104 protein-coding genes and 1 riboswitch (1 of these 105 running past the window's edge) are annotated in these 114,053 nt (G+C 63.3%); of the genes, 60 read left to right on the top strand and 44 right to left on the bottom strand.

Going from position 1 to position 114,053, the window contains the following annotated elements:
* Positions 1-125 precede the first annotated feature (125 nt).
* The 4 genes from LB559_RS22740 (at position 126) to LB559_RS22755 (ending at position 3,368) form a co-directional block, all read left to right on the top strand.
* Positions 126-1,127 (top strand): Ldh family oxidoreductase, encoded by a 1,002-nt coding sequence (locus LB559_RS22740; RefSeq protein ID WP_224675035.1) that lies wholly within the window; start codon positions 126-128, stop codon positions 1,125-1,127.
* Between the two features lie 239 nt (positions 1,128-1,366).
* Positions 1,367-1,648, top strand: a complete 282-nt coding sequence (locus LB559_RS22745; RefSeq protein WP_224618376.1) for a hypothetical protein — start codon at positions 1,367-1,369, stop codon at positions 1,646-1,648.
* A 196-nt stretch (positions 1,649-1,844) separates the two neighbouring features.
* Positions 1,845-2,297, top strand: a complete 453-nt coding sequence (locus tag LB559_RS22750) for a DoxX family protein (protein ID WP_027164211.1) — start codon at positions 1,845-1,847, stop codon at positions 2,295-2,297.
* 93 nt (positions 2,298-2,390) lie between these two features.
* The gene (locus tag LB559_RS22755; protein WP_024501904.1) at positions 2,391-3,368 is read left to right on the top strand and encodes a complex I NDUFA9 subunit family protein; all 978 of its coding nucleotides are present in this window, start codon (positions 2,391-2,393) and stop codon (positions 3,366-3,368) included.
* Positions 3,369-3,397: 29 nt separating this feature from the next.
* Here LB559_RS22755 and LB559_RS22760 read toward each other — a convergent pair whose 3' ends face one another.
* Positions 3,398-4,765, bottom strand: coding sequence for a cytochrome P450 (locus tag LB559_RS22760; RefSeq protein WP_064992911.1), 1,368 nt, complete (start codon positions 4,763-4,765; stop codon positions 3,398-3,400).
* A 177-nt stretch (positions 4,766-4,942) separates the two neighbouring features.
* On the opposite strand from LB559_RS22760, the gene LB559_RS22765 reads away from it, so the two are divergent.
* The 3 genes from LB559_RS22765 (at position 4,943) to LB559_RS22775 (ending at position 9,584) form a co-directional block, all read left to right on the top strand.
* Positions 4,943-5,512 carry an NADPH-dependent FMN reductase gene (locus tag LB559_RS22765; protein ID WP_024501906.1) on the top strand — a complete coding sequence of 190 codons (570 nt, stop codon included), beginning with the start codon at positions 4,943-4,945 and terminating at the stop codon, positions 5,510-5,512.
* Between the two features lie 451 nt (positions 5,513-5,963).
* On the top strand, positions 5,964-8,435 hold the full coding sequence (gene gyrB, locus LB559_RS22770) for a DNA topoisomerase (ATP-hydrolyzing) subunit B (protein WP_013528198.1): 2,472 nt from the start codon (positions 5,964-5,966) through the stop codon (positions 8,433-8,435).
* Positions 8,436-8,666: 231 nt separating this feature from the next.
* Positions 8,667-9,584, top strand: coding sequence for a hypothetical protein (locus tag LB559_RS22775; protein ID WP_224675036.1), 918 nt, complete (start codon positions 8,667-8,669; stop codon positions 9,582-9,584).
* 98 nt (positions 9,585-9,682) lie between these two features.
* Here LB559_RS22775 and LB559_RS22780 read toward each other — a convergent pair whose 3' ends face one another.
* From LB559_RS22780 to LB559_RS22830, 11 genes are all read right to left on the bottom strand, one after another.
* Complete coding sequence (locus LB559_RS22780) at positions 9,683-11,164, bottom strand: hypothetical protein (protein ID WP_013528200.1); 1,482 nt, start codon at positions 11,162-11,164, stop codon at positions 9,683-9,685.
* 147 nt (positions 11,165-11,311) lie between these two features.
* Positions 11,312-12,709 (bottom strand): NAD(P)(+) transhydrogenase (Re/Si-specific) subunit beta, encoded by a 1,398-nt coding sequence (locus LB559_RS22785; protein WP_013528201.1) that lies wholly within the window; start codon positions 12,707-12,709, stop codon positions 11,312-11,314.
* A gap of 6 nt (positions 12,710-12,715) precedes the next feature.
* Positions 12,716-13,141, bottom strand: a complete 426-nt coding sequence (locus LB559_RS22790) for an NAD(P) transhydrogenase subunit alpha (protein ID WP_032809881.1) — start codon at positions 13,139-13,141, stop codon at positions 12,716-12,718.
* Positions 13,141-14,421, bottom strand: a complete 1,281-nt coding sequence (locus LB559_RS22795; RefSeq protein ID WP_224675037.1) for a Re/Si-specific NAD(P)(+) transhydrogenase subunit alpha — start codon at positions 14,419-14,421, stop codon at positions 13,141-13,143. Before LB559_RS22795 ends, LB559_RS22790 begins: the two co-directional genes overlap by 1 nt.
* 85 nt (positions 14,422-14,506) lie before the next feature.
* The gene (locus LB559_RS22800) at positions 14,507-14,731 is read right to left on the bottom strand and encodes an aa3-type cytochrome c oxidase subunit IV (RefSeq protein WP_013528204.1); all 225 of its coding nucleotides are present in this window, start codon (positions 14,729-14,731) and stop codon (positions 14,507-14,509) included.
* 206 nt (positions 14,732-14,937) lie between these two features.
* Positions 14,938-15,087, bottom strand: coding sequence for a DUF3096 domain-containing protein (locus LB559_RS22805; protein ID WP_013528205.1), 150 nt, complete (start codon positions 15,085-15,087; stop codon positions 14,938-14,940).
* A 119-nt stretch (positions 15,088-15,206) separates the two neighbouring features.
* Positions 15,207-15,986, bottom strand: coding sequence for an N-acyl amino acid synthase FeeM domain-containing protein (locus LB559_RS22810; RefSeq protein WP_013528206.1), 780 nt, complete (start codon positions 15,984-15,986; stop codon positions 15,207-15,209).
* Between the two features lie 335 nt (positions 15,987-16,321).
* A complete protein-coding gene (locus LB559_RS22815; RefSeq protein WP_224675038.1) occupies positions 16,322-18,634 on the bottom strand; it encodes a putative bifunctional diguanylate cyclase/phosphodiesterase in 2,313 nt (770 codons plus the stop codon).
* A 144-nt stretch (positions 18,635-18,778) separates the two neighbouring features.
* Entirely contained in the window at positions 18,779-22,273 is a 3,495-nt protein-coding gene (locus LB559_RS22820) for an indolepyruvate ferredoxin oxidoreductase family protein (protein WP_224675039.1), read from the bottom strand.
* A gap of 219 nt (positions 22,274-22,492) precedes the next feature.
* Entirely contained in the window at positions 22,493-23,029 is a 537-nt protein-coding gene (locus LB559_RS22825) for a hypothetical protein (RefSeq protein ID WP_224675040.1), read from the bottom strand.
* Entirely contained in the window at positions 23,022-23,633 is a 612-nt protein-coding gene (locus LB559_RS22830; protein WP_064992906.1) for a CGNR zinc finger domain-containing protein, read from the bottom strand. The genes LB559_RS22825 and LB559_RS22830 overlap by 8 nt, the downstream gene beginning before the upstream one ends.
* Positions 23,634-23,782: 149 nt before the next feature.
* Between LB559_RS22830 and LB559_RS22835 the strand changes: the two genes are divergently transcribed.
* The 4 genes from LB559_RS22835 to LB559_RS22850 all read left to right on the top strand — a co-directional run bounded on the left by LB559_RS22835 (position 23,783) and on the right by LB559_RS22850 (position 28,289).
* The gene (locus tag LB559_RS22835; protein WP_224675041.1) at positions 23,783-24,688 is read left to right on the top strand and encodes a branched-chain amino acid ABC transporter permease; all 906 of its coding nucleotides are present in this window, start codon (positions 23,783-23,785) and stop codon (positions 24,686-24,688) included.
* A gap of 188 nt (positions 24,689-24,876) precedes the next feature.
* Positions 24,877-25,461, top strand: coding sequence for a TRAP transporter small permease subunit (locus LB559_RS22840; protein ID WP_013528212.1), 585 nt, complete (start codon positions 24,877-24,879; stop codon positions 25,459-25,461).
* Positions 25,458-27,242 (top strand): TRAP transporter large permease subunit, encoded by a 1,785-nt coding sequence (locus tag LB559_RS22845; RefSeq protein ID WP_206523549.1) that lies wholly within the window; start codon positions 25,458-25,460, stop codon positions 27,240-27,242. The genes LB559_RS22840 and LB559_RS22845 overlap by 4 nt, the downstream gene beginning before the upstream one ends.
* An 18-nt stretch (positions 27,243-27,260) precedes the next feature.
* Complete coding sequence (locus LB559_RS22850) at positions 27,261-28,289, top strand: zinc-dependent alcohol dehydrogenase family protein (protein ID WP_224675134.1); 1,029 nt, start codon at positions 27,261-27,263, stop codon at positions 28,287-28,289.
* An 85-nt stretch (positions 28,290-28,374) separates the two neighbouring features.
* Here LB559_RS22850 and LB559_RS22855 read toward each other — a convergent pair whose 3' ends face one another.
* Positions 28,375-29,484 (bottom strand): TRAP transporter substrate-binding protein, encoded by a 1,110-nt coding sequence (locus LB559_RS22855; protein WP_013528215.1) that lies wholly within the window; start codon positions 29,482-29,484, stop codon positions 28,375-28,377.
* A gap of 263 nt (positions 29,485-29,747) precedes the next feature.
* On the opposite strand from LB559_RS22855, the gene LB559_RS22860 reads away from it, so the two are divergent.
* The gene (locus tag LB559_RS22860) at positions 29,748-30,521 is read left to right on the top strand and encodes a gamma-glutamyl-gamma-aminobutyrate hydrolase family protein (protein ID WP_127259555.1); all 774 of its coding nucleotides are present in this window, start codon (positions 29,748-29,750) and stop codon (positions 30,519-30,521) included.
* Here the strand turns inward: LB559_RS22860 and LB559_RS22865 are convergent, their stop codons facing one another.
* From LB559_RS22865 to LB559_RS22885, 5 genes are all read right to left on the bottom strand, one after another.
* A complete protein-coding gene (locus LB559_RS22865; RefSeq protein ID WP_024501916.1) occupies positions 30,522-30,926 on the bottom strand; it encodes a hypothetical protein in 405 nt (134 codons plus the stop codon).
* Positions 30,927-31,008: 82 nt separating this feature from the next.
* On the bottom strand, positions 31,009-31,992 hold the full coding sequence (locus LB559_RS22870; protein WP_224675042.1) for a 2-hydroxyacid dehydrogenase: 984 nt from the start codon (positions 31,990-31,992) through the stop codon (positions 31,009-31,011).
* A complete protein-coding gene (locus tag LB559_RS22875) occupies positions 31,989-33,011 on the bottom strand; it encodes a LacI family DNA-binding transcriptional regulator (RefSeq protein ID WP_224675135.1) in 1,023 nt (340 codons plus the stop codon). Before LB559_RS22875 ends, LB559_RS22870 begins: the two co-directional genes overlap by 4 nt.
* A 77-nt stretch (positions 33,012-33,088) precedes the next feature.
* A complete protein-coding gene (locus tag LB559_RS22880) occupies positions 33,089-33,973 on the bottom strand; it encodes a DMT family transporter (RefSeq protein WP_032809875.1) in 885 nt (294 codons plus the stop codon).
* Positions 33,974-34,171: 198 nt separating this feature from the next.
* Entirely contained in the window at positions 34,172-34,579 is a 408-nt protein-coding gene (locus LB559_RS22885; RefSeq protein ID WP_224675043.1) for a DUF2000 family protein, read from the bottom strand.
* A gap of 49 nt (positions 34,580-34,628) precedes the next feature.
* On the opposite strand from LB559_RS22885, the gene LB559_RS22890 reads away from it, so the two are divergent.
* Positions 34,629-35,498: an AraC family transcriptional regulator gene (locus LB559_RS22890; RefSeq protein ID WP_224675044.1), complete on the top strand. Its 870-nt coding sequence runs from the start codon at positions 34,629-34,631 to the stop codon at positions 35,496-35,498.
* Positions 35,499-35,522: 24 nt separating this feature from the next.
* On the opposite strand, the gene LB559_RS22895 is transcribed toward LB559_RS22890, so the two are convergent.
* Together LB559_RS22895 and LB559_RS22900 are read right to left on the bottom strand one after the other, a co-directional pair.
* On the bottom strand, positions 35,523-35,993 hold the full coding sequence (locus tag LB559_RS22895; protein ID WP_013528223.1) for a MarR family winged helix-turn-helix transcriptional regulator: 471 nt from the start codon (positions 35,991-35,993) through the stop codon (positions 35,523-35,525).
* 221 nt (positions 35,994-36,214) lie between these two features.
* On the bottom strand, positions 36,215-36,961 hold the full coding sequence (locus tag LB559_RS22900; RefSeq protein ID WP_224675045.1) for an intradiol ring-cleavage dioxygenase: 747 nt from the start codon (positions 36,959-36,961) through the stop codon (positions 36,215-36,217).
* Between the two features lie 199 nt (positions 36,962-37,160).
* On the opposite strand from LB559_RS22900, the gene LB559_RS22905 reads away from it, so the two are divergent.
* Positions 37,161-38,207, top strand: a complete 1,047-nt coding sequence (locus LB559_RS22905; RefSeq protein WP_064992900.1) for a CobW family GTP-binding protein — start codon at positions 37,161-37,163, stop codon at positions 38,205-38,207.
* A 253-nt stretch (positions 38,208-38,460) separates the two neighbouring features.
* On the top strand, positions 38,461-39,435 hold the full coding sequence (locus tag LB559_RS22910) for a WD40 repeat domain-containing protein (RefSeq protein WP_027163812.1): 975 nt from the start codon (positions 38,461-38,463) through the stop codon (positions 39,433-39,435).
* 6 nt (positions 39,436-39,441) lie between these two features.
* On the opposite strand, the gene LB559_RS22915 is transcribed toward LB559_RS22910, so the two are convergent.
* The gene (locus LB559_RS22915; protein ID WP_224675046.1) at positions 39,442-39,894 is read right to left on the bottom strand and encodes a hypothetical protein; all 453 of its coding nucleotides are present in this window, start codon (positions 39,892-39,894) and stop codon (positions 39,442-39,444) included.
* Positions 39,895-40,049: 155 nt separating this feature from the next.
* Here LB559_RS22915 and LB559_RS22920 point away from each other — a divergent pair, with 155 nt between their 5' ends.
* The 4 genes from LB559_RS22920 to LB559_RS22935 all read left to right on the top strand — a co-directional run bounded on the left by LB559_RS22920 (position 40,050) and on the right by LB559_RS22935 (position 45,623).
* Positions 40,050-41,429 carry an aspartate aminotransferase family protein gene (locus LB559_RS22920; protein WP_224675047.1) on the top strand — a complete coding sequence of 460 codons (1,380 nt, stop codon included), beginning with the start codon at positions 40,050-40,052 and terminating at the stop codon, positions 41,427-41,429.
* Positions 41,430-41,461: 32 nt separating this feature from the next.
* The gene (locus LB559_RS22925) at positions 41,462-42,847 is read left to right on the top strand and encodes a glutamine synthetase family protein (RefSeq protein WP_411970112.1); all 1,386 of its coding nucleotides are present in this window, start codon (positions 41,462-41,464) and stop codon (positions 42,845-42,847) included.
* 80 nt (positions 42,848-42,927) lie between these two features.
* Positions 42,928-44,163 (top strand): putative DNA modification/repair radical SAM protein, encoded by a 1,236-nt coding sequence (locus LB559_RS22930; protein WP_224675048.1) that lies wholly within the window; start codon positions 42,928-42,930, stop codon positions 44,161-44,163.
* Positions 44,164-44,165: 2 nt separating this feature from the next.
* Positions 44,166-45,623, top strand: a complete 1,458-nt coding sequence (locus LB559_RS22935; protein WP_224675049.1) for a UdgX family uracil-DNA binding protein — start codon at positions 44,166-44,168, stop codon at positions 45,621-45,623.
* Between the two features lie 62 nt (positions 45,624-45,685).
* On the opposite strand, the gene LB559_RS22940 is transcribed toward LB559_RS22935, so the two are convergent.
* The 4 genes from LB559_RS22940 to LB559_RS22955 form a co-directional block, all read right to left on the bottom strand.
* The gene (locus LB559_RS22940) at positions 45,686-46,951 is read right to left on the bottom strand and encodes a glycerate kinase (RefSeq protein ID WP_224675050.1); all 1,266 of its coding nucleotides are present in this window, start codon (positions 46,949-46,951) and stop codon (positions 45,686-45,688) included.
* Positions 46,948-47,451: a heme-degrading domain-containing protein gene (locus tag LB559_RS22945; RefSeq protein ID WP_013528233.1), complete on the bottom strand. Its 504-nt coding sequence runs from the start codon at positions 47,449-47,451 to the stop codon at positions 46,948-46,950. The genes LB559_RS22940 and LB559_RS22945 overlap by 4 nt, the downstream gene beginning before the upstream one ends.
* Positions 47,452-47,644: 193 nt before the next feature.
* Complete coding sequence (guaD, locus tag LB559_RS22950) at positions 47,645-48,961, bottom strand: guanine deaminase (protein ID WP_224675051.1); 1,317 nt, start codon at positions 48,959-48,961, stop codon at positions 47,645-47,647.
* A gap of 1 nt (position 48,962) precedes the next feature.
* Positions 48,963-50,180, bottom strand: a complete 1,218-nt coding sequence (locus LB559_RS22955; protein WP_024501931.1) for a urate hydroxylase PuuD — start codon at positions 50,178-50,180, stop codon at positions 48,963-48,965.
* Positions 50,181-50,311: 131 nt separating this feature from the next.
* On the opposite strand from LB559_RS22955, the gene LB559_RS22960 reads away from it, so the two are divergent.
* The 3 genes from LB559_RS22960 (at position 50,312) to LB559_RS22970 (ending at position 53,611) form a co-directional block, all read left to right on the top strand.
* Positions 50,312-51,232, top strand: a complete 921-nt coding sequence (locus LB559_RS22960; RefSeq protein WP_024501932.1) for a LysR family transcriptional regulator — start codon at positions 50,312-50,314, stop codon at positions 51,230-51,232.
* A gap of 124 nt (positions 51,233-51,356) precedes the next feature.
* Complete coding sequence (locus LB559_RS22965) at positions 51,357-52,364, top strand: LLM class flavin-dependent oxidoreductase (protein ID WP_224675052.1); 1,008 nt, start codon at positions 51,357-51,359, stop codon at positions 52,362-52,364.
* A complete protein-coding gene (locus tag LB559_RS22970; protein WP_224675053.1) occupies positions 52,361-53,611 on the top strand; it encodes an LLM class flavin-dependent oxidoreductase in 1,251 nt (416 codons plus the stop codon). The genes LB559_RS22965 and LB559_RS22970 overlap by 4 nt, the downstream gene beginning before the upstream one ends.
* A 12-nt stretch (positions 53,612-53,623) precedes the next feature.
* On the opposite strand, the gene xdhC is transcribed toward LB559_RS22970, so the two are convergent.
* The 4 genes from xdhC to uraH all read right to left on the bottom strand — a co-directional run bounded on the left by xdhC (position 53,624) and on the right by uraH (position 58,793).
* Entirely contained in the window at positions 53,624-54,505 is an 882-nt protein-coding gene (gene xdhC, locus LB559_RS22975; protein ID WP_224675054.1) for a xanthine dehydrogenase accessory protein XdhC, read from the bottom strand.
* A gap of 74 nt (positions 54,506-54,579) precedes the next feature.
* Positions 54,580-56,934 (bottom strand): xanthine dehydrogenase molybdopterin binding subunit, encoded by a 2,355-nt coding sequence (gene xdhB, locus LB559_RS22980; protein ID WP_224675137.1) that lies wholly within the window; start codon positions 56,932-56,934, stop codon positions 54,580-54,582.
* Positions 56,934-58,415, bottom strand: coding sequence for a xanthine dehydrogenase small subunit (gene xdhA, locus LB559_RS22985; RefSeq protein ID WP_224675055.1), 1,482 nt, complete (start codon positions 58,413-58,415; stop codon positions 56,934-56,936). The genes xdhB and xdhA overlap by 1 nt, the downstream gene beginning before the upstream one ends.
* Before the next feature lie 3 nt (positions 58,416-58,418).
* Positions 58,419-58,793, bottom strand: coding sequence for a hydroxyisourate hydrolase (gene uraH / locus LB559_RS22990; protein ID WP_013528242.1), 375 nt, complete (start codon positions 58,791-58,793; stop codon positions 58,419-58,421).
* 203 nt (positions 58,794-58,996) lie between these two features.
* Here uraH and puuE point away from each other — a divergent pair, with 203 nt between their 5' ends.
* The 14 genes from puuE to LB559_RS23060 all read left to right on the top strand — a co-directional run bounded on the left by puuE (position 58,997) and on the right by LB559_RS23060 (position 75,211).
* Positions 58,997-60,415, top strand: coding sequence for an allantoinase PuuE (gene puuE, locus LB559_RS22995; RefSeq protein ID WP_024501938.1), 1,419 nt, complete (start codon positions 58,997-58,999; stop codon positions 60,413-60,415).
* 10 nt (positions 60,416-60,425) lie between these two features.
* Positions 60,426-61,289, top strand: a complete 864-nt coding sequence (locus LB559_RS23000; protein ID WP_024501939.1) for a bifunctional allantoicase/(S)-ureidoglycine aminohydrolase — start codon at positions 60,426-60,428, stop codon at positions 61,287-61,289.
* A complete protein-coding gene (locus LB559_RS23005; RefSeq protein ID WP_224675056.1) occupies positions 61,286-61,792 on the top strand; it encodes an ureidoglycolate lyase in 507 nt (168 codons plus the stop codon). Before LB559_RS23000 ends, LB559_RS23005 begins: the two co-directional genes overlap by 4 nt.
* On the top strand, positions 61,789-62,382 hold the full coding sequence (locus LB559_RS23010; protein ID WP_224675057.1) for a nucleoside deaminase: 594 nt from the start codon (positions 61,789-61,791) through the stop codon (positions 62,380-62,382). Before LB559_RS23005 ends, LB559_RS23010 begins: the two co-directional genes overlap by 4 nt.
* An 82-nt stretch (positions 62,383-62,464) precedes the next feature.
* On the top strand, positions 62,465-64,450 hold the full coding sequence (locus LB559_RS23015; RefSeq protein WP_064992887.1) for a CocE/NonD family hydrolase: 1,986 nt from the start codon (positions 62,465-62,467) through the stop codon (positions 64,448-64,450).
* Between the two features lie 154 nt (positions 64,451-64,604).
* A complete protein-coding gene (locus LB559_RS23020) occupies positions 64,605-66,191 on the top strand; it encodes an ABC transporter substrate-binding protein (RefSeq protein WP_064992886.1) in 1,587 nt (528 codons plus the stop codon).
* 16 nt (positions 66,192-66,207) lie between these two features.
* Positions 66,208-67,167: an ABC transporter permease gene (locus LB559_RS23025; RefSeq protein WP_013528249.1), complete on the top strand. Its 960-nt coding sequence runs from the start codon at positions 66,208-66,210 to the stop codon at positions 67,165-67,167.
* A gap of 9 nt (positions 67,168-67,176) precedes the next feature.
* Positions 67,177-68,001: an ABC transporter permease gene (locus LB559_RS23030; protein ID WP_013528250.1), complete on the top strand. Its 825-nt coding sequence runs from the start codon at positions 67,177-67,179 to the stop codon at positions 67,999-68,001.
* Positions 68,001-69,671 carry an ABC transporter ATP-binding protein gene (locus LB559_RS23035; protein WP_013528251.1) on the top strand — a complete coding sequence of 557 codons (1,671 nt, stop codon included), beginning with the start codon at positions 68,001-68,003 and terminating at the stop codon, positions 69,669-69,671. Before LB559_RS23030 ends, LB559_RS23035 begins: the two co-directional genes overlap by 1 nt.
* A 185-nt stretch (positions 69,672-69,856) precedes the next feature.
* Positions 69,857-71,446: an ABC transporter substrate-binding protein gene (locus tag LB559_RS23040; RefSeq protein WP_024501943.1), complete on the top strand. Its 1,590-nt coding sequence runs from the start codon at positions 69,857-69,859 to the stop codon at positions 71,444-71,446.
* 97 nt (positions 71,447-71,543) lie between these two features.
* Positions 71,544-72,383, top strand: a complete 840-nt coding sequence (locus tag LB559_RS23045) for an alkaline phosphatase family protein (protein WP_084015589.1) — start codon at positions 71,544-71,546, stop codon at positions 72,381-72,383.
* Positions 72,384-72,553: 170 nt separating this feature from the next.
* On the top strand, positions 72,554-73,120 hold the full coding sequence (locus LB559_RS23050; RefSeq protein WP_224675058.1) for a sigma-70 family RNA polymerase sigma factor: 567 nt from the start codon (positions 72,554-72,556) through the stop codon (positions 73,118-73,120).
* The gene (locus LB559_RS23055) at positions 73,117-73,785 is read left to right on the top strand and encodes an anti-sigma factor (RefSeq protein ID WP_082826721.1); all 669 of its coding nucleotides are present in this window, start codon (positions 73,117-73,119) and stop codon (positions 73,783-73,785) included. Before LB559_RS23050 ends, LB559_RS23055 begins: the two co-directional genes overlap by 4 nt.
* The gene (locus LB559_RS23060) at positions 73,775-75,211 is read left to right on the top strand and encodes a S8 family serine peptidase (protein WP_224675059.1); all 1,437 of its coding nucleotides are present in this window, start codon (positions 73,775-73,777) and stop codon (positions 75,209-75,211) included. The genes LB559_RS23055 and LB559_RS23060 overlap by 11 nt, the downstream gene beginning before the upstream one ends.
* Here the strand turns inward: LB559_RS23060 and LB559_RS23065 are convergent.
* Both LB559_RS23065 and LB559_RS23070 read right to left on the bottom strand, forming a co-directional pair.
* Positions 75,208-75,717, bottom strand: a complete 510-nt coding sequence (locus LB559_RS23065; RefSeq protein ID WP_224675060.1) for a hypothetical protein — start codon at positions 75,715-75,717, stop codon at positions 75,208-75,210. The genes LB559_RS23060 and LB559_RS23065 overlap by 4 nt on opposite strands.
* Before the next feature lie 22 nt (positions 75,718-75,739).
* The gene (locus tag LB559_RS23070) at positions 75,740-76,558 is read right to left on the bottom strand and encodes a class I SAM-dependent methyltransferase (RefSeq protein ID WP_224675061.1); all 819 of its coding nucleotides are present in this window, start codon (positions 76,556-76,558) and stop codon (positions 75,740-75,742) included.
* A gap of 78 nt (positions 76,559-76,636) precedes the next feature.
* Between LB559_RS23070 and LB559_RS23075 the strand changes: the two genes are divergently transcribed.
* Positions 76,637-77,545, top strand: a complete 909-nt coding sequence (locus LB559_RS23075) for a LysR family transcriptional regulator (protein ID WP_013528259.1) — start codon at positions 76,637-76,639, stop codon at positions 77,543-77,545.
* 119 nt (positions 77,546-77,664) lie between these two features.
* Here the strand turns inward: LB559_RS23075 and LB559_RS23080 are convergent, their stop codons facing one another.
* Positions 77,665-78,687 (bottom strand): LacI family DNA-binding transcriptional regulator, encoded by a 1,023-nt coding sequence (locus LB559_RS23080; RefSeq protein ID WP_224675062.1) that lies wholly within the window; start codon positions 78,685-78,687, stop codon positions 77,665-77,667.
* A 361-nt stretch (positions 78,688-79,048) separates the two neighbouring features.
* Between LB559_RS23080 and LB559_RS23085 the strand changes: the two genes are divergently transcribed.
* The 5 genes from LB559_RS23085 (at position 79,049) to LB559_RS23105 (ending at position 85,608) form a co-directional block, all read left to right on the top strand.
* Positions 79,049-80,404 carry an ABC transporter substrate-binding protein gene (locus LB559_RS23085; RefSeq protein ID WP_013528261.1) on the top strand — a complete coding sequence of 452 codons (1,356 nt, stop codon included), beginning with the start codon at positions 79,049-79,051 and terminating at the stop codon, positions 80,402-80,404.
* Positions 80,405-80,632: 228 nt separating this feature from the next.
* Positions 80,633-81,646, top strand: coding sequence for a carbohydrate ABC transporter permease (locus LB559_RS23090; protein WP_224675063.1), 1,014 nt, complete (start codon positions 80,633-80,635; stop codon positions 81,644-81,646).
* A 1-nt stretch (position 81,647) separates the two neighbouring features.
* Positions 81,648-82,802: a carbohydrate ABC transporter permease gene (locus LB559_RS23095; RefSeq protein WP_063171027.1), complete on the top strand. Its 1,155-nt coding sequence runs from the start codon at positions 81,648-81,650 to the stop codon at positions 82,800-82,802.
* A 4-nt stretch (positions 82,803-82,806) separates the two neighbouring features.
* Complete coding sequence (locus LB559_RS23100) at positions 82,807-84,471, top strand: alpha-glucosidase (protein WP_063169812.1); 1,665 nt, start codon at positions 82,807-82,809, stop codon at positions 84,469-84,471.
* A 24-nt stretch (positions 84,472-84,495) separates the two neighbouring features.
* A complete protein-coding gene (locus LB559_RS23105; RefSeq protein WP_013528265.1) occupies positions 84,496-85,608 on the top strand; it encodes an ABC transporter ATP-binding protein in 1,113 nt (370 codons plus the stop codon).
* A gap of 80 nt (positions 85,609-85,688) precedes the next feature.
* Here LB559_RS23105 and LB559_RS23110 read toward each other — a convergent pair whose 3' ends face one another.
* The 3 genes from LB559_RS23110 to LB559_RS23120 form a co-directional block, all read right to left on the bottom strand.
* The gene (locus LB559_RS23110) at positions 85,689-85,934 is read right to left on the bottom strand and encodes a DUF680 domain-containing protein (protein WP_013528266.1); all 246 of its coding nucleotides are present in this window, start codon (positions 85,932-85,934) and stop codon (positions 85,689-85,691) included.
* Positions 85,935-86,003: 69 nt separating this feature from the next.
* Positions 86,004-86,204 (bottom strand): DUF680 domain-containing protein, encoded by a 201-nt coding sequence (locus tag LB559_RS23115; protein ID WP_013528267.1) that lies wholly within the window; start codon positions 86,202-86,204, stop codon positions 86,004-86,006.
* A gap of 79 nt (positions 86,205-86,283) precedes the next feature.
* A complete protein-coding gene (locus LB559_RS23120) occupies positions 86,284-86,481 on the bottom strand; it encodes a DUF680 domain-containing protein (RefSeq protein WP_013528268.1) in 198 nt (65 codons plus the stop codon).
* Positions 86,482-86,992: 511 nt separating this feature from the next.
* Positions 86,993-87,195: riboswitch (cobalamin riboswitch) on the top strand.
* A gap of 115 nt (positions 87,196-87,310) precedes the next feature.
* On the opposite strand from LB559_RS23120, the gene LB559_RS23125 reads away from it, so the two are divergent.
* The 8 genes from LB559_RS23125 to LB559_RS23160 all read left to right on the top strand — a co-directional run bounded on the left by LB559_RS23125 (position 87,311) and on the right by LB559_RS23160 (position 95,089).
* A complete protein-coding gene (locus tag LB559_RS23125; protein ID WP_224675064.1) occupies positions 87,311-88,558 on the top strand; it encodes an aromatic ring-hydroxylating oxygenase subunit alpha in 1,248 nt (415 codons plus the stop codon).
* A gap of 25 nt (positions 88,559-88,583) precedes the next feature.
* Entirely contained in the window at positions 88,584-89,684 is a 1,101-nt protein-coding gene (locus LB559_RS23130; RefSeq protein WP_013528270.1) for a hybrid-cluster NAD(P)-dependent oxidoreductase, read from the top strand.
* 169 nt (positions 89,685-89,853) lie between these two features.
* Positions 89,854-90,285, top strand: a complete 432-nt coding sequence (locus tag LB559_RS23135) for a PqqD family protein (RefSeq protein ID WP_013528271.1) — start codon at positions 89,854-89,856, stop codon at positions 90,283-90,285.
* A gap of 48 nt (positions 90,286-90,333) precedes the next feature.
* A complete protein-coding gene (locus LB559_RS23140) occupies positions 90,334-91,383 on the top strand; it encodes a serine kinase (protein WP_224675065.1) in 1,050 nt (349 codons plus the stop codon).
* Between the two features lie 14 nt (positions 91,384-91,397).
* The gene (locus LB559_RS23145) at positions 91,398-92,132 is read left to right on the top strand and encodes a glycosyltransferase family 2 protein (RefSeq protein ID WP_263499135.1); all 735 of its coding nucleotides are present in this window, start codon (positions 91,398-91,400) and stop codon (positions 92,130-92,132) included.
* A 55-nt stretch (positions 92,133-92,187) separates the two neighbouring features.
* A complete protein-coding gene (locus LB559_RS23150) occupies positions 92,188-92,940 on the top strand; it encodes a glycosyltransferase family 2 protein (protein WP_063169807.1) in 753 nt (250 codons plus the stop codon).
* Positions 92,940-93,617 (top strand): glycosyltransferase family 2 protein, encoded by a 678-nt coding sequence (locus LB559_RS23155; protein WP_013528275.1) that lies wholly within the window; start codon positions 92,940-92,942, stop codon positions 93,615-93,617. Before LB559_RS23150 ends, LB559_RS23155 begins: the two co-directional genes overlap by 1 nt.
* A complete protein-coding gene (locus LB559_RS23160; RefSeq protein ID WP_027160997.1) occupies positions 93,614-95,089 on the top strand; it encodes a nucleotidyltransferase family protein in 1,476 nt (491 codons plus the stop codon). The genes LB559_RS23155 and LB559_RS23160 overlap by 4 nt, the downstream gene beginning before the upstream one ends.
* Positions 95,090-95,129: 40 nt before the next feature.
* Here the strand turns inward: LB559_RS23160 and LB559_RS23165 are convergent, their stop codons facing one another.
* The 6 genes from LB559_RS23165 to LB559_RS23190 all read right to left on the bottom strand — a co-directional run bounded on the left by LB559_RS23165 (position 95,130) and on the right by LB559_RS23190 (position 101,188).
* Positions 95,130-95,876 carry an FAD-binding oxidoreductase gene (locus tag LB559_RS23165; RefSeq protein WP_013528277.1) on the bottom strand — a complete coding sequence of 249 codons (747 nt, stop codon included), beginning with the start codon at positions 95,874-95,876 and terminating at the stop codon, positions 95,130-95,132.
* Entirely contained in the window at positions 95,873-96,484 is a 612-nt protein-coding gene (locus tag LB559_RS23170) for a molybdopterin-dependent oxidoreductase (RefSeq protein WP_027160999.1), read from the bottom strand. Before LB559_RS23170 ends, LB559_RS23165 begins: the two co-directional genes overlap by 4 nt.
* Positions 96,485-96,632: 148 nt before the next feature.
* On the bottom strand, positions 96,633-98,153 hold the full coding sequence (locus LB559_RS23175; protein WP_224675067.1) for a DegQ family serine endoprotease: 1,521 nt from the start codon (positions 98,151-98,153) through the stop codon (positions 96,633-96,635).
* A gap of 245 nt (positions 98,154-98,398) precedes the next feature.
* Positions 98,399-99,118 (bottom strand): MBL fold metallo-hydrolase, encoded by a 720-nt coding sequence (locus tag LB559_RS23180; protein WP_224675138.1) that lies wholly within the window; start codon positions 99,116-99,118, stop codon positions 98,399-98,401.
* A 35-nt stretch (positions 99,119-99,153) separates the two neighbouring features.
* On the bottom strand, positions 99,154-100,320 hold the full coding sequence (locus tag LB559_RS23185; RefSeq protein WP_013528281.1) for a diphosphate--fructose-6-phosphate 1-phosphotransferase: 1,167 nt from the start codon (positions 100,318-100,320) through the stop codon (positions 99,154-99,156).
* 100 nt (positions 100,321-100,420) lie between these two features.
* Entirely contained in the window at positions 100,421-101,188 is a 768-nt protein-coding gene (locus LB559_RS23190; protein WP_127259499.1) for a L,D-transpeptidase, read from the bottom strand.
* Between the two features lie 238 nt (positions 101,189-101,426).
* Here LB559_RS23190 and LB559_RS32915 point away from each other — a divergent pair, with 238 nt between their 5' ends.
* On the top strand, positions 101,427-101,549 hold the full coding sequence (locus LB559_RS32915) for a hypothetical protein (RefSeq protein WP_013528283.1): 123 nt from the start codon (positions 101,427-101,429) through the stop codon (positions 101,547-101,549).
* Between the two features lie 96 nt (positions 101,550-101,645).
* Positions 101,646-102,269, top strand: a complete 624-nt coding sequence (locus tag LB559_RS23195) for a LysE family translocator (RefSeq protein WP_023761181.1) — start codon at positions 101,646-101,648, stop codon at positions 102,267-102,269.
* A 52-nt stretch (positions 102,270-102,321) separates the two neighbouring features.
* Here LB559_RS23195 and LB559_RS23200 read toward each other — a convergent pair whose 3' ends face one another.
* The gene (locus LB559_RS23200) at positions 102,322-105,111 is read right to left on the bottom strand and encodes an autotransporter outer membrane beta-barrel domain-containing protein (protein ID WP_224675068.1); all 2,790 of its coding nucleotides are present in this window, start codon (positions 105,109-105,111) and stop codon (positions 102,322-102,324) included.
* Positions 105,112-105,335: 224 nt separating this feature from the next.
* On the opposite strand from LB559_RS23200, the gene LB559_RS23205 reads away from it, so the two are divergent.
* Complete coding sequence (locus LB559_RS23205; RefSeq protein ID WP_063169803.1) at positions 105,336-106,658, top strand: tetratricopeptide repeat protein; 1,323 nt, start codon at positions 105,336-105,338, stop codon at positions 106,656-106,658.
* An 82-nt stretch (positions 106,659-106,740) separates the two neighbouring features.
* Positions 106,741-108,195, top strand: coding sequence for a xylulokinase (xylB, locus tag LB559_RS23210; protein ID WP_027161005.1), 1,455 nt, complete (start codon positions 106,741-106,743; stop codon positions 108,193-108,195).
* A 32-nt stretch (positions 108,196-108,227) separates the two neighbouring features.
* Here xylB and LB559_RS23215 read toward each other — a convergent pair whose 3' ends face one another.
* Entirely contained in the window at positions 108,228-108,590 is a 363-nt protein-coding gene (locus LB559_RS23215) for a nuclear transport factor 2 family protein (RefSeq protein WP_224675069.1), read from the bottom strand.
* A 112-nt stretch (positions 108,591-108,702) separates the two neighbouring features.
* Between LB559_RS23215 and xylA the strand changes: the two genes are divergently transcribed.
* From xylA to LB559_RS23230, 3 genes are all read left to right on the top strand, one after another.
* Complete coding sequence (xylA, locus tag LB559_RS23220; RefSeq protein WP_027161006.1) at positions 108,703-110,028, top strand: xylose isomerase; 1,326 nt, start codon at positions 108,703-108,705, stop codon at positions 110,026-110,028.
* Positions 110,029-110,263: 235 nt separating this feature from the next.
* Positions 110,264-110,740, top strand: coding sequence for a GNAT family N-acetyltransferase (locus tag LB559_RS23225; protein ID WP_013528290.1), 477 nt, complete (start codon positions 110,264-110,266; stop codon positions 110,738-110,740).
* A 178-nt stretch (positions 110,741-110,918) separates the two neighbouring features.
* Positions 110,919-111,128 carry a hypothetical protein gene (locus LB559_RS23230; RefSeq protein ID WP_013528291.1) on the top strand — a complete coding sequence of 70 codons (210 nt, stop codon included), beginning with the start codon at positions 110,919-110,921 and terminating at the stop codon, positions 111,126-111,128.
* 11 nt (positions 111,129-111,139) lie between these two features.
* Here the strand turns inward: LB559_RS23230 and LB559_RS23235 are convergent, their stop codons facing one another.
* The gene (locus tag LB559_RS23235; protein ID WP_024501969.1) at positions 111,140-112,120 is read right to left on the bottom strand and encodes a GlxA family transcriptional regulator; all 981 of its coding nucleotides are present in this window, start codon (positions 112,118-112,120) and stop codon (positions 111,140-111,142) included.
* 77 nt (positions 112,121-112,197) lie between these two features.
* On the opposite strand from LB559_RS23235, the gene LB559_RS23240 reads away from it, so the two are divergent.
* The 3 genes in view from LB559_RS23240 to LB559_RS23250 are tightly spaced (at most 21 nt apart) and all read left to right on the top strand, a layout consistent with a single transcriptional unit that may run on beyond the window.
* Positions 112,198-113,115 (top strand): 3-keto-5-aminohexanoate cleavage protein, encoded by a 918-nt coding sequence (locus LB559_RS23240; RefSeq protein WP_013528293.1) that lies wholly within the window; start codon positions 112,198-112,200, stop codon positions 113,113-113,115.
* Between the two features lie 21 nt (positions 113,116-113,136).
* The gene (locus LB559_RS23245; RefSeq protein ID WP_013528294.1) at positions 113,137-113,766 is read left to right on the top strand and encodes an HD domain-containing protein; all 630 of its coding nucleotides are present in this window, start codon (positions 113,137-113,139) and stop codon (positions 113,764-113,766) included.
* Positions 113,763-114,053, top strand: partial view of a carnitine 3-dehydrogenase gene (locus tag LB559_RS23250; protein WP_224675070.1) — the 5' end (the start) only. Its footprint extends 813 nt past the window's final position; only the first 291 of its 1,104 coding nucleotides appear in the window; the start codon lies at positions 113,763-113,765; its stop codon lies off the right edge, out of view. The genes LB559_RS23245 and LB559_RS23250 overlap by 4 nt, the downstream gene beginning before the upstream one ends.

A 114,053-nucleotide genomic window follows, 5' to 3' on the forward strand; every position in this document is an offset into this window, starting at 1 on the left:
GAGTAGGGGAGTAGGGGAGTAGGGGAGTATCGGGCCACTATCCACATTCACATTTCCATCCCCATTCGCTATTCACTGCCCACTGTCCCGTACTCCCCTACTCCTACTCCCCTAGGACGGCCATGATGCAACTCAGTCTCGACCAGGCAAAAGGACTGTGCCGGATGGCGGCACTTGGCGCCGGCGCCAATGAGGAAGCGGCGCAATCGCTCACTGCTTCGATCATATCAGCCGAGGCCGAAGGGCTTTCCTCGGTCGGTCTGTCGCATTTCATCGACTATCTCGAGGCGCTGGAAGCCGGACGCATCGACGGCAATGCCGACCCGGTGATCACCCGGCCGGCGCTGGCAGTCTATCTCTCCGATGCACGCGGCGGGCTGGCGCATACCGGCTTCGACCGCACCATCGACGACCTCGCCAAGGCGGCAAAGCTGTTCGGTGTCGCCATCTTCTCGCAGAAGAACGCCTATACATGCGGCGCGCTCGGCTATTTCACCGGAAGGCTGGCAGCACAAGGACTGGTGTCGTTCGCAGCCACCAACGGCCCGGCCGTGCTTGCCGGCTCGGGCTCGGTCAAGCCGGTCTACTGCACCAACCCGATGTCGTTTGCCGCGCCTGCCGCCGACGGGGCGCCGCTGGTCATCGACCAGTCGTCGAGCGCCACCGCTTTCGTCAACATCCGCAAAGCGGCCGAGGACGGCCAGACAATCCCGGAAGGCTGGGCGCTGGACGCCAGCGGCAACCCGACCACCGATCCCGCCGCCGCCATGAAGGGCGCAATGCTCGCCTTCGGCGGTCAGCGCGGCGCCAACATCGCGCTGATGGTCGAGGTGCTGGCGGCGGGCCTGTCGGGCGCCAACTGGTCGCTCGACGCGCCATGGTTCAGCGGCGGGCCGGACAGCCCCGGCACGGGACTGTTCGTGCTTGCTATCGAACCCAAGCTGCTCGATCCAGATTTCGAGCAACGAATGAAGGACCAGCTCGACCGGCTGCGGCGGCGCTTCGGCGTGCATGTGCCCGGTCGTGCCCGCGCAGAGGCCGCCGAGAAGGCGCAAGCGCGCGGCATTACCGCATCGAAGGCCGTGGTGCAGCGCATTTCCGAATTCGCCGCACGCTATTCGTCCTGAATAATTATTAATATCAACTAGTTATCGGAATTCGCCCGCCGCAGGCGCGGCGCGGCGCGATTTTCTTTGCGCGCCGCTGAACCTTTCCGCGCCTTGCTGCGACCCAGCTTTGTCCAGGGCAAGGCGAGCTTGCCCGATCCACACCGAGGGAAGCAGCAAACCGAAATCGAAAGCCTGCATCACGCGAAGGCCGGTCCTTCGCGCCTCGGAAAACTCAACCCAAATCAAAGGAAATTGCCATGACCAACACCAAGATCACCATGCTGACCGCCGTCCTTCTGCTCGGCTCGTTCATGGGCGCCACACAGGCAGCCACCCTGAAGGCCGCACCGGTCAAGCCGTCCAGCCCGGGTGTCATCGCTGCCCCGGGCGGCGGAGCCACCGAAGACCACTACTGCAAGAACGGCCATGCAAAATTCGCCAATTGCAGCGCCGATTTCGTCGCCGCCTGCAAGAAGGTTGGTGGCACCATGTCGGATGTTCAGGGCTGGGGTGGGCGTACTTGCTTCACGCCCTCCTGACACCGTCTCAGGTCAGGCCGCGCCGTCGGCCCCTGGCTTCGCATGGATGTCACCCGGAAAACCCCGCTTCGGCGGGGTTTTCTGCGTTTTGATCGCACGATGGTAAAACATTCTCGTTTTGGTCAACTTTTGTTTATTTGACTTCGAGCAACCTGATCGGCCGTTTGCGCTGATTGAGCAAAACAGAGGAGCTACAATGTCGGCAAGCACGGACAATCCCCGCAACGCCCTTGTCATCCCGGTCCTTGGCAGGTTTTACGCGGCCCTGCACGATGGTGCCGAAACCGTTCTTCGCGTCGTCGCCGGCGGGTTTCTCGCCATCCACGGTTCGCAGAAGATCACCAATCCTTTCGGCGCTGCCGAGATGGTCGAGGGTCTCGGCTTCTATCCGGGCGCGTTGTGGTCGTTGCTTCTGGCCTGCACTGAATTCTTCGGCGGCATCTTCATCGCCATCGGGTTTTTGACGCGGCCGGCCGCCTTTGCCGGCCTGTTCGTGCTGCTGGTCACGGTCTGGTTCCACTGGGTCACCATGGGCCAAGGCTATTCGGGTGCGGAAAAGTCGCTGCTGTGGGCAGCGATCCTGCTCTTCTTCGTCATTCGCGGCGGCAACCGCCATTCGGTCGACGCCCGTATCGGCAAAGCGTTCTGACAGGCTGATAGCGACGACGCGTCGCCCTTTGCCTTTGGCACGAAACGGATTATGAAACGGCTTCAGCCAAGCCTGCGAGCGCCGGAGCCAGCCATGACCGAAATCCTGCAGACCCCAAAGCTCGTCGTCGTCTTTGGCGGGTCAGGCTTTGTCGGCCGCCATGTCGTGCGCGCGTTGGCCAAGCGCGGCTATCGCATCAGGGTCGCCTGCCGGCGGCCCGATCTCGCCGGCCATTTGCAGCCGCTCGGCAATGTCGGCCAGATCCAGCCGGTCCAGGCCAATGTGCGCGTGCGCTGGTCGGTAGACCGCGCCGTGCAAGGCGCCGACCATGTCGTCAATCTGGTCGCCATCCTGCATGAGAGCGGCCGGCAGAAATTCTCCGCCGTGCACGAGTTCGGCGCCCGCGCAGTGGCCGAGGCCGCGCGCTCGGTCGGCGCCGGCCTGACCCACATTTCTGCGCTTGGCGCCGATCTGGACTCCGAATCAGACTACGCGCGCACCAAGGCGCTTGGCGAAAAGGCTGTGCTGGAGACGATCAAGGACGCCGTGATCTTCCGGCCGTCGATCAATTTCGGACCCGAAGACGGCTTCTTCAACCGCTTCGCCAACATGGCGCGCTATTCGCCGGTGCTGCCGCTGATCGGCGGCGGCCAGACCAAGTTTCAGCCGGTCTATGTCGGCGACGTGGCCGAAGCGGTGGCGCGCTCGGTCGACGGCAAGGTGGATGGCGGCCAGATCTATGAACTCGGCGGACCGAAGGTGCTCACCTTCAAGCAGTGTATGGAAGAGCTGCTCGACGTGATCGAGCGCAAGCGGCTGCTGGTGCCGGTTCCGTGGTGGGTGGCCAACATCCAGGCCTCGATCCTCGGTCTCCTGCCCAACCCGCTGCTGACCAAGGACCAGGTGATGCAGCTGCGCGAGCACAACATCGTTTCGGACGCCGCCAACCAGACCAACAGGACGCTTGCGGGGCTAGGCATCCAGCCGCAGTCGATCGCGACGATCCTGCCCAGCTATCTCTGGCGCTACCGCGCCGCCGGCCAGTTCCAGCAACGCAAGCCCGCGGCCTAATCCGGCGCAACTGCCTGAAGGTGTCATACCTAACGCGGCGTGACCTGCATCGGCAGACCGCCTTGCGGCTGCGTGGTCAGTTTCTGTACCGGCCAGGGTTTCGTTTCGGCGGTGGTGTCGAAGCGGAAGCGCGACAGCATGATCGCCAGCGCGATGATCGCCTCCTGCATGGCGAAGCTGGCGCCGATGCAGACGCGTGGGCCGGCGCCAAACGGCAGATACTGGAAGCGGTCGATCTTTTCGCGATTTCCCGGGTGGAAGCGCTCCGGCAGGAAGGCATCCGGCCGGTCCCACAGTTTCCTGTGGCGATGCACGACCCAAGGCATCACCAGCACCGCGGCTTGCTTGGGGATATGAAGATCCTTCCACATTTCCGGTTCGATCGGCTCGCGGTTGATCGACGGCGCTGGCGGATAGAGCCTGAGCGCTTCGTCGAAAGCCGCGCGCGTGAACGGCATGGCATCGAGCCATTTCGTCGGATCGGGCTCGCGCTCCAGCACCTGGTCGATCTCCTGCTCGACCCGGTTGCGCTCCCAAGGTGATTCAGCCAGGCAATAGAGCGTCCAGCCGAGCGCACGCGCCGTCGTCTCATGGCCGGCGCCGATGAAGGTGATGATGTTGTCCTCGACCTCGGCCCGCGTCAGTCCGTCGGGTCCCTCGGCCTTGAGCAGCAGTGTCAGGAAATCCTGCGGCACGGCATCGGGATCGCGCTTGAATTTCGCTTCGCGCATCTTGACCGTGTCGGTGACGATCTTGCGGAAATAGGCCATGGTCTTGCGGCCACGGATGCGGGTCAGCCTCGGCAGCCAGTCGGGCGCGCGCAACAGGTCGAGCGGATCGACGCGACCCATGGTCTCGAACAGGCGGTCGATCTCGTTGGCGAAACTGCCGGGCTCGCCTGATATCTCGCCGGAAAACAGCGTCTCGGCCAGGATGTCATAAGTGAGCAGCGTCATGTCATGGGCGATGTCAGACGTGCCGCCGTCTTCGTAACGGGTGACGAAGTCCTGCGTGCGCCTCAGCATCGGCTGGGCGAAGCCGAAGATGTGGCGCGGCGTGAACACCGGCGCCATCGCCTTGCGCGACCGCTTCCAGACCTCGCCCTCGGCGGTGAGCAGGCCGTCGCGCAGGATCGGCCGCAGTATCTTCTGGCGCACCGTCGCCATCTTGTAGTTCCTGGCGTTGTCGACCAGCACATGCCGGATCAGGGCGGGATCATTGGCGACGATCAGATGTCCGCCAACGCCGTTCGCAGAGATCCACGGCTCGTTGTAGGTATGCTCACCCCACAATTCGAGCGGGTTGCGGTAGACGATGCGGATCATCTCCAACGTCGAGGGCGGCGTCGTGCGCGGCTTCGGCGCCGGGGGAATGAAGGGGGCGGGCTGGATGTCCATGCTGTGCTCCGCTGATGACCCAATGTAGTGGGCCGCAAAGCAGGCGTCCATGTGACCGAACGGCAAGGCCCTACTCTCCGGAATGTGACCGGTTACCGCGAGGTGCCTTCTTGTTGCCCCGAGCGGCATGCCCTAGGTGGCAGTCACCAATGGATACCGCCACCGCAGGAGCCCAGCTTGAAGCACCAGTTGAACATCATCATCGGCAGCACGCGGCCAGGCCGCGCCGGACCGATTTTTGCCGAGTGGCTGGAGAGGTTCGCGCGCGAGCACGGGAAATTCGAGCCTGTACTGACCGACATCGATGCGTTCAAGCTTCCGGTGCTGGACGAACCGCACCATCCAAGGCTTGGCAACTACCAGAACGATCATACCAAAGCCTGGTCCAAGGCGATCGATGCCGCCGATGCCTTCGTCTTCGTGGCGCCGGAATACAATTATTTCGTGGCGCCGGCGATCGTCAACGCGATCGACTATCTCTCGCGCGAATGGAAGTACAAGGCAGCCGCCATTTTCAGCTATGGCGGCGTCTCCGGCGGCCTACGCGCGGCGCAAGCGCTGAAGCCGCTGCTGACCTCGGTAGGTGTCATGCCGATCCCGGAAGGCGTCGCGCTGCCGATGTACCAGAAACTGCTCGACGAAAATGGCGCTTTCAACGCCAGCGAACAGGTGCAGGGCGGAGCCAAAACCATGCTCGACGAGCTGCTGCGCTGGAGCGAGGCTTTGAAGCCGATGCGGGCAGGCTGAAAACGCTGGTCTTCCGCAAGAAACCCCGGTTTGCTGCCATAGAGAGGTGGTCGTGCACAGGAACGAGCTGGGGGGCAGTTCGATTTGCGCTTGCTGTTTGCCTTGCTGCCTATGCTCACCACCGCCACCGCAGTGGTGGCGCTTGGCCCTGGTCATCGCCAACGACGACCACCGCCTGATCCGGCCGCCCGCCCGACATGACGCCGGCGCGCGACCGCAGCAGGCGGCTGGCGCCGAGATACAAGTTCATGATCAAGGTTTCTCAAGGACCCGCTGGCCGAAGTGAAATGGGGGCCGGCGGAGGCCCGCCATTGGCAACCGGCCATTCCCAGTGAAATGCCTGCAAACCTTGGAAAAACCGCCTTTTGCGCCTATATCTAGTCGATATCAGAGGCGCGATTCGGCGCGGATTTTTCGCGCTGTGCAGGCGGCATCCAGACAACAGGTTTTCATGAGCGATCAGATCGACAACAACAACGGCGCTGAAGCCGAATACGGCGCCGATTCCATCAAGGTTTTGAAGGGGTTGGACGCTGTCCGCAAACGCCCCGGAATGTATATCGGTGATACAGACGACGGCTCGGGCCTGCATCACATGGTCTATGAAGTGGTCGACAACGCCATCGACGAGGCGCTGGCCGGTCACGCCGACCTCGTCACCGTGACGCTCAACCCCGATGGTTCGGTCACTGTGATCGACAATGGCCGCGGAATTCCGACCGATATCCACACCGGAGAAGGCATTTCGGCGGCCGAAGTGATCATGACGCAGCTGCATGCCGGCGGCAAGTTCGACCAGAATTCCTACAAGGTCTCGGGCGGCCTGCATGGCGTCGGCGTCTCGGTGGTCAACGCGCTGTCGGCGTGGCTAAAGCTGAAGATCCGCCGCAACGGCCAGATCTTCGAGATGAGTTTCACGCATGGCAATGCCGACGCACCTCTGAAGGCGACCGGCACCTATGAGCAGGACAAGCAGCCGGGCACCTATGAGGGCCGCAGCGGCAGCCAGATCACCTTCTTCCCCTCGGCCGAGACCTTCACCATGGTCGAGTTCGACTTCGGCACGCTGGAACACCGGCTGCGCGAGCTTGCCTTCCTCAATTCCGGCGTGCGCATCATTTTGACCGATGCCCGTCACGCCGATGTCGTGCGCCATGAACTGCACTACGATGGAGGCCTCGAAGAATTCGTCAAATATCTCGATCGCGTCAAGAAACCGCTGATCGACAAGCCGATCGCCATCCGGGCGGAGCGCGACGGGATCACCGTCGAAGTGGCGATGTGGTGGAACGACAGCTACCACGAGAACGTGCTGGCCTTCACCAACAACATCCCGCAGCGCGATGGCGGCACGCATCTGGCCGGCTTCCGCGGCGCGCTGACGCGTCAGATCACCGGCTATGGCGAATCCTCTGGGCTGACCAAGAAGGAAAAGGTCTCGCTGATCGGCGACGATTGCCGCGAAGGTCTGACGGCGGTGCTGTCGGTCAAGGTTCCCGACCCGAAATTCTCCTCGCAGACCAAGGACAAGCTGGTCTCGTCGGAAGTCCGTCCTGTCGTCGAAGGCCTGGTCAACGAAGCGCTCGGCACCTGGCTGGAAGAACACCCGAGCGAAGGCAAGGTGGTCGTCGACAAGGTGATCCAGGCGGCGGCGGCGCGCGAAGCGGCGCGCAAGGCGCGCGATATCACCCGCAAGAGTTCGCTCGGCGTCACCTCCCTGCCCGGCAAACTGGCCGACTGCCAGGAACGCGACCCGGCGAAATCCGAAATCTTCATCGTCGAGGGTGATTCCGCCGGCGGCTCCGCCAAGGGTGGGCGTTCGCGCCAGAACCAGGCGATCCTGCCGTTGCGCGGCAAGATCCTCAATGTCGAGCGGGCGCGCTTCGACCGCATGCTCGGCTCCGACATGATCGGCACGTTGATCACGGCGCTCGGCACCTCGATCGGCAAGGACGAGTTCAACGCCGACAAGCTGCGCTACCACAAGATCATCCTGATGACCGACGCCGACGTCGACGGCGCCCATATCAGAACCTTGCTTCTCACCTTCTTCTTCCGGCAGATGCCTGAGCTGATCGAGCGCGGCCATCTCTACATCGCCCAGCCGCCGCTCTATAAGGTGACGCGCGGCAAGAGCTCGCAATACATCAAGGACGAGAGCGCGTTCGAGGAGTTCCTGATCGGCTCGGGACTGGAGGAAGCATCGCTTACGCTCGGCTCGGGCGAGGTTCGCATCGGGCAGGACCTGCGTGGCGCCATCGATGACGCGCTGGCGGTGCGCCAGCTGATCAACGGCCTGCATACGCGCTACAACAGAGGCGTCGTCGAGCAGGCGGCGATCGCCGGTGGGCTCAACCCGGACGTGTTCGCCGATCTCGGCCGCGCCAACGACATGGCGGAGCGGATTGCAAAACGCCTCGACATCATCGCCGAGGACACCGAGCGCGGCTGGACCGGCCGCATGTCGACCTCGAATGAAGGCGTTGGCGGCTATGTGTTCGAGCGCACGGTGCGCAGCGTCAAGGAATACGCGCATCTCGACCTGGCGCTGATCAATTCGGCCGACGCACGCCAGCTCGACCGTTACGCACAGCGCCTCAGCGAGGTCTACGGGTCGCCGCCGGTGCTGCGCCGCAAGGATGTCTCCGAAACCATCTCGGGGCCGCTGGCGATGCTCAATGCGGTCTTTGCGACAGGCCGCAAGGGCCTGACGATGCAGCGCTACAAGGGTCTCGGCGAGATGAACGCCGAACAGCTGTGGGAAACCACGCTCGATCCGAACGTGCGCTCGCTGCTGCAGGTCAAGGTCAATGACGCGACCGATGCGGATTCGCTGTTTTCGCGGCTGATGGGCGACGAGGTCGAGCCCAGGCGCGAGTTCATCCAGGACAACGCGCTGTCGGTCGCCAATCTGGATATCTGATCTGGACGTTAAATCTGAATTGGCGCGCTGCGGCGCGCCAATTGTTCCACCGGCGGCAACAAAATCAATTTGCAACGCGCCGGAACGGAAGTCCCTGCGAGACATTGTGACAATATCGATCACAATTTCTAACAGGAGGCTTCCATGGGACGCGGCATTTTGCTCTGGTTGCTCGGCATACCGATCCCGATCATCATTCTGATCATGCTGTTCGTACGATAGGGGGCACTTATGCAGTCCACCCTATCGGCTGTCGACGTTTCCACTTCAACAGAATCCTCCTCCACCGCCGTCAGTTGGGGACCGATCATCGCCGGCGCCTTCGCGGCCTCGACGCTGACCTTCATCCTCATGCTGCTGGGCTCCGGGCTTGGATTGAGCATGGTGTCGCCCTGGTCGGGATCCGGCGCATCTGTCACCACTTTCGCGGCATCCACCGCCGTCTGGCTGATCATCGTGCAATGGCTGTCCTCGGGTGTCGGCGGCTACCTTGCCGGACGCCTGCGCACCAAATGGGTCGGCATCCACACGGACGAGGTGTATTTCCGTGATACCGCCCATGGCTTTCTTGCCTGGGCGTTGGCCACACTGCTCGTCGTCGGCGTGCTTGGCTCCGCGCTTTCCGCTGCCATAGGCTCGGGCGTGCAGGCGGTGTCCACCATCGCGTCTGGTGCGGCCATGGGCGCATCGGCGGGGGCTTCGGCCAATGCCGGCAGCGCGTCGGCCGACAATGCGACACCCTACCTGGTGGATTCACTGTTCCGTCCGGCCGATCCGGGCAAGCTCGCGGCCGCCAATCCGGACAGCGATGCGGCCGCGGTTGGGCAGGCTTCGCGCATCCTGATCGCCGGCGCCGCGGCAGGCGAGGTTTCCGCAGACGACAAAACCTATCTGTCGCAGCTGGTCGCCGTTCGCACGGGGCTTTCGGAAGCAGATGCCAGGACCCGGGTGGATGCCGTCCTCGCCAAGGCCCAGGACGCCAAGGTCAAGGCGCAGCAGGCCGCCGACACAGCCAGGAAGGCCAGCGCGACGTTTGCCTTGCTTGGTGCGCTCTCGCTGGCGATCGGCGCCTTTATCGCCAGTGCTGCCGCGGCCCTTGGCGGCAGGCAGCGCGACGATGAGGAAGCGGTTTTTATCACCAACCGTTGAACTGCACTTGCAACAAAGCCACTCTGGCCCGCCCGGAGCGGCTTTGCTTTGAAGTTGTCGAGCGGCGCTGCCTTGGCCCCGTTCGCTGAAATCCGTTCTTATTTTCGGGGAGGAATCGCCGGCACTTCGGCTTGGCTCGGCTCCAGTTTGCGACCGAGGTCGACAGCGTCGCGCAGCACGGCGAGATGCGAGCGCGGCTGATCGCCGGCGGCAACCTCGATGCCGGTCGCCGCCAACGACCAGTACAGCGTGTGGGTGAAGACACGGCCGAGGGAACCGCGCAGCTCGACCTGGATGTTTTCTATGCCCGGGCCGAAATTCTCCGCCATCGGCCCGGAGATCGGGTCGCCCGTCAGCCAACCGTTGCCGCGGTCGAAGATATTGGTCCAGCGCGTCGCAGCAAACACCGCGCCATGATGCACCGCCCGCTGCGGCTTGCCGGAAGAACGGTTGCGCCCTTCCTGATAAAGCACGGTGCCACCGGCCGCCGCTCCCTCGGCAATCGGCGGACATGCCGAGAACAGGCGTTCGGCGATGCCGCGCCTGAATTCGGCGAGATTGTGCGTCACCAGAAATTCGCTGTGGGTCAGCGGGCTACCAAGCGTGACGAAATCGCTGATCTTCCAAGGCCGATGGTTGTCGTCCCTGGTGCGCAGTTGGCGATAGAGCTCCCACTGATCGCGCCGGAACCCGGCAAGGTCGTCAAGGCTGCCGGGCCATGCCGAGCCGTCGGCAACAAGCGTCGCCTTGTCGATGGCGTGGATAGCTTTCAGTTTCGCCTTGTCGCGGATGGCCTCCAGTTTTCGGGGCCTGAAATCGGACCACAAGATCTGCAACAGGTCATAGGCGATCATCGAGCCGAGGCTGTGCGAGACCAGCACGATGCGATCGTAGGTATCGTCCATCATCAGACGCTTCAGCAGCTTCAGGCCGCGGTCGCGGATCAGCGCCCGCTTCTCTACCGTGGCCGCTTCAGCGCGCACATAGGCCGCGACATCGCCGAAATAGGGAAGGCCAAAACGGTCCACCGACCAGATGACGAACGAGGCCAGGATGGTGACGAGGACGCCGACGGTCCACGAAATCTGCTGCTGCCAAACCGACGTCGCAAGCGCGAGCGTCGCGACCAGGACGATGATGACGGCAACCAGAGTGACCAGATAGAGCTTTCGGGCGTCCGGCGGTATGTCGGCGGGCTTGCGCCACAGCAGATTTGTCACCCAGGCGGCAAGCCGGCCTCGCGTCGTGCCCTGCGTGATGTCGGCCCAGTAAAGCTCGTAGAAGTCGGTGCGGCGGCCATCGACATCGTAGGGCGTGGTGATGCGGCGAAGTTCGTACGAATTGGTCCGGCTGTCGGGAGTGATCCAGCTCTGGTTGATCTTCGCGCCGGCGGGGTCGGCCGGATCGGCGACATGGGCATAAAACGGCGCGCGGTTGGGGTCATGGCTCCAGACAGCCTGGACAAAGCCTCGCAGCGTATCCATCGGCCGCTGTTCGCCCATGCCATGCACGATCACCACCGCCTGGCCAGGCTTGCGCGGCGCTTTCCCGGCGGGCGGCGATGCGATCGGGTCAGGCACCAACGTCTCCGTCGACGACAATCCCGCCGTCGAGGCGGGAATTCGTCATCGTAGCGCCGAAATCGCCGTCAAGCCAAGAAAGCCTGCCAAGAAAAAGCCCGGCGCGAAGCCGGGCTCTTCTTGGCGTGTCCCGGCGCTTATCCCGGATCAGTGATCCATGGCCTTGACGATCTCTTCGGTCATCTTCTTGGCGTCGCCGAGCAGCATCATGGTGCCGTCCTTGTAGAACAGCGTGTTGTCGATACCGGCATAGCCGGAACCGAGCGAGCGCTTGACGAACAGGCAGGTGCGCGCCTTGTCGACGTCGAGGATCGGCATGCCGTAGATGGGTGAGGACTTGTCGTCGCGCGCGGACGGGTTGGTGACGTCGTTGGCGCCGATGACATAGGCAACGTCGGCTTGCGCGAACTCCGAGTTGATGTCCTCAAGCTCGAACACCTCGTCGTAGGGCACATTGGCTTCGGCGAGCAGCACGTTCATGTGGCCGGGCATGCGGCCGGCGACCGGGTGGATGGCGTACTTCACGTCGACGCCATTGGCCTTGAGCTTGTCGGCCATTTCACGCAGCGCATGCTGCGCCTGGGCGACCGCCATGCCGTAGCCCGGCACGATGATGACTTTCTGGGCGTTCATCATGAGGTAGGCGGCATCGTCGGCAGAACCCTGCTTGACCGTGCGTTCGATGCCGTCATCGGCGGCCGCTGCCGTCTCCCCACCGAAGCCGCCGAGAATGACCGAGATGAAGCTTCGGTTCATGCCCTTGCACATGATGTAGGACAGGATCGCGCCGGATGAGCCGACCAGCGCGCCGGTGATGATCAGCGCCAGATTGCCGAGCGTGAAGCCCAGCGCCGCCGCCGCCCAGCCGGAATAGGAATTCAGCATCGAGACGACGACCGGCATGTCGGCGCCGCCGATCGGGATGATCAGCAGGATACCGAGCACCAGCGAGGCGGCAACGATCAGCCAGAAGACCAGCTTGGACTCGGTGGTGACCAGCAACACGATCAGCACGACGAGCGCGATAGCAAGTGCGGCGTTGATGAAGTGGCGTGCGCCGATCATGATCGGCTTGCCGGACATGCGGCCATCGAGCTTGAGGAAAGCGATGACCGAGCCGGTGAAGGTGATGGCGCCGATGGCGACGCCAAGGCTCATCTCGATCAGGGCCTGGGCATGAATGTCGCCATCCGTGCCGATGCCGAAGCTTTCCGGGGCATAGATCGCGGCAGCCGCCACCATGACGGCGGCGAGGCCGACCAGCGAGTGGAAGGCAGCGACCAGCTGCGGCATCGAGGTCATGGCGATGCGGCGCGCGGTAACGGCGCCGACGCCGCCGCCAATGGCAAGGCCGAGCACGATCAGGCCGAAGCGGCCGGCGGACGGGGTCGCCAGAGCCAGTGTGGTGGCGATGGCAATACCCATGCCGATCATGCCGTAGAGATTGCCCTGCCGGCTGGTGGTCGGATGCGACAGGCCGCGCAGCGCCATGATGAACAGGACACCGGAGACGAGGTAGAGGAAGGACGCGAAGTTGGCGTTCATGGCGCTCTACTTGTCCTTCTTCTTGTACATGGCCAGCATGCGCTGGGTGACGAGGAAGCCGCCGAAGATGTTGACCGAAACCAGCATCAGCGCGACGAAGCCGAAGCCCGCGGCAATGCCGGAGGCGGCGATGCCGACGGCAAGCAGCGCGCCGACGACGATGACCGAGGAGATGGCATTGGTGACGGCCATCAGCGGCGTATGCAGTGCGGGGGTCACCGACCAGACGACGTAGTAGCCGACGAAGATCGCCAGGACGAAGATGGCGAAGCGGAAGACGAAGGGATCGATGGCGCCGCCGGAGAGCGCATGCGCGGCATCACCGGCCGCGTCAGTGCCGCCGGGCGCGGTCGCCAGATTGTGCACCGCCAGCCGGACGGCGGCGGAGGCCTGGTCGAGCTGGTCGAGGGCTTTCTGCAGGGTCTGGTCCATCACGCGATCCCTTTCGGCTTCGACGAGGGCGACTTGGGTGCGGCCGCCTTCTTGGGGCCGGCTTTCTTGGGCGAAGCATCGGCGACCATGGTCTTGGCCGGGATCGCGGCCGGCTCGACATATTGGCCCTTTGCCGGCTGCTGGTCGGCTTTCACGAAAGCCGGATGAACCACCTTGCCGCCATCGGTCAGCATCGTTGCCTTGACCAGATCGTCGTCGCGATTGATGGCAAGCGTCTTGGTCGTCTTGTCGACCAGCGTCTCGAGAAAGGCGAACAGGTTCCTGGCATAAAGCAGCGAGGCCGACGCCGCGATGCGGCCAGGCACATTGAGATGGCCGACAATCTTGACGTTGTTGGCGGTGGTGACCACCTTGCCGGCTTCGGCGCCCTCGACATTGCCGCCGCGCTCGACCGCGAGGTCGACGATCACCGAGCCCGGCTTCATCGAAGCGACCATCGCCGCCGAGACCAGCTTGGGCGCCGGCCGGCCGGGAATGAGCGCCGTGGTGATGACGATATCCTGCTTGGCGATGTGCTCTGATGTGAGTGCCGCCTGCTTGGCCTGATATTCCTTCGACATTTCCTTGGCGTAGCCGCCGGCCGTTTCGGCCGCCTTGAATTCCTCGTCCTCGACCGCGAGGAACTTGGCGCCGAGCGAGGCGACCTGTTCCTTGGCGGCGGGGCGAACGTCGGTGGCGGTGACAACCGCACCAAGCCGGCGCGCGGTGGCGATCGCCTGCAGGCCAGCGACGCCAACGCCCATGATGAAGACCTTCGCCGCCGGCACCGTGCCGGCCGCCGTCATCATCATCGGCAAGGCGCGGTCATATTCCGAAGCCCCGTCGATCACCGCCTGATAGCCGGCCAAATTGGCCTGCGAGGACAAGACGTCCATCGACTGCGCGCGGGTGATCCGGGGCATGAATTCCATCGAGAAAGCGGTGACGCCGGCCTTGGCAAGAGCTGCCACGGCGGCATCGTTGCCGTAGGGGTCCATGATGGCGATCACAGCCGCGCCGGGCTTGTAGCTCTTCAGCTCGGCATCACCAGGCCGGCGCACCTTCAGCACCACATCGGCCTTGGCGACATCGGAAGCCTTGCCGATAGCAGCGCCGGCGCTCGCATAGTCGGCATCGATGATGCGCGATTTCAGACCGGCACCGGCCTCGACGACGACGTCGAAGCCCAACGCCGCCAGCCGTTTCACCGTATCGGGCGAAGCCGCGACGCGCGGCTCGTTGGCATCGAGCTCACGAGGGATGAAAACCGTCTGCCCCACCGCATGATCCTTTCGGCCGGAAGCTATTTCCCGCAAGACGCCGGCCGGCCTCGCGGCGGCGCCGTGGACAAGATGTCGGAAAAATCTATCGGAGGATAAAGGCGCCGACAGCCAGAATCAGCACGAACAGAATGGTCGCCGAGAAGAAGCCGCCCGCGAAGAAGCCGAAGGCCATCGCCAGGAGCAGGGCGCCACAAAACAGCGAGCCGTACTTGGCCAGCGCGAGGAAGCCCGCATAGGTGCGGTCATGCTCGGCATAGTCCATCTTCGCGCCCAGTTCGACAGGACCAGTCGGCGAGTGATCAGCCATAGGAATACCCCTTCGAAGACATCTTTCAGGCACATAGCGAAAAGCCGCGCCGAGAGCAATGGCGCTATTGCCGCACAACAACCGACAACTGCCTCAAAGAAAGATTGAAGCCAGCAGTCGACGCCGCGACGGAGTCCGATCGCTGGATTCTGATGCTTGATGCGGAACTCCGAAGGGCGGACGCTTGCGTGGCCTAAGCCGGCGCCTCAGCCGGCTAGATGCGGAAATAGCCCGAGCAACCCGACGACGATCAGATAGAGCGCGACGATGTAGTTCAACAGCCTTGGCATGACCAGGATCAGCACGCCGGCGATCAGCGAGATGAGCGGGGTTAGCGCAAGTGTGGAAATGGTCATGGCGGGTTCCCTCAAAAACCTCAGATCGACCCGGAGCGCTGCTCGTGGCCTCACCCAGAACGCCGAAGTCGCCAAAAGGCTCCTGTCGGCCCTGCAAAATCGTGTGGATCCCTGCCGTATCAGGCGGCTTCGTGATAGTATTTTGCCGTCGGCAGGATGGTCAGCGGCGCGAGTTCCCCGACATGCGGCGTATCGAACAGCATGCGCTGCTCCATTGGCGTCGAGCGGAAGAACGGGAACCGTGAGAAGGACCGCTCGCGGATTGCGTTGACGTCGGCGCGGTAGAGCACGACCTTGTTGAAAACGCCCGGATAGGCGCGCGACTCGCTGATCTTCTCCGAGTAGTAGATACGCTTGTAGAAGCCGGCGTGATCCTCGCGAATGGTCGACAGGCAGTAGGGCGCGTTGAAATGGAAGCACGCCATGCCGGCCAGCCGCAGCGTCAGGTAGGGAATCTGCGGGTAGACGCGCGACCATTCGGGATCGGACGCAAACCGGCTGGGACAGATGAAGCTCAGCCCGTCACGAAGCATCGGCATGACGATGTCGCCAAAGGCCTTGGTGGAAGGCGACATCGGCGTCGCCAAGGTGACGTGATGGATACGCAGCGTGCTGACGAGTTCCTGGTCGATATAAACCCCGAAGCGGTACACATTCGGTGCCTCGTCGAGCTCATCGTGAATGGTATGGTTTTCGTTGTCGGGCACCATATCGTTCGAGCGATATGACTTGTAGCGCAGGCGGTAGATGTCCTCGAGATCTTCGCCCTTGTCGCAGCGGCGGTACTCTGTCCGCTCAAGCATCGCCGAAACGTTGCGGGCGAAGCTGGACATGGTGTCGGCGGCGTCCTTGCCGTCCTCGCCCGTCACCGGACGAAGCGAACTCAACTGCACAATCATCAACTCAATCCCCGTACATTGCCGCCGCGATCCGACACTACGACAGGGTCTTGGGATGTAAAAGATGAAAACAGGAAGCAGCCCGTTTACCAGTCGTTAAGGTTAACGATTGCTAAAATAAAACTAAAATTGGTGGTTTTCTTCGTTTTCTGCGTCGCGACGGGGAAAGAGCGTGTCTCGAACATGACGGGAAGCGGCTGAAATTCTGGCATGGCCCGCGATGTGCAAAGAAACCTCGAATGCAGTGAATGCCTAAAGCCTGGGCGCCTGTTCAATCCTGATGGAAACAGGGATGGGCTCTCAGCGCCTGGGCACCATGCGCCAGGCGCCGCAAATCAGCGGCGTACCGCCTTTTTGGCGGTCCTGATATCCTTGGCGAAGGGCCATACCGTGTTCGACATCGTCTCGATGCCGGAAGCGCTGAGCGCCGAACCGAACAGGAACCCCTGGACAAGATCAGGCTTGACCTGCAGCGCCAGGATCTTGAGCTGCTCGAAGGTCTCGACCCCTTCGACGGTCACTGAAAGCCCCAGCGGCCGCGACAGGTTGACGATACCCTTGAGCAGCTCGAGCGAACGGGGATTCTGGGTGACGTCCATCAGGAAAGAGCGGTCGATCTTGATCTTGTCGAGCGGCAGCTTGTGCAGGTAGCTCAGGCTCGAATAGCCGGTGCCGAAATCGTCGAGCGCGATGCGCACGCCAAGCTGCTTCAGCTCCTCAATATACTGGCGCGTCAGCGACTTGTCGTCGAGCAGCGCCGTTTCGGTGACCTCGATCTCGAGCCTACTGGCGGCGAGGCCGGAGCCGACCAACGCATCGCGAACCTTCTGGATGACATCGCGGCTGCGGAAATCCTTGGCCGAGAGATTGACCGAGACGCTGGTCTGGTCCGGCCATTTGGCGCATTCGGCGCAGGCTGCCTGCAGCACGAAGGTGCTGATCTCGGAAATGATGCCCATTTCCTCGGCCAGCGGAATGAAGATGCTGGGCGAGATTGGCCCGAGATCTGGATGATCCCACCGGCACAGCGCCTCGCAACTGGCGATACGCATTGTGCTCATCGCCACGATCGGCTGATAGACCACCCGCAGGCTCTTGCCCTCTACCGCGGTGCGCAGATCCGCCTTCATCAGCTGACGGTTGCGGAAGGCGGCATCCATCGAAGCTTCGAACAATCGCCAGCTGTTCTTGCCGAGTTCCTTGGCCTTGTAGAGCGCCAGGTCCGCCTTCACGATCATGGCGTCGACATCGGTATCCTTGACCCGTGACAGCACCGCGCCGCCGCTGGCCTGAATGCGCAGCCCGTGACCGGCGACGTCGACTTCCCCTTGCAGGCCGGCGAAAATCTCGTCGAGTTGGCTGGTCAGATGGCTCTCATCCTCGACGCGGTCGAAGAAGATCATGAACTCGTCGCCACCGAAACGGCTGACCGTGATATCTTGCTTGGCAATGGCGGCAAGCCGCTCGGCAACGGCATAGATCAAGCCGTCGCCGATCGGATGGCCAAGCGTGTCGTTGACGCTCTTGAAATCGTCGAGATCGAGCACCGCAAGGCCGCAGAGACGGTCGCGATCGCCGGACGCCATGGCCTCGCCCACCAATTCATGGAAATAGGCCCGGTTGGGCAGGCCGGTGAGATTGTCGTAGCGTGCCATGAAGCGGATCTTGTCTTCCGCCTCGACACGGGCGGTGACGTCCTCGAAGGTTATGACGCCCAGTTCCTGGCTGCCTTCGCGAGCCGAGAACTCGTAATGCTGGCCGTTGGCGAGGGAAACCAGCACCTTGCGGTCGCGACCCTCACGCAGCGCACGCGTCAGCTGCGCCTCGATGTAGCGGCAATCCTTGGGCGCCAGCATGCCGCCGGCGACACCGCGCATCAACAGACCGTGGATCGACCGTCCGAGCAGCGCGTCGGGCGACTTGAGCGACATCAGATGCGCGGCCTCGGCATTGGCCACCGCGACGCGGCCGTCCGGACCGAGCATGACAAGGCCGTGCGACATGGTGTTGAGCGCCCGGTTGAAGCGCTGGGCAATGCGGTTGGCCTTCTTCTCTTCCGAGACGGCCGCAAAAAGCACATCGCGTACGGTGTTGGCGAATTTCCGGATGGCGAACAGGAACGGCGCCGACAGGAGCCCGAGGAGGACATGGTAGATGTCGCCGCGCAGCAGGAAGCCAAGCGAGATCGGCCAGGTCAAGGCAATGGTCAGGATGGTGACCATGCGCGGCGAGCCGTAGTTGCGGCCGGCGATGGAGGTCGCCGTCGCGAGCGTCAGGCAAACGGAGGCGATTTCGGCGAAACCATCGCGCGCGAAATAGATGCCGAGCAGGCAGAAAGCGCCAAGCGTCAAGCCATGCAGGGAGCCATAGAGAATGTAGTCATTCTCACGCTTGTGCGCCTCTTCCCAGGTCGTCGGCGACGGCATGCTGTTGTATTTTCGAAAGTTTCTCATGCGGAACACACCGACGAGAACCATCGAGATCGCGACCAGCAAGTACCGCGGATCGCCGCTCTTCCACCAGACCAGGCCGATCAGGAAAGTCTGCGCGAGAATGCCGATCGAAAGCGTCAGCCCGTCGCGAAACAGGGTTTCCACGAACGGAATATAGACGTCGACCGGGATCTCGTTCTTTTTTCGCAGATTCAACGCCTGAATCCCAACCCTGGGGAGCCAAGCAGTGCCACATCCGCCTTAAGAAAGATTTAGAGAGACCCTCGCGCTCCTGCCGTCAAGCCGGGTGACGCAGCGGAAAGCAAGGAAACTGTCGTTCAGGTAAACAAGGCGTATCGATCATTCGGCGGCCTGAAGTTCGGGCCGCGCCGGCGTACTCGACAGGCGTTCGAGCAGCCTTTGGCGCTCGCCGGCGGCCCTTTGCGCGCTGGCTTGACGGACGTGGCCATAGCCGCGGATGAGGGCAGGCACCGAGGCCAGCGCAACTGCCGCATCGACCCTGGCTGGGGCCAACGATCCGGCGATGAGCTCCAGATCCGCCTCGTACCGCGCCAGCAGCTGCCGCTCCATGCGCCGTTCGGCGGTGTAGCCGAACAGGTCGAAGGCAGTGCCGCGCAGGCCCTTCATCGCCGCCAGCACGCGAAAACCCTTCATCATCCACGGGCCGAAGCTCGATTTCCGCGGGCTTCCGTCATTGCCGCGACGGCCCATGATCGGCGGAGCGAGGTGGAATTCGAGCCTTTCGTAGCTCTGGAACTGCTTGCCCAGTTCGGCGGCGAAAGAGCCGTCCGTGTAAAGACGCGCCACCTCGTATTCGTCCTTGATCGCCATCAGCTTGAACAGGTTCCTGGCGGCAGCCTGCGACACCGCGGTCGAACCAGGTACGGCCTTCGCTTCGGCGGCGCGCAACGCGGCCAGTTTTCCGGCATAACGCCTGCCATAGGCGGCGTTCTGATAGGCGGTCAGGAAGGCGACGCGGCGGGCAATGATGTCGTCCAGCGTCTCGGCGGTGTCCGTGGCCTGGCCTGCCTTTCCAGCCGCGGTCGGACCCGGATGGGCAACCAGCCCGCGCACGAAATCCGGCTGATGGGCAGCGCGACGGCCCCAGCGGAAGGCGGCGATGTTCATCGCCACGGCTTCGCCATTGAGCTCGATCGCCTTCTCGACCGCCTCGGCCGACAGCGGCAGGCCGCTGTGCTGGAAGGCAAAGCCAAGCATGAACATGTTGGCGCCGAGCGAATTGCCGAAAAGTGCCGTGGCAGTGCGGGTGGCATCGAAGAAATGTGCCTTGTCGTCGCCCGCAGCCGCGCGGATCGCCTTTTTCAGCCGCTCTATCGGCAACGAAAAATCGGCCGAGCGGGCGAATTCGCCGGGCATGATCTCGGCGGTGTTGGCGACGAAGATGGTGTGGCCCTCGCGCACCGCGGTCAGCACCTTCTTGGCGCCCGACACGACGAGATCGCAGCCAAGCACGAGATCGGCCTTCCCCGCCGAAACGCGGATCGCATGGATGTCGTCGGGGGTACGAGCGATGCGGACATGGGTGAACACCGAGCCGCCCTTCTGGGCGAGGCCGGCCATGTCGATCATGCCGCAGCCCTTGTCCTCAAGATGCGCCGCCATGCCTAGCACCGCACCGACGGTGACGACGCCGGTGCCGCCGACACCGTCGATGATCGCCGCCCAGCCCTGCTCGCCAAGCGGGAATTGCGCCGGCACGGGCACGCCTTCCAGCGGATCGGCCTTGCCGGCCAGGCCCTCGGCCTTGCGGATCTTGGCGCCGTGCACGGTGACGAAGGAGGGGCAGAAGCCGTTGACGCAGGAGAAATCCTTGTTGCAGCTCGACTGGTCGATCTTGCGCTTGCGGCCGAATTCGGTCTCGACCGGCTGGATCGAGACGCAGTTCGACTGTACGCCGCAATCGCCGCAGCCTTCGCAGACCAGTTCGTTGATGAAGACGCGCTTGTCGGGATCGGGGAATGTGCCGCGCTTGCGGCGGCGGCGTTTTTCGGCGGCGCAGGTCTGGTCGTAGAGCAAGACCGAAACGCCCTTGACGTCGCGCAGCTCGCGCTGGACGAGATCGAGGTCGTCGCGGTGATGGATAGTGGCGCCGGCCGGGAATTCGGCTTTGCCAGCATATTTGTCCGGCTCATCCGTGACGATGGCAATGCGGTCGACACCCTCGGCCCGCACCTGCCTGGCAATCATATCGACGGTCAGGCCGCCTTCGTGCGGCTGGCCGCCGGTCATGGCGACCGCGTCGTTGTAGAGGATCTTGTAGGTGATGTTGGCATTGCTCGACAGCGCGAAGCGGATCGCCAGCGTACCGGAATGGTTGTAGGTGCCGTCGCCAAGATTCTGGAAGATGTGCTCGCGCTTGGAGAACGGCGCCTGGCCGACCCATTGCGCGCCCTCGCCGCCCATGGCCGTGAAGCCGACTGTGTTGCGGTCCATCCACAGCGCCATGAAGTGGCAGCCGATGCCGGCCGCGGCGATCGAGCCGTCCGGCACCTTGGTGGACGAATTGTGCGGGCAACCGGAACAGAAGAACGGCGTGCGCGAGCCGATGTCGGTGGCCTCGGTGAGCATTGCCTGGAACTGGCGCAGTTTTGCCACCCGCGCCGAAATCTCTTCGGACGGGCCGATGGTCCTGACGATCCTCTCGCCAAGCGCGATGGCGATCTCGTTGGGATCGAGCGCGCCTTTGGCCGGAAACAGCCAGTCGCCGCGCTCGTCCTTCTTGCCGATAATGACCGGTTGGGTGGCAGTGCCATAAAGGCTTTCGCGCAACTGTACCTCGATCAGCGAGCGCTTCTCCTCGACGACGACGACGGTGTCGAGGCCGCGGGCGAAACCGGCGATGTGATGCAGGTCGAGCGGCCAGGGGCAGCCGACCTTGAACAGCCGCACCCCGATGCGGTTGGCGGCCGCTTCGTCGATGCCGATATCCTCCAGCGCCTGGCGAACGTCGAGATAGCTCTTGCCGAGCGTGATGATGCCGATCTTCGGATTGCGGCCGCCCGAATAGACGATGCGGTTCAGCCCATTGGCAAGGATGAAGGCGGAGGCCGCGGCGCGCTTGTGTTCATGCAGCCGCTCTTCCTGGCCGAGCATGTCGATCTCGTGGCGGATGTTGAGACCGCCAGGCGGCATGTCGAACTCCGGCACGACGATGTTCAGCCGCTCGAGCGCGGCATCGACCGAGGCGGTCGATTCGATGTTGTCCTTGACGCATTTGATCGCCGCCCACGTGCCGGCAAAGCGCGACATGGCGAAGCCGTAGAGCCCGTAGTCGATGATCTCCTGGACACCGGCCGGGTTGAGGATCGGCACCATCGTGTCGACGAACAGGAATTCGGTGGCGTGCGCATTGGTCGAGGATTCGGCCATATGGTCGTCGCCCATCAGCGCAAGCACGCCGCCATGCTTCGACGATCCGGCGAGGTTGGCGTGGCGGAACACATCGCCTGAGCGGTCGACGCCCGGTCCCTTGCCGTACCAGACCGAAAAGACGCCGTCATGAGTGCCCTCGCCCAGCAGCTCCGTCTGCTGCGCCCCCCAGCAGGCGGTGGCGGCAAGCTCCTCGTTGAGACCCGGCTGGAAGACGATGTCAGCCTGGGCGAGCTGTTTCTTCGCCTTCCACAGCTGCATGTCGAGGCCGCCGAGCGGCGAACCGCGATAGCCGGAGACGAAGCCGGCCGTGTTCAAGCCGGCGCGACGGTCGCGCTCGCGCTGCATCAAGAGCATGCGAATGACCGCCTGCGCGCCGGACAGGAAGATGCGCTCCTTTGCGAGATCGAACTTGTCGTCGAGCGCGACGTCGTGCAGCGTCATCAGGCATTTCCTCTGCGGAGGCCACGCGGGGCAGGCAGCCAACGTCGGGGTCGGATGACGCATCCTTTCTCCCCTTGCAAGGCAGGTCAAACAAAATCGCAGATGCCAGGCAACGCGCAACGAACAGTCCGCGGCCATCCTGAATCGGGTATGAAACCGATCCGCGGACATTGCCCGGCGCATGAACATTACAGCTGCGGCACGGGCGGCCGCGACGCGTCAGCCGCCTTTCGAGCAATCTGGCTTCGGCTCGCCCGGCAGCTTGCCGTCGGGATGGCCGACGAGATCGGGATTGGCGGTGTAGAGCTGGTCGATGACCAGCGGCCGGTCGGGCAGGATCGACTGGTCTTCCGTCGACATCAGCGTGGTGTCGATCTTCTGCAGGACCGCGCCGTCGGCGCCCTTGATGCTGATGGCAATCGCATAGGGCTTGTTCTTGACGACGCAGGTCAGTGCCGGGCTCTCCAGCGTCACCTTGTCGAGCTTCGGCCAGACCTTCTGCTCGACCACCAGAGGTGCGCCGCTAGCGGGATCCTGGAAGCTGGCGACCGCCACCTGGCCCTCTCCCATTGGCTTCAGCGGCCGCAGGGTCACCACATAAGTCGCCCTGGCGAGGCGGTAGTTGAAAACGAATATCTTGCCGGAAATCTCGAACAGCTTGCCTTCGGCGTCGCCGGTGTCGCGGCAGGCGCCGAGCGCAACGGCCACGATGAGCGCCGCGCCAACAAGGATCGAACGGGAAAGGCCGCTACGCATTCTTGACCTCATTTTCCGCCATGCGACGACGGCGATAGTGACGGCTTGCCTTCTGACGGTTGCCGCACACCGCCATGTCGCACCATAGGCGGCTGGAATTGCGGCTTCTGTCCACGAACAGCCAGGTGCAGTTGGGACAGATCCTGAGCCTTGCGACGGTATCGTCGCGCAGAAGCGATAGCGCCGAAACCGCCAGCGCCGCCTCGAAGGCGATCGGCGTCAGGGGATCACCGAACGGCCTTCCCGGCGCACCGATCTCGGTCCGGCTGCCGGCAAGACCCTCGGCGCAGGCGCTCAGGAATCCGGGCAGATCAGCGGTGGCGACCGCACCCTTCGATACCGCTCCACGAAACAGCCGGTCCGTGGCCTCGCGGATCGACAGCACGACGGGTGCGATCGCCGCCGCTGAGGATACCGCCAGCGGCCTTTCGCCAAGCTCGGCGGCGCGAAAGCGGCTCGCCGCGTCGGCGAAGCGGGCAATCTCGGCCGGATCTTCGAAGCGGTCGAACGTCCGCTCCGGATCGCCGCGCAGCACGACGGTGTTCGCCGTGTCGAGCGCAAGCAGGCCGCCGGTGAAGCGGTGCGGGGTCCATGATACCGTCATGGCGAAAAATCTAACCGATAAATCGTATTTGACAAGTTAGATTCCGCGATGCAACCTCACTCCGGGATGCGGTGGTCTCCGCAGCCTTTTGAGCATGCTGTTGGCCAGGACCGCTTCGCATTTTTGGGCGGCATGCTTCGAGGTTTTGCATGCTCTATTTCTTCCAGCAGGTGCTGAACGGGCTGCATTCGGGCGCGCTGTATGCGTTGCTCGCCTTTGGCTATGTGCTGACCAACGGCATCCTGCACCGCACCAATCTCGCCTATGGCGCGTTGTTCGCCTTTTGCGGCCAGACCATGATCCTGACCGCGGCCTTCGGCTATCAGGTGCTGTGGCTGACGCTGCTGGCGGCGGTGGCGCTCGGCGTCGTCGCTGCGTTCCTCTATGCCGCGCTGATCAGCCACGTGCTGTCGCGCAGTGTCTTCGAACCGTTGGCCGACCGCACGCCCAATGCAATCGTGGTGACGACGCTCGGCATCCTGCTGCTGCTGTCCGAAGCGAGCCGCATCGCCGCCGACACGCATGATCTGTGGCTGCCGCCGATGCTGGCGGAGCCCATCGTTTTCGCGCAGGCCGCGACCTTCAAGGCAACGCTGACGCTCATCCAGCTTATCGACTGCGCCGTGGTGGTGGCGGCAATCGCGCTGGCAAGCTGGGCATTTGCCCGATCGAGCTTCGGACGGCGCTGGCGCGCCGTCTCCGACGACCCCAAGGCTGCCGCGATGTGCGGCGTCGACGTACGCGCGGTGTTCCGGCACGCGGTGCTGTTCGGCGGCTTCTGCGCCGCGCTGGCCGGTGTCATGGCCGGGCTCTATTACGGCAATGTCAGCTTCGGCTCGGGCCTCGTCTACGGACTGAAGATCCTGTTCGTGACGGCGGTCGGCGGCTATCTCTCACCACCGCGCGCGGCGCTCGGCGCGGCCGTCTTCGGCATGGCCGAATCGCTGTGGGCCGGCTATTTCCCGGTCGAGTGGCGCGACGCGTGGATGTACCTGTTCCTGGTCACGACGCTGATCCTGATCGGCGCCGGCCGCGACACCGGCAAAATCGCCTGAAAACGTCAGACTTTGGTTGCATGACGCGAGGGCAGATCGCCGGTATTGGGCACTGTCTGCGATGCGATGATATTCGCTGCCTCTATCCTTGTTGACCCGTCAGTCCACGCGCGGCATACCGTTGGACCACGTGGCGTGACGGACAAAAAGGGGGAAGCCGGCACGCCTCCGGTACAAGGGAGGAATGCATGGCAGGGCTTCTCGCTCTATCCAGGACTATTGATCGCGCCAACGAGTTCATCGGCAAATGGATATCGTGGCTGATCCTGCTGGCGATCCTGGTGAGCGCCGCCAACGCCATTATCCGCAAGGTGTTCGACATATCGTCGAACGCTTGGCTCGAGCTGCAATGGTATCTGTTCGGCGCCGCCTTCATGCTGGCCGCCGCCTATACGCTGAAGCAGAACGAACATATCCGCATCGACGTCGTCTACGGCCTGTTTCCACGCCGCGTGCAGCACTGGATCGACCTTTTCGGGCATGTCTTTTTTCTGATGCCGTTCGTGACGCTGATGGTGATCTATTTCGTTCCTTATGTGTCGCTGTCGTTTCGCAGCGGCGAGATGTCCAACAATTCCGGCGGCCTGATCATCTGGCCCGCCAAGGCCATCCTGCTCGTCGGGTTTTTCCTGCTGGCGCTGCAGGGCATCTCCGAGATCATCAAGAAGATCGCCATCATGCGCGGAGACATGGACGACCCCAATCCCTTCATATCGGTGCATGAGCAGGCCGAACTCGAAGCCAAGGCGCTGGCCGACGAGGTGCGTTCGTGATGGAGTTCATCGCGCAGAACATGGCGCCGATCATGTTCGCTTCGCTGATCATCTTCCTGCTGATCGGCTACCCCGTCGCTTTTTCCTTGGCCGCCAACGGCTTGATGTTCTTCTTCATCGGCGTGCTGCTGTCTCCCTATTCCGGAGGATCGATCAACCTCGCCTGGCCGCTCCTGCACGCATTGCCGGATAATTTCTACGGCAGCCGGGTGATGTCGAACGACACGCTGCTGGCCATCCCGTTCTTCACCTTCATGGGCATCGTGCTCGAGCGGTCGGGCATGGCCGAAGACCTGCTCGACACGATCGGCCAGCTGTTCGGGCCAATCCGCGGCGGCCTCGCCTATGCGGTGATCTTCGTGGGCGCGCTTTTGGCGGCGACCACCGGCGTGGTGGCGGCTTCCGTCATCGCCATGGGCCTGATCTCGCTGCCGATCATGCTGCGCTATGGCTATGACCGCCGGCTCGCATCCGGTGTCATTGCCGCCTCCGGCACGCTTGCCCAGATCATCCCGCCGTCGCTGGTGCTGATCGTGCTTGCCGACCAGCTCGGCCGCTCGGTCGGCGATATGTACGCGGGCGCGTTGATCCCGGGCCTCGTGCTTACCGGCCTCTATATGTCCTATATCCTGATCATGTCGATCATCCGGCCGAACTCGATGCCGGCGCTGCCGCTCGAGGCCCGTACACTTGGCCATGGCGTGATGTCGCTGCTGGTGGCTTTGCTGGTCACATCGGCGGTTTCCTACGCGGCGTATCGTTACCTGGCGCCGGCGCATGGCGACAATGCCGACATTCTTGGCGCGACTGCCGGGGTGCTGTTCATCTACATCGTCGCCATTGCCGACAAGCGCCTGAACTTCAACATGATGTCCAGGCTCGCGCAGCAGGTGATCATCGTGCTGATCCCGCCACTGGCGCTGATCTTCCTGGTGCTGGGCACCATCTTCCTGGGCATCGCCACGCCGACCGAAGGCGGCGCCATGGGCTCGGTCGGCGCCTTGTTCATGGCGGCGGCCAAGGGGCGCTTGTCGCTTGACGTCGTCAAGCAGGCACTGGCCTCGACGACAAGGCTGTCGTCCTTCGTGCTGTTCATCCTGATCGGCGCACGGGTGTTCTCGCTGACCTTCTACGGCGTCAACGGCCACATCTGGGTCGAGCACCTTTTGACGTCGCTGCCGGGCGGCGAGGTCGGCTTCCTGATCGGCGTCAACATGCTCGTCTTCTTCCTCGCCTTCTTCCTCGACTTCTTCGAACTGGCGTTCATCATCGTACCGCTGCTGGCGCCCGCCGCCGACAAGCTCGGCATCGACCTGATCTGGTTCGGCGTGCTCCTGGGCGTCAACATGCAGACCAGCTTCATGCACCCGCCCTTCGGCTTCGCGCTGTTCTACCTGCGTTCGGTGGCCGCGCGCGTGCCCTATCTCGATCGTCTCACCGGCAAACAAATCGCGCCGGTGACCACCGGGCAGATCTATTGGGGCGCGGTGCCCTTTGTCTGCATCCAGGTGATCATGATCGGGCTGACCATCGCCTTCCCGCAAATGGTGATGCACTACAAGGGAACGACCGTCGATCCGGGCACCATCGACTACAAGGTACCGGAGGTGCCCGGCCTGTCGCCGCTGGGCACGCCGCCGGCGGATGGAGCGGCGCCCGCTGGTGGCGGCACGGCGCCGGCCGCTCCTGACCTTTCGCAACCGCCCAGTTTCGGCGATCCGACACCGGCAAAGCCGGCAGTGCCGCAGCCCGACCTGTCGCAACCGCCAAGCTTCAACTGAACCGGCATGGTCAAGACCATGAAAGCGGTGCGGCTGGAAGCAGTGGGCGACATCACGCTGCGCGACGTCGACATGCCTGACATCGGTTCGGATGAGCTACTGGTGCGCATCGAAGCCTGCGGCGTCTGCGGCACGGACCGGCATCTGTTTCACGGTGAATTTCCTTGCACGCCACCGGTGACGCCCGGCCATGAGTTTTCCGGCATCGTCGAGGCGATCGGAAAATCGGTCTCGGGTTTTGCCATCGGCGATCGTGTTACCGGCGACCCCAACATAGCCTGCGGGCGCTGCGCACACTGTCACGCGGGACAAGTCAATCTCTGCAGCAATCTGTGCGCGATCGGCATTCATCGCGACGGCGGCTTTGCCGAATATCTTGCCTTGCCGCAGAAGCAGGCTTTCGTCCTGCCTGTAGGCCTGAACCCCCTGCACGGTGCCTTCTGCGAGCCGCTCGGCTGTTGCCTGCACGGCGTCGACCTTGCCGGTATCAAACCGGGCAGCTCGGTGGTCGTGCTTGGCGGCGGCGTGATCGGCCTGCTTACCGTGCAGCTGGCAAGACTGGCGGGAGCCACGACCATCATCCTGTCGACCAGGCAGGCTTCGCGGCGCGCCCTCGCCGAGGACCTCGGCGCGACAGCGACGATCGATCCGACAGCCACCAATGTCATCGATGCGATCGGCGGACCGGCCGGTCTGGCGCCAGGTGGCGTCGACGTCGTCTTCGAATGCGCCGGCGTGCGAGAGACCCTCGAGCAGTCCATGCGGCTGGCCCGAGCCGGCGGCACGGTCGTCATTGTCGGCGTGACGCCGCAAGGCATGAAAGCGGAATTCGAGCCGTTCGACCTGTTGTTCCGGGAACTGAAGGTGCTCGGTTCCTTCCTCAATCCCTACACCCATCGCCGCGCCGCCGAACTCATCGCTTCCGGTGCGGTCGAGATCGACAGGCTGATCTCCAGGCAGGTGTCGCTTGAAGAAGCGCCAGCGGTGATCGCCAATCCGCCGGCGCCCGGCGAGGTCAAGGTTCTGGTGGTGCCGCGCCGCGGCTGAACCGCCGGCTTCGCCTCCCGGCATATACAGAAAAGCTCCCTGAGCGGGGTCCGCCCAGAGAGCTTTTGAGCAGAAGTCCGGCCGGCTACAGCTTGCCGTTGCGCTGCTGGACCATCATGAAGGTGTCGTAATTGTATTCGGCCACCTGTGCCCAGAGATAATGCTCCTTGCGGAAGCCCTTGATCGATTCCCAGATCTTCTTGAACGGGGCGTTGGAGGCTTCCATTTCGGTATAGACCTCGTTGGCCTTTTCGAAGCAGGCGGCCATGATTTCCTGGCTGAACGGGCGCAGTTTCGCGCCGCCGGCCACCAGCCGCTTCACCGCCGCAGGGTTCAGATAATCGTATTTCTGCAGCATGTTGGCGTCGGCCGCCTGCGCGGCAGTGTGCAGCAGCGACTTGTACGTCGGCGAAAGTTCTTCGTACTTCGCCTTGTTGAACATCAGGTGGACGGTCGGGCCGCCCTCCCACCAGCCGGGATAGTAATAATAGGGCGCCACCTTGTAGAAGCCGAGCTTCTCGTCGTCATAGGGACCGACCCATTCGGCCGCGTCGATGGTGCCTTTTTCCAACGCCGGATAGATGTCGCCGCCGGCGATCTGCTGCGGCACGACGCCGAGTTTCTGCACCACCTTGCCGGCAAAACCGCCGATTCGCATCTTGAGGCCGGAAAGGTCGGCCACCGTGTTGATTTCCTTTCGGAACCAGCCACCCATCTGCACGCCGGTGTTGCCGCCCGGCAGGCCGAAAAGGCCCTGCGTGGCGAGAAACTCGTTGAACAGGTCGATGCCGCCACCATGGTAATGCCAGGCATTCATGCCGCGTGCGTTGAGCGAAAAGGGAACCGCCGCACCGAGCGCCCATGTCGGGTCCTTGCCCCAGTAATAATATGCCACCGTATGGCAGGCCTCGACCGTGCCGGCGGTGGTAGCGTCGGCGGCCTGCAGGCCAGGCACCAGCTCACCGGCAGCAAAAACCTGGATCTGGAAATTGCCGTCGGTGGCTTCCGACAGCATCTTCGAGAACACCTCGGCGCCGCCATAGATGGTGTCGAGCGACTTCGGGAAGGACGACGCCAGCCGCCATGTCACCTTGGGATTGGACTGGGCGATTGCAGGCGCCGCCAGCGTGGCCGCCGCCGCCGCGGCACCGACGCCGGTGACACCGGCCTTGCGAATGAATGAACGACGATCCATGAAGTTCCTCCCTTTTGGATCAACAGGCCGACGTCAGAAAATCCTCGGTTTCCGTGTCGGTTCGTTCGAGACAATACACAGGCAAGAAGTCGAGTCCAGCAGGCCGGCCCGATTTGACGGCGAAGCCCGGCTGCACTGCAACTATAGTCTAACAGGCCGTTTCGTGGCCCATGCGACACGCCGAAACTTGGCATGGAAAAATAACGTGGGATCGCCTATTTTGAAGGCAGGTATCCCTTGCCCCGATGGAACACAGAGCCCAAATGCATCAGCCGCTCGTCGCCATATCGACCGACGTCCGCCAGTTCGACAACTACACCTGGCACGCCGCCCCACAACAATATCTGGAAGCGGCGATCACCGGCGCCGGCGTGTTCCCGGTGCTGGTGCCATCGTTCGGCGACCGGCTCGATTTCGACGAACTCCTGTCGTCGGTCGACGGCGTCATGGTCACCGGCTCGAAATCCAATGTGCATCCCTCGCTCTATGGCGGCGACGCCAGTGAAGCCAATGGCCCCTATGACCCGGCGCGCGACGCCACGACGCTGCCGCTGATCCGCCGGGCGATCGAACGCGGCGTGCCGCTGCTCGCCATCTGCCGCGGCATCCAGGAACTGAACGTGGCGTTGGGCGGCACGCTCGGCACCGAGATCCAGGAGCGCGAGGGCTCGCTCGATCACCGCGCGCCGGTGAGCGACAAGCAGGACGAACGCTTCGCCATCCACCAGACCATTTCGATCAAACCTGACAGTTGCCTGGCCGGTGTGTTCGGTGCCGGCGACATCAAGGTCAATTCGTTGCACCGCCAGGCGATCGACCGGCTCGGTTCGAAGCTGCAGGTCGAGGCCGTCGCCACCGACGGTACGGTCGAGGCGGTTTCGGTGCGGGACGCCCGCGCCTTCGCCGTCGGCGTGCAATGGCACCCGGAATACTGGGTCAAGTCGGACAGCAATTCGGTGAAAATATTCCGTGCCTTCGGCGATGCGGTTCGGCTGCACGCCGCAGCGAAGGCGGGCGCGCGGGCCGCAGCGGAATAATCAGTCGCCGGATTTTTTATCACGGGTGGCCGCCAGCGACAGCAGCGGCAGCGCCGGGGCATAGGATTCGTAGCCGTCGCCATCGGCAGCCGCGAAGGTGACGATTGGATCGGTGCCATTGGCGCTGAAGGCAACGGTGCCATCGTTTTGCTCGCGCCAGAACTTCGCCTGTTCTATGCCCGGCAAGAGCCGACGGCATTTGGGAGCAACGGTGAGCAACGACAAACCGTCCGAAATTTCGGCCCCGCGGCTGACTGCACAGACCGCTTCATCGCCATTGGCGACCAGCCTGTAGCTGTTGGACGGGGCGGCCTCGTTGGCTACGCTTTCCCGGCTGCCGCCATGAAACAGCTGAATGCCACCAAACAGCGCTGCGGCAGCGATCAATGCGGAAAGTGCTTTCATCATTCTTCATCCACGTACACGGACAGGTTGAACAATGATTCCAAAGGGTTAAGCTGACGTTAATAAATGTGGCAGCCACCGATCAGTTTCTAGCCTTCACATGCGCCGTCTCGGGCACCGGCGTCAGCGGCCGGCGCTCGGTGAACCAGGACACCAGATTGTCGACGCACAGATCCGCCATGGCGCGGCGTGTATGGTCCGAGGCCGAGCCGACATGCGGCAGCAGCGAGGCGTTGGGCGCGTCGAGCAGCGCCTTGGGCACGTTCGGTTCGTCGGCAAAGACGTCGAGGCCGGCAGCGGCGATGGTGCCGTTGGCAAGGGCTGCCGCAAGCGCTGCCTCATCGACCGTGCTGCCACGGCCGATGTTGACGAAGACGCCGTTGGCGCCAAGCGCCGACAGTATCTCGGCATTGACCGCCTTCTCCGTCGAGGCGCCGCCCGGCGCGACCGAAATCAACGTATCCACGGCTTCGGCAAGCCCTTTCAGGGTCGCATGATAGTGGTAGGAAAGACCTTCGACACGGCGCCGGTTGTGGTAGGCGACCGGCAAGCCAAAGGCTTCCAGACGCCGGGCAATGGCCTGCCCGATGCGGCCCATGCCGAAAATACCCACACTGCGCCCGCGCAAGGTCAGCCGGCTCAGCGGATAGTTGCCCTTGCGCACCCAGCTGCCGTCGCGCAGCCAGGTCTCGGCGCGCGGCAGGTCGCGGATGGTGTTGATCAACAACCCGATCGTGGTGTCGGCGACCTCCTCGGTCAACACGTCGGGCGTGTTGGTGACCATGATGTTTTTCGCCGCCGCATGACCGACATCGACCGAATCATAGCCGACGCCGAAGGAAGCGATGAGTTCGAGGTTGGGCAATGCATCCATCATCGCCGCGTTGATGCCGGCGAACGAAGCGACGCCGCGCACATCACTGCGCATCTCGTCGGTGACGAGCGCCGGATCGGCGCGTTCAATTCTGACACGCCTGAACGTGCGGTTGATGCGGTCGACCGCGTGGTCGTTGAAATCGCCCGGCACCAGGATGGCGACGGTCTGCAACTGTTCGGCCTTGGTCATGCACGCTCCACCGGCTTGCCGGTCGACTGACGCACATGCAGTTCCGGCTTGATCAATTCCTGCGAGGGTCGCACCGTCTGGCCGTTGAGCTTGTCGAGCAGCGCGCTGGCGGCGCGGCGGCCCACCTCGCGCTGGCCGTTCCAGACTGTGGTCAGCGCCGGCGTCGCGATCGCCGCCTCTTCGAGGTCGTCATAGCCGGTGACCGAGATGTCGATGCCCGGCACCAGGCCGGCGCGGGCAATGCCGTTCATCAGGCCGATGGCGACGAGGTCGTTCCAGCAGCAGGCTGCCGTCGGTCTGTCCTTCAGCGCCAGGAACTGTCCGGCGGCCTCGAAGCCGGCCTGCTTGGTGCGCGGCCCGGCGATGCGCCAGGACGGCCTGACTTCCAGCCCGGCCGCCTCCATCGCGTTGACATAGCCTTGGTAGCGGTCACGGCCGGTCGAGGTCTGGTCGGTGCCGCCGATCATGGCGATGCGCTTGTGGCCGAGCGAGATCAGGTGGTTGGTGGCGAGGCCTGTTCCATAAGAGTCGTCGCCGCGAAAGACCGGCACGTCGGCACCCTCGACGGTGCGCGCGATCAGCACAGCCGGCAGGCCGTTCTCCTCGGCCATCACGATGTCGGAAGCCGGCGTGCCTATCGCCGGCGACATGATGACGCCGTCGGCGCCGAGCTGCAAAAGCGTATCGATGAAAGTGCGCTGCTTTTCGAGCTGATCATAGTGGTTGGACAGGATGAAGGTTTGCCGGCTGCGGTCGAGCTCGCTTTCGATCGAGCGCAGTATCTCGGCGAAGAACGGGTTCATGATGTCGTGCACGACGACGCCGACAATGCCGGAACGCGAGGTGCGCAGGCTGGCGGCGCGTCGGTTGTAGATATAGCCGATGGCGCGGGCATGTTCCTTGATGCGGTCACGGGTGGTCCCGGCAACAAGAGGGCTGTCGCGCAGCGCCAGCGAGACCGTGGCCGTGGACACGCCGAGCGCATCCGCGATCGTCGAAAGCTTGATTTTTTGTGCCAGCGACGTGTGCTCCCCGGACCTGACTTTCCAGACCTAAACTGTTTAAAGGCGGCGTTATGCCACCGATCGGGGGCAAATCAAAGTTTTTTTGCCAACGCCTCGGCCTCGACGTCCGAGGCCGCGCGGCTCCGCAGCCGAAGCCTATGCTCGCGATGGACGATGTAGAGGCCGCTGGCGACGATGATGGCGGCGCCGACCAGCGTCCAGCGGTCGGGAAACTGCTTGAAGACGATCCATCCGGAAATGATCATCCACACCATCTGCGAATAGGGATAGGGCGCCAAAGCCGTGGTCGTCGCCAGCCGGTAGGCTTGGACGAGCAGCCAGTGACCGACGCCGCCGAACACGCCGAGCATCAGCAGCACGAACCAGTGCCAGCCGTCATGCGGCAGGGAAAACGAAAACGGCAGCAGGGGCAACAGCAGCAGCGCCGGCGCCAGCGCCGAAAACAGGATGAGGCTCTCCGATGTCTCGGTCGCCGACATGCGGCGCGTCATGATGACGTAGAAGCAGTTCGACAGCATCGAGCCGAGCGCGAAGAGATGTCCGATGCCGAACACGCCGACGCCCGGTCGGGTGATGATGAGGACGCCGGCAAAGGCCGCCAGGATGGCCAGCCAGCGCCGCCAGCCCGCCCACTCGCCAAGCAGCGGACCGGCCAGCGCCGTGATCACCATCGGCCCAAAGAAATAGATCGAGGTTGTCTCGGCCAGTTGCAGGGATTTGAGCGCCAGGACATTGAATATGGTCGATCCGAACAGGAAAGCCCCGCGCAGGATATGCGCAGGCAGGTTGACCGGGCGAAACCGCATGGGTTGGCGCCAGCCGCGCAACAGGGTGCCGACCAGGATGACATGCACGGCAAAGCGCACCCAGGCAACGACCAGCACGGAAACGCCGGCGAGGACGAGGTATTTGCTTGATGTGTCGAGGAAGGTGAAGCAGACGTAAGTGGAAAGCATGCACAGGATCGCCACCGGGGGCGTCGCGCTTTCTACATGTCTTTGGGGAGCACTCACTTGCAGGCCGGGTGGGAGCTGGGCTGGACCCACCTTTGCGGGAATTGCCGGCTCCCGGCAAGCCAATTGTCGGCTGTCGCCACGCCAAAGCCGGCTGGCACAACAAGTGTCGGCGGCAGGCTTAGTCGATGCCTTTGAAAGCTACGGGTGCATACGGGCGCCCTTGGTGATCTTGTCGACCAGCTTCTTGTCGGCGCGAAGCGCGATCCCGACCACCTTGGCGTCTTCAGGCGCAAATTCGGCGAAGACGGCCCGGTTGGCCGCGTCAAAGCCGGTCGAAAACATCTCCTCGACATAGAGCGAGGTGGTCACGCCGCGCTCCAATGTGCGCCGGTGGATCGTGCCCAGCGTGGCCTGGTCGCCGGACAAAACGATGACCGGCTGGATCGACAGCGGGTTATAGAGATTGCCGGCGCGGTCGCGATAGGGTTCGCCGATGATGTCGCGAAACTGGGCGACAATGCCGCTGGTCAGGAAGGCGGTGACGTTGAGTTTCTGCCAGACCGGCAGATCTTCCCTGAGCACGATTGCAAATTTCGTATCGAACATGAGACATTGGCCATTCGGTTTGTGCCCCAATGCGAGGCTTACGGAGACGATGTCGCACGATCTAGACAGCCAGGCCTTCGAGGGTCTTGGACGTTTGTGCATCGATGCGGCGGAAAACCGTATTATCTCCGGTCCCGATCCCGCAGGCATGGAGCGGATCGAGGCACGCTTCCATGGCAGCGCGTTCGACCTGCATCGCCACGACACCTATGCGATCGGGGTAACGCTGCACGGTGTGCAGACGTTTCGCTATCTTGGTGCTGCGCGTCACAGCCTTCCAGGCCAGATCATCGTGCTACACCCCGACGAACTGCATGACGGCGGCGCCGGCACCGAGGACGGTCTGCGCTACCGAATGCTCTATTTGGAGCCGTCGCTGATGCTCGACTGCCTTGGCGGCGTTTCGCTGCCTTTTGTGAGGGATGGCGTGGTGACGGACGCGGCCTTTTGCGCAACGCTGCTTTCGGCTCTGGGGCCGCTGGAGCAGGAACTCGACGACCTGTTCGTCGACGACTTCCTGGTCCAACTGATGCAAAGCCTGACCCGGCATGGCGGCCAGCCGGCAAAGCCGATGACCCGGACGGCGTGGCGGGCGGCTGCACTGGCGCGCGACTATCTCACGGAAAACCTGACCCGGCCGGTGCGCTCCGGCGAACTGGAAGCGATAACCGGGCTCGACCGCTATGCCTTGTCACGGCATTTCCGCGCGGCGTTTTCGACCAGTCCGCATCGCTTCCTGGTGATGCGCCGGCTTCAGCGTGCGCGGCGGATGATCGCCGCCGGCGAACCGTTGGCGCAGATCGCGGTCGAAGCCGGCTTCAGCGACCAGAGCCATTTCATCAGGCAGTTCAAGAAGGCGTTCGGCATGACACCGGGACGCTGGTCGTCGCTGATCCAGGGCTCTGCCGCGGCGGCTTGATCGCCTGCCGCGACAATCCGCCGGTCAGTCGTCCGACTCGGCGTCGTCGTCGATGAGCACCAATTCCTCGTTCGAGAGGTTGGCCTCGATGCGGGCAAGCAGTTTGAACAGCGACTTCTGGTCCTTCTTGTCGAGGCCCTTCAGCGCCTGCTTTTCGGTCTTCTTCACCGATTTCTCGATGGCGTGGATGATGTCGCGGCCTGTATCGGTGAGGAAGATGTGGGCCTGGCGGGCATCGGCTTCAGAAGCGCGCTTCTCCAGGAAACCCTGGGCCTGCAGCCGGTTGATGGTCTTGGTGATCGTCGGCGGGCGCACGCCGAGACGTCCGGCAAGATTGCCCGGCGTCTGGCCGTCCTCACGGTCGAGCGCCAGCATGATCTGGTCCTGGCCGGCATAGAAGCCGTGCGCCAGAAGCCGGGCAGCCAGCGCCGTCCTTGCCAGCCTTGCCGCGGAATGCAGCCGGCTCATTGTCGCAGTCTTGTCCGCCTTGGCCATGGTCTTCCCTCTTCGGCCGTACCGGTGCGGGCAGCATAGAGGCAGCCGGCCGGTTGGCAATCGACGATCAAAAAGATTCCGGTGCTTCAAACAGCTTTGCCGGCAAGCATTGTGGTGTCCGCCGTGGCTAATGCCAGATGTTTATTTCAGTTAGATGACAAACGAATTCCCAGCCGGAGTTTTCGTCGCGAGCAGGGTGGTGGTGGTGGAGTGACCGCCGCTCAGCCGGACTTCACCGCCACGATCATCAGCGCCTGATAGGCATCCTCCAACTCGCGCAGCGCAGCCTGCGATTGCGATCCGGCCCGCCTGGCGATGCCGTCATCGGCATTTGAAGTGTCGCGCTTGCCGGGCCGGTCATTGTAGGGCGCGACAGAGGTGAAGATCTGCTCGCTGAGGCTGTCGGGGAAAAACAACTGGCCGGTCATCACCGACCTGTCGTCAGGGAAGACCTTGAAATGGATGTGGGTGGTGCGGCCGCGATACCAGCCGGGATAGATCGTGGCGAAGGAGACGATGCCGCTTGCATCGGTTTTCTGCCAACCACGCAGGAAGGTCTGGCCCGACGTGTCGACGTCGCGGCCGTCACCCTGTCCGGGATAGCCGGAATAGGCGCCCTGCGCGTCGCAATGCCAGATATCGACGCGGGCGCCGGCAAGTGGGCGGCAGTCCACGTCGACAACCTGCAGCCGGACGTCAAGGGCAATACCTTTCTTGCCGTCGGTGACATCGGCACGTTCGAGTTTCGGGTCGAAATAGAACGGTCCCTCGGTCACTTCAGGCGTAATGGTGCAGACACCGGCGCCGTTTTCGAACAAGGCCAGTCCGGCATAGGGTGAAGCCTGGGCAGCCGAAGATTGAGCGGCCATTGCCGAGGCCGGCAGGAAGGCACCACCTCCGGCGGTGACCGCGATCAACCCGAGCGCCTGGCGCCGGCTCAATGAGAAGGAGGATGGCTTGCCGGACATATCTTGCCTCTCAAATTGACCTTCCGCATCCCGAGCTAGGCAATCACAGCGGCTTTCGCCAGTCAAAATCCGGTATTGTAGCAAGCCGGTTTGGCCCATCGGTTTGCCCCGTGCAAAAGCCCGGCACACATCCTATATGGAACCGACAATCCCTTTTGAGGGCCGGATCTTTCGCGGCCCAGCACTTTCGAGGCAAGCCATGAGCGACGCACAGACGCAAATCCCCGTAACCGTTCTCACCGGCTATCTCGGCGCCGGCAAGACGACGCTGCTCAACCGCATCCTGTCGGAAAACCACGGCAAGCGCTACGCCGTCATCGTCAACGAGTTCGGTGAAATCGGCATCGACAACGATCTGATCGTGGAATCCGACGAGGAAATCTACGAGATGAACAATGGCTGCATCTGCTGCACGGTGCGCGGCGACCTGATCCGTGTCGTCGAGGGCCTGATGCGCCGCCCCGGCCGCTTCGACGCCATCGTCGTCGAGACCACCGGGCTCGCCGATCCGGTGCCGGTGGCGCAGACCTTCTTCATGGACGACGATGTGCGCTCCAAGACCAGGCTTGACGCGGTGGTGGCGCTGGTCGACGCCAAGCACCTGCCGTTGCGGCTCAAGGATTCCAGGGAAGCCGAGGACCAGATCGCCTTCGCCGACGTCGTCGTGCTCAACAAGACCGACCTCGTCACGTCAGAAGAACTCGCCAAGGTCGAGGCAACGATCCGCGCCATCAATCCGGCGGCAAAGATCCATCGTACCACCCGCGCCGGCGTCGACCTGACCGAAGTACTCGACCGCGGCGCTTTCGATCTGTCCCGGGCACTGGAAAACGATCCGCACTTCCTCGAGGCGCATGACGATCACGATCATCATGACCATGACCACGACCACCACCACCATGATCATGACGGGCACCACCATCATGCGCATGCTTCCGACATTCATGACGTGACGGTGCAATCGGTGTCGCTGCGCGGCGGCGAGATGGACCCGAAGAAATTCTTCCCCTGGATCGAGAAGATCACCCAGATGGAAGGCCCCAACATCCTGCGGCTGAAAGGCATCATCGCGCTCAAGGGCGACGACGAGCGCTATGTCATCCAGGGCGTGCACATGATCATCGAAGGCGACCACCAGCGCGCCTGGAAAGTCGGCGAAAAGCACGAGAGCCGGCTGGTGTTCATCGGCAGGGAACTCGACGCCGAGCGGCTGAAGAAGAGTTTTGACGCCTGCCAGGCGGCTTGATTTCCAAGCCTTATAACGCTAGCGCTGCCCCTTCTGTCCTTCTCCCCTTGTGGGAGAAGGTGGCCGTGCGAAGCTCGGTCGGATGAGGGGTGCTCCAGCTGAGCACCGACGGCGATCCGTCCAACACCCCTCAACCGTCTCGGCGCTGCGCGCCGATCCACCTTCTCCCACAAGGGGAGAAGGTTGGCGCCACACCTGGCCGCGCTGGCGACTTCCCGGGGATGGCAACAAACTTCATTGGAATGGTTCCCTGATGCCCACAGTCGCCCCCCTAGACCTCGAAGGCCATTGCATCGCCGCCGTCTTTCTCGGCGACGTGCCGCATTTCGCGATGGCCGACGGCGCCATCCATCGGCTCGACCATGGCCACAAGACGGTTCAGGCCAATGACGGGCTGCTCGCCGCCTTCCATGATGCGGCCAATGACCGGCTGATCACCGGCGGCGAGGACGGCAAGGTGTTTGCCGTGAAAACGGGCGGCGAGGCCACGGAATTGGCAAGCGCGGCCAGGAAGTGGATCACCAGCGTTGCCGCCGGGCCGCAAGGCGCCATCGCCTATGCCTCGGGCAAGACTGCCTTCGTGCGCTTCGCCGACGGCAAGACCAGGGAATTCGTCCATCCGCGTTCGGTGGAGGGGCTGGCCTTCTCGCCCAAGGGCATGCGCTTCGGCGTCGCCCGCTACAATGGCGCGACGCTGCATTTCCCGGCCGCCGAGGGCAAGCCGGTGGAACTCGAATGGGCCGGCGCCCATACCGGCATCACCTTCTCGCCGGATGGCGCCTTCCTCGTCACCACCATGCAAGAAAACGCATTGCACGGCTGGAAGCTCGCCGACGGCAAGCACATGCGCATGACCGGCTATCCCGGCAAGGTCAAAAGCCTGTCGTGGAGCGTGAAGGGCAAGTGGCTGGCGAGTTCCGGCGCGCCGGCGGCGATCGTCTGGCCGTTTTCCGGCAAGGACGGGCCGATGGGCAAGGCACCGCTGGAACTCGGCACGCGCGGCAACGCCATGGTGACGGCGGTCGCCTGTCACCCGAGCCAGGATGTCGTCGCCGTCGGCTATGATGACGGCATGGTGATGGCGGTGCGTTTTGCCGACGCCAAGGAAGTGCTGTTGCGGCGGCCGGGCAAGGGTGCCATCACCTCGATGATGTGGGACAAGGAAGAACGCCGCGTCGCCTTCGGCAGCGCGGCAGGCGACTGCGGCGTCATCGACATCACGGCCTGACCCCGCTCACTCCGCTCCGCACGACACTTTGCCGCTGATTTCGACCGGTTTGCCGTCCTGGTCCGTATCCGCCGCGGCGTCGTAGATGGAGAGCGTATAGCTCCCGTCGTAGACGCCTTCGTCGCTGGTCCTGGTCAGGATCGTCAGTTCGACCGAGTTGATCTTTTGCGCGGCCTCGTGCTCACGATAGATGTTCAGCCGCAATTCCTTGCCGTCGAGCCAGTACTGCGTCAGGTTGGAATCCTCAAACACGGTCTTGCGCAGGCTGTCGCTGGCAGGCCGGCTCAGAATTTCGAGGTTGCCGCGAAAATTGAAGGTCGGCCCGCCCATGCCTCTGGTGACGCCGGCCTCGACCTCGAATGTCGCCGCCGCGTCGTCGGTGGAGCACCAGATGCCGCCCGAGGCGAAGGCCGCGCTCGCCGACGACAGGAGCATCGCCACACAGATGACCGTCCTCATTACCCCTCCCCCCTCAATTCCCGCTCATATTGGCGCCGACTTCGGCAGCACGGTCAAGCGCCGCCGCCAAAGGCTGAGCCAACGCAGGACAGATGCGCGGCCAATTGCGGATGCAGACACGGATTGGCTAAGAGGAATCGACCAGAGGGGTTTTCATGCACAGCGATATGTCCAAGACGTCCATCGGCGGCATCGGCCGCGACCGCATTGCCGATCTGCGCGAGACCGAGGGGGCAGCCTTCCGCAAGGCGCGGCCGCAATCTCAGGCGAAGGTCGGCAACGGCCTGCCCGGCTTCTTCGGCGGCGTGCCGATGCACTGGATGAACGACTGGCCGACGCCGTTCCCGATCCTGGTCGACAGCGCCAAGGGCGCCACGATCACCGACATCGACGGAAACAAGCTCGACGATTTCTGCCTTGGCGACACCGGCTCGATGTTCGGCCATTCGCCGCCGCCGGTGGCGCGCGCCATCCGCCGCCAGGCCGGACGTGGCCTGACCTATATGCTGCCTTCGGAAGATGCGCTGGCCATCGGGCCGCTGCTGCAGCAGCGCTTCGGCCTGCCGTTCTGGCAGATCGCGACGACGGCGACCGATGCCAACCGCTTTGCGCTGCGCGTCGCCCGAGCCGTCACCGGCCGGGAGAAGATCCTTGTCTTCAACGGCTGCTACCATGGCTCGGTCGACGAGACGATGGTGCGGCTGATCGACGGCAAGCCCGTCAACCGGCCGGGATTGGCGGGGGAATTCCGCGACCTGACCCGTACGGCCAAGGTCATCGAGTTCAACGATATCTCAGCACTCGAAGCCGCGCTTGGGGATAAGGACGTCGCCTGCGTCATCGCCGAACCGGTGCTGACCAACTCCTGCATGGTGCTTGCCGATCCGGGCTACCATGACGCCCTGCGCAAACTGACACGCCAAGCCGGCACACTGCTTCTGATCGACGAGACGCACACGATCTCGACCGGCCCCGGCGGCTACACGAGGAAATATGGTCTCGACCCGGACTTCTTCGTCCTGGGCAAGCCGATCGCCGGCGGCGTGCCGGCCAGTGTCTGGGGCATGAGCGACGACGTCGCCTCGCGCTACGCGGACTACAACAGGACCAAGGAGCCGGGCTATTCCGGCATGGGCACGACGCTCTCGGCCAACCCGCTGCAGTTCGCAGCGATGCGCGCCGCGCTTGAAGAGGTGATGACGCCGGAAAATTATGACCGCATGGATCACCTGGCGCGGCGGCTCGATGCCGGGTTGACCGGCGTGATCGATCGCTATCGCCTGCCCTGGCATGTTTCCCGTGTCGGCGCCCGCGTCGAGTTCATCTGCGCGCCCGGTCCGCTGCGCAATGGCGCCGAGGCGGAAGTGGCGCATGCGCCGGAACTGGAGGCCGCCATCCATGTCGCGCTGGTCAATCGCGGCGTGCTGATCGCACCCTTCCACAACATGATGCTGATCTCGCCGGCGACCACTGCGACCCAGGTCAACCGGCTGATCACCGCCTTCGGCGCGGTTGCGGCAAAGCTTGGGGCATGAGACAAGCGGCGATGGACCATCCCAATGCCATAATGACCTCACCTTCGGGCTCGACATCCGCCGAGGCGCAAGCCTTTCTCGACGCCCATCCCGAGATCGAAGCCTTCGATATCGTGCTGACCGACGCCAATGGCGTCGGCCGCGGCAAGATCGTGCGCCGGCATGAGCTGAAGAGCATCTTCGAGGGCGGCCGCCATATGCCGATCTCGATCCTGGGCCTCGACATCACCGGCGAGGATGTGCACGAGACCGGGTTGATCTGGACGACCGGCGACGGCGATCTCAGGGCATGGCCGATACCCGGTACGCTGGTGCCGCTCTACGGCACGAGCCCGCCGCGTGGCCAGCTGCTGATGGCGATGTACATGCTCGACGGCCGGCCGATGTCGTCGGATCCGCGGCTGGCGTTGGCTCGGCAAGTCGACATCCTGGCGGCCAAGGGCCTCTATCCGGCCGGAGCCTTCGAACTTGAATTCTTCCTGCTGGCCAATGAGCGCGACGCCGACGGCAAGGTGCAGCCGGCGCGCGCCGTGCTCGACGGCCGCGTCTCGGGCAAGACGGAAGTCTATTCCGTCGATCATCTGCACGGCATGGAGCCGCTGTTCTCCGACATCTATGCCGCAGCCAAGGCGCAAGGCATTCCGGCCGAGACGGTCATTTCCGAATATGCGCCCGGCCAGTACGAATTGACGCTGAACTACCGCAAGGATGTGATGCGGGCGGCCGACGACCTGGTCATGCTGAAGCGGCTGGTGCGGGCGCAGGCGCGCCGCCACGGCGTCACCGCCTGCTTCATGGCCAAGCCGATCGAGAAATACGCCGGCTCGGGCATGCATTTCCATGTTTCGCTGCAGGACAGAGCCGGCCGAAACGTCTTTGCCGAAGCCGGCGGCGAGAGCTGGTCACTGCCGCTGCTGCAAGGGCTCGGCGGCCTGATCCAGACCATGGCGGAATCGATGCTGGTGTTTGCGCCGCACGCTAATTCCTGGCGGCGCTTCGTCTCGCAATCCTATGCGCCGGTGGCGCCGACATGGGGCGTCAACAACCGATCGGTGGCGCTGCGTGTGCCGGCCGGCGACGCCAAGAACCGGCGCATCGAGCACCGGCCGTCGGGCGTCGACGCCAACCCCTATCTGATCGCCGCAACCGTGCTCGCCGGCATCATCAAGGGCATGGATGAAGGGCTCGATCCGGGGCCCGAAACGACCGGCAACGGCTATGAGGCAGCGGTCAGGCGCACAACCATGCCTGTCGACTGGCGCGCCGCGATCGAATCGGCCCGGGCGTCCAGCTTCCTGAAGAACGCGCTCGGCGAGGACCTGCACCGGACCTTCGTGGCGATCAAACAGTCCGAATACCTGCGCGTGGCACGCACGGTCAGCGAACTGGATTACCACCTCTATCTGCACGAAGTCTGAGGGCCGGGCGGGCGATCACTTTTTCGCCGTTTCCATCAAATGAGGTGGCATAAGGGCGGATAAGAACATATCATGAACGGATGAGCGCACTCACCGTCCGTGAAAAACTGGCTGTCCTCTCCGATGCCGCCAAATACGATGCGTCCTGCGCCTCATCGGGTGCGGCGAAAAAGGACTCGCTGGAATCAGGCGGCATCGGCTCCACCGAGGGCATGGGCATCTGCCATTCCTACGCGCCGGACGGCCGCTGCATTTCGCTGCTGAAAATCCTGCTGACCAATTTCTGCATCTATGATTGCAGCTACTGCATCAACCGTTCGTCTTCCAACGTGCGGCGAGCCCGCTTTGGCATCGACGAGGTGGTGAAGCTGACCATGGATTTCTACCGGCGCAACTACATAGAAGGCCTGTTCCTGTCCTCGGGTGTCGTTCGCTCGCCGGACGAGACCATGGGCGAGATGGTCGAGGTGGCGCGCCGGCTGCGCCTGGAGGAGAAATTCTCCGGCTATATCCACCTGAAAACCATCCCGGAAAGCTCGGCCGAACTGGTCGAGCAGGCCGGTCTCTATGCCGACCGGCTGTCGATCAATGTCGAACTGCCGACCGACGAGGGTGTGAAGCGGCTGGCGCCCGAGAAGAAGCCGGAGACAATCCGGCTTTCCATGGCCAGGCTGCGCCAGAAGATGGAGGAGAAGGCCGAGCCGACTTTGAAGACCAAAAAGCGCGAACGCTTTGCGCCGGGCGGCCAGTCGACGCAGATGATCATCGGCGCCGACAAGACATCCGACGACGGCATATTGCACACGAGCGCCCGGCTCTATGGCAGCTACCATCTGCGGCGGGTCTATTACTCGGCCTTCAGTCCGATTCCGGATTCGTCGTCGTCGCTGCCCCTGCAGAAGCCGCCGCTGATGCGTGAGCACCGGCTTTATCAGGCCGACTGGCTGATGCGGTTTTACGGCTTTTCGCAACCGGAAATCCTCGCCGGCAGCAGCGACGGCATGCTCGATCTCGCCATCGACCCGAAGCTGGGCTGGGCACTTCGCAACCGGGGGCAGTTTCCCGTCGACATCAATCGCGCCGACCGCGAAGCGCTGCTGCGGGTGCCGGGTCTCGGCACCAAGGTGGTGGCGAAGATTTTGGAGACGCGCCGGCACCGGCGCATGCGGCTCGAGGACGTCGGACAGATCTGCCAGTCGATCGCCAAGCTCAGGCCGTTCATCATCGCCGAAGGCTGGTCGCCTGGTGCGCTGACCGACAAGGCCGGCCTGCGCGAAAAGATTGCCCCCTCCTGCGAACAGTTGTCGTTGTTCTGATCATGCGGCCGGCGGAACTCGATCTCGCCAGATACAGAATTCGGCTCGACAGCGAGACGGATTTTGCGGGCTGGCGTGACGCGGCACGGCGGCTGGCCTTGAATGAGGTCAGGCCCGAGGACGTCGACTGGCATGTCGCGCCGGGCTCTGATCAGGCACAATTGCCTGAAGTGCCTGCGGGCGCGCAACTCGTCGTGCCGCGCGACTTCCTCGGGCATGCCGAAACGGCGTTCTGCCATTCCGATCCCGGCCGGTTTGCCTTTCTCTACCGAATGCTGTGGCGATTGCGCGACGAGCCTAAACTGCTGGAAATCGCGTCGGATTCCGACACCAGGCGGCTCGAGGCCATGGAAAAGGCGGTGCGGCGCGACAGCCACAAGATGCACGCCTTCGTACGTTTCCGGAAAATCGGCGACGGTGCCGATGAGCGCTATGTCGCCTGGTTCGAGCCGGATCATTTCATCGTCGAGCGCAACGCCGATTTCTTCGTCAGACGTTTCACCGGCATACGCTGGACGATCCTGACCCCTTATGCCTCTGCCGACTGGGATGGCGAAAGGCTGGCGATCGGGCCGGGCGCGGCCAAGGGCGATGCGCCTGATCAGGACGATACCGAGGCGCTCTGGCGCACCTATTTCGAGAACATCTTCAACCCGGCACGATTGAAGGTGAAAACCATGCAGAAGGAGATGCCGAAGAAATATTGGCGGAACCTTCCCGAGGCCTCGCTCATTCCAGACATGATCGCAGGAGCGGACAAGGCCGCCAAGGACATGATTGCGAAGATGCCGACAACACCCGCGCCGCACCACGCAAAGGTGCAGGCACGGCATTGGCCGAAGCAGCCCGTCGAAGCACCGGAAGATGATGCAAGCACGATTCCGGAATTGCGCGAGGCAGCGAAAGGCTGCCGCCGCTGCCCGCTGTGGCGCGACGCGACGCAGACCGTCTTCGGTGAAGGCCCTGACAATGCCAAGGTGATCTTCGTCGGCGAACAGCCGGGGGATCAGGAGGACCTCGCCGGCAAACCTTTCGTGGGTCCGGCCGGCAAGGTGTTCGATGCGATCCTGGACGATGCCGGTGTCGACCGGCAAAAGGTCTATGTCACCAACGCGGTCAAGCACTTCAAGTTCGAGCCGCGCGGCAAGCGCCGCATCCACTCCAAACCGAGTTCCGGTGAGATTCAGGCCTGCCGCTGGTGGATCGACCAAGAATTCGAGCTGATCAAGCCGAACCTCGCCGTGGCACTCGGCGCGACAGCGGCGATGTCGCTGCTCGGCAAGGCGATTCCGGTGACAAAGATGCGCGGACAAGTGATCGAGCGCGAGGACGGATTGCGCGTGTTCATCACCATCCATCCCTCCTTCATCCTGCGCATCCGCGAACCCGCGGACAAGGAGGCTGAACGCGAACGGTTCCTGCAAGACATGAAGCTGGTGAAGCGGCTGATGGCCGCCTGATTGTCTGTTTTGCGCGATTCCGGACGGAAAACCGCTTCACGGTTTTCCTGGAATTGCTGCGGCTATCTGATCAGAATTGCCCTGAGATCGTTGACATTCGTACCGGTCGGGCCGGGTACGAAGAGATCGTCAACCGCGTTGAAGGCCGTCCAGGCATTGTTGCCGGCAAGCATAGCCTTGGCGTCCACCCCGGCAGCGCGCATGCGCGACACGGTCGAAGCATCGGCAAAGGCACCGGCATTGTCTTCCGAACCGTCGATGCCGTCAGTGTCGGCGGCCAGCGCATTGATACCGTCGACGCCATTGATGCCGATGGCGAAGGCGAGCAGGAATTCCGAATTGCGGCCGCCCTTGCCTTTTGCGCGCAGCGTCACGGTTGTCTCGCCGCCCGACAGGATCAGCACCGGCTTCGAGAAAGGCCTGTTGCGCGTCGCCACTTCACGCGCGATCGCGGCGTGGACACCGCCAACCTCGCGCGCCTCGCCTTCGATGGCATCGGAGAGGATAACCGCCTCGACGCCTTGCCGTTTCGCTTCCGTAGCGGCGGCTTCCAGCGATACCCCGGCCGAAGCGATCAGATGCACCTCGTTGCGCAAAAAGCGCTCGTCATCCGGGCTTGGCGCATCGGCGGCCGGCGAATTGATATGCGCCATCACCGAGGCCGGCAGTTTCATGCCATAGGCCGATATCGAGGCCAGCGCGTCGGCGCGGCTGCCTGTATCCGGTACGGTTGGGCCGGAGGCGACCATTGCCGGATTATCGCCGGGAATATCGGAGACGATCAGCGACACCACCCTGGCCGGCCATGCGGCCGCCGCCAGCCTGCCGCCCTTGATGGTGGAAAGGTGCTTGCGGATAGTGTTCATCGCCGCGATCGGCGCACCCGAGGCGAGCAGCGCCTCATTGACGGCGATCTCGTCGGCCAGCGTCAAGCTGCCGGCCGGCGACGGCAACAGCGCCGAGCCGCCGCCGGAAATCAGCGCCACCACCAGATCGTCCGCCGTCAGCCCTTGCACCTTCGCCAGCAGCCGGCGCGAGGCTTCAAGGCCGGCAGCGTCCGGCACCGGGTGCGCCGCCTCGATGATCTCGATGCGCTCGCAGGTCGCGCCATAGCCATAGCGGGTGACGACCAGCCCTTCGATGGGGGCGTCCCACACTTTCTCGAAGGCTGCCGCCATTTGCGCCGAGCCTTTGCCCGCGCCGATGACGATGGTACGGCCCTTGGGCTTGGCCGGCAGATGATCCCTGATGGTTCGTTCCGGATCGGCGGCGGCGACGGCGGCGTTGAAGATGGAGACGAGGAACAATTTGGGGTCGAGCACGGTCATTCGCCTTCCCGAGGCAATGCCAAGCCGCGCTTGTCGACGCCCAAATGATCGCACAGCGCATCGACGACGACGCCGTGATCCTCGCGCTCCGGCAGTCCGGAAACGGCGATGACGCCAATGACGCCGGTGCCCTTGGCGGTCACCGGAAAGCCACCGCCGGCCAGCACGTAGTCGGCAATATCCAGCCCTTCACCAATCTTGAAGGTGCGGTCGGGGCGCTGCTGTTCCAACACCATGCGATAGGTGCTTCTCAGGAACCGTTTGACCACATTGATCTTGCGCCGCGCCCAGTCGGGATTGGAAGCGTTCGAGCCCGGCAGCGCGGCGTAGAACAGCGGCCGGTCCCACAGCCTGATGTCGACTATGATGGGTAGATCTTCGGCGATTGCACGATCGCGAATGGCGGAGCCGATTTTGAAAGCGACGGCCTCGTCGAAGGTCGCGAAGACAAGGGTCTCTTCCTGTCTCTTGATCAGAGCGATGTCGTCAGCAACGGCCATTTTCTTTCTCCGAAATCGTCACACGTCGTGTGTACGACAAGCTCCGCTCGGTCAAGCTTCCGTGGCGTGGCCACCTTCTCCCGAGGGGAGAAGAGACGAGCACGGGCCTCGGCTTCCTCCTCTCCCCTCGGGGAGAGGCCGGATTGCCCCGAATTGCTTTCGCAATTCGGTTGGCAATCCGGGTGAGGGGGTCTTACCCCGCGCTCATGTCAGCCTTGGCTGGCCGCCCCGCCACATAAACTTCGCGGACGGAGCGGTCGTCGCCCAGCGTCTGCAGGAGAAAGAGTTCCTGCGCCAGCGTCTCGACCGTCTCCATCCTGAGTCGCATTCCCGGCGTTGCCCTGGCGTCCAGCACGACGATGTCGGCGTCGGTGCCCGCGTCCAGCGTGCCTATCTTTTCCACCATCGACAGCGCCTCGGCATTGCCGCGCGTCGTCTGCCAGAAGGACTGGAACGGGTTGAGCTTTTCGCCATTCAGCGCGATCACCTTGTAGCCTTCGTCCATGGTGCGCAGCATGGAGTAGTTGGTGCCGCCGCCGACATCGGTGGCGGCGGCGATGCGGATCGGCTTGTCGCGTCGGCGAAAGCGCTGATAATCGAAGAGGCCGGAGCCGAGGAAAAGGTTCGAGGTCGGGCAGAACACCGCCACCGAGCCCGAGTCCGAAAGCGCGTCCGCTTCGCGCTCCGACAAATGGATGCAGTGGCCGAACAGGCTCTTTTTGCCTAACAGCCCGTAATGCTCGTAGACGTCGGTGTAGTCGCGCGCCCACGGGTAGAGTTCCTGCGTGAAAGCGATCTCGGCGTGGTTTTCCGACAGATGCGTCTGCATGTGCAGGCCGGGATGTTCGCGGCACAACACGCCCGCCATCTCCATCTGCTCCGGCGACGAGGTGATGGCGAAGCGCGGCGTGATGGCGTAGTGCTGGCGGCCCTTGCCGTGCCATTCCTTGATCAGCGCCTTTGTGTCGTCATAGCCGGATTGCGGGGTGTCGAGCACGCCGTCGGGCGCATTGCGATCCATCATCACCTTGCCGGCGATGTTGAGCATGTTGCGGTCATGCGATTCTGCGAAGAAGGCTTCGGCCGAGGCCTTGTGCACCGAGCAGTAGGCGGCGACCGTCGTGGTGCCGTGGCGCACCATTTCGTCGAGGAACAGCCGCGCGATGCGGCGGCCGTGCTGGGCGTTGGCGAACTTCGTTTCTTCCGGAAAAGTGTAGGTGTTCAGCCAGTCGAGCAGTTCGGCGCCGTAGGAGGCGATGATCTGCATCTGCGGAAAATGCGCATGGGCATCTATGAAGCCGGGCAGCAGCAGATGCGGCCGGTGGTCAATCCTTTTCACCGTTTCGTAGGCTTGCTTTTCAACATCGGCATAACTACCCGCGGCGACGATCCTGCCGTCACGGATCAGCAGTCCGCCATCCTCCTCGTAGCGCCAGGCGGAATGGTCTTCGATAGTTTGCGGCCAGCGCACAAAGGACAGCGTGCGGCCGCGCAGAAGTGTCGAATTCATGCTATTTCCCTGCGCCTTCGAACCAGGCCACCAGCAGCGCCCGTTCCTTGTCGGTGATCTGAGAGACGTTGGCGGGCGGCATGGCGTGGCTGCGGCCGGCCTGCAGATAGATTTCGCGGGCGTGGTTGGCGATATCCGCATCGGTGTCGAGCATCACGCCCTTGGGCGCATGATAGATGCCCTCATAGACCGGCTCCGCCGCGTGGCACATCGAACAGCGGCCGAGCACGGTGTCGCGCACCGCCGGGAAATGCGCTGAAGCGACATAGACTTGCGCCGACGCGGATTCCTTGGGTTCGCCGGTCAGCACTTTCGGCGCGGTCGACAGCCAAATGATGACGATGAACAGGACGAGTGCCGCCATCCAGGTCCAGGTCGGATTGCCCTTGCGCGCATGGACCGAGTTGAAATAGTGCCGGATCAGCACGCCGATGATGAACACCAGCGAGGCGATGACCCAGTTGAACTCAGTGCCGAACGCCAGCGGATAGTGGTTCGACAGCATCAGGAACAGCACCGGCAGCGTCAGGTAATTGTTATGGAGAGAGCGCTGCTTGGCGATCTTGCCGTATTTCGGGTCGGGCTTGCGGCCGGCGATGAGGTCGGCGACGACGATCTTCTGGTTGGGGATGATGACCATGAAGACATTGGCCGACATGATCGTGGCGGTGATGGCGCCCAGATGCAGGAAGGCGGCACGGCCGGTGAACAGGTGGGTCAGTCCCCAGGCGATGAACACCAGCACGCAATAGAGCACCAGCATCAGGCCGGTGTCGCTTTTTCCGAGCGGCGAGCGGCACAGCAGATCGTAGACCACCCAGCCTACGCCGATCGTTGCCAGCGACAGCAGGATACCGACCGGCACCGACATCGGCAGCACGTTCGGATCGATCAGGAACAGATCGGCTCCGGCATAATAGACGACGCACAGCATGGCGAAGCCGGAAAGCCAGGTGGCGTAGGATTCCCATTTGAACCAGGTCAGGTGTTCCGGCATTTCGGCCGGCGCCACCAGATATTTCTGGATGTGATAAAAGCCGCCGCCATGCACCTGCCATTCCTCGCCGAAGGCGCCGACGGGCATGCCGGGACGCTGGCGCAGGCCGAGATCAAGCGCGACGAAATAGAACGACGAGCCGATCCAGGCGATGCCGGTGACGACATGCAGCCAGCGCACGGCAAAACTCAGCCAATCCCAGAAAATCGCGAAATCCATCATTGAAATCGTCCCTGCCGATTGGGTGACTTTACGGGCTGGAGCGCAAACGGAAAGAGGCGAGGCGCACGAGGACTTTCAAAAAAAAATGGAAAATACTAGGTTGACCCTGCAAACCGGCGAAGGTGCTCCGCATGGCCTATCTCGACAATATCGCCGTCTTCGTTCGCGTCGTTGAACTCGGCAATCTGTCGGCGGCCGGGCGCGACATGCGCATTTCGCCGGCGGTCGCTTCCAACCGCATCAAGGAACTGGAGAAGCACCTTGGCGTGCGGCTGTTCAACCGCACCACACGGCAATTGATGCCGACCGAGCATGGCACGGTTTTTTACGGGGGCGCCAAGCAGGTGCTGGAGGCAATCACCGAGGCGGAAGCGGCTGTCTCGGCGCTTTCCGGCCAGCCGCGCGGCACCATCCGCGTCACGGCACCGCTCGGCCTCGGCCGCCGGCTGGTCGCTTCGGGCATCCCCGATTTCCACGACAAATACCCTGATATCGAGGTGCGGCTCAGGCTCTCGGACCACAATGTCGACATCATGAAGGAAGGCATCGACGTCGCCTTCCGGCTCGGCATCATCGAGGATTCCAGCCTCAGGATGCGCGGCATCATGGAATGCGAGCGCGTGCTGGTGGCGGCGCCGAAATATCTCGAAGCGCGCGGCGAACCGATTGAGCCGCAGGAACTGATCGGCAAGAAGCACGACTGCCTGATGCTGCGTTATTCGGGCGCGCGCGAATATGTGTGGACGCTGCAGACCCCCACCGGCCCGCAGAAATTCGAGGTACACGGGCCCTACGACACCGACGATGGCGACGTGCTCACCGGCTGGGCGCTTTCAGGCCGCGGCATCATCAACAAGCCGCGCTTCGAGGTCGAGCCATTCATCCGCGACCGGCGGCTGAAGGTGATCCTGCCCAGCACGCCACCGACACCGGTGCAGTTCGCCGCCGTCTATCCGCACAAGAAGCTGCAGGACCCAAAAGTGCGGCTGCTGCTCGACTTCATGGCCGAGCGCTGCCAGCGGCTGATCAACGATCTGCTTGCTGGCAAATAAAGGCTGGCCGGCAAATAGGGACTGGCCGGTAGGTGAGCGGCGGTTTGGCCCAGCGCCGGCGGTTGCCATCCCAGGATGTGGCGAACATAGTTCGGGTGGCATTTCATCTCATAGGGAACCCTCGATGGACAACGGCGCCACAATGCATCTTGCCGTTTCGCTCGCCGATCCATCACTCGAGACTGGGTTGGAATTCAGCCGCCTGGCTGGTTTCGTGCAAAAGGCTGAAGCAGCCGGGCTGGACATGGTGCTGCTTGCCGATGCCGCGCCAGCGTCCGAAAGCGAAGCCGCGAACAAACGGATGCCCTTCGAAGCGACGACCTTGCTGGCCGCTCTGGCGACTGTCACAAGCAGGATCGGCTTGGTTGCCGCTGCCTCGACAATTGCCCACCAACCCTACAATCTGGCACGCCGTTTCGCTTCGCTCGACGTTATCAGCCACGGCCGCAGTGGCTGGAACGCAACCATGACGCAAGCGCCACGGGAAGCAGCCAATTTCAGCCGGCCCGAAGGATTTTCGCCTAACGATTTCCGCCGTCGCAGTGAGGAATATATCGGCATCGTGCAAGGTCTGTGGCAGGGCTGGGATGCGGACGCCCTGCTGTTCGACCAGAGCGGCGGCCGCTTCCACGACCCCGAAAAGATGCACCTGCTGGAGCACAAGGGCGAATTCTTTTCCGTGCGCGGACCGCTGAACGTCGCCCGGTCGCCGCAGGATACGCCAGTGCTCGTCTTGTCGGGCCTGCAGGAATCCGACTTCGATATTGCCACTAGCACCGCCGATGTCATCCTGCTGGACGGCGGACTGGTGGAGGGCGCGACCGAACGCTATGACGATATCAGGCGCCGTGTCACGGCGTGCGGACGCGATCCGGATGCTGTGAAAGTGCTGACGAACGTCGCGCTTATCGCCGATAGTAAGCCGGCTGCCGTCGCCGAGAGGCTGGAAAAGGAATTCCGGGCGAGAGGCTGCGACGGGTTCAACATCCTGATGCCGGCACAGCTTTCTGCGCTCGACGATTTCGTCGATCTGGTCTTGCCGGCGCTGCGGCGGCGTGGCTTGTTTCGAGAGAACTATCGCGGCACGATGTTGCGCTCGCATCTCGGGCTTGCCGGCGGAGGTGACCGATGACCGCTCGCCAGATGAGGCTCGGCGCCTTCCTGTGGGCGACAGGCCACCACATCGCCGCCTGGCGCCATCCCAAGGCACACGTCACCGCAGGCATCGACATTGACCATTACATCGCGTTGGCGCGCACGGCGGAGACGGCAAAATTCGACATGGTGTTCTGCGAGGACGCCGCCGGCCTGCGTGAAGCCAATATCGGCATTGCCAGCCAGACGTCGCGCTCGATCGGTTTCGAGCCGATCAGCCTGCTCTCGGCGCTCGCCGTCCAGACCAGCCGCATCGGCCTCGTCTCGACAGCGTCGACAAGCTACAACGAGCCCTATGGGCTGGCACGAACCTTCCTGTCGATCGACCATCTGAGCGGCGGCCGGGCCGGCTGGAATCTGGTCACCTCGGCCAGCCCCATCGAAGCAGCCAATTTCGGCGCGACGGGCCTCAAGCCCCATGCCGACCGCTACGAACGGGCGCGCGAGTTCGCCGAGGTGGTGACCGGCCTGTGGCACGGCAAGGCTTCCGGCCATAACGGCCAGAGCTTTTCGGTTCGCGATCCGCTCGATCTGCCGCGCGCGCCGCAGGGCGCGCCGGTGATGGTTCAGGCCGGCGCCTCGGATGTCGGCCGCGACCTTGCCGCCCGCACCGCCGATGTGGTGTTCACGGCGGCGCAGACCTTCGAGGAAGCCAAGGCCTTCTATGACGATCTCAAAGGACGTCTGCCGGCCTACGGGCGCGAGCCGGACGACATCAAGATCATGCCGGGCGTCGCACCGGTGGTGGCGGAGACCGAAGCGGAGGCCCGTGAAAAATACGAGGAATTGCAGGAGCTGATCCCCGACGATGTCGGCGTGGCGCTGCTGTCCAGCTATCTCAGCATCTCCGATCTGTGGCGCTATCCGATCGATGGGCCACTGCCGGAACTGCCGGAGAGCGAGGGGATGAAGAGCAGGCAAGCGCTGGTGATCGAGCAATCGCGCCGCGACGGCCTCTCCATCCGCCAGCTCGCCCGGCATTTTGCCGGCGCGCGGGGCCATTGGCGCATCGTCGGCACAGCGGCCCAAGTCGCCGACGAACTGCAGACGCGGTTCGAGGGTGGGGCGGCCGACGGTTTCAACGTCATGCCCTCATATTTCCCCGGGGAACTCGATGCCTTTGCCACGCTCGTCGTGCCGGAGTTGCAGCGGCGCGGCCTGTTCCGGACGGAATACCAGGGCCGCACGCTGCGCGACCATCTGGGTTTGAAACGGCCGGTTTAGCTGCGGCGCAGCTTAGCCTGCCATCACCCTGCCATGCGGAATTTGATGGTCGGCATTTAAGGCTGCGTTGTGATTGACCAACGCCGTCATGATCTCGGCCGCAGCCAGCGCCGCGATGACCTGAGGGCGCTTGTCCTTGACGGTGTCGCCGCCAATTGGCGAGACGAGGCGGGCAAACTCGGCCTGGCTGCCGTCCGCCGATTTCAGGAACCAAGTCCTGAACGTCGCTTTCTTGGTCTTCGAGCCGATCATGCCGACATAGGCGGTGTCACCGCGTTTCAGCGCTTCCGCGACGATCAGGAAATCCAGCGCATGATCGTGGGTCAGGATGGCGAAGGCTGCGCCGGCGGGGGCATTCCGCACCATCGCTTCCGGCATAGCTGTCAGCCGTGTCTCGATGGTTTCGGGCATGCCTTCCAGTGCTTCGGCCCGCGTCTCGATGACGATGCCGTGCACGGGAAGAAGTGCGATCGCCGATGCCAGCGCCTGGCCGACATGGCCGCCACCGAAGATGTAGACGTACGGCAGGTGCGCCTCCTCGGCTTCCGCGGCCGCAACCAGGTCGCCGGCAAGCGCAGCATCGACGAGCCGGATCAAGACTTCAACGCGCCCGCCGCAGCATTGGCCGATCTCGGGACCCAGCGGGACGTCTAGGGTGGCGCAGACTTCGTCAACCTCGATGCGGGCTTCTTTGCCCAACATCTGCCTGGCCTTGTCGATCGCCATATATTCGAGCTGACCGCCGCCGATGGTGCCAAAGATCGCCGTCGGCGAGACGAGCATGAAGGCGCCCTTCTCGCGTGGCGTCGAGCCTTTTGTTCCGGCCACTTCGACCAGGGCAACCCGACCGGCGCTGGCGAGAAAGGCTTTCAGGCTTTGCACTTTCGAGTTCATGGTTCACGTTCCCGAATGGGAAATATAGGTTTTTTCGGCCCGGATTGCACGCATTGCCGACCCTGGGGCCGGATTCAGGCGCCGGCCTCTTTCTTCAGCCGCTCGATCGCCATCAGAACCCGCTCCGGGGTCGCCGGAGCATCGAGGCGCGGGCAGATCCTGTTGTCGGCGACACTGGCCACCGCGTCCGATAGCGCATGCAGCACCGACATGCCGAGCGGGAACGGCGGCTCGCCGACCGCCTTGGAGCGGTGGATGGTCGGCTCGCCGGCTTCCGGCCAGTCGGCCAAGGTGACGTTGAAGATCTTCGGCCGGTCGGAGGCGAGCGGGATCTTGTAGGTCGACGGCGCATGCGTGCGCAGCCGGCCCTTGGCGTCCCACCACAGTTCTTCCGTCGTCAGCCAGCCCATGCCCTGGATGAAGCCGCCCTCGATCTGGCCGATATCGATCGCCCGGTTCAGCGAGCGGCCACAGTCATGGAGAATATCGGTACGCTCGACCATGTATTCGCCGGTCAGCGTGTCGACCGAGACCTCCGAGCACGAGGCGCCATAGGCGAAATAATAGAAGGGGCGGCCCTCGCCCTTGTCGCGGTTCCAGTGGATTTTCGGCGTCTTGTAGAAACCAGCCGCCGACAGCTGGATGCGGGCCATATAGGCCTGCTTGACGAGGTCGGCGAAGGCGATTTCCTGGTTGCCGATGCGCACCCGGTTGGGCAGGAACAGCACCTGATCACGCGGCACCTGATATTTTTCGGCGGCGAAATCGGTCAGCCGATCCTTGATCTGGCGCGCGCCATTCTGCGCCGCCATGCCGTTGAGGTCGGAGCCGGACGACGCTGCCGTAGCCGAAGTGTTCGGCACCTTGCCGGTCGTAGTCGCGGTGATCTTCACCTGGTCGAGATCGATCTGGAACTCTTCCGCCACCACCTGCGCCACCTTGAGGTAGAGGCCCTGCCCCATCTCGGTTCCGCCATGGTTCAGATGCACCGAACCGTCGGTGTAGACATGCACCAGCGCGCCGGCCTGATTGTAATGCGTGGCGGTGAACGAGATGCCGAACTTGACCGGCGTCAGAGCGAGGCCCCGCTTGATGAAACGGCTGTTGGCATTGAAGGCCGATATTTCACGCCGCCGCCGCGCATAGCTCGCGCTTTGCTCCAGCTCGGCGACGATGCGCTGGATGATGTTATCCTCGACCGTCTGGTGGTAGGGCGTGATGTTGCGGCCCCCCTCGCTACTGGTGCCATAGAAATTCTTCTTGCGGATTTCGAGCGGATCCTTGCCAACGGCAAAGGCCACCTCGTCGATGACGCGCTCGGCGCCGACCATGCCTTGCGGGCCGCCGAACCCCCGAAAGGCGGTGTTCGACACGGTGTTGGTGTAGAGCGGCGCCGACTGCGCATGCACCGCCGGCCAGAAATAAGTGTTGTCGCAGTGGAACAGTGCGCGATCGGTTACCGGGCCGGAAAGGTCCGACGAAAAACCGCAGCGCGCCGCGAAAATGAAATCGACGCCGAGGATGTTGCCCTCGTCATCGAAGCCGACCTCGTAATCGACGAGGAAATCATGACGCTTTCCGGTGGCGATCATGTCGTCGTCGCGGTCGGGCCGGATCTTCACGGCGCGGTGGTGCTTCTTCGCGGCGATCGCGGCCAATGCGGCAAACTGATTTCCCTGCGTTTCCTTGCCGCCGAAGCCGCCTCCCATGCGGCGGATTTCCACCGTGACGGCATTGCTCGGCACGCCGAGCGCATGGCTGACCATGTGCTGGACTTCGCTTGGATGCTGGGTCGAGGAATAGATGGTGACGTCCTGATCCTCGCCAGGAACGGCCATGGCGATATGGCCTTCGAGGTAGAAGTGTTCCTGGCCGCCAATGCGCATTTTTCCCTTTAGCCGGCGCGGCGCCTGACGGATCGCCGTAGCGGCATCGCCGCGCTTCAGGGTGAGAGGCGGCGTGACGAGCTTGTCCTTCTTCGGATCGAGCGCGCCGATGTCGGTGACGAAAGGCAATTCCTTGTATTCGACCTTTGCCAATCTTGTGGCGCGGCGCGCCTGCTCGCGAGTTTGCGCAATAACGCAGAAGATAGGCTGGCCGTAGAATTGCACCTTGCCGTCGGCAAGCACCGGCTCGTCGTGGCGGCCGGTCGGCGAAATGTCGTTTTCGCCCGGCACGTCACTGGCCGTCAGCACGTCGACAACGCCGGGCGCTGTACGCACCGCCGAGAGATCCATGCTGGTGATGGTGGCATGCGTGGCACCGGAAAGCCCTAGGCAGCCATGCAGCGTGCCTGATGGTTCCGGCATGTCGTCGATGTAGACGGCGGCGCCGCTGACATGTTTGTGCGCGGAATCGTGGCGCTGATCGGTGGCGACGCCGCCAGCGATCTTTTCAGCCTTGAGGTTGGGGGCAGCGTGCTTGTTCATCATGCCGCCTCGTGCCTTGAAACCTGGACCGGCTCTCTGGTGCCGCTGCTCTCGGCAAAAAAGCGCAGCAGCAGGTTTTTCGCTGCCAGGGCGCGATATTCGGCCGAGGCCCGCATGTCGGTCAGCGGGGTGAAATCCCTGGCATATTCGGCCATCGCCGCATCAACCGTCTGTTCGGTCCATGGCTTGCCGAACAGCGCTTTTTCGACGGAAGACGCCCGCTTCGGCGTCGCCGCCATGCCGCCATAGGCGATGCGCACCTCCGCCACCGTGCCGTCCTTGGCCAGATTCAGGAAAAACGCGCCAAGGGCCGCGGTAATGTCCTCGTCGCGACGCTTGGTGATCTTGTAGACGGCAAACTTCGTTTCCTTGGCCGGCACCGGCACATGCACGGCCTCGACGAATTCACCCGGCTGCCGATCCTGTTTGCCGTAGGCGATGAAGAAGGTTTCCAACGGGATCGTCCGCTGCTTCTTGCCCTTGCGCAAGGTGAGACTTGCGCCAAGCGCGATCAATGGCGGTGGCGTATCTCCGATCGGCGAGCCGTTGGCGATGTTGCCGCCGATGGTGCCCATGTTGCGCACCTGTTCGCCGCCGATGCGATCGAACAATGGCCCCAACGCCGGGATGCGCTTCGCCAATGTCGCGAAGGCGTCAGTGTAGGTGACGCCGGCGCCGATCGAAATGACGCCCTTGTCTTCCGAGATGGTGCAAAGCCCGTCGAGATCGCCGATGAAAATGGCCGGTGAAATATCGCGCATGTGCTTGGTCACCCACAGGCCGACATCGGTCGAGCCGGCCACGATGGTAGCGCCGGGTTCCTTGTCCAGCACGGCGGCGAAATCGTCGACATCGGCCGGCACGACCAGCCGCGCCTTGCCGGTTCCGATCTCGACCCGGGCGCCGTCACGCATGGCCTCGAGCCTTGCGGTGATCGCCTTGCGTTCCGTGGCCAGCGGGTCCTTTGCCGCCTTGCCGTAGCTGGAGATGGCATGCGCGGCGCGCATGATCGCCTCGTAGCCGGTGCAGCGGCAGAGATTGCCTTGCAAAGCCTTTTCGACATCCGCGTTCGAGGGACCAGGCGACTTCATCCACAAGCCATAGAGCGACATGACGAAGCCGGGCGTGCAGAAGCCGCATTGCGAGCCGTGGAAATCGACCATCGCCTGCTGCACCGGATGCAACTGGCCGGGTGAACCGCGCAGATGCTCGACCGTCACGACATGGGTGCCGTCGAGCGAGCCGAGGAAGCGGATGCAGGCATTGACGCTTTCATAGACCAAGCCGCCCTCCGACAGCTTGCCGACCAGCACGGTGCAGGCACCGCAGTCTCCCTCGGCACACCCTTCCTTGGTGCCGCGCAGCGAACGGTCGAGCCGCAGCCAGTCGAGCAAGGTCGCGTCGGGTGCCACCGACGAAAGCGCCACATCGCTGCCATTGAGAATGAAGCGGATTTCGTTGCGGATGCTAATTTTGGTCATACCTCAGCTCCCCCTGTAGGTCGAGTAACCGTAGGGCGAGACCAGCAGTGGCACATGATAATGCACAGGCTCGGCCATGCCGAAGCGGATCGGTATCACATCGAGAAAGGCCGGTTTCGGCAGGCTCAACCCCTGTTGGCGCAAATAGTCGCCGGCGGCGAAGACCAGTTCGTATTCGCCGGTGCGGAATTCCGCGCCGGCGAGCAGCGGCTTGTCGCAACGGCCGTCGGCATTGGTGAGAACGGTCTTCAGATGTGTCCGCGCCTTGCCCTCGAGGTGATAGAGCGCAATCGACAGTCCCGCCGCCGGCTTGCCGGTCGCCGTGTCGAGGACATGGGTCGTCAGACGCCCGCCGTCGGCTTTCGACGTTTCTGCCATTGGCCGCCTCCCATTTCCGGTACGAGCGAATTGGCCCGGTACGGTCAAGTATCAACAGTGAATTGTGCGCCAATTAAAGGCGATGCATAAGTCCCGGTCGAGCGGAGTGCGACAAAAACACTTTCAAAAATTTTCGGGGGAATGCGAGAAGCACCCTTTCGATATTCTGATCATACTTCGGGCCGTGCCCGGCGGGAGGGACGATGCGTTACAGCAGAGACATGCGTGGCTACGGAGCCAATCCGCCGGACCCGAAATGGCCTGGCGGTGCACATGTCGCCGTGCAGTTCGTCGTCAATTACGAGGAAGGCGGCGAAAACTGCGTGTTGCATGGCGACAAGGCGTCCGAAGCCTTCCTGTCGGAAATCGTCGGCGCGGCACCCTGGGTGGGTCAACGCCACTGGAACATGGAATCCATCTACGAATACGGCGCCCGCGCCGGCTTCTGGCGGCTGCTCCGGCTGTTCACCGAGTCGCAAGTGCCGATCACCTGCTACGGCGTCGCCACAGCGCTCGCCCGTTCGCCGGATCAGGTAGCGGCCATGCAGGACGCCGGCTGGGAGATCGCTTCGCACGGCTTAAGATGGATCGACTACCGCGACCACAGCGCCGAGGATGAGCGCCGCGACCTCGAGGCGGCGATCAAGCTGCACTACGAAGTGACCGGCGCGCGCCCGACCGGCTGGTATACGGGTCGCACATCGATCAACACGGTGCGGATTGTGGCGGAAGAAGGCGGCTTCGACTATGTGTCGGACACCTATGACGACGAGCTGCCGTACTGGTTCGAGCATGAGGGCGGCGCGCAGCTCATCATCCCCTATACGCTCGACGCCAACGACATGCGGTTCGCCACGCCGCAAGGTTTCAACTCGGGTGACCAGTTCTTTGCCTATTTGAAGGACAGCTTCGATACGCTCTATGCCGAGGGCAAGGCCGGCCGGCCACGCATGATGAACATTGGCCTGCACTGCCGCCTCGTCGGGCGGCCGGGCCGGGTGGCGGCGCTGAAGCGCTTCGTCGACTATGTGAAGTCGCACGACAAGGTCTGGCTGGCGAGGCGCATCGACATCGCCAAGCACTGGCAAGAGGTCAATCCTTATCAACCGGCGGCACTCCGCCCATCGAAGATGGAATTCGAGACCTTCGTCCACACTTTCGGCGGCGTATTCGAACATTCGCCCTGGATCGCCGAACGCGCCTACGAACTGGAACTAGGCCCGGCGCATGACACTTCGGGCGGCCTGCACAATGCGCTTTGCCGTATCTTCCGCTCCGCCAGCGAAACCGAGCGGCTTTCGGTGCTCAACGCCCATCCCGACCTTGCCGGCAAGCTGGCCAAGGCCAAACGGCTGACGGCGGAATCGACCAGGGAACAGGCCTCGGCCGGCCTCGACGCGCTGACCGACAAGGAGCGCGAACTGTTTTCCAAGCTCAACGCCGCCTACGTCACCACCTTCGGCTTCCCTTTCATCATCGCGGTGAAGGGCAAGACGAAGGAGGAAATCCTGGCGGAGTTCGAGGCGCGCATCGGCAACAGCCGCGGCGTCGAATTCGAGACCGCCTGCAAACAGGTCGAGCGCATCGCGCTGCTCCGCCTCAAGGACATGCTTCCGCAATAGGTTTGAAACCATGGATACGATCAGGATGCCCGAGCGAACCTATTACGCGCCACATGGCGGTCATTCCGGCCAGAACGAGCTTCTGACCGGCCGCGCCGTCTTCACCGAGGCCTATGCCGTCATTCCCCGGGGTGTGATGCAGGACATCGTCACCAGTGCGTTGCCGTTCTGGGACGAAACCCGCGTCTGGATCTTGTCGCGACCGCTATCGGGTTTTGCCGAGACGTTCTCGCAATACATTGTCGAGGTCGCGCCCGGCGGCGGCAGCGATCGGCCGGAACCCGATGCCGGCGCCGAAGGCGCTCTGTTCGTGGTCGAAGGCGAACTGACGGTTCTGCTTGCCGGCAAGACGCATGTGTTGCGGCCCGGCGGCTTTGCCTTCCTGCCGCCGGCCAGCGGCTGGACGGTTCGCAACGAAAGCAGGGCCGCCGTGCGCTTCCACTGGATTCGCAAGGCTTACGAAGTGGTCGACGGTCTCGATGTGCCGGAAGCCTTCTTCACCAATGAGCAGGAGATCGCGCCAACGCCGATGCCCGGCACCGAAGGCCGCTGGGCGACGACGCGGTTCGTCGATCCGGCAGATTTGCGCCACGACATGCACATGACCATTGTCACGCTGGAACCCGGCGCGGTCATTCCCTTCGCCGAGACCCATGTCATGGAGCACGGTCTCTATGTGCTGGAGGGTAAGGCCGTCTACCGCCTCAACCAGGACTGGGTCGAGGTCGAGGCCGGCGACTATATGTGGCTGCGCGCCTTCTGCCCGCAGGCCTGCTATGCCGGTGGCCCGGGTAAATTCCGCTATCTGCTCTACAAGGACGTCAACCGGCACGCCAAGCTCGGCGGCGCCGGCATCGCAAGGCGCGCGCTGTGACCCGTATCGTCGCGCGGCCGCTGACCCGCGAGGGCTTTGCCCCCTTCGGCGATGTCATCGACATGGACGGCGACAACCACTACCCGATCAATGGCGGCAGGGCCGAGCGCTATCATGATCTGGCTACCGCCGAAGCAACCGGTCCGAACGCCCGCGTGCTGATCTCGATGGTGCGCGGCACGCCCTACGAATTGCCCCTGAAATTGAGCATGGTCGAGCGCCATCCCTTCGGCAGCCAGGCCTTCATCCCGCTCTCGCCGCGCCCCTTCCTGGTCGTCGTCTGCCATGACGGGGAGCAGGGGCCGGGCGAGCCGCATGCCTTCATCACCGCACCCGGACAAGGCATCAATTACCGGCGCAATCTCTGGCATGGCGTGCTGACGCCGCTCGGCGAGGCCCAGGACTTCCTGATCGTCGACCGTGGCGGCGATGGCTCCAATCTCGAAGAGTTCCACTTCTCGCACGCCTACGAGATCCACTTGCCCAACGAGAGCCTCTTGTGACCGATATTTCACTGATCGACCGCCTGCTCGATGTGATCGAGCACGACATCGTGCCGAAGACGGCCGACGGCGTTACCTATGGCAACAAGCTGTTCGGCGCGGCGATCCTGCGCAAGGACGACCGTTCGCTGGTGCTGGCTGAAACCAACAACGAGATGGAAAACCCGCTCTGGCATGGCGAGGTACACTGCCTGAAGCGTTTCTACGAAATGCCCAGGGCTGAGCGCGTCGATACGAAAGACGCCATCTTCATCGCCACGCACGAACCCTGCTCGCTGTGCCTGTCGGCGATCACCTGGACCGGCTTCGACAATTTCTACTATCTGTTCAGCCACGAGGATTCGCGCGACAGCTTCGCCATCCCGCACGACCTGAAGATCCTGAAAGAGGTCTTCACCCTCGATCCCGGCGGCTACAATGCCGAGAATGCCTATTGGAAGAGCTTTTCTATCCGCAGGCTGGTAAGAGCGTTGCCCGAGGCAGAGCGGCGACGGCTGGAGACCCGTATCGGCGCGATTTCGGCGCGCTACGATGAATTGTCCAACATCTATCAGGCGAACAAGGGCGATAACGATATCCCGCTGAACTGACGCGGATTGACCAGCCGAATTCGTTGGCTGGCCCACGACGCGGCACGGCAGGCTCCATCATCTGGCAATCCTGGAGCATGCCATGAAAACCGTCACCGAATTTGCCCGCAAAATCGTCGAATTCCCGGACATGGGCATCGTCATGCCGGATGGCTGCCGCCTGTCGGCGCGGGTGTGGATGCCGGAGGATGCGGGCGACGATCCGGTGCCTGTCATCCTAGAGCATCTGCCCTACCGCAAGCGCGACGGCACCATCTTTCGCGATCAGCTGACGCATCCTTATTTCGCCGGCCACGGCTATGCTTCGATCCGCGTCGACATGCGCGGCAATGGCGATTCCGAAGGGCTGATGGACGACGAATATTCCGAGCAGGAATTGCAGGACGCCTGCGACGTCATCGCCTGGGCGGCAAGCCAGCCCTGGTGCAACGGCAATGTCGGCATGATGGGCATTTCCTGGGGCGGCTTCAACTGCCTGCAGGTGGCGGCCAAGCGGCCGCCGGCGCTGAAAGCGGTGATCAGCCTGTGCTCGACCGTCGACCGCTATGCCGACGACATCCACTACAAGGGCGGCTGCCTGCTGATCGAGAATTTCGGCTGGGCCTCGACCATGCTGTCCTACTCGTCACGGCCGCCGGATCCGCTTTTGGCCGGCGACAACCGGTGGCGCGATCTGTGGCTGACCCGGCTGGAGAACCAATCCTTCCTGGCGCCGCTGTGGCTGAAACACCAGCACCGTGATGCCTACTGGAAGCGTGGCTCGATCTGCGAGGATTTTTCCGCCGTCAAAGCCGCCGTGCTGTCGATCGGGGGCTGGCATGACGGCTACCGCAACACCGTCTCGCATCTGGCTACCAACATCCAAGCCCCGGTCAAGGGCATCGTCGGGCCATGGATCCACAAATACCCGCACTACGCCGGGCCCAAGCCTGCCATCGGCTTCCTGCAGGAGGCCTTGCGCTGGTGGGACCGCTGGCTGAAGGGTGTCGACACCGGCGTCGAGGCGGACCCGGCCTACCGCGCCTATGTCATGGACAGCGTGCGTCCGGCGCGCTGGCACCCCGAGCGTCCCGGCCGTTGGGTGGCGGAGCAGGAATGGCCCTCGCCAACCATCAAGATGCAAACGGTCGATCTGATCCCCTCAACGGAAAAACCCGCCATCATCGCCTCTCCGCAAAGCTGCGGCCTGGCCGGCGGCGAGTATTTTCCCTTCACTTTCGGTCCCGAACTGCCCGGCGACCAGCGCCCCGACGATGCCCTGTCGGTGTGTTTCGACCAGCCGGAACTCAGCGAGCCGATCGACATCGTCGGAGCGCCGGAGGTCGAGCTGCGGCTGTCCTCTGATCGTCCGCAGGCCAACATCGCGGTCCGGCTTTGCGATGTGCATCCCGACGGCGCCTCGGAGTTGATCTCCTATGGCGTGCTCAATCTGACGCACCGCAATTCGCACGAATTCCCCGAGGCGCTGGTGCCGGGCGAAACCGTCTCGGTGCGCGTCGTGCTCGATCAATGCGCCTATCGTTTGCCGGCCGGCCACCGGCTGCGTGTTGCCGTTTCGAACGCCTATTGGCCTGCCATCTGGCCGTCGCCGGAGCCGGTCCAGCTCACCTTGTCGACGGCGACGCTCAATTTGCCGCTGCGGCCGCTGGCGACAGGCGACGAAGTAACGTTCGCCGAGCCGGAAGGTGCCACCCCCTGGGCAACAGAGACGATCCGCGCCGCCAATTCAGAGCGCCATGTCGATCGTGATGAGAAGACCGGAATGGTGACGCTTTCCATTGTTGACGATTTCGGCGAGGTGCGCGATCTCGCCCATGGCCTCGCCAATGGCAGCATCGCCCGCGAGACCTGGACGATCCATCCCGACGATCCGCTGTCGGCCTCGGGGAAGACGCACTGGACGCAGACCCTGTCGCGAAACGGATGGTCAGTACGCACCGAAACGACAGCCGAAATGCGATCGGATGCGCAAAACTTCATCGTCAGCGCCAGAATCGAGGCCTATGAGGACGAAACCCTCGTCTTCGAGCGCAATTTCGAGGAGAAGGTGCCGCGCGCGCTTCTTTGAATGCCGATTTGATTGGTCCAATTGCGACGTACGATTTACGCCACGGCATGTCGCATTCGGTCTTGCTTACCGCTTTCCCTTGCGGTCATTATTCTCCTCACAAGAAACAAGAAAAACGACCGCAGAGTCGAACCAACAGAGTGAGGAACTCAAAATGTCGAACGAACTGGAATTTCTTAGCCTGCGTGTCGCGTCGGGCAAACTGAGCCGTCGTGATTTTCTCGGCCGGGCGGCGGCGCTCGGTATCTCCGCGCCCTTCGCCAACTCGCTGCTTTCAAGCGCTGCACGCGCGGCAGGCCCGGTCAAGGGCGGCACACTGAAGGCCGGACTTGTCGGCGGCGAATCCACCAACAGCCTTGATCCGGCACTGTTCATGACTCAGGTGCCGTTCGCCTTCGGCAAGATGTGGGGCGAATTGATTGTCGAGCTTTCGCCGGAAGGCAAGCTCGAGAACCGCATCGCCGAGGAGATCGGCTCGTCGGACGACGCCAAGGTGTGGACGCTGAAGATCCGCGACGGCGTCGAATTCCACAACGGCAAGACAGTGACCGCCGAGGACGTGGCCGCCACACTTGAGCGCCATTCCGACGAGAAGTCGAAATCCGGCGCGCTCGGCTACATGAAAGGTATCGAGACCATCAAGGCCAGCGGCAAGGAAGTCGTGCTGACGCTGAAGGAGGCCAATGCCGATCTGCCCTATTTGCTCAGCGACTATCACCTGATCGTCCAACCAAATGGCGGCAAGGACAAGGCTGACGCAGGCATCTCGGCCGGTCCTTACAAGGTCACGACCAATGAGCCCGGTGTGCGCCATGGCGGCGAGCGTTTCGCCAATTACTGGCAGGGCGACAAGATGGGCCATGCCGACCAGATCGAGATCATCGTCATCAACGATGCGACAGCGCGCACGGCCGCCCTGCAGGGCGGCCAGGTCAACGTGATCAACCGCGTCGAGCCGAAGATCGTCGACCTGATCAAGCGCCTGCCGGGCGTCACCATCCGCAATCACGCGGGTCCTGGCCACTACGTGTTCATCATGCATTGCAACACGGCGCCATTCGACAACGCCGATTTGCGCATGGCACTGAAGCTGGCCATCGACCGCGAGGAAATGCTGGACAAGATCCTGCGCGGCTACGGTTCGCTCGGCAACGACTTCCCGATCAATGCGTCCTATCCGCTGTTTACCGAGATCGAGCAGCGCAAGTACGATCCCGACAAGGCCAAGTTCCACTTCAAGAAGTCCGGTCACGACGGCGCCGTCCTGCTGCGGACCTCGGACGTCGCTTTCCCGGGCGCCGTCGATGCATCGCAGTTGTTCCAGCAGAGCGCGGCCAAGGCCGGCATTCAGATCGAGCTGAAGCGTGAGCCCGGCGACGGCTATTGGAACGAGGTCTGGAACAAGCAGCCCTTCTGCGCGTCCTACTGGGGCGGCCGCTCGACCCAGGACCAGATGTACTCCACCGCTTATCTGTCGACCGCCGACTGGAACGACACGCGTTTCAAGCGTCCTGATTTCGACAAGATGGTGCTGGCGGCTCGCGCCGAGCTCGACGAGACCAAGCGCAAGCAGATGTATCATGACATGGCTGTCCTGGTACGAGACGAGGGCGGCCTGATCCTGCCGATGTTCAACCAGTTCATCGACGCTACCGGCGCCAAGGTCGGCGGCTGGGTCGACGATCCGCATCAGGAGCTGATGAACGGGTACGCGCTGGCGAAGTGCTGGCTCGAAGCCTGAGCTTGGCCTTGCGGATATGTCCTCACCCATCTTGAAACTGGTGGCCCAGCGCGTTGCGCTGGGCATTCTGCTCTTGTTGGCCGTTTCGGTCCTGATCTTCGCCGGCACCCAGATCCTGCCCGGCGACGTCGCGCAAGCCATTCTCGGACAGTCGGCGACGCCGGAGTCGCTTGCCAATCTGCGCGAGCAGCTCGGACTCAACCAGCCAGCCTATCTCAGGTATTTTCATTGGCTGGGCGGCGTGCTGACCGGCGATCTCGGCACGGCCATGTCGAGCGGGCAGGACATCGCCACGTCGATCAAGGGACGGCTGTGGAACACGCTGTTCCTCGCCTTCTGGGCGGCGATCGTCGCCGTGCCGCTGGCGATCATCCTCGGCCTGATCGCGGTACGCTACCGCAATGGCTGGGTCGACAAGCTGATCTCCGGGCTGGCGCTGGCCTCGACCTCGTTTCCCGAATTCTTCATCGGCTATGTGCTGGTCTATTTCTTCGCCGTGAAATGGCAGATATTCCCCGGCATTTCGACCGTCTATGACGGCATGCCTTTTGGCGAACGGATGCAGGCGATCGCCTTGCCGGCGACGGCGCTGACGCTGGTCGTGCTCGCCCACATGATGCGCATGACACGCGCGGCGATCCTCAATGTCATGCAGTCGGCCTATGTCGAGACGGCGGAACTGAAGGGCCTGTCGGCTTTCAACGTCATCCGCAAGCACGCCTTCCCCAATGCCATCGCGCCGATCATCAATGTCGTCATGCTCAACCTCGCCTACTTGATCGTTGGCGTCGTCGTGGTCGAGGTGATCTTCGTCTATCCGGGCATGGGACAGTATTTGGTCGACCACGTCACCAAGCGAGACGTGCCGGTGGTGCAGGCGGTCGGCCTGATCTTCGCCGCCGTCTATATCAGCCTGAACATCATTGCGGACATAGCGGCGATCGTCGCCAATCCGCGTCTCAGACATCCGAAATAAGGGGCGGATATGCTCGATATCAAACGCATCCCCATCCCCGCGCTGATCGGCATCGTGCTGACGGCACTGTTCGTGCTTGCGGCGGTCTTCGCCCCCTGGATCGCGCCGCACGGCAATGGCGAAATCGTCGGCGATGTCTGGGAACCGATGTCGGCTGCCCATTTGCTGGGCACCGACAATCTCGGCCGAGACCTGCTGTCGCGCATGATCTACGGCGCCCGCATCACTTTGTTCATCGCGGTGCTGGCCACCGCGCTGTCGTTCTCGCTCGGCGCCATTCTCGGCTTCTCGGCGGCCGTCTTCGGCGGCTGGTTCGACACGCTGCTGTCGCGCCTCGTCGATCTCTTGATGTCGATCCCGACACTGATCATGGGTCTCGTCGTGCTGTCGGTGCTGCCGACCAATCTGGTGACGCTGATCCTGGTGATGGGCATTCTGGATTCGACCCGCGTCTATCGCCTGTCGCGCGCGGTCGCCGTCGACATCAACGTCATGGACTATGTCGAAGCGGCGAAACTGCGCGGTGAGGGCAGCGGCTGGATCATCTTCCGCGAGATTCTCCCCAACGCATTGTCGCCGCTGGTTTCCGAACTCGGTCTGCGCTTCATCTACGCGGTGCTGTTCCTGTCGACGCTGTCGTTCCTCGGCCTTGGCGTGCAGCCACCGGACGCCGACTGGGGCGGCATGGTCAAGGAAAACAAAGACGGCATCGTGTTCGGCATCGCGGCCGCACTCATCCCAGCGGGGGCGATCGCGCTGCTGGCGATTTCCGTCAACCTGGTTGCCGACTGGGTGCTCAACCGGACGACAAGCCTCAAGGGAGGACGCGGGTGATGGCCGACACCAAAGCGAAGCTCGGGCAACCGAAGTCAGGCCTGCTGCTCGACATCCGCAATCTGCGCATCGAGGCTACCGTCTTCCCGCCCGGTGAACCGCCGAAGGACATCGTGCTGGTGCACGATGTCTCACTGACGCTCGAGAAGGGCAAGGTGCTCGGCCTGATCGGCGAATCCGGCGCCGGCAAGTCGACTATCGGCCTGTCGTCGATGGGCTACGGCCGCGGCGGCGTGCGCATCACAGGCGGCGAGGTGATCCTGAACGGCCGCGACATCCTCAAGGGCGGCAAGGACGGCTTCCGCAAATTACGCGGCCGCGAGGTCTGCTATGTCGCGCAGTCGGCGGCAGCGGCCTTCAACCCGGCGCACAGACTGATGGACCAGGTGGTGGAAGCCACCCTGCTGCACGGCACCGCGACACGCGCCGAGGCCGAGAAGCGCGCGGTTGCGCTGTTCAAGAAGCTCAGCCTGCCGAACCCTGAAACCATCGGCGAGCGTTTTCCGCACCAGGTTTCGGGCGGCCAGTTGCAGCGTGTGATGACGGCGATGGCCCTGTGCTCCGAGCCGGACCTGATCGTCTTTGACGAGCCGACAACGGCGCTCGACGTGACGACGCAGATCGACGTGCTGGCGGCGATCAAGGACGCCATCCGCGACACCCATGTCGCTGCGCTCTACATCACGCACGACCTTGCCGTCGTCGCCCAGGTCTCCGACGAGATCATGGTGCTGCGCCATGGGAGGCTGGTCGAATGGGGCGGCACAAGGCAGATCATCAAGGAGCCGCGCCAGGAATACACCAACGCGCTGGTCTCGGTGCATGAGATCGAACACCAGGAGCAGAAGCCCGGCACGTCGCCGTTCCTGTCGGTGAAGAACGTCACCGCCGCCTATGGCCGCAGCCATATCAAGGTGCTGAAGGACGTATCCGTCGACATCTATCCGGGCCAGACGCTGGCCGTGGTCGGCGAGTCCGGCTCCGGCAAGTCGACGCTGGCGCGCGCCATCACGGGACTTTTGCCACCCGAACAGGGTACCGTCACCTTCGACGGACGCGCGCTGGCCAACAGGCTGGCCGACCGGCCGAAGGAGGATCTGCGCCAGTTGCAGATGATCTACCAGATGGCCGATGTGGCGATGAACCCGCGTCAGACCGTCGGCACCATCATCGGCCGGCCGCTGGAGTTTTATTTCGGCATGCGCGGCCGTGAGCGCGACAGACGCGTTGCCGAACTGCTCGACAAGATCGAGATGGGCAAGGGATTTTCCGACCGCTACCCGGCCGAGCTTTCCGGCGGCCAGAAACAGCGTGTCTGCATCGCCCGGTCGCTTGCCGCCAAGCCGAAGCTGATCATCTGCGACGAGGTGACCTCGGCGCTCGATCCGCTGGTGGCACACGGCATCCTCGAGCTGCTGCTGGAGCTGCAGAAGGAAGAGAACGTCGCCTATCTGTTCATCACGCATGACCTTGCCACGGTGAAGTCGATCGCCGATTCAATCGCGGTTATGTATCGCGGCGAGGTGGTGCGTTACGGCCCCAAGGGCAAGGTGCTGAGCCCGCCCTTCGACGCCTACACCGACCTGCTGCTCTCCTCGGTTCCAGAGATGGAAATCGGCTGGCTGGAAAAGGCAATCAAGGGACGGCGCATGGCCAGCGCGGGGAACTAAAGCAATTCCGGGAAAACTGGGAACCAATACTGCCGGAAGAAAAAGGCAGGCGCTTCCCCTGGAAATTGTGTCAGACCAAGCTGCCACATAGGGGCGTCAGCGACCGTCATCCGGATGCAACACTAGAGCGCCACACGTCCTTCGGGACGAGCGCCGCTCGCACGACTTTTAAACAGGGGTAGGACATGAAAACTGAACTCGATTATCTCGCCGAACTCGCCGGTCACGGCCGGATATCGCGCCGTGCCTTTCTTGGGCGCGCCGCCGCGCTCGGCGTATCGGCGGCCATGATGCCGGCGCTGGCCGGCAAGGCATTTGCCCAGACGGCGGTGAAGGGCGGTATCATCAAGGCTGGCCTGCAGGGCGGGGAATCCACCAATAGCCTCGATCCGGCGCTGAATCTCAGCCAGGTAACCTTCAGCTTCGGCAAGCTTTGGGGCGAGTATCTTGTGCGCCTCACACCGGACAACAAGCTGGTCAACCTGATTGCCGAAGAGATTGGCGCCTCAGCCGACGCCAAGACATGGACGATCAAGATCCGCGATGGCATCGAGTTCCACAATGGCAAGACGGTCGGCGCGGAGGACGTTGCCGCCACCATCGAGCGCCATGCGGACGAGAAGTCCAAGTCCGGAGCACTCGGCATCCTCAAGAACATCAAGGGCGTCAAGGCGAGCGGCAAGGAAGTCATCGTCACGCTCGGCGACGCCGATGCCGACTTCCCTTATCTGATGGCCGACTACCATCTCGTCATCCAGCCGAATGGCGGCAAGGACGATCCGAATGCCGGCATCAGCGCCGGACCCTACAAGGTTAGCGTCAACCAGCCAGGCGTGCGCCATGGCGGCGAGCGTTTCGCCAATTACTGGCTTGGCGACAAGGCCGGCCACGCCGACCAGGTCGAGATCATCGTCATCAATGATGCGACCGCACGGCTTGCAGCCTTGCAAGGCGGCCAGGTGCACATGATCAACCGCGTCGAACCCAAGGTCGTCGATCTGGTCAAGCGCATCGCGGGCGTTTCCATCGAGAATGTCTCGGGCAAGGGCTACTATCCGTTCAACATGTTCTGCGACACCGCACCTTTCGACAGCAATGATCTGCGCATGGCGCTGAAGCTAGCCATGGACCGCGACGAGATGCTGGAAAAGATCCTGCGCGGCTATGGCTCGGTGGGTAACGACTTCCCGATCAACGAGGCCTATCCGCTGTTTTCCGCCGATATCGAACAGCGCAAGTTCGATCCGGACAAGGCGGCGGCAGCCTACAAGAAATCAGGCCACAGCGGCTCGATCGTGCTGCGCACCTCGGACGTCGCCTTCCCGGGCGCCGTCGATGCCGCACAGCTCTATCAGCAGTCCTGCGCCAAAGCCGGCATCAAGATCGAGATCAAGCGCGAACCCGGCGACGGCTACTGGTCGGAGGTCTGGAACAAGCAGCCCTTCTCGCTCTCCTACTGGGGCGGACGCGCCACGCAGGACCAGATGTATTCCACCGGCTATGTCTCGACCGCCGACTGGAACGACACGCGCTTCAAGCGGCCGGAATTCGACAAGATGCTGTTTACCGCGCGCGGCGAGCTCGACCAGGCCAAGCGCCAGGCGATCTACCACGATATGGCAGTGATGATGCGTGACGAAGGTGGGCTGATCGTGCCCTTCTTCAATCAGTTCATCGACGCGGCCGCCACCAACAAGATCGGCGGCTATGCCAAGAGCCCTATCGGCGAAATGATGGACGGCTACGCGCTTGCCGAGTGCTGGCTCAACGCTTGAGCAGACTCTGATCGTCCGATTTCATCTATCAGAACGCCGTGTGCCCGGGACGGCACACGGCGTTCCCGTTTCAACCGCCAACCGCATGGAGCAGCCCGTGGCGCTCAAATCCAAGCTTCTGCTGATCATCCTCGATGGCGTGCCTTACCGGAACTGGCGCCGGCTGATGGGCAATCTCGAAGGCTGGGTGCAATCGGGCGAGGCGCGCGTCTGGAAGATGCGCTCGGTGCTGCCGTCGACCTCGGCCTGCTGCTATGCCTCGATCCACACCGGGGTTTCGCCGCAGGTGCACGGGATTCTCTCCAATGAGAACCGTTTCCGCGTCGAGCAGCCCGATATCTTCTCCGAGGTCAGCAAGGCAGGCGGCAAGACGGGGGCGGTGACCCATTCCTACTGGTCGGAATTCTTCCGCGCCTACCCGTTCGACCTGGTCGAGGGCATGGAATTCGACGAGCCAGGCGGGCCGATCACGCATGGCCGCTTCCACACCATGACCGGTTACAATCTCCGCAACCAGATGACGCCGAGCGATGTCGACCTGTTCGCGACGCTGACCATGCTGACGAAACGCCATGGCATTGACTACGGCATCCTGCACACCTGCACGCTGGATTCGATGGGACACCGCTTCGGCCACGACTGCCACGAGATGGACCATGCCGTCTATGCGATGGACGGCATGCTGGCCGCCTTCCTGCCGCGCTGGATCGAAGCCGGCTATGAGGTGATCGTGACCGCCGATCACGGCCAGACCGATCGTGGCCATCACGGCGGCCATGACGACGAGATGCAGGATTTCGCGCTGTATTATTTTGGACAAGGCAAAGGGCCGGATGCGGACACACTACTCGACCAGCTGCAGCTGGCGCCGACGGTGCTGAGCCGACTGGGTGTTCCCGTGCCCGCGACGATGAAGGCGAAGTCTTTCTTGGAGTGAGAAGCGGTCCGCGAAGCTCTTCCCTTCTGCCCTTGTGGGAGAAGGAAGAGGCGCACCTCTGGCAACCTCCGCGCTCTTCGGTTAGCCTCCGCAAAATTCCTTGGCGGAGGATGAACCTTTTTGGGCCGATCAGCGACAGAGCAGACAGGAGCCAGGCGGCTCGACCGGCCATGACGGCAGCGACGGAGACCGATCGCGCGCTCGTCGACCGGGTCGCGAAGGGCGACCGAGCCGCCGTGCGGCTCCTGTTCATGCGTCACCACGCGCGGGTCTACCGCTTCGTGGCGCGCCAGACGGGATCGGAAATGATGGCCGACGATATCGCCAACGAAGTCTTCCTCGAGTTGTGGCGCCAGGCGCCCGGCTTCGAAGGGCGTTCCGAAGTCTCGACATGGCTGCTCGGCATTGCCCGTTTCAAGGCGCTGTCCTTTCTGCGCAAGAAGAAGGAAGACTGGATCGACGACGAGGCCGCCGCCGCGGTGCCCGACGGCGCCGACACGCCGGAAGTCGTCACCATGAAGGAAGACAAGGCGGCCGCCCTGCGGCGCTTCGTCGACGCCTTGCCGGAAGAGCATCGCGTCGTCATCGATCTTGCCTATTATCACGGGCAGTCGGTGAGCGAGATCAGCGAGGTGCTCGACATTCCGGTCGCCACCGTCAAGACCCGGATGTTCTACGCCCGCAAGAAACTCGGCGAGGCTCTCAAGGCCGCCGATTACGACAGGGGGTGGCCATGAGCGCCGCTGAAAAGATGTCGCGCCGCGACGAAATGGAAACGCTGCTGCCGTTCTACCTGAACGGCTCGCTGGAAGGTTCCGACCTGGAAGCGGTCGAGGAATGGCTGGCCAGCGATCCGGCCGCACTTGCCGCCCTTGGCGAAGCTGAAGCCGAATTCTCCGGCGCCACGGCCGCCAACGAAGCAATCCGGCCGCCGGCCGATGCGCTCAGCCGCTTTGCCAAGGCACTCGACGCCGAGGCCGGGCCTGCGCGCAAGCCGGCAGGATCGTCCTGGCTGGCGCAGGCCTGGGGCCGCTTCATGGCGGTGCCGGTCGGCGTCGCCTGGGCGGCAGCCGCGGTTCTGCTGGCGCTGGTCATGGTGCAGTCGTTTGTCGAACCCGGCGGAAAGGGCAATGATTTCGAGATTGCCGGCGCGCAAGACGATCTGGCGAAAATGCCGTACGCCCTGGTCAAGTTCAAGCCGGATGCGAAGATGTCGGACATTTCCGCCTTCCTCGGCAGCAACGGGCTGAAGATCGTCGGCGGACCGACCGCCGACGGCGTGTTCCGGCTTGGCATCCCGGCTGCCAACGCAGCCGACTACACCAGGCAAATCGGCCTTGTTGCCGCCCAGGCTTTCACGGAGACTGTGATCGAGGGAAGGAAACCGGTTGATGGCGGCTGAGGCGGTCATTCGATTTGCGGCAATGCTTGCGGCGGCGATGACAATCGTCGCCGTGCCCGCGTCGGCGCAGACCAACGATCCCAATCCCGACCAGACGAAAATCGACTGCCGCGACGGGACCAATGCGGCAGGCGCCGACTGCGCCAAGGATGGCAGCGACACAGAGGGCGGATCGGATGCGGCGCAATCCGGCGCGGTGTTCCTGCCGGCCCTGATCGTCGACCTGTTTCCCAACCCGGCGGCGCCCCCGACCCCTGTGCCGACGCCACGGCCCGAACCGGCGACGCCGCCGGCCGATACTCAAGCCGGCCCCCCGCCCGGTGGCCCGATCGTCTCGCCGACCGATCTCATTGCCGTTCAGCCGCCGCGCGCGGTGGTTGGCGATTTCGTGCCCGACGAGGTGCTGGTGACCGTCGACGGCGATGCCGGCGCTGTCCAGCAGATCGCCGCCTCCTTCGGCCTGCAGGTGCGCTCGCAGCGCCAGTCGCGCCTGCTTGGCACCACACTGGTGCGCTTCGGCATTCCCGACGGCCGGCCCGTCGGCGTCGTGCTGGCGCAACTGGCCGCCGACGGCCGCACCCAGCGGCGCGAGCCCAATCACGTCTATTCGCTGCAGCAGGCCGCCGGCATCGTCAACTATGCGTTCGACCGCATTGCACTCGATTCCAAGCAGGCCAGCGGAGAAAACGTCCGCATCGCGGTGATCGACACCGGCATCGACGACACCAACCCGGCGCTCTCGGGCGTCATTGCCGGGCAGTTCGACGCCATGCCCGACGTGCCGATCGAAAAGCGCGATCACGGCACGTCGATCGACGGGCTGATCGCCGGCGTCGGCGCGCTGGAAGGCATGGCACCGGGCGCAAAAATCTATCACGCCCGCGCCTTCGAGGGCGGCAAGTCGACCATGGACGTCATCCTGTCGGCGCTCGACTGGGCGGCGGAACAGGACGTGCGCATCATCAATATGAGCTTTGTCGGGCCGAAGAACGATTTGCTCGGCGTCGCCTGCCGCAATGCCCGCGCGCTCGGCATGGTGCTGGTCGCCGCAGCCGGTAACAACGGGCCGAAGGCGCCCTATGGCTATCCGGCCGCCTTCGATGGTGTCATCGCGGTGACCGCCACCGATGCCAAGGACGGGCTGATGCCGCAGGCCAATCGCGGCGCCTATGTCTTCATCTCGGCACCCGGCGTCGAGATGGTGGCGCCGAGCGGCGCCGGCTCGGATGTGGTCACAGGCACCTCGTTTGCCGCGGCGATCGTGAGCGGCGCCATCGCCAATCTCATCCATGCCGCGCCCGATCGCTCGGCCGACGACATCGAAAAGGCGCTCGCGGCAACGGCCAGGGATCTCGGCCCCAAGGGACGCGACAATGATTTCGGCTACGGCCTGCTGGACATCAAGGCGGCGGCGGCAAAGGACTAGTCTGCGACAGTCAAAGCCGCGGCTTGCGGAGGACGCACCAGAAAATAGAACGCGACGATGTGCGTGATCATCAGCAGCGGCACGTAGATGATCGGGATCGCGTAGGTGGCGCCCAGTTCGCCCGCACGCTGGGGGAGGCCGACCTGGATGGCGTGGTAATAGTCTACGATCAGATCAACCGCCCCGACCAGATTGAAGGCGACGACGAGCGCCCAGAAGAGCCGAGGTATCCTTGCCGTGAGCAGCGCCAGCATGGCCAGCACTCCTGTTGCAAGGTCGCCGTAGGCAGCAAACACGGCAAAGCCGGCAGGCAAATCGGGGCTGACGACACCCGGAACGAGGAAGACCAGCCCGAAGAAGCGGAAGCTGTGCAGAGTGGCAACAGCGCGCTGCGCCGCGACCCGGTCCATCGACCTGAGCCACGGCAAACCGTATAAACCGAAGCAAAGCAGCCACGCGACATAGCCCAGAACAAGATGGATTTGGAACACGATCTCGGTTGACATCTGGCCTCCCTCGGCAACTGGTTCATGCGGCCTCGAACACTGCGGTCAGGATACCGAGCCGACCTTGCATAAGATTTCGTCCGAGGTTGGCCGCAAGCTCAGCGAAGTCCGGTCCCATCACCACGCCGAGATTGGGCGAAGGCGGCGGCCCCGACGCGCGCAACTGTGCGAACCACGCCTTGGCGGCGTCGGTGTCGTCTTGCCATGCCAGCATGCGGAAGCTGGCCGGTTCGATCGCCTCGCGCGTCGCACCGGCTGTTAGGAGAAAGCTCGTCGCCGGCGTTCTCGCCCAGGGAAGCGGATAGTGCGGCTCGCCTCCAGACAACACGACGTCGTATGTGGCAAACCTGCCGCCTGGCTTCAGCACGCGCCGAATCTCGCTGTAGAGCAGCGTCCGGTCAGAGATGTTCATCGCCACGTGCTGCAACAGCACCGCGTCGAAACGGCCATCGTCGAATGGGAGCTCCAATGCGCTGGCGGTCTGGAACGACAGCTGCCCGCTCTGTCCCGTGCGCTCGGTCAGATAGCGCGCGGCATCCACGAAAGGCTCGCTGAGATCCACGCCAGTAACCCGGCAGCCATAGGTCGCAGCCAGAAAGCGCGCCGGCCCACCGACGCCCGAGCCGACGTCCAGTATCGACATGCCGGCAGCGACCCCCGCCAATTGGGCAAGCTCGGCGGTGGCAGCTAGCCCACGGGTGTGAAACTGGTCGAGAACGCCCAATTGTTGGGGCGTGAGGAGCTGGTCCTCCGGGCCGAGGGCAGCCAACACCGTCTTCAGCCGCTCGGTCAGGCCCGTCGCGCGATAATGGTCGCGTACCCCTTCAAGTTCATCGGTCATCGCATGATGTCTCCTAGGTTCAGCTCATACCTAGGCCCACTTCCATAATTCGACTACCCGGCGTAATAACAACAACCTATGAAGCAGAACTACACAGTCCGACATGGTGCGCTGGAGGGCATCGAGGCGTTCCTGGCTGTCGCCAGGCACCGCAACTTCCGCCGCGCCGCAGCGCAACTCGGCGTGACACCGTCCGCCGTGAGCCAGGCGGTGCGCGCGCTGGAGGCACGCATGGGTGCGGCGCTGTTCGTCCGCACGACACGGAGCGTCGGCTTGACCGAGCCTGGCCAGCGGTTCCTCGATCGTGCCGGCCCTGCTTTCGAAGAACTCGTCGCGGCCGGCGAGGCCGTGCGTGACATCGGCCAACGGCCGACCGGTCTGCTGCGCCTGTCCGTGCCCCGCGCTGTCGTGCCGTTGATCCTGGAGCCGATGATCGCGTCGTTCTGCCGGGCTTACCCCGAGATCGAACTGGAGATCGCCGCGAGCGACGAGATGGTCGATCTCGCGGCCGGCGGGTTCGATGCCGGCATCCGTCTCGGCCAGTTCATTGCGGTCGACATGGTCGCGGTGCGGCTAACCCCATCGTTTTCGTTCGTGGTCGTCGGCAGCCCTGACTATCTCAAACGCCACGGCCGCCCCGAACGCGTCGATGATCTGCGCAACCACGCCTGCCTGCGCTTGCGCCGTTCGAATGGCGCCATAGCGCCCTGGGCTTTCGTCGACGGCAACGAGACGATCGAGGCGATGCTCTCAGGCCCGCTGATAGCGCACGATTATCCGACATTGCTCGGGGCCGCGATGCGGGGCGTCGGGCTGGCGCAGACGCCTCGACCAATCGCTGAAGCTCCGATAGCCGAAGGTAAACTGGAACCGGTGCTGGACGGCATTGCCGCCACGACGCCCGGCGTCTTCCTGTATCATCCCGGCAAGCGCCAAGTCCTGCCGAAGCTGCGCGCCTTCATCGACCACCTCAAATCCGCGGCGTGAGATATCGGAATCCGGCCCCCTTGCGGTGGTCTCCCTACTGCCGGCGTCGGGCGAGATTGATGCGGCGTGAGTGTCGCGTCTCAACTCGATCCCGCAGAGCACATGGCTTTGATCTCCAGCTACGCCGGCGCACCGGCGACTGACCCTCTCACCACCAGGTCGACCGGCCAGACCTCGCCTCGCGCGCCCTCCTCCAGTCCTGAAATCCGTGCCGCCAGCCGCTCGGCGACACGGGCGCCGGCGAGACGGATCGATGAACGCGTCGTCGACAGCGGCACCGAGAAATTCTCCGGCCTCAGCCAGGGGAAGACATCGTCATGGGCGATCAGCGAGACGTCGCTCGGGATGCTCAAGCCGAGGTCGCGCACCGCACGCACGACGCCCAGCGCCATGATCAGGCTGGAGCAGGCGATCGCCGTCGGCGCGTCGTCCCCTTCCAGCAAACGCCTGGTGGCGCGATAGCCGTTCTCCTCGGTCATATCGACCGAGCAGACATGGCGTTCGATCAATGTCAGTCCGCTCGCGGCGAGTGCCCGGCGCACGCCGCGTTCGCGATGGATGGCGAAGGTCTCGCGGCCGTCACCGTTGATCAGCGCCAGCCGCCGATGACCGAGCTGGATCAGCAGCCTGGCCGCTTCGTGGAAGGCGCCCTCATTGTCGATATCGGTGAAGGCGTAGTCGAAATCGAAGCCCTCACTGCGGCCATGGACGATGAAGGGAATGCCGAGCGTGTTGACCAGCGCCACGCGCCGGTCGGCGGGCCTTGGAGAGGAGATATAAACAGCGTCGACCTGCCGGTTGGCGACGATGCGCCGGTAGGTCGTCTCCTGGTCGTCGGCGTCGGCCGGCGACAGCACAAGGTCGAGCTCGTGCGAGCGAGCATAGTCGCCAAGGCCGGACAGGAACTCGACGAAATGCGGATCGATGTCGACGGACGCACCGGTCGGCAGGACATAGCCGATCATGCCGGTCTTGCCGGTCGCCAGCCGGCGCGCGCTCGGGTTGGGCCGATAGCCATGGCGCTTGGCGGCATCCATGACACGCCTGCGCGTCTCCTCGTTGACCTCGGGATAGCCGTTCAGCGCGCGGCTTACCGTGGTTTGCGAAAGTGCCAGCATGTGGGCGAGCTGCTTGAGGTTCACGAAAGTCTCCATTCCCTCAAAGCGCTTTTAAATTGAATCGACCCAAGTGCCATCGGGGCCGAGCCATACGAAGCCCAACCATAGACGCGGTTTGGGCATGTTTGAAACAAAAATTGCTGCTGCACTGCCATAATAGCGTGCTGCGACGCACTTTTAGGGCGCAAATGCGCGAACCTAAATCGATTGATTCGCCAGCCTCTTGACTTCCCCGCGATTCAATGGCGTGATCGAAAAAGCCAAAGCGCTTTGGAAGACTCTTCGAAAGGTTGCGGTTCCTTTCCGACTGAGTCACAGTCCTGCGGCGTCGGCGGGCGGAATGGAGGTTCCGTCCGGTGTGTGAGACCCACTGGGAGGAATACCGATGAAGAAAATGCTTTTGCTGGGTGCTGCGTTTGCCACGTTCGCCCTGAACGCGCCCGCGCAGGCCGAACTGAAGTTCAAGCCCGGCGAAGACAAGCGCTTCAACTGGGCGAACTACGAAGAGCTCAAGAAAGTCGACCTCAAGGGTGAGACGCTGTCGATCTTCGGACCGTGGCGCGGCGAGGACGAAGGCCTGGTGCGCGGCGTTCTCGACTATTTCTCGGAAGCCACCGGCGTCGAGATCAAATACTCCTCCTCGGAGAATTACGAGCAGCAGATCGTCATCGACACGCAGGCCGGCAGCCCGCCCAACATCGCCGTGCTGCCGCAGCCGGGCCTCATCCAGGACCTGGCGTCGAAGGGCCTTTTGACGCCGCTCGGTGACGACACCGCCAAATGGGTCAAGGACAATTACGGCGCCGGCCAGTCATGGGTCGATCTCGGCACCTTCAAGGACAAGGACGGCAAGCCGGGCTTCTTCGCCTTCCCTTACAAGGCCGACGTGAAGTCGCTGGTCTGGTACTCGCCGGATAATTTCGAGGAAGCCGGCTACAAGGTGCCGAAGACCCAGGAAGAACTCGCCGATCTCGAAAAGAAGATCATCGCCGATGGCGGCAAGCCGTGGTGCATCGGCCTCGGCTCCGGCGGTGCCACCGGCTGGCCGGCAACCGACTGGGTCGAAGACCTGATGCTGCGCACCCAGCCTCCGGAGGTCTACGACAAATGGGTGAAGAACGAGATCCCGTTCAACGATCCGGCGGTGGTCAACGCCATCGACATTTTCGGCAAGATCGCGACCGACGACAAGATGGTCGACGGCGGCGCCAAGGCGGTTGCGGCGACCGACTTCCGCGACAGCCCGAAGGGCCTCTTTTCGGTGCCGCCGAAATGCTACCTGCACCACCAGGCATCGTTCATTCCGACCTTCTTCCCGGAAGGCACCAAGGTCGGCCAGGACGCGGACTTCTTCTACTTCCCGCCCTATGCCGCCAAGCCTGAACTGGGCACGCCCGTGCTCGGCGCCGGTACGCTGGCGATGATCACCAAGGACAGCAAGAGTGCGCGCGCGTTCATCGAATTCCTGAAGATGCCGCTCGCCCACGAGATCTGGATGGCCGAGGGCGGCTTCGTGACGCCGCTCAAGTCGGTCAACAAGGATGCCTATGCCAGCGACGCGCTGAAGAAACAGGGCGAAATCCTCGCCAATGCCTCGACTTTCCGCTTCGACGGTTCCGACCTGATGCCGGGCAAGATCGGCGCCGGCGCCTTCTGGACCGGCATGATCGACCTGGTCGGCGGCAAGTCGGCACAGGACGTCGCCACCGACATCCAGAAGAGCTGGGACGCCATCAAGTAGACGGCTGGCACGTAGACGACCAACCATTCTCGCACTGGATCCGGACCGTACCGGCCCGGATCCGACGGCGGCCCGTGCCGCAGCCTTTCGTCATGAGCGCATTGACATGAAGCGCGATCGGCAATGTGCGCAAGCCGCCGATGACGCGCTCCAAACAACTGAATCGGCGCCTGGTCCCCGTCACCAAGGTCATTCCTTGTCGGGTCATGCGCAGGGGGAGAGGGACCCATGGCGGCTCAGATTTTCTCGGCCATTTTCGTCATCATCGTCGGGGTCGGCGGTTGCGTCGCCTATTTCTGGGGCGCCAACAAACTGGTCGACCTGATATTCCCGTCACGCGGCGTCGCAGGTGCCGCGGCCATCGACAATCTGCGCCGGCAAGGGCTGGTCCGTCCATGGCTGTTCGTCGGTCCGGCGATGGTCATCCTGACCATCTATCTGATCTATCCGGTGGTCGAGACGCTGCGGCTGTCGTTCCTCGATCGCGGCGGCATCAATTTCGTCGGCCTGGCGAACTATGAATGGGCGTTCGGCGACCGCGAGTTCCGCAACTCGATCCTCAACAACATCATCTGGCTGGCGGTGGTGCCGGCCGCCTGCACCTTCCTCGGGCTGATCATCGCCGTGCTTACGGACAAGATCTGGTGGGGCACGATCGCCAAGAGCCTGATCTTCCTGCCGCTGGCGATCTCCTTCGTCGGCGCCAGCGTGATCTGGAAATTCATCTACGAGTATCGCGGCGAAGGCCAGACGCAGATCGGCATCCTCAACGCCATCATCCAGCATTTCGGCGGCCAGCCGCAGGTCTGGATATCGCTGCCGTTCTGGAACAATTTCTTCCTGATGATCATCCTGATCTGGATCCAGACCGGCTTTGCCATGGTCATCCTGTCTTCCGCCCTGCGCGGCATCCCCGAGGAAACGCTGGAAGCCGCCGTCATCGACGGCGCCAATCCGTTCCAGATCTTCTGGAAGATCATGGTGCCGCAGATCTGGGGCACCATCGCCGTGGTCTGGACCACGATCACCATTCTGGTGCTCAAAGTATTCGACATCGTGCTGACCATGACCAACGGCCAGTGGAACAGCCAGGTGCTGGCCAATCTGATGTTCGACTGGATGTTCCGCGGCGGCGGCGATTTCGGCCGCGGCGCCACCATCGCCATCATCATCATGATTGCGGTCATTCCGATCATGGTCTGGAACGTCCGACAGGCGAACAAAGAGACGGGAGGACATTGAGATGGCAGTCGCGACCGGAAATTCCTTCGCCAGCCGCTTTGGCGTCCACATCGCCGTGCTCATCTTCGTCGCGATCTGGACCATACCGACCCTCGGCATCCTGGTTTCGTCGCTGCGCGACAAGAACCAGATCATCGCCTCGGGCTGGTGGAACTCGTTCGCCAGTTCCACCCAGACCGAAGCCGGCCGGCTGCCGCCCGCCTCGGCGCAAGTCGAGAAGGACGGCAAGTTCGTGCTCGAGGGCAATATCTTCGGCGACGGCGCCAAGCGCGACATCAGCGCCTTCGGGGTCAAATCGGCGGCACCGACGCAGTATCCCGCCGGCACCACAGCCGATCTCGGCGACGGCGTGACCTTGCAGCTCAATGCCGACGGCAGCTTCGTCATGCAGTCCCCGAAAGCGTTCGAAGGCGATCGCGGCCAGCGCGTCTATTATGCTTCGTCGGCGCCGCCGAAATTCACCACCGATAATTACAAAACCGTGCTGTTCTCCGAAGGCATCGGACGGTCTTTCATGAATTCCCTGACCGTCACCATTCCGGCGACCGTCATCCCGATCCTGATCGCCGCCTTTGCCGCTTATGCGCTGGCCTGGATGCGGTTTCCCGGCCGGGCGCTGCTGATCGCGGTCATCATCGGCTTGCTGGTGGTGCCGTTGCAGATGTCGCTGATCCCGCTGTTGAAACTCTACAACGGCGTCGGCGCTTTCTTCGGCATGCCGTCGAAGACCTATCTCGGCATCTGGCTGGCGCATACCGGCTTCGGCCTGCCCTTCGCCATCTACCTGCTGCGCAGCTACATTGCCGGCCTGCCGCGCGAAATCATGGAATCGGCGCGCATCGACGGCGCCAGCGATTTCGAGATCTTCGTCAAGATCGTCTTGCCGCTGTCGTTTCCGGTGCTGGCTTCGTTTGCCATCTTCCAGTTCCTGTGGGTATGGAACGATCTGCTGGTGGCGATGGTTTTCCTCGGCACAGAGGCAGACCAGATCGTGCTGACCGCCAAGCTCAACGCGCTGTTGGGCTCACGCGGCGGCGACTGGGAGATTCTGACGACATCGGCTTTCGTGACCATCATCGTGCCGCTGATCGTGTTCTTCTCGCTGCAGCGCTATTTTGTCCGCGGGCTGCTTGCCGGCTCGGTGAAAGGAGGCTGAGACGATGCAATCCGCTTTGAAGGCCAGCTCGAAGCCTGACCTCGCTATCGATCGCGACTGGTGGCGGGGCGCGGTGATCTACCAGATCTATCCGCGCAGCTACCAGGACTCGAACGGCGACGGCATCGGTGACCTTAAGGGCATCATCGGGCGGCTACCCTACATCGCGGCACTCGGTGCGGACGCCATCTGGATTTCGCCGTTCTTCAAGTCGCCGATGAAGGATTTCGGCTATGACGTGTCGGATTACTGCGACGTCGATCCGATGTTCGGCACGCTGGCCGACTTCGACGCGCTGACCGCCGAGGCACACAGGCTGGGCTTGAAGGTGATGATCGACGAGGTGCTGTCGCACACCGCCGACAATCATCCCTGGTTCAAGGAAAGCCGGTCGAGCCGCAGCAACCCGAAAGCCGACTGGTACGTCTGGGCAGACGCCAGGCCGGACGGCACGCCGCCCAACAACTGGCTGTCGATCTTCGGCGGCTCGGCCTGGCAATGGGACACCAGCCGCCAGCAATATTACATGCACAATTTTCTGGCCGAGCAGCCCGACCTCAACTTCCACAACCACGAGGTTCAGGACGCGTTGCTCGACGTCACCCGCTTCTGGCTGGAGCGCGGCGTCGATGGTTTCCGGCTCGACACCATCAATTTCTACTTCCACAGCCAGGGCTTGGAAAACAACCCGCCGCTGCCGCCGGAAGAGCGCAACGACCAGACCGCGCCGGCGGTCAACCCCTACAACTACCAGGACCATCTCTACGACAAGAGCCGGCCCGAGAACCTCGGCTTCCTCGAACGGTTCCGTGCCCTGCTCGATGAATATCCGGCAACGGCAGCGGTCGGCGAGGTCGGCGATTCGCAGCGTGGGCTTGAAGTGGTGGCCGCCTACACCGCCGGCGGCAAGCGCGTGCACATGTGCTACTCCTTCGATTTCCTGGCGCCGGAAAAGATCAGCGCGGGCAAGGTCCGCTCGGTGCTGGAATCCTTCGGCAAGGTCGCCAGCGATGGCTGGTCGTGCTGGGCCTTCTCCAACCACGATGTAATGCGCCCGGCCTCGCGCTGGGCCGCCAATGAGCCCGACCCGACCGCCTACCTCAAGGTCATCTCGGCGCTGCTGATGTCCTTGCGCGGTTCGGTCTGCATCTATCAGGGTGAGGAACTTGGGCTCGGCGAGGCCGACCTTCGGTTCGAGGATTTGCAGGATCCCTACGGCATCCGCTTCTGGCCTGAATTCAAGGGCCGCGACGGCTGCCGCACACCGATGGTGTGGGACGGCGGCGCCAAGAATGGCGGCTTCTCCCAGGCAAAACCCTGGCTGCCGGTGCCGGCCAAGCATTTGGCGCAAGCGGTCAATGTCCAGCAGGGCGACGAGGCTTCGCTGCTCGAGCACTACCGGCGCTTTCTCAGCTTCCGGCGTGCCCATCCGGCGCTGGCCAAGGGCGACATCACCTTCATCGAAAGTGAGGGAGATACCGTGGCCTTCACGCGCCGCGCAGGCAACGAGCAGATCGTCTGCGTCTTCAATCTGGGAGCCGGGCGGGCCAAGGTTGACCTTGGCGGCCGATCGCTGCAACCTCTGCCCGGGCACGGATTTTCGGGGCAGGCGAGCAGCGGTTCCATCGAGCTTGGCGGCTACGGCGCCTGGTTCGGGCGTCTCGACTGAATTTCCAATCACTGGAGGAAACCAATGGCCGATGTCACGCTAAGACAAGTGAAGAAGTCCTACGGCAATCTGAACATTCTCCACGGCATCGACCTCGATATTAAGTCGGGCGAGTTCATCGTCTTCGTCGGCCCGTCGGGCTGCGGCAAGTCGACATTGCTGAGGTCGATCGCCGGGCTCGAGGAAATCACCTCCGGCGAACTCAGAATAGCCGGCGAAGTGGTGAACGACGTGCCGCCGTCGAAGCGGGGCATCGCCATGGTGTTCCAGTCCTACGCGCTGTACCCGCACATGACCGTCTACGACAACATGGCGTTCTCGATGAAGATCGGCAAAGAGAACAAGGCCGAGATCGACCGCCGCGTGCGCCAGGCCGCCGAGATCCTGCAGCTGACCAAATATCTCGACCGCCTGCCCAAGGCGATGTCGGGTGGCCAGCGCCAGCGCGTCGCCATCGGCCGCGCCATCGTGCGCAATCCGAAGGTGTTCCTGTTCGACGAGCCGCTTTCGAACCTCGACGCCGCGCTGCGCGTCGCCACCCGCATCGAGATCGCCAAGCTCAAGGAATCGATGCCCAACACGACCATGATCTACGTTACCCACGACCAGGTCGAGGCGATGACGCTGGCCGACCGCATCGTGGTGCTCAAGGACGGCCATATCGAGCAGGTCGGCACGCCGATGGACCTCTACAAGAAGCCCGGCAATCTGTTCGTTGCCCAGTTCATCGGCTCGCCGGCCATGAACATCCTGCCGGCGACCATCGAAAAGACCGGAAACCCGACCGTCGTCAGCCATGTCGGCGGACGCAAGGCGACCGTGCCGATTGCGACGCCGGCTTCGGCAAAGGGCGCCGCGGTGAGCTTTGGCGTGCGGCCGGAGGACCTGATCATCGCCAGCGGCGCGGACTATCTGTTCGAGGGGACGGTCGACTATGTCGAGCAACTCGGCGAGGTGCAGCTTGTCTATGTCGACATCGGCCGCGCCGATCTGCCGCTGGTGACCAAGCTGCCCGGCAATGTCGAGGTCAAGCGCGGCTCGACATTGCGGCTGAGCGCCAATGGCGAGGACCTGCATATCTTCGACGCGGATGGACGTTCTTTCGCGTTGCATGAAGTGGAAGCAAAGGCGGCTTAACCGCAATTACCGTGTCAGGCACAAAAAAAGAGCGGCGGGCCGGGCCCGCCGCTCTTTGACTTGGAGATCGACTTCGGTTGTTAGTTGTTGCCGAAGAGGTTGCGGTCGGCACCTTGCGGAGCAGACTTCTGGGTGGTGTCACCCGACGAGTTCAGCAGCTTGTAAACCGGCGAACCGGTGTTGCGTACCGAAGAGGTGCGCGTGCTGTCGACCGAAGTCGTGGCGGCAGGCTGATTGGCACCATTGGAGCCAAAGTTGTCGCTGCCGGCGAAGGCACTGCCGGTGATGGCCAGAACGGCGGCGGCAGCAATGAGGATCTTGTTCATTTTAGTCTCCTGAATTCTGGATTTCGCCAGGACGGCAGACACAGCTGCCGTCGGTTGCGAAATTGGTTGTTAGCGACCGAAGAGGTTACGGTCGCTGCCCTGAGCGGGCGTCTGGGCAGCCGGTTCCGAGGTCTTGGTGGAAGCCGTGTACGACTGGTCCACAGCGGCGGCAGGCTGGTTGGGGCCGTTCGAACCGTAGTTGTCGCTGCCCGCGAAAGCGCTGCCGGTGATGGCCAGAACGGCGGCGGCAGCAATGAGGATCTTGTTCATCTTGAATACTCCTGAATGTCTGGATTTCGCCAGGGCGGCGGGCGAGCCCGCCGTCGACCGGGAAACTGGGAATCGGCTGTTAGTTGTTGCCGAAGAGGTTGCGGTCAGCACCCTGGGCAGGCGCCTGAGCAGCCGGTTCCGACTTCTTGGTCGAAGCGGTGTACGAGCTGTCGACAGCAGTGGCTGCCGCGGCGTTGGAACCGTAGTGGTCGCTACCAGCGAAGGCGCTGCCGGAAATGGCCAGAAGGGCTGCGGCAGTGAGAATGATCTTTTTCATTTTTGGTACTCCAGTATCGTCTTTTTTCCGTCCGTCTAGCGGCGTGTCTTGGAAATGAAATTCGCGTCGTTCGGACAGCCCCGATGTGGGAGGGCAAGGTCGTCTTTTCCAATCACGAAGTTGTTCCGTGTGGACCATGAATCCACACCTTGAAATTGTGCCAATGGAATCTAAGGATGCATTTTTCTTCTTCTTATCAGTGGGTTAGGTGTAGCCACCTGATGGATCACTGACTGTTTCAGAGGCCCAGCGTTCACACCGTCCTGCACGCACCGTCAACAGAAACGAACCGTTCGGTTCGATTTTAGAGCAAGCTAATAGTCACTTTTCGAAACCGTTAACCTTTTTTGACCCCCGCGAAGGGTCGGATTCGGGAAGATCGCAGCCGGCAAATGGCCGCCCGGGAGGTGGGATCTTGGCCCGCGACGATCTGCAGTAGCGTTTCGCATGCCGTGTCGCGCCGCATGGATACGATGTCGTTTTCATGCCGACGGCGCGCCCGCGATCGTGGTTAGATCATACCATCTCAGGTGCCGCTTCGTGACGACGAGGCGGAGAATTGGGAAGCCGGTCAGAATCCGGCGCTGCCCCCGCAACGGTGGTGGAGTTCAAGTCGCAACGGGAGACCACTGGGCAACCGCCTGGGAAGGTGTCGCGATGGTCCGCAAGGACAACTCCAGAGCCCGGAAACCAGCCCGAGATTTTTAGATCTCGACTGATCGCGGTGGGCGGTCAAGAGGTGGATAGCGCATGTCCGGCACACAGCCGGCCTGCGTTTCAATCCTTCCTCCGTCACCACCAGTTCAGTCCTTAGGAACGAGGACAGGACATGGATATCCGCAACGACATGCTGAGGCTCCTGAAGGGGCGCCGGCAAGGCTTTTCGCTGGAGCAGCCCTTCTACACCGATCCGGACTACTTCAAGCTCGACATGGAGCTGATCTGGTATCGCGACTGGCTGTTCATCGGCCATGATTGCGAACTGCCGAAGCCGGGCAGCTACATCACCGTGCAGGTCGGCGATTATCCGGTCGTCCTTGTCCGCGACCAGCACGGCAAGATCAACGTCTTCCACAATTCCTGCCGCCATCGCGGCAGCCGCGTGTGCAACACGGAGAAGGGTACCGCGGCAAAGCTCGTCTGCCCGTATCATCAATGGACCTACGAGCTGGACGGCCGCCTGCTGTTTGCCCGCCAGATGGCCGACGGTTTCGACAAGAGTGATTTCGGCCTGAAGCCGGTCGCCTGCGAGAGCGTCGGCGGCTACATCTTCATCTGCCTGGCCAAGGAACCGGCAGATTTCGCGCCGATGCGGGCGATGATCGAACCCTATCTTTTGCCGCACCGGCTGCGTGAAGCAAAGATCGCCTTCGAGAGCACGATCGTCGAGAAGGGCAACTGGAAGCTGGTCTGGGAAAACAACCGCGAGTGCTACCACTGCGCCGCCAATCATCCCGAGTTGTGCAAGACCTTCCCCGAGGCTCCAACCATAACCGGCGTCCATGGCGCCGACAGCGACCCTGAAATGGTCGCACACTGGGCCAGATGCGAGGCATCAGGCTTGCCGAGCAAATTCCGCATCGATCCGGCAGGGCAGTACCGCGCCACCCGCGCGCCGCTGCTGCGCGATGCCGTCAGCTACACCATGACGGGAAAACGGGCGGTCCAGAAGAACCTGTCCGACAGCGTTTCAACCGACCGCATCGGCTCCTTGCTGCTCTATCACTATCCGACGACCTGGAACCATATCCTCGGCGACCACGCCGTTACCTTCCGCGTGCTGCCGATCAGTGCCACGGAAACCGCGGTGACAACGAAATGGCTCGTCCACAAGGATGCGGTCGAAGGCGTCGACTACGACCTCGCTGAGCTCACCCATGTCTGGACCGAGACCAACGACCAGGACCGCCGCATCGTCGAGGAAAACGCCTTCGGCATCCTGTCGCCGGCCTATGAACCAGGCCCCTATTCGGAGCTGCATGAGGGCGGCGTGATCCAGTTCGTCGAGTGGTACGCGTCGTTCATCGGGCCGCGCCTTGCCGAAGGCGGCCGGCCGGCCCTGCGCAGCGTCGCCTAGCCCAGGGGACAAGAGGATGAATGCGATGACGGACCTTGGCCTCTATCGCCATCTCGACCAGATGACGCCCTGGAACGACAGGCTGCAGGTGCTGGAAGTGATCGGCGTCAGCGACGAAGCGCCTGACGTGAAGACCTTCACCTTCCGCTCCGACAACCAGACCTGGTTCCGCTACAAACCGGGGCAGTTCGTGACTCTGGAACTGCCGACATCGGACGGGCCGCTGATGCGCACCTACACGCTGTCGTCCTCGCCGTCGCGGCCGTTCTCGATCGCGGTGACGGTGAAGGCGCAGGCGGGCAGCACCGGTACGCGCTGGATGTTCGACCATCTGACGCCCGGTTCGCACGTCAAGGCCTATGGGCCGACTGGCGACTTCTCGCTGCACAGCCACCCGGCGGCCAAATACCTGTTCATTTCGGCCGGCTCCGGCGTGACGCCGATGATGTCGATGCTGCGCTGGCTGAACGACTGCGCGCCATGGACCGATGTCGGCTTCGTCAACTGCGCGCGCCGCCCGGAAGAGATCATTTTCCGCAAGGAGCTCGAACTGCTCGGCAGCCGCATGCCTGGGCTGTCGCTCGGCTTCATGATCGAGGAGCGGTCGAGCCGCGAGGGCTGGTTCGGCCATATGGGCCGCATCGACGCGATCCGGCTGCCATTGCTGGCGCCCGATTTCCGCGAGCGCGAGATTTTCTGCTGCGGCCCCGATCCTTTCATGCGCGCCGTGCGCGGCATGCTGGACGCAGCCGGCTTCGACATGGCGAAATACCATCAGGAAAGCTTTGCCGCGCCTGCCGTGGAGGAGATCCCGGCGCCGTTCTCGCCGCCGGCGGAAGACGGCGCCGCTGCCACCGTGGAGGCCGTGACACCGATCCGGTTCTCGCATTCCGATGTCGATGCCGAATGCGTCGCCGGCCAGACGGTGCTGCAGACGGCACGCGCCTCGGGGGTGCGGATTCCCGCCGCCTGCGAGTTCGGCCTGTGCGGCACCTGCAAGGTGAGGAAGGTCGCGGGCGACGTCGAGATGAGCCACAATGGCGGCATCCTCGATCACGAAATCGAGGACGGCTTTATCCTCGCCTGTTGCTCGAAGCCGCTTTCGGCGCTTGAAATCGAGGCGTGACCGGCAGGCACGGTCAGAGACTGTCCATGCCCGCGCGGCCTGCAGCTGCGCTCGCCCGGGCCTAAGCCATCTTGCCAAAAACCCTGCAAATGGTTAGACGCCTGCAACGGTGGGGTTGACCGTAGGGCCCGAAGATCATCTCCGCGGCCTGCTTCGGCGGGGAGCAAACATGCGACAATCCGGCGTATATGCCATTGCCAGCAAGGATATCGTCTTTGAATCCTTCGATGGCGAAGCCGTCGTTCTCGACCTGACCACCGGTAAATATTTCGGCTTCTCTGATTCAGGCAGCAGGCTTTGGGATGCACTGTCGTCCGGCGTGCCTGCCTCCGAACTGGTCGGCGCCGCGACCGGAATTGGCGCCCTCGATGCCGCCGCGATTGACGGCTTTGTTTCACAATTGCTCGAATTCGGTTTGCTGGCGGCCGCAACCGATGGCGTGGCAAGACCGGTTCCCAGCGAATTGCTGGCTCAGCTCGCCGCTGCCGGCGAGCCCCTCAAGGTCGACATCCATGACGACCTTGCCGACCTCATTGTCGTCGATCCCATCCACGAGGTCGAGGAGCCCCTCGGCTGGCCCGCGGTGAAGCAGGCCAACTGAGGCGCCCGCCAGGCTCTCGTTGCCGGACAGCTCCGGAACAGGCAGACCATGCCAAACGTCACTCTCGAAAACCTGACTGACTACGCACGTCATGTCCTGGCGCAAGCGCAGAGCAGCGCCGCGCATTATCCACTGACCTGCAAGGTGGGCTTGCCGCATCTGGAGTTGACCGCGCTTGTGAGTGCCGGCGCGTTGGCGGATGCCTTCGCTCATGGCTTTGTCACGGCTCCGGACAACCGAGCGCCTGCCGACATCTGCCGCATCTTCGTCGCACATCCCGGCATTGACGGCATCGCGGCACCGGCCAGATGGGGCCAAGGACCCTTCACACAGCATGGCTTCGCCACCAGGCTGGCGGAAGCCGGATTGCGCGGCAACCATTTCCATGACCTGGATTTCTGGCAGTTCTATGATCCGCAACGTCGCGTTGGCGTGCAATTGATGGCCTCGGCCGATGCCTTTCCACCGTGGGAGCCGGGAGCGCCGCTGCGCCCCTTCCTCCATTGGGAATATGCGGCACGTGGCATGCGGCTGGCCCATGCGGGGACGCTCGGCACCAAAGGCAGGGGCGTACTGCTGGCCGGCGCGGGCGGCGCCGGGAAATCCGGGACCGTCGCCGCCGGCCTCCTCCACGGGCTGGACAGCGTCGGCGACGATTATGTGCTGGTCGACCTCTCCAACGGCGTGACTGCCCGCCCGTTGTTTTCAACACTCAAGCAGGATCCCCAGGGATTCGCGCGACTTGGGCTGAAGCACCGGCTGAAGGCGCACGGTCCGCTCAACTGGCAAGGCAAGCATGCTTTTCACATTGACGACATTGCGCCACGGCCGGTGCCCGAAACTCTGGACATCGTTGCGCTGCTGGTGCCACATATCGGCGGAGGCGAGGCAAGTTCGATCGTGCCGGTGTCGCGCAGGGATGCCATGATTGCCTTGGCGCCGTCCGGCATAGCGCAGATGCCGGGCGAGCGGGAGAGCGGCTTTCGCTTCTTCAGCGACCTGACCCGCCTGCTGCCGTGCTATCGTCTGTCGCTGGGGACGCAGCCACAGGAGATAGCCGGCACGATTGCGGACTTTCTTGTGCGGGGCGCTTCGTGAAACTGAGCGTGATAATGCCCGTCTATAACCGTGAACGCTATGTCGTTTCGGCATTGCGCTCGCTGGTGCGGCAGCGGGACGCCGCCGATCTCGACATCATCGTCATTGACGATGGCTCGACCGACGGCTCTGCTGAGGCCGTACGCTCGATGATGCGCGAAAACCCCTGCATCCGACTGTTCCAGCAATCGAACATGGGCGTGGCCAGGGCGCGCAACGCCGGGCTGCGGCACCTGCCGCCGGATGCGGAGTTCGTGTCATTCCTGGATTCTGACGACATCTCGCTGGCCGGACGGTTCAAGGCCGATCTCGCCCGCTTCGAGGCTACCTCCGGGCTTGAGCTAACCTATTCGCTGATGACGCTGGTCGACCGGATCGACGACGAGAAGCTCGAGCCGAAGGCGGACTGCTGTACCATGACGCTTCGCGGAATTTCGCTGAGCACCGCTCTCTTCAGTCGAGCGCTTGTCGATCGCATCGGCCATTTCGACGAGGACTTTGAGCAGTCCGAGGACACGGATTATCTGTTGCGAGTCTTCGAAACCGGTCCGCGCTACGAATTGCCGAACACCGTCGCGATCTACTACCGACGCCACGCCGGAAATGTCACCAAGGAACATAGCGGCAGGGTCCGCAACCACTTGCGTGCAATCCACAAGTCGATGCGGCGGCGCAAGGCCGATCCGTCACGGCGAGAGGTCCAGGGCATCTTCGAATTGAAGAGTCCCGCCGATTGGCGGATGCCATGATGCTCGACACAATCGGCTCGGATCAGCCAAGCCCGCAACGCTGCTGGAGACGCCGATGAGGCTGAGCGTCATCATGCCGGTCTACAATCGCGAACAATTCGTTGGCCTGGCGCTGCGCTCGTTGCTCAGGCAGCGCGAAGACATCGATCTCGACATCATCGTCATCGACGACGGGTCGACCGATGGCTCGGCAGCCGTCGTACGGTCGTTGATCGACGAGGCCCCATGCATTCGTCTTTTCCAGCAGATCAATGGCGGGGTCACCAAGGCGCGCAATGCCGGGCTGAAGCAGTTGCTGCCGCAGACGCGTCTGGTGTCGTTTCTCGATTCGGACGACATCTCCCCGATAGGCCGCTTCAAGGCGGATCTCGCCTGCTTCGAAGAGGATCCTGGCCTCGAGCTGACCTATTCGCGCATGACGCTGGTCGACAAGATAGATGGCGAGACACTGGAACCGGCCGCCGACAGCCACTCCATCACCGTGCGGGGGATCCACCTGTCCGCCGGGATCTTCGCGCGAGACCTCATCGAGCGCACCGGTGGTTTCGACGAGGATTTCAAACAGGCCGAGGACACCGACTATCTGTTGCGTATCTTTGAGAGCCAGGCAAAATACGTTATGCCCGATACGGTGGCTCTCTATTACAGGCGTCATCCCGGCAACATGACCAAGGAAGCCGATGTGCCCTTTCGCGAGTTCATGCGCGCCATTCACAAGTCGATGAAGCGTCGCAAGGCCGATCCCAGCTTGCGCCGGGTGGAGGGGATCTTCGACTTCAAGGATCTCGCGCAGTGGCGGTTCCTTTGATGGCAGGCTACGGCGTCGTCATTCCGGCTTTCAACGCGGCCGCCACCATAGGCGCGGCCCTGAACTCCGTTCTGGCCCAGACGGCAAAGGCGGAGGCCATCGTCGTGGTCGACGACGGTTCGACCGATGATACGGCCGCGGTGATCGATGCGATGAACCTGCCGGTGACGGTGCTGCGACAGGACAATACCGGACCCGGCAGCGCAACGACCCGTGGCATTGCGGCACTCTCGACGCCGCTCATCGCGACGCTCGATGCCGACGATTTATGGTTGGCGGACAAGATCGAAAAGCAGCTGGCCTATCTCGATCGTCATCCCGGGACAGCGGGCGTCTTTACGCATTGGCGGACGTTTCGCGGCGACAGCCCCGATTTGCCCGATGCGGCCAGTGGAGCGGGCTGGTCGCGCACGACGATGATGATCCGCCAGGAGGTGGTGCAGAGCGTCGGTCCCATCATCGATCCACCAGGCGGTCGCGGCGAGATGATCGACTGGATCGCCCGGGTTCGTGAGGCAGGCTTTGTACTTGCCATGCTCGACGACGTGCTTGCATTGCGCCGCATCCGTCCGGGCAGCCTTTCCTACGGCCGCGATCCGGCACGCGACCGGGGCTATATCCAGGTCGCAAGGCTCGCCATGCAGCGGCGGGCCCAGAACAAGGCGGGCTCCAGTTGAACGCCAGGCCTGTTCGCCGCATCAGCCGCCGCTTCCCGGACTATGGCTGGTCGTGGCCCACCGGCCAGTTGGACCTGTTGCTGAAGGCGGCGCTGCTCTCCGATGAGGACGCAGCCGCTGCCTGCGCCGCGCGCTGGCTCGACGAGAACGACATCGACCTCGTCTCGTTTCGAGAACATCGTCTGCTCGCCGCCATCTCCGACAGGTTCGGCAGAAAACTGGCCGGGCATACCGCCCACCCGCGCCTCGTCGGCCTGCAGAAGATGCTGTGGACGAAGTCGCGCATGGCGATGCGCGAGGCCGAGCCGGCGCTGAAGGCGATGGCCGACGGCGGCGCCGACATCATGCTGATCAAGGGCGCCAGCCGCATTGCCTTGAACGCGTCGGCGCAGCGTGGTCGGGTGGCGCATGACATCGACATACTGGTGCGCCCGCGCGACATGGCTGCCGTCTTCGACATCTTGCGCGACCGCGACTGGCAGATCGCCTCGGGCGTCAGCGCGCAATATCTGCGAACCCGGTTGGCGTCGCTGCGGTCGATGAATTTCTTCAAGGGCCGTTTCGGCGACATCGACCTGCACCAGCTCGGCTATGATGGGTCGCAGACGAGCGCGGAAGACGACCTGGCGATCTGGCAACGGGCGGTCCCGGCACAATTCAGCGGCGTCGCGGTCTTCGTGCCATCGCCGGCCGATCGCATGGCACTGGCCATCGCCCATGGCGGCCTCGACGCCCACACCCACAGCGACTGGCTTGTCGACTGCGCGGTCGCCATCCATGCCGAAGACGTCGATTGGGGGATGTTCCTCGACATCGTCGGAAGACGCGGCCTGGCGGTTCCAGCGGCGGTGGCGTTATCCTATCTGGCGTTCGAGATCGGCATTCCGGTGCCGGAACGGACAATGGCCAGAATCTTCGAGATGGCCGACCGGGCTGGCCTGTCGCGTTGGTCGTCGGTTCTGCAAGCCAAGCCGCGCACGGATTTCGGCGGTCTGGTCTGGCTGTCGCGCGGCCTTGCCAAGCAGTTGCGCCTGAAGCGGAAGAAGGGCCGGTTGCAGCAGGAGCCGCCCGCCAAACCCTGGCGCGGGAGACCGGCCGCGGGCAAGCCGCAAGCCGCATCGGCGCCTCTGGTGTTTTCGCAGGCCATCGCCTGTCCGCAAACGACCGGCGACATGATGCTCGACATCACCGTCAGGATCGGCGTTCCGCCGGTCCGGCGCCGCATCGAAATGGAGATCAATGACGGTGGCGAGCATATCGCTCGCCTGCGTGCCGTGGCTATCAGCCGATCCGGCAGGGAACGCGTGCTGCATTTTCGCGGCAAGGTGACGCTCGACGGCGCGCGAGTTGCCTTGACGCTCGAGGCGCGACCATCGCGACAGTTTCGCGAGTGGAACGACGCGGCCACGGTGGCCGCCTATGGCGCCTTGCCTTTCCAGTTGCTGTCGGCGGGTTTCTTGCCGATCGGCTGAAGGCGAATCCGACGAACCTTTCTCGCAAGGCGGCGTCCGCTCAAACTCCGTAGCGTTCGGTGCGGATGATTTCGGCTGCAACGCCGGCATCGATCAGCGCCTGGGCTGCCGCGGAAACGAAGGCATTGGAGCCGCAGACGAAGGCGAGACCGGGCGGCTCGGGCAGCCGCGCCATGGCTTGCGCCATCATCGCGACGTCCACCCGCCGCGCATAGTCGGCCGGGCGGCGTGCGGCTTCGCGGGTCAGTGTCAGCACCAGCTCGAAGCCGTCCTGACGCTCGTCGAGGGCGATCAGCTCGTCACGAAAGATCACTTCGTCCCAGACCCGGACCGAAAAGACCAGGACGACGGGCACCGCTGAATTCCGTGCGGCGCGGTGGCGGATCATCGACATCAAGGGCACGACGCCCGAACCGCCGCCGACCATCACAAGCGGCCCACTCTCATCCTTCGGCCAGACGAAATGCCCGCCAAGCGGCCCGCGCAGTTCGATTTCGTCGCCAATTGCCGCGACTTCGTGGAAGAAGGGCGAAACCTCGCCATCGTCGAGTTTTTCGATCGCCAGTTCGATTGCGCCATTCGTTTCGGGCGCGGAGGCGATGGAATAGGAGCGGCGCGCCTGATAGCCATCCGGCGCCGTAAGCCTGACGTCGACATGCTGCCCGGCGCGATAGGCGAAGGGCCGAGACGGCTGAAAAAAGAAGCTGGTGACACGCGGCGTGCGCTTTTCTATGCGGACGATGCCGGCTGTTTGCCAGGGCGACTGCACTGCCGCCGTATCGCTCATGGATCGTCCGTGTAGCGTTGCTCGCGCCATGGGTCGCCATAGATATGGTAGCCGCGCAATTCCCAGAAACCGGGCTCGTCGCGCGTGGTGAATTGCAGGCCGTTCAGCCATTTGGCCGACTTCCAGAAATAGAGATGCGGCACCAGCAGCCTTGCCGGGCCGCCATGATCCGGCGTGATCGGCTTGCCTTCGTAGAGCAGCGCGACCATGGCCTTGCCGGCGGTGAGATCCTTGACCGGCACATTGGTGGTGTAACCGTCGAACGCGTGCGCCAGCGTGAAGCCGGTCGGCGGCTCCACACCCGCGTCGGCAAGGATATCGTCGACCAGCACGCCCTGCCACGGCGTGTCGAACTTGGTCCATGCGGTCACGCAATGGATATCGCGCGTCATCTTGGTCAACGGCAGCGCGTTGAACTCGGCCCAGTTCCATTTCTTGATCGGCCGTGGCCCATGTTTCAGCGTGAAAAACCAATCCTCGGTGCGCACGCGCGGCGTCGGACCGGCCGACAGCACCGGAAAACCCTGTTCCAGATATTGGCCGGGCGGGATGCGGGCATCGTCATCGGTTGGCGGGCGCCGTCCTGAAGAGAAACCTCGGGTGACCATCGCGGCAATCTCCTGCATCGGGCCGACATCAGCCTGATGCAATGTTCTCGAAGATGTCGTGGCGGGCAACCAAAATCTTGACGGGCGGAGGCCGGAGGGGATCGTCGCCGACGAACCCTGCCGGTCCCGTTCACGTCAAGGCCATTACTCAGCCATTGGCAAAAGGCACCGCGATGTAGATCTGAGCGTCGCCACGCTCGACCAGCAACAGCACCGACTTGCGGCCAGACTTGCCGGCTTGCGCGATTGCCTGGGTTACCTGCCTGGCGTTCTTAACCGGCACCTGATTGACGGCAACGATGATGTCGCCGGCCTGTATTCCGGAAGCGGCGGCGGCTTTGTCGGGATTGACGCTGGCAACCACCGCGCCGTGCTGCTTGCCGGCTAGGTTCATCTGCTGGCGAATGTCGGGCGTTATATCCATCAAGCCGAGCCCTATCGCGGGAGCGCGCCCGGCGCTCGGCGCGTCGGACCCGTCGTCCAGCGACGCGGTCTTCGCATCGGCGCTGTTTTGGCCGACATCGACGGAAATCCGCATCGGCTTGCCCTTGCGCCAGACATCGACCGTTTCCCTGGCGCCCGGCGCGACATCGGCGACGGCCCGCGACAGGTCCTTGGGGTCCTTCACGTCCTGCCCGGCAAAGCTGGTGATGACGTCACCCGTCTCGATGCCGGCTTTGGCCGCCGGCGAACCATCGTTGACCTCTGAGACCAGTGCGCCGCCGGAATGGTCGAGCCCGATGGCGCTCGCGACATCCGGTGTCACCTCCTGGATCTGAACGCCGAGATAGCCGTACTGGATGGAGCCGCCCTTCATCAGCTTGGCGACCACCTTCTGGGCCTGGTCCGACGGAATGGCAAAGCCGACACCGACGCTGCCGCCATTGGGTGAATAGATTGCCGTGTTGATGCCGACGACATTGCCGGCGACATCCACCAGCGGGCCGCCGGAATTGCCGTGGTTGATCGGCGCGTCGATCTGGATGAAATCGTCGAACGGGCCACTATGCAGGTCGCGGCCGCGCGCCGAGACGATGCCTGCCGTGACGGTGGTGCCGATGCCGAACGGGTTGCCGAAGGCCAGCACCTGGTCGCCTGGCATGAGCTTGTCGGAATCACCCCATTTGACGGTCGGCAGGGGTTTGTCCGATTTGATCTTGAGTACGGCGAGATCGTTCTTGGCATCGCGGCCGACAAGCTTGGCCGGAAGTTCGGTGCCGTCGTCGAGCGTCACCTTGATCGAAGAGGCGCCATCGATGACGTGATTGTTGGTGACGATGGTGCCATCCGCGCCGACGATGAAGCCAGACCCCAGCGCCTCGGCGCGCTGCGGTTGCTGTTGTGGCGGCGTCTTGGGCGTCGGCATGCCCTGGTCACCGAAGAACTGGCGGAAATAGTCATCGAAAGGCGAGCCGCCGTCGAAAGGAGAGGCATCGCTCATCGTTTCAGGCGTTGCCTTCATGACGGTGGTGACCGTCACCACCGCCGGCTTGGCGGCGGCAACGATGGGTGCGAACGAGCCATTGGGCGCGGTGATGCCGGCGACAGGCGTCTGGGTCGTCGGAATGGTGTTGCCCTCGCCTTGGGCGAAAGACATGACGAAGGGGGATATGATCAGCGCAGCGCCCAGCAAGGCCGCGACGCGATGCCTACGAAGGATATCTGACATGGTCGTTTGTCCGGGCGAGAGTTGATCCAGCGCCGTGGCCTCCCCCGTGCGGGAAATCGGTCATCGGCGTGTCGAAGTCGCAATTGCCCGTCTCGCCTACATGGCAGCCAACCGGATCGACGGCCTTGATCTAGGGCGCGGATTGGCCCGATTTAGGGTTTTGGGGCGACCTTACGAAGATTTAATATCCGCACGGCGGCAGGTCGCAAAGCCGTCGGGCCCCGCCTTGCTGCCTCGCTGGAGGCTCAGCCACCGGGGGTTCGCTCGAGATAGGCCGTGGCAATCTCGCGCATGCGCTTGCCGTCGAAGCTCGGTCCGTGTCCGCCATGACCGATGCGGATCGGCAGGTCGAGCAGACGCCGCATCGTGCTGATATAGGCGGCTCGGTCGGAATCCGGCAGGTCATCGATCAGCATGGCGTCGTAGATGGCATCGCCGCTGAAGAACAGGCCGTCGACCTCGTCGAACAGCGCGATCGAATCCGGTGAATGGCCCGGCAGATGCAGCACCCGAAACTGCCGGTCGCCAAGATCGACGACATCGCCTTCGTCCAGGGTTCGCGTCAACGGCGCGGGCGGGATCCTGTAGTCGACCGACCTCCATCCGGGCGCCGGCAGTTTCGAGACGGCACCCTCGAGGTCGTGGAACATGTAGGCGTAGGTCGCGGCCTCATCCATGGTCTCGAACCGAGCCGCGCTCATTCTTGGCCCGGCCCGCAACGGGAATTCATGCAGCGAGCCGACATGGTCGAGATGGATGTGGGTGGCAACGACCAGCAGCGGCTTGCCCTGCGGCGTCTCGATCTGCGGCGCCAGCGGACAGATGCCCATGCCGGTGTCGACGAGCAGGTCGGCATCGCGACCGCGCAGATGCCAGATATTGGCCCGAACATAGGCATGCACGAAGGGCTCGGTCAGCATCGTCGTCTTGTCGTCGACGACGCTCCTGCTGAACCAGTCGGGCATCACTTGTGAGCTGGGCATCAGGTGTGAGCCCGGCATCAGACGAAGGGCTTCCCGACCTTGTACTTTTCCGGCACCAGCCGCTTGAGATAGGCCATGCCGGCATCCGACAGCTGATTGACATCGGGCTTCATGAAATCGTCCGGCATGTGGCGTGTCTTGCCGGCGACGTTCTTGAGCGGCACCTTTTTCAGCACCGTTCTGGTGCCGTCATATTGCAGCGCCACCGAGCCGCCGCCCTGTTCGGCGACGGTGACGGCGAAAGCGCCGGCATCGAACGCCTCCTGCGCGTCGACCGCGCTGATGGCGCCGATATAGCCGCGCGGCATGTAGCCGAGCGCATCGACGCGGGCCCGCTTGCCGGGCAAGCCTTCCGCCAACGCGCGCTCGAGTGCGGCCGGCAGGTCGCTGCCCGACAATTTGACGTTGCCGTGCGCGTCGCGCTCAAGCTTGTCCGGCGGCACCAGGCTTTCGACCAGTGCCTTGCCGTCGGCGGTGCTGACGCCTTCCGAAACGGCGACGATGCAGCGCTTGTGGCGATCGAGCGTGGCGCGCACGTCGTCGATGAAGCCGGCGGCTGAGAATGGGCGCTCGGGCACGTAGACGAGGTGCGGGCCGCTGTCAGGGTCGAGCTGCCAAGCGGCTGCAGCCGCGGTCAAGAAGCCCGCATGTCGGCCCATGACGATGCCGACATAGATGCCGGGCAGCGCACGAAAATCGAGATCGACGGACAGGAAGGCGCCGGCGACGAACTCGGCCGCCGAAATGAAGCCCGGCGTGTGGTCGTTTTCCTCAAGATCATTGTCGATGGTTTTCGGCGCATGGACGAAGGCAATCGAGCCGCCGGCGGCGTCGGTCAGGATCTGCTGGGTACCCGACGTGTCGTTGCCGCCGATATAGATGAAGGCGTCGGCGCCGGCCTTCTTCAGGCCGTTGAGGATGACATCACAATAGGCGGCGTCGGGCTTGTCGCGGGTCGAGCCGAGGGCGGCGCTCGGCGTGCCGGCAATCAGCCGCAGCCGGTCCTCCGGGATGGCGGAAAGGTCGACATAATTGCCGTCACGGATGCCGCGCACGCCGTGGATCGAGCCCAGCACCTTGGCACCTGGATGCCGCTTGCGGATCTCCAGTGTCGCCCCGACAACCGTCTGGTTGATGACGGCGGTTGGGCCGCCGCCCTGCGCGATGACAAACGTTCCAGCCATGCTTGATTTCTCCCGGCGCGATGGTTTTCAAGGCACCTTGGCCTGTCTTGCTGCATCGCGCAACGGGAGTTTCGAGCGGCGCCAACACGCCGCATAAGCGTCAGACGACGACGACCGGATTTTTCTTGGAGACGCGGCTGTAGAGGTCGATGATGTCCTGGTTGATCAGGCGCACGCAGCCCGACGACATCGCCTGGCCGATGCTCCACCATTCGGGCGAGCCGTGGATGCGATAGCCGGTGTCCTTGCCGTCCTGGTAGATGTAGAGGGCACGCGCGCCGAGCGGATTGGTGAGGCCGCCGGGCTGTCCGGCCTGCCACTTCACCAGTTCAGGCTTGCGGGCGATCATCTCCGGCGGCGGCGTCCAGGTCGGCCATTCCCTGCCGTACTGGATGTTGGCGCGGCCGGACCAGCGGAAACCATCCTTGCCGATGCCGACGCCGTACCGAATGGCGTCGCCACCCGGCTGGACGAGATAGAGCATGCGCTCCTTGAGATGGACGACGATGGTGCCGGGGGCCTCGCCTGTGGTGTCGACGACGATCTGGCGGCGGAATTCCGGCTTGACCTTCAGATATGGCACTTCCGGCACGTTGAAGCCGCCGTCGGTCAGCCCGGCATACATGACGCCGGGGCTGGTGATGTTCTTGTCGACGCTGATGCTTGGCCGGATCGGCCGCACGGAACCCGTGGTGACGTCGTCGAGCTCGAGCGCCGGCAGACCGCCGCCCGAGGTCGAGCAACCGGCGGCGCTCAGCAGCGCAAGCGCCCCTGCCCCGGACAGGATGGCGCGGCGGGAAAGATGATGATCGGTTTCGATTGCGTCGCCATTTCGCGGCGGCGTCAGACCTTGCGGCAACTCACGCATATACCCAGACCCTACGCTGTCGGCGGGAAGCACGGTCCGGCCGGATAGCAGGCATTTTCCTCATTCATGGTTGATAAAGCGTGAAGACCTTGCACAGCCTGCATTTGCGCATGGCCTTGGCGATGTTCGACCTTCTTGCCTGAACTTGAACGAAGGCTGCTGCACAAAAAGACCTCGGTCGAGTCATATTCCCGGCGCCGGCGTCTCCTACTCCTCGAACCATCAGCGAGGGGCCTCCATGTGCAAGACCTTAAAAACCGACATCAAGCTTTTTGCCGCTGCCATTGTCGCGGCGGCTACCGTTCTCGGTGCCAATGTCAGCCTGGCCGATATCGTGAGCACACTGAGCGGCGCGAACTGACACCGATCTGCCGCTGGCGCAGTTAGGGAAATCGCCTCTTTACATTCTCCCGGGCCTAAGGATTTATCCTCTTCTTTAAGCTCAAAGGAGACGAGCATGTCCTTCGAAAACTGGGCCGCCTTCGCTGCCGCATCGACGATCCTTCTCATCATTCCGGGTCCGACCATCCTGCTGGTCGTGTCCTATGCGCTGGGCCAGGGCTGGCGTACCGCTCTGCCGATGGCCGTCGGCGTGGCGTTGGGGGATTTCACTGCGATGACGTTGTCGATGCTGGGTATCGGCGCGCTGCTGGCGGCCTCGGCGACCGTCTTCACCATCCTGAAGCTGATCGGCGCCGGTTATCTGATCTATCTTGGCGTGAAACTGTTTCGCGCCGGCGGCGCGTTGAAGGCCGAACCGCGCACCGACGCGGTCTCCTCGGCCAAGATGATGGCGCACGCCTGGCTCGTCACCGCGCTCAACCCGAAAAGCATCACGTTCTTCGTTGCTTTCCTGCCGCAGTTCCTCGACCGGCACGCCGATTTCTGGACGCAGATGCTGATCTTCGAGACGACCTTCCTGGCGCTCGCCTTCGCCAATGCCTTCGGCTATGCGCTGATCGCGGCACGCGCACGCAACGTGGTGCGCAATCCCAAGGCGATCCGCATCTTCAACCGCACCGGCGGTACGCTGCTGGTCGGCGCCGGCATCGCCACGGTGGCGATGCGTTCCAGCAATTAAGCTGTCTTTTTGATCATGATCCCGAAACTGGTTTTCGGGATCATGACCGGCCTTACCATTTGACGCTGAAGCCCAGATTGCCTTCGAGGATCCGACGCTTGTCGCCACCGAGATTGGTGGTGTAGTCGCCGGTGGCGAAGATGCTGACCTTGTCCGTCACCTTGGCAATCACGCCGCCGCCGAACTCGAACGAGGTCGATCTGCCCTCGGTCGAGATGTCGGTGGTGTCGAAATTGACATGGCTGGTGCCGCCGAAATCGTGCCAGATGTTGGCCTTGAGATACGGCTGCAGCGCCATGCCATTGATCGTTGTTTCGCCTTGCAGCCGTGCGCCGAGCCGGCCGGTCACGCTGCCGTCCGTATCGAAGGAAACCGAAGCAAAGCGGTCCGACGCATCGTCGAGCGACAATTGCTGCCAGACCAGTTGCGCCTGCGGTTCAAGCGTCCAGCCTTGCGCCAGCGCGATGGGATAGCCGCCTTCCAGCGAAGCGGTGACGCCGGTCCCGCCGACGTCGATGCCAATGTCGCGCGACGATGTTGCGTTGCCGCCGAAGAAGGTGGCCATGAGGACGCCGTCCAGGTACCAGCCACCCTGACCGATCCGGGTCCAGTAGCCGCCGACACTGGTGCCGTTGATATCCATGCTGCCGACGGACAGATTGTCCCTGCCCAGCGCCTGGCCGCGCACGTCGCCATTCATGCTGGCATAGGCGACGAACAGGCCGGCGCGATCGGTCTGGCCCGACGCGGTTTCGCGGCCGAACAGATCGAAGCCCGCCTGGAGGCCGAACAGGGTGCCGTCAAAGGACGGCGATACCGTTCCTGAATAGGCCATTTTGCTGTCCTGACCGAAGATGCGGCCCCAGACCGGCGACAGCTCGGTGTTCGACAACAGGCTCTGCTCGCCGCGCCGTTCGTGGAATGTGCCGAGCGTCGTCATCGCCAGATGTTCGGCGACCGGCGGCAAGGCCGAATAGACCGGAACCTCGATGCGATAGAGCAGGATTTCCTCGCCCGCCGCCGGTGTCGGCAGGTCGGGCACCTCAGTTGGCACCACCGGCGGCGGCGGGGGCGGATCCGCCACTGGTGCCGGTGGTGGTGGCGGTGGTGTCGCGGGCGGCGGATCGGTCGGCACGACCGGCGGCGCCGGATCAACCGGATCGGGATCGCCGGGGGTGGATTCCGGCGGAGGCGGCGGCGCAGGGTCGATGGGCGGCGGCGGCGGCGGTTCGGCCGCCGGCGGCTCAGGTACCGGCGGCGGAGCAGGTTCCAGCGCCGGCGGGGCTGCGGCCGGCGGGGCCGGCGTGTTCAGCGTCGAGCGCAGGTACCAGTTCTCCTCGCTGCCGGCGCTGACGCCGCCCTTGAACAGATAATATTCAAAGGCACCGGCAGCGACCGGGGCGTCGAGCGCAAATGTCGTGGCGCCCGAGGTGGCGCCGTTGATTGCCTGGATGACCATGATGCCGTCCTGCGTGGTCGCAGCCCCCGCGCCGCCGAGATTGACCACGGAGATGCCGGTCGAACCGGAAGCCGTTCCGCTCGACAGGACCAACTTGTCGGATGCGGAGGAATCGTCACCGAGCTCGGTCTGGATAAGCAGCAGGCCACCCAGGCCGACATAATTGCCCGAAATCGTCAGGCTGTCGGTGGCGCCGGTGCTGCCATTGGTCAGGTCGATGCGGCCGGCATTGGTGACCTGCGCCAGCTGGCCTGCCGTAAACGCCTGGATCGCCGCATTGAAGCCGCCGCCATAGAGCGTGCTTGCGGCATCGACACTGAGCGAACCCGTGCCGGTGCCGCTGTCGCCGAGCACCAGATTGCTGTCCATCGTCAGCTGGGTGTCATTGGTGGCGTCGATGCTTTCCCAGTTCTGGAGCCGGCTGATGCCATCCAGTTTGACGTTGTCCAGGGTCAGCGCATCGGTGCCGGCACCACCTGATATGGCATCCGTGGCACCGAGATTGGCGTTGGTGAGGTTGCTGAGCCTGGCGGTGTCGTTATCGCCGCCGAGATCGACGGAACCATAGATGATGCCGCCACCGTTCCAGACGAAATTGTCGGCGCCAAAGCTCATCAGTATATCGCCACCGACCGTGCCGCCGGTGACCGTGACGCTGTCATTGCCGCCGCTGACGCTGATGTTGCCGCCGATGGTGCCGCCCGACAGGATGATCGTATCCTTGTCGAAGCCGGTGACGAGGTTGCGGTCGATGGTGCCGCCTGACATGTTGAAATAGTTCTGATCTAGCTTCATGTTGACCCGGCCGATGCGGCCACCGGTCATCACGGCGTGGTCGCCATCGTCGAAGAAATCGACGATGCGTCCGCCGGTCATGGTGAAGGTGTCGAGGCCGTCGCCCTGGTTGAGCGAGCCGATCTGGCCGCCGCTCATGTTGAAGTCGTCGATGCCGGCGCCCTGCTGGACATTGCCGGCGACGGTGCCCGCGCCAATGGTGAAGAAATCCGTGCCGCCACCCTGATCGACGGCGCCGGTGATGGTGCCGGACTGCATGTCGATGCGGTCCGTGCCGACGCCAAAGGTCACATTGCCTGATATCTGCCCGGTGCCGCCGGCGGGAAAATTCAGCGTGTTGTCGCCGTCGAGATCGGTGAGGCTGCCGGCTGAGTCGCCGCTGTCACAGGTGTAGACGGTGTTTCCGGCGGATGGAGCCAGCACGCATGCGGCAAACGCGGCGGAGTTGGGCAGCAACGCAAAAGCTGTAGTTGAGAGGATGCTAATAAGCCACGGATGTAACGGATGCGGCTTTCGCCGTTGCGAAGCAATTGTCACCTGCGCATCCGCCGAACGACTGTTCGGAAGCGAGTTCTTCACATGCCGCATCGCGTCCCCTCTCGATTCGCGATTTCCAGCCCCCGCCAGCCGCCGCAATGAAGACACAATTCATTCAATTTTACAAAGCCTAATCTGCCCCGCATGGTTGCTAAACTGCAAAGACTACTGAAAGGTCTGGCGTAGCGCACGGTTGGCGTGTCCGTGGCCTATGCTTTAGGATCGCTTTGGGCCGAAGGATCAAGGGCCTGTCACGGGTCGATAAAGGACATCGCATGGCAATCAGGGACGCATTCGGCCTGGCACTTTCGGGCGCGACGGAGGCGGGATTCACGCCTTACAGCCAGGCAGTGCGTGAACTGCAGTGCTTCATCGGCGATCCCGTAGCTTCCGTCGACCGCGCCATCGCGGAAGATCCCGGCTTCGTCATGGCCCATGTCTTCAAGGGATATCTGTTCGGCCTCGCCACCGAGCGGGAGGCGACGGCCGTGGCCAAGGCTTGCCATGAGGCCGCACTGCCGCTTGCCGCGACCACGCGCGAGCGGGCGCATGTCTCGGCCCTTGGCCATCTCGCCAGCGGGCGCTGGCATGAGGCCAGCCGCGTTCTCGAGGACATCACCATCGAGACCCCGCGCGACGGGCTGGCGCTGCAGGTCGGCCACCAGATCGATTTCTTCACCGGCAATGCCCGCATGCTGCGCGACCGCATCGCTCGTGCCCTGCCTTCGTGGCAAAGCGGCATGCCCGGCTACCACGCCATGCTCGGCATGCAGGCTTTCGGGCTGGAGGAAATGGGTGACTATGTCAGGGCCGAGCAGCTTGGCCGCGAGGCAGTCGACATCGAGCCGCGCGACGGCTGGGCGCAGCACGCCGTCGCCCATGTCATGGAGATGCAAAGCCGGCAAAGGGATGGCATTGCCTGGATGCGCGCCAATCCGGAAGCGTGGACACGGGAGAGCTTCCTGCAGGTCCACAATTGGTGGCACCTGGCGCTGTTCCACTATGATCTCGGCGAGACCGACGCGGTGCTGGCCCTCTATGACGGCCCTATCTACAGCGTGCAATCGACGATGGCGCTCAACATGGTCGATGCCTCGGCAATCCTGTGGCGGCTCCACCTCGGCGGCGTCGATGTCGGCGACCGCTGGGCGGCACTCGCCGCCAACTGGGGCAAGGCGGGAGCGGGTCTTTATGCCTTCAACGACGCCCACGCGATGATGGCCTTCGTGGGTGCCGGGTTAGATGCGCCGGCCCTCGCCTTGCTCGAGGCTCAGCGCGAGGCCATGCGTGGCAGCGACGACAATGCGGCTTTCACGCGGGATGTCGGCCATCCGCTGACGCTCGCCATCAAGGCATTCGGTGAGGGCAGCTACGCCGAGACCGCGCGCCTGATCCGGCCGATCCGGGCGATCGCACATCGTTTCGGTGGCAGCCACGCCCAGCGCGACGTCATCGACCTGACGCTGATCGAGGCGGCCTTGCGCGCCGGTGAGGGTGCGCTGGCCAAGGCGCTCACGGCGGAGCGTTCGATGGCGCGGCCCGACAGTCCGCTGTCAGCGCTGTTTGTGCGACGCGCCGCCGATTTGTCGGAGAATTGACCCGAAGCGGATCTTGTTTTAGAAACTGGCCAAGCCAGATTTTTTCGAGACCCGAAAAAATTAACTGGCGTGGGAGGAAGACATGTATCTGGGCCTCGATCTCGGGACGTCGGGCGTCAAGGCGCTGCTGATCGATGCCGGGCAAACCGTCATCGGTTCCGGCCATGGTTCGCTTGATGTTTCACGGCCGCACCCCGGCTGGTCGGAACAGAATCCCGAGCACTGGATCCGGGCCTGCGAAGACGCAATCGCCGAGCTCAAATCCTCCCATCCGCATGAACTCGCGGCAGTCAAGGGCATTGGCCTGTCCGGCCAGATGCATGGCGCCACGCTGCTTGACGCCGCCGACAAGGTGCTGCGCCCCTGCATCCTGTGGAACGACACGCGCAGCCATGCCGAGGCCGCCGTCCTCGATGCCGATCCGCGTTTCCGCGCCCTGACCGGCAACATCGTCTTTCCCGGGTTCACCGCGCCGAAACTGGCCTGGGTGAAGAACAACGAGCCCGCTGTCTTCGCCAAGGTCGCAAAAGTGCTGCTGCCCAAGGATTTCCTGCGGCTCTGGCTTTCGGGCGAGCACATTTCGGAAATGTCGGATTCTGCCGGCACGTCCTGGCTCGATGTCGGCAAGCGGCGCTGGAGTGCGGATTTGCTCGCGGCGACATCGCTCGATGAAAAGCAGATGCCGTCGCTGGTCGAGGGTACGCAGAAGGCAGGCGCGTTGCGCAGCGAATTGGCATCGAAGTGGGGCGTTCAGGCCGGCATTCCGATCGCCGGTGGCGCCGGCGACAACGCGGCCTCGGCCTGCGGCATGGGCACGGTTGGCGCCGGCCACGCTTTTGTTTCGCTCGGCACGTCGGGTGTGCTGTTTGCCGCCAACGCTTCCTACCTGCCCAACCCGGCTAGCGCGGTTCACACCTTCTGCCACGCGCTTCCGAACACGTGGCACCAGATGGGGGTCATCCTGTCGGCAACCGATTCGCTCAACTGGCTGTCGGAAATCACCGGGAAGAGCGCCGGCGAGTTGACCACTGAGCTCGGCGACACATTGAAGGCGCCGAGCGGCGTGTCCTTCCTGCCATACCTCTCGGGTGAGCGCACGCCCTACAATGATTCCGCCATTCGCGGCGCGTTCACCGGGCTGGCGCATCAATCGAGCCGTGCCGTGCTGACCCAGGCCGTGCTGGAGGGTGTAGCCTTTGCCTTCCGCGACAGCCTCGAAGCGCTGGCCACGGCCGGCACAGCCTTGACGCGGGTGACGGCGATCGGCGGCGGTTCGCGCTCACGCTACTGGTTGAAGGCGATTGCCACCGCGCTTCAACTGCCTGTCGACATTCCTGCCGACGGCGACTTCGGCGCCGCCTTTGGTGCCGCGCGGCTCGGCCTGATCGCGGCGACGGGTGCCGATCCGCTCGAAATCTGTACGGCCCCGAGGACGGACGCAACTATCGAACCGGATGCGGCGCTCGGCGGCGCCTATGCCGATGCCTATCAGCGCTACCGGGCGCTTTATCCGGCAATCAGGGTCGCCACGGCGTGAGCGGTCTTTCGCCCACGCCGCGGGTGTCCGGCTCACTGCGCCGGCACCTTGTCGAGAAAACCGGTGACGCTCTTGAGGCGGCCGTTCTCGATGATTCCGATGTCGGTACCTTCGATCACCGAAGGCGTCCCCTCAGGTCCGAGATTCCACGAGAAGCGGATCTTGTCGGCAAAACCGTCCGGCGTACCCTTCAGCGAGAACCGGAAACCGGCAAAGCGCTGCTGCACGCCGCCGATCAGAGCCGCGACGCCTTCATGGCCATCACCCTGCATGAGCGGATCGCGGTAGCTGACGTCTTCCGTGAAGGTCGCCTTGAGCAATTCGGCCCGGCGGCCGGCATCGCTTTCGTTCCAGGCGGTGATGTAGTTTTTAGCGATCTTGGTGAGGTCGGTCATGGTCTGTCTCCTTCGTTTGGTGGCTTTGACATGACCCTTTTCAACCAGCGCCGGCGTGAAACCAATTACGCCTGAGGTAATGGCGTCAGAACTTTGTGAGAGGACAGAAATCATGAGCAGTGGATTTTTCGGCGACATCCAGAAGATCAAATATGAAGGGCCGGATTCGACCAATCCGCTGGCCTATAGGTTCTACAATCCCGATGAGGTCGTCGCCGGCAAGCGGCTGGAAGATCATCTGCGCTTCGCCGTTGCCTACTGGCACTCCTTTGCCTGGCCGGGTGGCGATCCGTTCGGCGGCCAGACTTTCGACCGGCCGTGGTTTCCCAAGGCCGGCGGCGTCGACACGATGGAGCTGGCAAAACTGAAAGCAGATGTCGCCTTCGAGATGTTCTCGTTGCTCGGCGCGCCCTACTTCTGCTTCCACGACGCCGATGTACGGCCGGAAGGCAAGGATTTTTCCGAGAGTGCGGCGCGCCTCGATGAGATCGCCGACTACTTCGCGGGCAAGATGAAGCAGACCGGCGTCAAGCTGCTTTGGGGCACCGCCAATCTGTTCTCCAACCGCCGCTTCATGTCGGGCGCGGCCACCAATCCCGATCCGGATGTCTTTGCCTACGCGGCGGCGACGGTAAAAAGCTGTATCGACGTCACCAAGCGGCTGAAGGGCGAAAACTACGTGCTGTGGGGCGGGCGCGAAGGCTATGAGACCCTGCTCAACACCGACCTTGCGCGCGAGCAGGAACAGGCCGGCCGGTTCCTCAGCATGGTCGTCGACTACAAGCACAAGATCGGCTTCAAGGGCACGATCCTGATCGAGCCGAAGCCGCAGGAGCCAACCAAGCATCAGTACGATTACGATGTCGCCACGGTCTACGGCTTCCTCAAGCGCTTCGGGCTGGAGAAGGAGGTCAAGGTCAATATCGAGCAGGGCCACGCCATCCTGGCCGGCCATTCCTTCGAGCACGAACTGGCTCTGGCCAATGCGCTCGGCATTTTCGGTTCGATCGATATGAATCGCAACGACTACCAGTCGGGCTGGGACACCGACCAGTTCCCCAACAACGTGCCGGAAATGGCACTGGCCTACTACCAAGTCCTGCAGGCTGGCGGCTTCAAGACCGGCGGCACCAATTTCGACGCCAAGCTGCGCCGCCAGTCGCTCGATCCGCAGGACCTGCTGATCGGCCATATCGGCGGCATGGACTCTTGCGCTCGCGGCCTGAAAGCTGCGGCGCGCATGGTCGAGGACAAGGCACTGTCGGCGCCGCTGGCCGAACGCTATGCCGGCTGGAACACGGCCGAGGGCAAGGCGATGCTTGCCGGCAAGCGCACGCTTGAGGATATCGCCGAGCGTGTCGTCAAGAAGAAGATCGAGCCGCAGCCGAGGTCCGGCCGCCAGGAACTGCTGGAAAACATCGTCAACCGCTACGTGTAGGGCGAGCGCCGCTTCATCTTTGGACCGACATCCGGCGCCACTGGCTGAAAGCCGCCGCCATCGCCATCTGCTAGTCAGCCCACTTCGCGACAAGCTGCCGAGGATCGCACAGATCTTCGGCAGCCTGCGTGAGACCAGGACGCTACACGTGTCACCGAAAGAGGGCCCGTGCGGCGGCATGTCGTCGTCCCAAACCGCTGTGCACTTTGGCGACATGCATTGGCAGGAGACGGAAATGGCAGAGGATCGAATCATCGTGCGCCCTGCGCAGGCGAGCGATATTCCGGCGCTGAAGCAGGTGCTGCAGGAAACCTTCGAAGGCACCTGGCTGCCGAACATCACCGAAGCAGCCGCGCAACGCTATGTCGAGACGGATATTGGCGGGCGCTATGTCGACCAGAGCTGGCCTGAATTCGCCGTTGCCGAGATCGATGGCGAGGTCGCCGGCTTGATCCATTGGCGCGCGGATTTCATCGAGGCCCTGCACGTGATGGCATCCCGTCAAGGCCAAGGTGTCGGCCGCAAGCTGCTTTCCCATGCCGAACAGGCGGTCAGTGCGGCCGGATTGGCGCAGGCGCGGCTGGAGACCGACACGTTCAACCTGCCCGCACAAGCACTCTACAAAGCGGTCGGCTATATCGAGAAAAGCCGCTATCCCGATGACGAATGGGACAGTGGCTTCACCACGGTGCTGTTCGAAAAGCGGCTTTGAGCAATTCCAGGAACCTGACCTGCCTGGGCGCAGGAACAGCTTTGCGCATGGCCCGGTCCAGCGACATGGTTTTGCCCTTCGACGCCCTTCAATGACCTCGCTCTTGCCTTCAAACTGCCGTCACGAATCTCGTATAAGAGTGGCTCGTGGCGGGAGAGGAAGAAGGAGGCGAACCGATATGCAGAACGAACGTGAAATCGACGCCCTGCTCTCACCTGGCGAGGCTGGATCGATCATCGACCGGCTGATGGCAATGCCGCATCCGAAGGACGGCACGCGCCGCTCGAACGAATGGGATCGCGCTGTGGCCAGCCGTTTCGAGACCCATCTTGCCAAGCAAATGCGCTCGCAGATCGACGGCGGCAGCGACCGTCAGAACGCTGCCTGATTCTATCATAGTCAGCCCCGGCGCAGCCTGACCGGCGCTTCGCCGAAAGCCCTTGAAAACGCTCTTGAAAACGCCGCGGCGGATGAGAATCCGGTCCGCCCGGCAATATCGGCCATGGCGATCCTTGTATCGACCACCAGCCGGCGCGCGGCGCCCAGGCGCAGCCTGAGGTAATAGGCGCCCGGTGTCTCGCCGATCGATTTGCGAAAGATGCTCTCCAGCGTCCGTGCCGTCACGCCGGCGCGCTTGGCCACCGCTTCAATGGTCAGCGGCTGGTCGACATGCGCTTCCATCAGCCGGATCGCTTGCGCCAGCCGCGGATCGTAGCCATCGAGCCGGCCGAGCGAGACCAGCGGCTGTGCGTCGGTGGCGGCGCGCGCCTGGTCGTAGATGAAGACGCTGGCGACATCGAGCGCGACGGCCATGCCGAGCCTCGTGCGGATGAGATGCAGCATCAGGTCGAAGGTCGGCGACGCGCCGCCCGAGGTGAACACCGGCCCGTCGATAACATAGCGGTCAGGGCGGACATCGACGCCGGGGAATGCCGAGGAAAAGTCCTCCATGTCCTCCCAGTGGGTGGTGGCGCTGCGTCCTTCCAGCAGGCCGGCGCGCGCCACCAGCCAGGTGCCGGCTTCGACACCGCCGCAAGCGCGTGCTGTCCGTGCGGCCCGGCGCAGGCCGGATAACAGAGCCGATGTCGCATAGTTCTGGGTGCCGAAGCCGGCGACGACGACAAGAACGTCGGTCGACTCGCCCGCATCGAAGCGGCCGCCGACCGCCACCGGCAGGCCGCAAGTGGTGACTGGAGCCTCGCCGGTCACCGAGACCAGCTTGAAATCGAACAGGGTCTCGCCGGAGATGCGGTTGGCCGCGCGCAGTGGATCGACGGCGGATGCGACGCACATGATCGACGAACCGGAAAATACCAGCAGCGTCACCCTAAGCGGCGAGCGCTCGGCGCGAAAGATCGTTGGTTTTTCGCTTTTCGTCATGGAAGCTTCGTAAAACGCAAAACAGTTTCCGGCAAGTCGGGCATTGTTGAGGCCTATTTCTTTCGGAGGAGAGTTCCATGCCGCTTGCGATGAACCGTGAGGTCTTCATTACCTGTGCCGTGACCGGGTCCGGCGGGTCGCAGGACCGCAGCCCGCATGTGCCGCGCTCGCCCAAGCAGATCGCGGATTCCGCCATCGATGCGGCCAAGGCGGGCGCCGCCATCGTGCATTGCCATGTGCGCGATCCCGAGACCGGCAGGCCGAGGCGCGACGTACATCTCTACCGCGAAGTGACCGAGCGCATCCGCGCGGCAGAAGTCGACGTCATCCTGAACCTGACCGCCGGCATGGGCGGCGACATGGTGTTCGGATCGCCGGAAGCGCCGCTGCCGCTCAACGAAAAAGGCACCGACATGGGCGGTGCCACCAACCGCATGGAACATGTGCGCCAATGCCTGCCGGAAATCTGCACACTCGACTGCGGCACCATGAATTTCGCCGAGGCCGACTATGTCATGACCAACACGCCCGGCATGCTGCGCGCCATGGGCGGCATGATGACGGCGCTCGGCGTCAAGCCGGAGATCGAGGCTTTCGACACCGGCCATCTGTGGTTCGCCAAGCAACTGGTCGAGGAAAAGGTGCTCAACCCGGATGCGCTGGTGCAGCTTTGCATGGGCGTGCCGTGGGGTGCGCCTGATGATCTCAACACCTTCATGGCCATGGTCAACAATGTGCCGTCGACCTGGAACTGGTCGGCCTTCGCCATCGGCCGCAACCAGATGGCTTATGCCGCGGCGGCGGTGCTGGCCGGCGGCAATGTCCGCGTCGGGCTGGAGGACAATCTGTGGCTCGACAAGGGCGTGCTGGCCACCAACGCACAGCTGGTCGAGCGCGCCGCCAGCATCGTCACCAATCTCGGCGCCAGAATCCTTGGACCGGAAGAGGTACGGCAGAAGCTCAACCTCACCAAGCGGGCGCCGATCGCGGCATAATTATTCGTCGGGAGGGTCGGCATGACTACCGTAAAATTCACCGCGATGAAGGATGGCGACCGGGACGACTACGAGTTCCTGACCGCGCATGAAATCGACTATGCGGCCAGGACCGGCGAGCGGCTGCTCGACGCGCTGGTGCAGCTCGACGCGGGTCTTTCCGGCTACAAGATCACCCGGCTCGGCCATTCGCTGCAGGCAGCGACACGTGCCTGGCGCGACGGCGCAGACACCGACTGGATCGCTTGCGCGCTGCTGCACGACATCGGCGACATCTATGCGCCTTACAATCACGACGAATATGCCGCTTCGATCCTGAAACCTTTCGTGCGCGAGCAGTGCACTTGGGTGGTGGAAAAGCATGGCGACTTCCAGCGGCTCTATTATGCCCATCATCTCGGCGGCAACCGCCACGCCCGCGACCGCTTTGCCGGCCATGCTTATTTCGACGATTGCGACCAGTTTTGCGAACGCTGGGACCAGTCCAGCTTCGACCCCGACTATGACACGCTGTCGATGGAATTCTTCCGGCCCTTCGTGCTCGAAGTCTTTGCCCGCAAGGCCTACGATCCCTCGGTGATCCGAGCCGGCGAGCGCGTACCCCTCATCGATCCCGCAACCGCCGCGACAAGAACCGGAGCTTCAGCATGAGCATCATCAACAAGGCAGCCGCCATCGGCGGCGGCGTCATCGGCGCCGGCTGGGTGGCGCGCCTGCTGCTCAACGGCATCGACGTGTCGATCTTCGATCCCGATCCCGAGGCGTCGCGCAAGGTCGGCGAAGTGATGAAGGGCGCGCGCCGCGCCTACAAGCAGATGGTGCCCGGCGGCCTGCCGAAAGAGGGCAAGCTGACCTTCGCCAAGACCATCGCCGAAGCGGTCGCCGATGCCGATTTCATCCAGGAGAGCGTGCCGGAGCGGCTCGACCTGAAACACCGC

Source organism: Mesorhizobium sp. BR1-1-3 (assembly GCF_020165455.1).
Taxonomy (GTDB): Bacteria; Pseudomonadota; Alphaproteobacteria; order Rhizobiales; family Rhizobiaceae; genus Mesorhizobium; species Mesorhizobium ciceri.

Excerpts from the sequence above, each read along its gene's own strand:
- LB559_RS22740 (WP_224675035.1), top strand. The coding sequence starts at position 126 with ATGCAACTCAGTCTCGACCAGGCAAAAGGACTGTGCCGGATGGCGGCA.
- LB559_RS22745 (WP_224618376.1), top strand. The coding sequence starts at position 1,367 with ATGACCAACACCAAGATCACCATGCTGACCGCCGTCCTTCTGCTCGGC.
- LB559_RS22750 (WP_027164211.1), top strand. The coding sequence starts at position 1,845 with ATGTCGGCAAGCACGGACAATCCCCGCAACGCCCTTGTCATCCCGGTC.
- LB559_RS22755 (WP_024501904.1), top strand. The coding sequence starts at position 2,391 with ATGACCGAAATCCTGCAGACCCCAAAGCTCGTCGTCGTCTTTGGCGGG.
- LB559_RS22760 (WP_064992911.1), bottom strand. The coding sequence starts at position 4,765 with ATGGACATCCAGCCCGCCCCCTTCATTCCCCCGGCGCCGAAGCCGCGC.
- gyrB (WP_013528198.1), top strand. The coding sequence starts at position 5,964 with ATGAGCGATCAGATCGACAACAACAACGGCGCTGAAGCCGAATACGGC.
- LB559_RS22775 (WP_224675036.1), top strand. The coding sequence starts at position 8,667 with ATGCAGTCCACCCTATCGGCTGTCGACGTTTCCACTTCAACAGAATCC.
- LB559_RS22785 (WP_013528201.1), bottom strand. The coding sequence starts at position 12,709 with ATGAACGCCAACTTCGCGTCCTTCCTCTACCTCGTCTCCGGTGTCCTG.
- LB559_RS22790 (WP_032809881.1), bottom strand. The coding sequence starts at position 13,141 with ATGGACCAGACCCTGCAGAAAGCCCTCGACCAGCTCGACCAGGCCTCC.
- LB559_RS22800 (WP_013528204.1), bottom strand. The coding sequence starts at position 14,731 with ATGGCTGATCACTCGCCGACTGGTCCTGTCGAACTGGGCGCGAAGATG.
- LB559_RS22805 (WP_013528205.1), bottom strand. The coding sequence starts at position 15,087 with ATGACCATTTCCACACTTGCGCTAACCCCGCTCATCTCGCTGATCGCC.
- LB559_RS22810 (WP_013528206.1), bottom strand. The coding sequence starts at position 15,986 with ATGATTGTGCAGTTGAGTTCGCTTCGTCCGGTGACGGGCGAGGACGGC.
- LB559_RS22820 (WP_224675039.1), bottom strand. The coding sequence starts at position 22,273 with ATGACGCTGCACGACGTCGCGCTCGACGACAAGTTCGATCTCGCAAAG.
- LB559_RS22825 (WP_224675040.1), bottom strand. The coding sequence starts at position 23,029 with ATGCGTAGCGGCCTTTCCCGTTCGATCCTTGTTGGCGCGGCGCTCATC.
- LB559_RS22830 (WP_064992906.1), bottom strand. The coding sequence starts at position 23,633 with ATGACGGTATCATGGACCCCGCACCGCTTCACCGGCGGCCTGCTTGCG.
- LB559_RS22835 (WP_224675041.1), top strand. The coding sequence starts at position 23,783 with ATGCTCTATTTCTTCCAGCAGGTGCTGAACGGGCTGCATTCGGGCGCG.
- LB559_RS22840 (WP_013528212.1), top strand. The coding sequence starts at position 24,877 with ATGGCAGGGCTTCTCGCTCTATCCAGGACTATTGATCGCGCCAACGAG.
- LB559_RS22850 (WP_224675134.1), top strand. The coding sequence starts at position 27,261 with ATGAAAGCGGTGCGGCTGGAAGCAGTGGGCGACATCACGCTGCGCGAC.
- LB559_RS22855 (WP_013528215.1), bottom strand. The coding sequence starts at position 29,484 with ATGGATCGTCGTTCATTCATTCGCAAGGCCGGTGTCACCGGCGTCGGT.
- LB559_RS22860 (WP_127259555.1), top strand. The coding sequence starts at position 29,748 with ATGCATCAGCCGCTCGTCGCCATATCGACCGACGTCCGCCAGTTCGAC.
- LB559_RS22865 (WP_024501916.1), bottom strand. The coding sequence starts at position 30,926 with ATGAAAGCACTTTCCGCATTGATCGCTGCCGCAGCGCTGTTTGGTGGC.
- LB559_RS22870 (WP_224675042.1), bottom strand. The coding sequence starts at position 31,992 with ATGACCAAGGCCGAACAGTTGCAGACCGTCGCCATCCTGGTGCCGGGC.
- LB559_RS22880 (WP_032809875.1), bottom strand. The coding sequence starts at position 33,973 with ATGCTTTCCACTTACGTCTGCTTCACCTTCCTCGACACATCAAGCAAA.
- LB559_RS22885 (WP_224675043.1), bottom strand. The coding sequence starts at position 34,579 with ATGTTCGATACGAAATTTGCAATCGTGCTCAGGGAAGATCTGCCGGTC.
- LB559_RS22890 (WP_224675044.1), top strand. The coding sequence starts at position 34,629 with ATGTCGCACGATCTAGACAGCCAGGCCTTCGAGGGTCTTGGACGTTTG.
- LB559_RS22895 (WP_013528223.1), bottom strand. The coding sequence starts at position 35,993 with ATGGCCAAGGCGGACAAGACTGCGACAATGAGCCGGCTGCATTCCGCG.
- LB559_RS22900 (WP_224675045.1), bottom strand. The coding sequence starts at position 36,961 with ATGTCCGGCAAGCCATCCTCCTTCTCATTGAGCCGGCGCCAGGCGCTC.
- LB559_RS22905 (WP_064992900.1), top strand. The coding sequence starts at position 37,161 with ATGAGCGACGCACAGACGCAAATCCCCGTAACCGTTCTCACCGGCTAT.
- LB559_RS22910 (WP_027163812.1), top strand. The coding sequence starts at position 38,461 with ATGCCCACAGTCGCCCCCCTAGACCTCGAAGGCCATTGCATCGCCGCC.
- LB559_RS22915 (WP_224675046.1), bottom strand. The coding sequence starts at position 39,894 with ATGAGGACGGTCATCTGTGTGGCGATGCTCCTGTCGTCGGCGAGCGCG.
- LB559_RS22920 (WP_224675047.1), top strand. The coding sequence starts at position 40,050 with ATGCACAGCGATATGTCCAAGACGTCCATCGGCGGCATCGGCCGCGAC.
- LB559_RS22925 (WP_411970112.1), top strand. The coding sequence starts at position 41,462 with ATGACCTCACCTTCGGGCTCGACATCCGCCGAGGCGCAAGCCTTTCTC.
- LB559_RS22930 (WP_224675048.1), top strand. The coding sequence starts at position 42,928 with ATGAGCGCACTCACCGTCCGTGAAAAACTGGCTGTCCTCTCCGATGCC.
- LB559_RS22935 (WP_224675049.1), top strand. The coding sequence starts at position 44,166 with ATGCGGCCGGCGGAACTCGATCTCGCCAGATACAGAATTCGGCTCGAC.
- LB559_RS22940 (WP_224675050.1), bottom strand. The coding sequence starts at position 46,951 with ATGACCGTGCTCGACCCCAAATTGTTCCTCGTCTCCATCTTCAACGCC.
- LB559_RS22945 (WP_013528233.1), bottom strand. The coding sequence starts at position 47,451 with ATGGCCGTTGCTGACGACATCGCTCTGATCAAGAGACAGGAAGAGACC.
- guaD (WP_224675051.1), bottom strand. The coding sequence starts at position 48,961 with ATGAATTCGACACTTCTGCGCGGCCGCACGCTGTCCTTTGTGCGCTGG.
- LB559_RS22955 (WP_024501931.1), bottom strand. The coding sequence starts at position 50,180 with ATGATGGATTTCGCGATTTTCTGGGATTGGCTGAGTTTTGCCGTGCGC.
- LB559_RS22960 (WP_024501932.1), top strand. The coding sequence starts at position 50,312 with ATGGCCTATCTCGACAATATCGCCGTCTTCGTTCGCGTCGTTGAACTC.
- LB559_RS22965 (WP_224675052.1), top strand. The coding sequence starts at position 51,357 with ATGGACAACGGCGCCACAATGCATCTTGCCGTTTCGCTCGCCGATCCA.
- LB559_RS22970 (WP_224675053.1), top strand. The coding sequence starts at position 52,361 with ATGACCGCTCGCCAGATGAGGCTCGGCGCCTTCCTGTGGGCGACAGGC.
- xdhC (WP_224675054.1), bottom strand. The coding sequence starts at position 54,505 with ATGAACTCGAAAGTGCAAAGCCTGAAAGCCTTTCTCGCCAGCGCCGGT.
- xdhB (WP_224675137.1), bottom strand. The coding sequence starts at position 56,934 with ATGAACAAGCACGCTGCCCCCAACCTCAAGGCTGAAAAGATCGCTGGC.
- xdhA (WP_224675055.1), bottom strand. The coding sequence starts at position 58,415 with ATGACCAAAATTAGCATCCGCAACGAAATCCGCTTCATTCTCAATGGC.
- uraH (WP_013528242.1), bottom strand. The coding sequence starts at position 58,793 with ATGGCAGAAACGTCGAAAGCCGACGGCGGGCGTCTGACGACCCATGTC.
- puuE (WP_024501938.1), top strand. The coding sequence starts at position 58,997 with ATGCGTTACAGCAGAGACATGCGTGGCTACGGAGCCAATCCGCCGGAC.
- LB559_RS23000 (WP_024501939.1), top strand. The coding sequence starts at position 60,426 with ATGGATACGATCAGGATGCCCGAGCGAACCTATTACGCGCCACATGGC.
- LB559_RS23015 (WP_064992887.1), top strand. The coding sequence starts at position 62,465 with ATGAAAACCGTCACCGAATTTGCCCGCAAAATCGTCGAATTCCCGGAC.
- LB559_RS23020 (WP_064992886.1), top strand. The coding sequence starts at position 64,605 with ATGTCGAACGAACTGGAATTTCTTAGCCTGCGTGTCGCGTCGGGCAAA.
- LB559_RS23025 (WP_013528249.1), top strand. The coding sequence starts at position 66,208 with ATGTCCTCACCCATCTTGAAACTGGTGGCCCAGCGCGTTGCGCTGGGC.
- LB559_RS23030 (WP_013528250.1), top strand. The coding sequence starts at position 67,177 with ATGCTCGATATCAAACGCATCCCCATCCCCGCGCTGATCGGCATCGTG.
- LB559_RS23035 (WP_013528251.1), top strand. The coding sequence starts at position 68,001 with ATGGCCGACACCAAAGCGAAGCTCGGGCAACCGAAGTCAGGCCTGCTG.
- LB559_RS23040 (WP_024501943.1), top strand. The coding sequence starts at position 69,857 with ATGAAAACTGAACTCGATTATCTCGCCGAACTCGCCGGTCACGGCCGG.
- LB559_RS23050 (WP_224675058.1), top strand. The coding sequence starts at position 72,554 with ATGACGGCAGCGACGGAGACCGATCGCGCGCTCGTCGACCGGGTCGCG.
- LB559_RS23055 (WP_082826721.1), top strand. The coding sequence starts at position 73,117 with ATGAGCGCCGCTGAAAAGATGTCGCGCCGCGACGAAATGGAAACGCTG.
- LB559_RS23060 (WP_224675059.1), top strand. The coding sequence starts at position 73,775 with ATGGCGGCTGAGGCGGTCATTCGATTTGCGGCAATGCTTGCGGCGGCG.
- LB559_RS23065 (WP_224675060.1), bottom strand. The coding sequence starts at position 75,717 with ATGTCAACCGAGATCGTGTTCCAAATCCATCTTGTTCTGGGCTATGTC.
- LB559_RS23070 (WP_224675061.1), bottom strand. The coding sequence starts at position 76,558 with ATGACCGATGAACTTGAAGGGGTACGCGACCATTATCGCGCGACGGGC.
- LB559_RS23075 (WP_013528259.1), top strand. The coding sequence starts at position 76,637 with ATGAAGCAGAACTACACAGTCCGACATGGTGCGCTGGAGGGCATCGAG.
- LB559_RS23085 (WP_013528261.1), top strand. The coding sequence starts at position 79,049 with ATGAAGAAAATGCTTTTGCTGGGTGCTGCGTTTGCCACGTTCGCCCTG.
- LB559_RS23090 (WP_224675063.1), top strand. The coding sequence starts at position 80,633 with ATGGCGGCTCAGATTTTCTCGGCCATTTTCGTCATCATCGTCGGGGTC.
- LB559_RS23095 (WP_063171027.1), top strand. The coding sequence starts at position 81,648 with ATGGCAGTCGCGACCGGAAATTCCTTCGCCAGCCGCTTTGGCGTCCAC.
- LB559_RS23100 (WP_063169812.1), top strand. The coding sequence starts at position 82,807 with ATGCAATCCGCTTTGAAGGCCAGCTCGAAGCCTGACCTCGCTATCGAT.
- LB559_RS23105 (WP_013528265.1), top strand. The coding sequence starts at position 84,496 with ATGGCCGATGTCACGCTAAGACAAGTGAAGAAGTCCTACGGCAATCTG.
- LB559_RS23110 (WP_013528266.1), bottom strand. The coding sequence starts at position 85,934 with ATGAACAAGATCCTCATTGCTGCCGCCGCCGTTCTGGCCATCACCGGC.
- LB559_RS23115 (WP_013528267.1), bottom strand. The coding sequence starts at position 86,204 with ATGAACAAGATCCTCATTGCTGCCGCCGCCGTTCTGGCCATCACCGGC.
- LB559_RS23120 (WP_013528268.1), bottom strand. The coding sequence starts at position 86,481 with ATGAAAAAGATCATTCTCACTGCCGCAGCCCTTCTGGCCATTTCCGGC.
- LB559_RS23125 (WP_224675064.1), top strand. The coding sequence starts at position 87,311 with ATGGATATCCGCAACGACATGCTGAGGCTCCTGAAGGGGCGCCGGCAA.
- LB559_RS23130 (WP_013528270.1), top strand. The coding sequence starts at position 88,584 with ATGACGGACCTTGGCCTCTATCGCCATCTCGACCAGATGACGCCCTGG.
- LB559_RS23135 (WP_013528271.1), top strand. The coding sequence starts at position 89,854 with ATGCGACAATCCGGCGTATATGCCATTGCCAGCAAGGATATCGTCTTT.
- LB559_RS23140 (WP_224675065.1), top strand. The coding sequence starts at position 90,334 with ATGCCAAACGTCACTCTCGAAAACCTGACTGACTACGCACGTCATGTC.
- LB559_RS23145 (WP_263499135.1), top strand. The coding sequence starts at position 91,398 with ATGCCCGTCTATAACCGTGAACGCTATGTCGTTTCGGCATTGCGCTCG.
- LB559_RS23150 (WP_063169807.1), top strand. The coding sequence starts at position 92,188 with ATGAGGCTGAGCGTCATCATGCCGGTCTACAATCGCGAACAATTCGTT.
- LB559_RS23155 (WP_013528275.1), top strand. The coding sequence starts at position 92,940 with ATGGCAGGCTACGGCGTCGTCATTCCGGCTTTCAACGCGGCCGCCACC.
- LB559_RS23165 (WP_013528277.1), bottom strand. The coding sequence starts at position 95,876 with ATGAGCGATACGGCGGCAGTGCAGTCGCCCTGGCAAACAGCCGGCATC.
- LB559_RS23170 (WP_027160999.1), bottom strand. The coding sequence starts at position 96,484 with ATGGTCACCCGAGGTTTCTCTTCAGGACGGCGCCCGCCAACCGATGAC.
- LB559_RS23175 (WP_224675067.1), bottom strand. The coding sequence starts at position 98,153 with ATGTCAGATATCCTTCGTAGGCATCGCGTCGCGGCCTTGCTGGGCGCT.
- LB559_RS23180 (WP_224675138.1), bottom strand. The coding sequence starts at position 99,118 with ATGCCCGACTGGTTCAGCAGGAGCGTCGTCGACGACAAGACGACGATG.
- LB559_RS23185 (WP_013528281.1), bottom strand. The coding sequence starts at position 100,320 with ATGGCTGGAACGTTTGTCATCGCGCAGGGCGGCGGCCCAACCGCCGTC.
- LB559_RS23190 (WP_127259499.1), bottom strand. The coding sequence starts at position 101,188 with ATGCGTGAGTTGCCGCAAGGTCTGACGCCGCCGCGAAATGGCGACGCA.
- LB559_RS32915 (WP_013528283.1), top strand. The coding sequence starts at position 101,427 with ATGTGCAAGACCTTAAAAACCGACATCAAGCTTTTTGCCGCTGCCATT.
- LB559_RS23195 (WP_023761181.1), top strand. The coding sequence starts at position 101,646 with ATGTCCTTCGAAAACTGGGCCGCCTTCGCTGCCGCATCGACGATCCTT.
- LB559_RS23200 (WP_224675068.1), bottom strand. The coding sequence starts at position 105,111 with ATGCGGCATGTGAAGAACTCGCTTCCGAACAGTCGTTCGGCGGATGCG.
- LB559_RS23205 (WP_063169803.1), top strand. The coding sequence starts at position 105,336 with ATGGCAATCAGGGACGCATTCGGCCTGGCACTTTCGGGCGCGACGGAG.
- xylB (WP_027161005.1), top strand. The coding sequence starts at position 106,741 with ATGTATCTGGGCCTCGATCTCGGGACGTCGGGCGTCAAGGCGCTGCTG.
- LB559_RS23215 (WP_224675069.1), bottom strand. The coding sequence starts at position 108,590 with ATGACCGACCTCACCAAGATCGCTAAAAACTACATCACCGCCTGGAAC.
- xylA (WP_027161006.1), top strand. The coding sequence starts at position 108,703 with ATGAGCAGTGGATTTTTCGGCGACATCCAGAAGATCAAATATGAAGGG.
- LB559_RS23225 (WP_013528290.1), top strand. The coding sequence starts at position 110,264 with ATGGCAGAGGATCGAATCATCGTGCGCCCTGCGCAGGCGAGCGATATT.
- LB559_RS23230 (WP_013528291.1), top strand. The coding sequence starts at position 110,919 with ATGCAGAACGAACGTGAAATCGACGCCCTGCTCTCACCTGGCGAGGCT.
- LB559_RS23235 (WP_024501969.1), bottom strand. The coding sequence starts at position 112,120 with ATGACGAAAAGCGAAAAACCAACGATCTTTCGCGCCGAGCGCTCGCCG.
- LB559_RS23240 (WP_013528293.1), top strand. The coding sequence starts at position 112,198 with ATGCCGCTTGCGATGAACCGTGAGGTCTTCATTACCTGTGCCGTGACC.
- LB559_RS23245 (WP_013528294.1), top strand. The coding sequence starts at position 113,137 with ATGACTACCGTAAAATTCACCGCGATGAAGGATGGCGACCGGGACGAC.